Annotated in this window: 107 protein-coding genes, 1 pseudogene and 1 riboswitch (1 of these 109 only partly in view); of the genes and pseudogenes, 50 read left to right on the forward strand and 58 right to left on the reverse strand. The window is 59.5% G+C overall.

Annotation, left to right across the window (positions count from 1 at the left end; translation table 11 throughout):
- The first annotated feature begins 13 nt into the window (after nucleotides 1-13).
- On the forward strand, nucleotides 14-352 hold the full coding sequence (locus D4A39_RS14190) for a DUF4124 domain-containing protein (RefSeq protein WP_022985396.1): 339 nt from the start codon (nucleotides 14-16) through the stop codon (nucleotides 350-352).
- 16 nt (nucleotides 353-368) lie between these two features.
- Nucleotides 369-1082, forward strand: coding sequence for a BamJ family beta-barrel-assembly machinery protein (gene bamJ, locus D4A39_RS14195; protein ID WP_119918443.1), 714 nt, complete (start codon nucleotides 369-371; stop codon nucleotides 1080-1082).
- Nucleotides 1083-1157: 75 nt separating this feature from the next.
- Here bamJ and rsd read toward each other — a convergent pair whose 3' ends face one another.
- From rsd to D4A39_RS14245, 10 genes are all read right to left on the reverse strand, one after another.
- Nucleotides 1158-1646, reverse strand: a complete 489-nt coding sequence (rsd, locus tag D4A39_RS14200; protein ID WP_119918444.1) for a sigma D regulator — start codon at nucleotides 1644-1646, stop codon at nucleotides 1158-1160.
- 249 nt (nucleotides 1647-1895) lie between these two features.
- Nucleotides 1896-2627 (reverse strand): LrgB family protein, encoded by a 732-nt coding sequence (locus D4A39_RS14205; protein WP_022985393.1) that lies wholly within the window; start codon nucleotides 2625-2627, stop codon nucleotides 1896-1898.
- Nucleotides 2617-2973: a CidA/LrgA family protein gene (locus tag D4A39_RS14210; RefSeq protein ID WP_022985392.1), complete on the reverse strand. Its 357-nt coding sequence runs from the start codon at nucleotides 2971-2973 to the stop codon at nucleotides 2617-2619. The genes D4A39_RS14205 and D4A39_RS14210 overlap by 11 nt, the downstream gene beginning before the upstream one ends.
- Before the next feature lie 7 nt (nucleotides 2974-2980).
- A complete protein-coding gene (locus tag D4A39_RS14215; protein ID WP_022985391.1) occupies nucleotides 2981-3484 on the reverse strand; it encodes a disulfide bond formation protein B in 504 nt (167 codons plus the stop codon).
- A 173-nt stretch (nucleotides 3485-3657) separates the two neighbouring features.
- Nucleotides 3658-3852 carry a ribosome modulation factor gene (gene rmf, locus D4A39_RS14220; protein WP_022985390.1) on the reverse strand — a complete coding sequence of 65 codons (195 nt, stop codon included), beginning with the start codon at nucleotides 3850-3852 and terminating at the stop codon, nucleotides 3658-3660.
- A gap of 331 nt (nucleotides 3853-4183) precedes the next feature.
- Nucleotides 4184-5743: a glutamate--cysteine ligase gene (gshA, locus tag D4A39_RS14225; protein ID WP_022985389.1), complete on the reverse strand. Its 1560-nt coding sequence runs from the start codon at nucleotides 5741-5743 to the stop codon at nucleotides 4184-4186.
- A gap of 115 nt (nucleotides 5744-5858) precedes the next feature.
- Nucleotides 5859-8204, reverse strand: a complete 2346-nt coding sequence (locus D4A39_RS14230) for a Tex family protein (RefSeq protein ID WP_119918445.1) — start codon at nucleotides 8202-8204, stop codon at nucleotides 5859-5861.
- A 468-nt stretch (nucleotides 8205-8672) separates the two neighbouring features.
- On the reverse strand, nucleotides 8673-9035 hold the full coding sequence (locus D4A39_RS14235; RefSeq protein ID WP_022984653.1) for a response regulator: 363 nt from the start codon (nucleotides 9033-9035) through the stop codon (nucleotides 8673-8675).
- Nucleotides 9036-9201: 166 nt separating this feature from the next.
- Nucleotides 9202-12810 carry an efflux RND transporter permease subunit gene (locus D4A39_RS14240; RefSeq protein WP_119918446.1) on the reverse strand — a complete coding sequence of 1203 codons (3609 nt, stop codon included), beginning with the start codon at nucleotides 12808-12810 and terminating at the stop codon, nucleotides 9202-9204.
- The gene (locus D4A39_RS14245; protein WP_119918447.1) at nucleotides 12807-14114 is read right to left on the reverse strand and encodes an efflux RND transporter periplasmic adaptor subunit; all 1308 of its coding nucleotides are present in this window, start codon (nucleotides 14112-14114) and stop codon (nucleotides 12807-12809) included. The genes D4A39_RS14240 and D4A39_RS14245 overlap by 4 nt, the downstream gene beginning before the upstream one ends.
- Nucleotides 14115-14359: 245 nt before the next feature.
- On the opposite strand from D4A39_RS14245, the gene ompR reads away from it, so the two are divergent.
- Genes ompR through D4A39_RS17685 form a run of 3 tightly spaced genes read left to right on the forward strand, consistent with a single transcriptional unit; the run spans nucleotide 14360 to nucleotide 16797 of the window.
- Nucleotides 14360-15070 (forward strand): osmolarity response regulator transcription factor OmpR, encoded by a 711-nt coding sequence (gene ompR / locus D4A39_RS14250; protein WP_022984656.1) that lies wholly within the window; start codon nucleotides 14360-14362, stop codon nucleotides 15068-15070.
- A 27-nt stretch (nucleotides 15071-15097) separates the two neighbouring features.
- On the forward strand, nucleotides 15098-16414 hold the full coding sequence (locus tag D4A39_RS14255) for an ATP-binding protein (RefSeq protein ID WP_119918498.1): 1317 nt from the start codon (nucleotides 15098-15100) through the stop codon (nucleotides 16412-16414).
- Between the two features lie 11 nt (nucleotides 16415-16425).
- Nucleotides 16426-16797 carry a hypothetical protein gene (locus D4A39_RS17685; protein WP_147393928.1) on the forward strand — a complete coding sequence of 124 codons (372 nt, stop codon included), beginning with the start codon at nucleotides 16426-16428 and terminating at the stop codon, nucleotides 16795-16797.
- 221 nt (nucleotides 16798-17018) lie between these two features.
- Here the strand turns inward: D4A39_RS17685 and D4A39_RS14265 are convergent, their stop codons facing one another.
- Nucleotides 17019-17987: an IS30 family transposase gene (locus tag D4A39_RS14265; RefSeq protein WP_119918449.1), complete on the reverse strand. Its 969-nt coding sequence runs from the start codon at nucleotides 17985-17987 to the stop codon at nucleotides 17019-17021.
- 145 nt (nucleotides 17988-18132) lie between these two features.
- On the opposite strand from D4A39_RS14265, the gene D4A39_RS14270 reads away from it, so the two are divergent.
- Complete coding sequence (locus D4A39_RS14270) at nucleotides 18133-18699, forward strand: outer membrane beta-barrel protein (protein ID WP_119918450.1); 567 nt, start codon at nucleotides 18133-18135, stop codon at nucleotides 18697-18699.
- Nucleotides 18700-18790: 91 nt separating this feature from the next.
- Here D4A39_RS14270 and D4A39_RS14275 read toward each other — a convergent pair whose 3' ends face one another.
- The 9 genes from D4A39_RS14275 to yrfG all read right to left on the reverse strand — a co-directional run bounded on the left by D4A39_RS14275 (nucleotide 18791) and on the right by yrfG (nucleotide 30007).
- Nucleotides 18791-20752 (reverse strand): CocE/NonD family hydrolase, encoded by a 1962-nt coding sequence (locus tag D4A39_RS14275; protein ID WP_119918451.1) that lies wholly within the window; start codon nucleotides 20750-20752, stop codon nucleotides 18791-18793.
- Between the two features lie 116 nt (nucleotides 20753-20868).
- Nucleotides 20869-22044 (reverse strand): PQQ-dependent sugar dehydrogenase, encoded by a 1176-nt coding sequence (locus D4A39_RS14280; RefSeq protein WP_022984660.1) that lies wholly within the window; start codon nucleotides 22042-22044, stop codon nucleotides 20869-20871.
- A gap of 157 nt (nucleotides 22045-22201) precedes the next feature.
- Nucleotides 22202-23419, reverse strand: coding sequence for a lytic murein transglycosylase (locus tag D4A39_RS14285; RefSeq protein ID WP_119918452.1), 1218 nt, complete (start codon nucleotides 23417-23419; stop codon nucleotides 22202-22204).
- Nucleotides 23420-23530: 111 nt separating this feature from the next.
- Nucleotides 23531-24430 (reverse strand): YihY/virulence factor BrkB family protein, encoded by a 900-nt coding sequence (locus tag D4A39_RS14290; protein WP_022984662.1) that lies wholly within the window; start codon nucleotides 24428-24430, stop codon nucleotides 23531-23533.
- Nucleotides 24431-24575: 145 nt separating this feature from the next.
- The gene (locus D4A39_RS14295) at nucleotides 24576-25868 is read right to left on the reverse strand and encodes an NAD(P)/FAD-dependent oxidoreductase (protein ID WP_022984663.1); all 1293 of its coding nucleotides are present in this window, start codon (nucleotides 25866-25868) and stop codon (nucleotides 24576-24578) included.
- A 259-nt stretch (nucleotides 25869-26127) separates the two neighbouring features.
- A complete protein-coding gene (locus D4A39_RS14300; RefSeq protein WP_022984664.1) occupies nucleotides 26128-27672 on the reverse strand; it encodes a phosphoenolpyruvate carboxykinase in 1545 nt (514 codons plus the stop codon).
- Nucleotides 27673-28038: 366 nt separating this feature from the next.
- The gene (gene hslO, locus D4A39_RS14305; protein WP_119918453.1) at nucleotides 28039-28893 is read right to left on the reverse strand and encodes an Hsp33 family molecular chaperone HslO; all 855 of its coding nucleotides are present in this window, start codon (nucleotides 28891-28893) and stop codon (nucleotides 28039-28041) included.
- Between the two features lie 48 nt (nucleotides 28894-28941).
- Nucleotides 28942-29328: an RNA-binding S4 domain-containing protein gene (locus D4A39_RS14310; protein ID WP_022984666.1), complete on the reverse strand. Its 387-nt coding sequence runs from the start codon at nucleotides 29326-29328 to the stop codon at nucleotides 28942-28944.
- A 25-nt stretch (nucleotides 29329-29353) separates the two neighbouring features.
- Nucleotides 29354-30007 (reverse strand): GMP/IMP nucleotidase, encoded by a 654-nt coding sequence (yrfG, locus tag D4A39_RS14315; protein ID WP_022984667.1) that lies wholly within the window; start codon nucleotides 30005-30007, stop codon nucleotides 29354-29356.
- A 62-nt stretch (nucleotides 30008-30069) separates the two neighbouring features.
- On the opposite strand from yrfG, the gene nudE reads away from it, so the two are divergent.
- The 3 genes from nudE (at nucleotide 30070) to D4A39_RS14330 (ending at nucleotide 32515) form a co-directional block, all read left to right on the forward strand.
- Nucleotides 30070-30615, forward strand: a complete 546-nt coding sequence (nudE, locus tag D4A39_RS14320) for an ADP compounds hydrolase NudE (protein WP_022984668.1) — start codon at nucleotides 30070-30072, stop codon at nucleotides 30613-30615.
- A gap of 68 nt (nucleotides 30616-30683) precedes the next feature.
- Nucleotides 30684-31499, forward strand: a complete 816-nt coding sequence (cysQ, locus tag D4A39_RS14325) for a 3'(2'),5'-bisphosphate nucleotidase CysQ (RefSeq protein ID WP_022984669.1) — start codon at nucleotides 30684-30686, stop codon at nucleotides 31497-31499.
- 122 nt (nucleotides 31500-31621) lie between these two features.
- Nucleotides 31622-32515 carry an alpha/beta hydrolase gene (locus D4A39_RS14330; protein ID WP_022984670.1) on the forward strand — a complete coding sequence of 298 codons (894 nt, stop codon included), beginning with the start codon at nucleotides 31622-31624 and terminating at the stop codon, nucleotides 32513-32515.
- Here D4A39_RS14330 and D4A39_RS14335 read toward each other — a convergent pair.
- Together D4A39_RS14335 and D4A39_RS14340 are read right to left on the reverse strand one after the other, a co-directional pair.
- Nucleotides 32512-32751, reverse strand: coding sequence for a hypothetical protein (locus D4A39_RS14335; RefSeq protein ID WP_022984671.1), 240 nt, complete (start codon nucleotides 32749-32751; stop codon nucleotides 32512-32514). The two genes, D4A39_RS14330 and D4A39_RS14335, sit on opposite strands and share 4 nt — an antisense overlap.
- Nucleotides 32752-32956: 205 nt before the next feature.
- Entirely contained in the window at nucleotides 32957-33193 is a 237-nt protein-coding gene (locus D4A39_RS14340; protein ID WP_022984672.1) for a hypothetical protein, read from the reverse strand.
- Nucleotides 33194-33317: 124 nt separating this feature from the next.
- On the opposite strand from D4A39_RS14340, the gene D4A39_RS14345 reads away from it, so the two are divergent.
- The 10 genes from D4A39_RS14345 (at nucleotide 33318) to D4A39_RS14390 (ending at nucleotide 46395) form a co-directional block, all read left to right on the forward strand.
- A complete protein-coding gene (locus D4A39_RS14345) occupies nucleotides 33318-33650 on the forward strand; it encodes a hypothetical protein (protein WP_022984673.1) in 333 nt (110 codons plus the stop codon).
- A 253-nt stretch (nucleotides 33651-33903) separates the two neighbouring features.
- Nucleotides 33904-35403: a flavin-containing monooxygenase gene (locus tag D4A39_RS14350; RefSeq protein ID WP_022984674.1), complete on the forward strand. Its 1500-nt coding sequence runs from the start codon at nucleotides 33904-33906 to the stop codon at nucleotides 35401-35403.
- Between the two features lie 164 nt (nucleotides 35404-35567).
- Nucleotides 35568-35781: riboswitch (cobalamin riboswitch) on the forward strand.
- A gap of 111 nt (nucleotides 35782-35892) precedes the next feature.
- Nucleotides 35893-37725: a TonB-dependent receptor domain-containing protein gene (locus tag D4A39_RS14355; RefSeq protein ID WP_119918454.1), complete on the forward strand. Its 1833-nt coding sequence runs from the start codon at nucleotides 35893-35895 to the stop codon at nucleotides 37723-37725.
- Between the two features lie 50 nt (nucleotides 37726-37775).
- Complete coding sequence (locus D4A39_RS14360; RefSeq protein ID WP_119918455.1) at nucleotides 37776-38666, forward strand: cobalamin-binding protein; 891 nt, start codon at nucleotides 37776-37778, stop codon at nucleotides 38664-38666.
- A gap of 55 nt (nucleotides 38667-38721) precedes the next feature.
- Nucleotides 38722-39633: a FecCD family ABC transporter permease gene (locus tag D4A39_RS14365; protein ID WP_119918499.1), complete on the forward strand. Its 912-nt coding sequence runs from the start codon at nucleotides 38722-38724 to the stop codon at nucleotides 39631-39633.
- Nucleotides 39633-40397: an ABC transporter ATP-binding protein gene (locus tag D4A39_RS14370; RefSeq protein WP_119918456.1), complete on the forward strand. Its 765-nt coding sequence runs from the start codon at nucleotides 39633-39635 to the stop codon at nucleotides 40395-40397. Before D4A39_RS14365 ends, D4A39_RS14370 begins: the two co-directional genes overlap by 1 nt.
- Nucleotides 40398-40411: 14 nt before the next feature.
- Complete coding sequence (locus tag D4A39_RS14375; RefSeq protein ID WP_119918457.1) at nucleotides 40412-41740, forward strand: cobyrinic acid a,c-diamide synthase CobB; 1329 nt, start codon at nucleotides 40412-40414, stop codon at nucleotides 41738-41740.
- Between the two features lie 22 nt (nucleotides 41741-41762).
- Nucleotides 41763-42374 carry a cob(I)yrinic acid a,c-diamide adenosyltransferase gene (gene cobO / locus D4A39_RS14380; protein ID WP_031226152.1) on the forward strand — a complete coding sequence of 204 codons (612 nt, stop codon included), beginning with the start codon at nucleotides 41763-41765 and terminating at the stop codon, nucleotides 42372-42374.
- Nucleotides 42375-42614: 240 nt separating this feature from the next.
- The gene (locus D4A39_RS14385) at nucleotides 42615-44084 is read left to right on the forward strand and encodes a cobyric acid synthase (RefSeq protein ID WP_119918458.1); all 1470 of its coding nucleotides are present in this window, start codon (nucleotides 42615-42617) and stop codon (nucleotides 44082-44084) included.
- 250 nt (nucleotides 44085-44334) lie between these two features.
- Nucleotides 44335-46395 carry an alkyl/aryl-sulfatase gene (locus tag D4A39_RS14390; protein ID WP_022984682.1) on the forward strand — a complete coding sequence of 687 codons (2061 nt, stop codon included), beginning with the start codon at nucleotides 44335-44337 and terminating at the stop codon, nucleotides 46393-46395.
- 68 nt (nucleotides 46396-46463) lie between these two features.
- On the opposite strand, the gene D4A39_RS14395 is transcribed toward D4A39_RS14390, so the two are convergent.
- Entirely contained in the window at nucleotides 46464-46952 is a 489-nt protein-coding gene (locus D4A39_RS14395; RefSeq protein WP_031226154.1) for an FKBP-type peptidyl-prolyl cis-trans isomerase, read from the reverse strand.
- A 171-nt stretch (nucleotides 46953-47123) separates the two neighbouring features.
- Between D4A39_RS14395 and moaA the strand changes: the two genes are divergently transcribed.
- Both moaA and can read left to right on the forward strand, forming a co-directional pair.
- Nucleotides 47124-48137 carry a GTP 3',8-cyclase MoaA gene (gene moaA, locus D4A39_RS14400; RefSeq protein ID WP_119918459.1) on the forward strand — a complete coding sequence of 338 codons (1014 nt, stop codon included), beginning with the start codon at nucleotides 47124-47126 and terminating at the stop codon, nucleotides 48135-48137.
- A gap of 21 nt (nucleotides 48138-48158) precedes the next feature.
- On the forward strand, nucleotides 48159-48806 hold the full coding sequence (gene can / locus D4A39_RS14405) for a carbonate dehydratase (protein ID WP_022984685.1): 648 nt from the start codon (nucleotides 48159-48161) through the stop codon (nucleotides 48804-48806).
- Between the two features lie 161 nt (nucleotides 48807-48967).
- On the opposite strand, the gene D4A39_RS14410 is transcribed toward can, so the two are convergent.
- The 8 genes from D4A39_RS14410 to D4A39_RS14445 all read right to left on the reverse strand — a co-directional run bounded on the left by D4A39_RS14410 (nucleotide 48968) and on the right by D4A39_RS14445 (nucleotide 57020).
- Complete coding sequence (locus D4A39_RS14410) at nucleotides 48968-49702, reverse strand: copper resistance protein B (protein WP_119918460.1); 735 nt, start codon at nucleotides 49700-49702, stop codon at nucleotides 48968-48970.
- Nucleotides 49702-51609 (reverse strand): copper resistance system multicopper oxidase, encoded by a 1908-nt coding sequence (locus D4A39_RS14415; RefSeq protein ID WP_119918461.1) that lies wholly within the window; start codon nucleotides 51607-51609, stop codon nucleotides 49702-49704. Before D4A39_RS14415 ends, D4A39_RS14410 begins: the two co-directional genes overlap by 1 nt.
- Before the next feature lie 33 nt (nucleotides 51610-51642).
- Nucleotides 51643-52089, reverse strand: coding sequence for a hypothetical protein (locus D4A39_RS14420; RefSeq protein ID WP_119918462.1), 447 nt, complete (start codon nucleotides 52087-52089; stop codon nucleotides 51643-51645).
- A 14-nt stretch (nucleotides 52090-52103) separates the two neighbouring features.
- Entirely contained in the window at nucleotides 52104-52757 is a 654-nt protein-coding gene (locus D4A39_RS14425; RefSeq protein WP_119918463.1) for a LysE family translocator, read from the reverse strand.
- Nucleotides 52758-52947: 190 nt separating this feature from the next.
- Nucleotides 52948-53454 carry a DUF411 domain-containing protein gene (locus tag D4A39_RS14430; RefSeq protein WP_233192164.1) on the reverse strand — a complete coding sequence of 169 codons (507 nt, stop codon included), beginning with the start codon at nucleotides 53452-53454 and terminating at the stop codon, nucleotides 52948-52950.
- A 67-nt stretch (nucleotides 53455-53521) separates the two neighbouring features.
- Nucleotides 53522-53890, reverse strand: a complete 369-nt coding sequence (locus D4A39_RS14435) for a cupredoxin domain-containing protein (protein WP_119918464.1) — start codon at nucleotides 53888-53890, stop codon at nucleotides 53522-53524.
- Nucleotides 53887-54537: a class I SAM-dependent methyltransferase gene (locus D4A39_RS14440; RefSeq protein ID WP_119918465.1), complete on the reverse strand. Its 651-nt coding sequence runs from the start codon at nucleotides 54535-54537 to the stop codon at nucleotides 53887-53889. The genes D4A39_RS14435 and D4A39_RS14440 overlap by 4 nt, the downstream gene beginning before the upstream one ends.
- Nucleotides 54534-57020 (reverse strand): heavy metal translocating P-type ATPase, encoded by a 2487-nt coding sequence (locus D4A39_RS14445; RefSeq protein WP_119918466.1) that lies wholly within the window; start codon nucleotides 57018-57020, stop codon nucleotides 54534-54536. Before D4A39_RS14445 ends, D4A39_RS14440 begins: the two co-directional genes overlap by 4 nt.
- A gap of 216 nt (nucleotides 57021-57236) precedes the next feature.
- Here D4A39_RS14445 and D4A39_RS14450 point away from each other — a divergent pair, with 216 nt between their 5' ends.
- Nucleotides 57237-57821 carry a hypothetical protein gene (locus tag D4A39_RS14450; protein WP_022984694.1) on the forward strand — a complete coding sequence of 195 codons (585 nt, stop codon included), beginning with the start codon at nucleotides 57237-57239 and terminating at the stop codon, nucleotides 57819-57821.
- 92 nt (nucleotides 57822-57913) lie between these two features.
- Here D4A39_RS14450 and D4A39_RS14455 read toward each other — a convergent pair whose 3' ends face one another.
- Both D4A39_RS14455 and D4A39_RS14460 read right to left on the reverse strand, forming a co-directional pair.
- Nucleotides 57914-58822, reverse strand: a complete 909-nt coding sequence (locus tag D4A39_RS14455) for a hypothetical protein (protein ID WP_119918467.1) — start codon at nucleotides 58820-58822, stop codon at nucleotides 57914-57916.
- 68 nt (nucleotides 58823-58890) lie between these two features.
- Nucleotides 58891-59544 carry a histidinol-phosphatase gene (locus D4A39_RS14460; protein ID WP_022984696.1) on the reverse strand — a complete coding sequence of 218 codons (654 nt, stop codon included), beginning with the start codon at nucleotides 59542-59544 and terminating at the stop codon, nucleotides 58891-58893.
- 203 nt (nucleotides 59545-59747) lie between these two features.
- Here D4A39_RS14460 and D4A39_RS14465 point away from each other — a divergent pair, with 203 nt between their 5' ends.
- The 3 genes from D4A39_RS14465 to D4A39_RS14475 are packed head-to-tail and all read left to right on the forward strand — an operon-like array spanning nucleotide 59748 to nucleotide 64036.
- The gene (locus D4A39_RS14465) at nucleotides 59748-60326 is read left to right on the forward strand and encodes an RNA pyrophosphohydrolase (RefSeq protein ID WP_022984697.1); all 579 of its coding nucleotides are present in this window, start codon (nucleotides 59748-59750) and stop codon (nucleotides 60324-60326) included.
- Nucleotides 60319-62595 (forward strand): phosphoenolpyruvate--protein phosphotransferase, encoded by a 2277-nt coding sequence (ptsP, locus tag D4A39_RS14470; RefSeq protein WP_119918468.1) that lies wholly within the window; start codon nucleotides 60319-60321, stop codon nucleotides 62593-62595. Before D4A39_RS14465 ends, ptsP begins: the two co-directional genes overlap by 8 nt.
- Before the next feature lies 1 nt (nucleotide 62596).
- Nucleotides 62597-64036 carry a M20/M25/M40 family metallo-hydrolase gene (locus tag D4A39_RS14475; protein ID WP_119918469.1) on the forward strand — a complete coding sequence of 480 codons (1440 nt, stop codon included), beginning with the start codon at nucleotides 62597-62599 and terminating at the stop codon, nucleotides 64034-64036.
- Nucleotides 64037-64056: 20 nt separating this feature from the next.
- Here the strand turns inward: D4A39_RS14475 and D4A39_RS14480 are convergent, their stop codons facing one another.
- Together D4A39_RS14480 and D4A39_RS14485 are read right to left on the reverse strand one after the other, a co-directional pair.
- Entirely contained in the window at nucleotides 64057-64872 is an 816-nt protein-coding gene (locus D4A39_RS14480; protein WP_119918470.1) for an enoyl-CoA hydratase-related protein, read from the reverse strand.
- A 13-nt stretch (nucleotides 64873-64885) separates the two neighbouring features.
- Nucleotides 64886-65389: a hypothetical protein gene (locus D4A39_RS14485; protein ID WP_022984701.1), complete on the reverse strand. Its 504-nt coding sequence runs from the start codon at nucleotides 65387-65389 to the stop codon at nucleotides 64886-64888.
- 75 nt (nucleotides 65390-65464) lie between these two features.
- Between D4A39_RS14485 and D4A39_RS14490 the strand changes: the two genes are divergently transcribed.
- The 4 genes from D4A39_RS14490 to D4A39_RS14505 are packed head-to-tail and all read left to right on the forward strand — an operon-like array spanning nucleotide 65465 to nucleotide 67513.
- Nucleotides 65465-66055: a TetR/AcrR family transcriptional regulator gene (locus tag D4A39_RS14490; protein WP_102791528.1), complete on the forward strand. Its 591-nt coding sequence runs from the start codon at nucleotides 65465-65467 to the stop codon at nucleotides 66053-66055.
- Nucleotides 66056-66478, forward strand: a complete 423-nt coding sequence (locus D4A39_RS14495) for a PaaI family thioesterase (protein WP_119918471.1) — start codon at nucleotides 66056-66058, stop codon at nucleotides 66476-66478.
- Nucleotides 66478-67083 (forward strand): DUF6436 domain-containing protein, encoded by a 606-nt coding sequence (locus tag D4A39_RS14500; RefSeq protein ID WP_102791529.1) that lies wholly within the window; start codon nucleotides 66478-66480, stop codon nucleotides 67081-67083. Before D4A39_RS14495 ends, D4A39_RS14500 begins: the two co-directional genes overlap by 1 nt.
- Nucleotides 67076-67513 carry a hypothetical protein gene (locus D4A39_RS14505; RefSeq protein WP_022984705.1) on the forward strand — a complete coding sequence of 146 codons (438 nt, stop codon included), beginning with the start codon at nucleotides 67076-67078 and terminating at the stop codon, nucleotides 67511-67513. The genes D4A39_RS14500 and D4A39_RS14505 overlap by 8 nt, the downstream gene beginning before the upstream one ends.
- Here the strand turns inward: D4A39_RS14505 and D4A39_RS14510 are convergent.
- Complete coding sequence (locus D4A39_RS14510; RefSeq protein WP_119918472.1) at nucleotides 67503-68258, reverse strand: NRDE family protein; 756 nt, start codon at nucleotides 68256-68258, stop codon at nucleotides 67503-67505. The two genes, D4A39_RS14505 and D4A39_RS14510, sit on opposite strands and share 11 nt — an antisense overlap.
- A 72-nt stretch (nucleotides 68259-68330) precedes the next feature.
- Between D4A39_RS14510 and D4A39_RS14515 the strand changes: the two genes are divergently transcribed.
- From D4A39_RS14515 to D4A39_RS14530, 4 genes are all read left to right on the forward strand, one after another.
- Entirely contained in the window at nucleotides 68331-69134 is an 804-nt protein-coding gene (locus D4A39_RS14515) for a sulfite exporter TauE/SafE family protein (RefSeq protein WP_119918501.1), read from the forward strand.
- 6 nt (nucleotides 69135-69140) lie between these two features.
- Nucleotides 69141-69944 (forward strand): prolipoprotein diacylglyceryl transferase, encoded by an 804-nt coding sequence (gene lgt, locus D4A39_RS14520; RefSeq protein ID WP_022984708.1) that lies wholly within the window; start codon nucleotides 69141-69143, stop codon nucleotides 69942-69944.
- A 4-nt stretch (nucleotides 69945-69948) separates the two neighbouring features.
- Complete coding sequence (locus D4A39_RS14525) at nucleotides 69949-70782, forward strand: thymidylate synthase (RefSeq protein ID WP_119918473.1); 834 nt, start codon at nucleotides 69949-69951, stop codon at nucleotides 70780-70782.
- Between the two features lie 76 nt (nucleotides 70783-70858).
- Nucleotides 70859-71368 carry a dihydrofolate reductase gene (locus tag D4A39_RS14530; RefSeq protein ID WP_022984710.1) on the forward strand — a complete coding sequence of 170 codons (510 nt, stop codon included), beginning with the start codon at nucleotides 70859-70861 and terminating at the stop codon, nucleotides 71366-71368.
- Nucleotides 71369-71634: 266 nt separating this feature from the next.
- Here D4A39_RS14530 and D4A39_RS14535 read toward each other — a convergent pair whose 3' ends face one another.
- The 3 genes from D4A39_RS14535 to D4A39_RS14545 form a co-directional block, all read right to left on the reverse strand.
- Entirely contained in the window at nucleotides 71635-72057 is a 423-nt protein-coding gene (locus D4A39_RS14535) for an OsmC family protein (protein ID WP_233552492.1), read from the reverse strand.
- Between the two features lie 99 nt (nucleotides 72058-72156).
- Nucleotides 72157-72837, reverse strand: a complete 681-nt coding sequence (locus D4A39_RS14540; protein ID WP_022984712.1) for a hypothetical protein — start codon at nucleotides 72835-72837, stop codon at nucleotides 72157-72159.
- Between the two features lie 95 nt (nucleotides 72838-72932).
- A complete protein-coding gene (locus D4A39_RS14545; protein ID WP_031226165.1) occupies nucleotides 72933-73451 on the reverse strand; it encodes a DUF6231 family protein in 519 nt (172 codons plus the stop codon).
- 202 nt (nucleotides 73452-73653) lie between these two features.
- Here D4A39_RS14545 and hemP point away from each other — a divergent pair, with 202 nt between their 5' ends.
- Both hemP and D4A39_RS14555 read left to right on the forward strand, forming a co-directional pair.
- The gene (gene hemP / locus D4A39_RS14550) at nucleotides 73654-73830 is read left to right on the forward strand and encodes a hemin uptake protein HemP (RefSeq protein WP_022984714.1); all 177 of its coding nucleotides are present in this window, start codon (nucleotides 73654-73656) and stop codon (nucleotides 73828-73830) included.
- Between the two features lie 163 nt (nucleotides 73831-73993).
- Nucleotides 73994-74956, forward strand: coding sequence for a ChuX/HutX family heme-like substrate-binding protein (locus D4A39_RS14555; RefSeq protein WP_022984715.1), 963 nt, complete (start codon nucleotides 73994-73996; stop codon nucleotides 74954-74956).
- A gap of 73 nt (nucleotides 74957-75029) precedes the next feature.
- Here D4A39_RS14555 and D4A39_RS14560 read toward each other — a convergent pair whose 3' ends face one another.
- Genes D4A39_RS14560 through dapF form a run of 5 tightly spaced genes read right to left on the reverse strand, consistent with a single transcriptional unit; the run spans nucleotide 75030 to nucleotide 78644 of the window.
- The gene (locus D4A39_RS14560; protein WP_022984716.1) at nucleotides 75030-75359 is read right to left on the reverse strand and encodes a YqcC family protein; all 330 of its coding nucleotides are present in this window, start codon (nucleotides 75357-75359) and stop codon (nucleotides 75030-75032) included.
- Nucleotides 75352-76059, reverse strand: a complete 708-nt coding sequence (locus D4A39_RS14565; RefSeq protein WP_119918503.1) for an HAD family hydrolase — start codon at nucleotides 76057-76059, stop codon at nucleotides 75352-75354. Before D4A39_RS14565 ends, D4A39_RS14560 begins: the two co-directional genes overlap by 8 nt.
- A gap of 34 nt (nucleotides 76060-76093) precedes the next feature.
- Nucleotides 76094-76999, reverse strand: a complete 906-nt coding sequence (xerC, locus tag D4A39_RS14570; RefSeq protein WP_031226169.1) for a tyrosine recombinase XerC — start codon at nucleotides 76997-76999, stop codon at nucleotides 76094-76096.
- Between the two features lie 55 nt (nucleotides 77000-77054).
- A complete protein-coding gene (locus D4A39_RS14575; protein WP_022984719.1) occupies nucleotides 77055-77777 on the reverse strand; it encodes a DUF484 family protein in 723 nt (240 codons plus the stop codon).
- A gap of 18 nt (nucleotides 77778-77795) precedes the next feature.
- On the reverse strand, nucleotides 77796-78644 hold the full coding sequence (gene dapF, locus D4A39_RS14580; RefSeq protein WP_022984720.1) for a diaminopimelate epimerase: 849 nt from the start codon (nucleotides 78642-78644) through the stop codon (nucleotides 77796-77798).
- A gap of 307 nt (nucleotides 78645-78951) precedes the next feature.
- Here dapF and D4A39_RS14585 point away from each other — a divergent pair, with 307 nt between their 5' ends.
- The gene (locus D4A39_RS14585; RefSeq protein ID WP_022984721.1) at nucleotides 78952-79797 is read left to right on the forward strand and encodes a 23S rRNA (adenine(2030)-N(6))-methyltransferase RlmJ; all 846 of its coding nucleotides are present in this window, start codon (nucleotides 78952-78954) and stop codon (nucleotides 79795-79797) included.
- A 215-nt stretch (nucleotides 79798-80012) separates the two neighbouring features.
- Here D4A39_RS14585 and D4A39_RS14590 read toward each other — a convergent pair whose 3' ends face one another.
- From D4A39_RS14590 to argH, 4 genes and pseudogenes are all read right to left on the reverse strand, one after another.
- Nucleotides 80013-80996 carry a Solitary outer membrane autotransporter beta-barrel domain gene (locus D4A39_RS14590; protein ID WP_119918474.1) on the reverse strand — a complete coding sequence of 328 codons (984 nt, stop codon included), beginning with the start codon at nucleotides 80994-80996 and terminating at the stop codon, nucleotides 80013-80015.
- 115 nt (nucleotides 80997-81111) lie between these two features.
- Nucleotides 81112-82353 (reverse strand): diaminopimelate decarboxylase, encoded by a 1242-nt coding sequence (gene lysA / locus D4A39_RS14595; protein WP_022984723.1) that lies wholly within the window; start codon nucleotides 82351-82353, stop codon nucleotides 81112-81114.
- Between the two features lie 56 nt (nucleotides 82354-82409).
- A pseudogene (gene lptM / locus D4A39_RS14600) lies at nucleotides 82410-82514 on the reverse strand (LPS translocon maturation chaperone LptM); the annotation flags it as partial.
- 86 nt (nucleotides 82515-82600) lie between these two features.
- Nucleotides 82601-84004: an argininosuccinate lyase gene (gene argH / locus D4A39_RS14605; RefSeq protein ID WP_022984725.1), complete on the reverse strand. Its 1404-nt coding sequence runs from the start codon at nucleotides 84002-84004 to the stop codon at nucleotides 82601-82603.
- Nucleotides 84005-84145: 141 nt separating this feature from the next.
- On the opposite strand from argH, the gene D4A39_RS14610 reads away from it, so the two are divergent.
- From D4A39_RS14610 to D4A39_RS14640, 7 genes are all read left to right on the forward strand, one after another.
- Nucleotides 84146-85186, forward strand: a complete 1041-nt coding sequence (locus tag D4A39_RS14610; protein ID WP_022984726.1) for a sensor histidine kinase — start codon at nucleotides 84146-84148, stop codon at nucleotides 85184-85186.
- Nucleotides 85187-85198: 12 nt separating this feature from the next.
- Nucleotides 85199-85939 (forward strand): LytR/AlgR family response regulator transcription factor, encoded by a 741-nt coding sequence (locus D4A39_RS14615; protein WP_022984727.1) that lies wholly within the window; start codon nucleotides 85199-85201, stop codon nucleotides 85937-85939.
- Between the two features lie 98 nt (nucleotides 85940-86037).
- Nucleotides 86038-86349: a TRL-like family protein gene (locus D4A39_RS14620; protein WP_022984728.1), complete on the forward strand. Its 312-nt coding sequence runs from the start codon at nucleotides 86038-86040 to the stop codon at nucleotides 86347-86349.
- A gap of 200 nt (nucleotides 86350-86549) precedes the next feature.
- A complete protein-coding gene (gene hemC / locus D4A39_RS14625; RefSeq protein WP_022984729.1) occupies nucleotides 86550-87479 on the forward strand; it encodes a hydroxymethylbilane synthase in 930 nt (309 codons plus the stop codon).
- 5 nt (nucleotides 87480-87484) lie between these two features.
- Nucleotides 87485-88186 carry a uroporphyrinogen-III synthase gene (locus D4A39_RS14630; protein ID WP_022984730.1) on the forward strand — a complete coding sequence of 234 codons (702 nt, stop codon included), beginning with the start codon at nucleotides 87485-87487 and terminating at the stop codon, nucleotides 88184-88186.
- A 99-nt stretch (nucleotides 88187-88285) separates the two neighbouring features.
- The gene (locus D4A39_RS14635) at nucleotides 88286-89251 is read left to right on the forward strand and encodes a uroporphyrinogen-III C-methyltransferase (RefSeq protein ID WP_022984731.1); all 966 of its coding nucleotides are present in this window, start codon (nucleotides 88286-88288) and stop codon (nucleotides 89249-89251) included.
- Nucleotides 89248-90474 (forward strand): heme biosynthesis HemY N-terminal domain-containing protein, encoded by a 1227-nt coding sequence (locus tag D4A39_RS14640; RefSeq protein ID WP_022984732.1) that lies wholly within the window; start codon nucleotides 89248-89250, stop codon nucleotides 90472-90474. The genes D4A39_RS14635 and D4A39_RS14640 overlap by 4 nt, the downstream gene beginning before the upstream one ends.
- Nucleotides 90475-90562: 88 nt before the next feature.
- Here the strand turns inward: D4A39_RS14640 and D4A39_RS14645 are convergent, their stop codons facing one another.
- The 7 genes from D4A39_RS14645 to ilvD form a co-directional block, all read right to left on the reverse strand.
- A complete protein-coding gene (locus D4A39_RS14645; protein WP_022984733.1) occupies nucleotides 90563-91093 on the reverse strand; it encodes a PqiC family protein in 531 nt (176 codons plus the stop codon).
- Nucleotides 91090-92700: an intermembrane transport protein PqiB gene (pqiB, locus tag D4A39_RS14650; protein ID WP_233552493.1), complete on the reverse strand. Its 1611-nt coding sequence runs from the start codon at nucleotides 92698-92700 to the stop codon at nucleotides 91090-91092. The genes D4A39_RS14645 and pqiB overlap by 4 nt, the downstream gene beginning before the upstream one ends.
- A complete protein-coding gene (locus D4A39_RS14655) occupies nucleotides 92693-93967 on the reverse strand; it encodes a paraquat-inducible protein A (RefSeq protein ID WP_031226172.1) in 1275 nt (424 codons plus the stop codon). Before D4A39_RS14655 ends, pqiB begins: the two co-directional genes overlap by 8 nt.
- A gap of 221 nt (nucleotides 93968-94188) precedes the next feature.
- Nucleotides 94189-95184 (reverse strand): 2Fe-2S iron-sulfur cluster-binding protein, encoded by a 996-nt coding sequence (locus D4A39_RS14660; RefSeq protein WP_031226173.1) that lies wholly within the window; start codon nucleotides 95182-95184, stop codon nucleotides 94189-94191.
- A gap of 127 nt (nucleotides 95185-95311) precedes the next feature.
- Complete coding sequence (locus D4A39_RS14665) at nucleotides 95312-95698, reverse strand: MAPEG family protein (protein ID WP_031226174.1); 387 nt, start codon at nucleotides 95696-95698, stop codon at nucleotides 95312-95314.
- Between the two features lie 108 nt (nucleotides 95699-95806).
- Nucleotides 95807-97129, reverse strand: a complete 1323-nt coding sequence (locus D4A39_RS14670) for a 2-hydroxychromene-2-carboxylate isomerase (RefSeq protein WP_022984740.1) — start codon at nucleotides 97127-97129, stop codon at nucleotides 95807-95809.
- A 297-nt stretch (nucleotides 97130-97426) separates the two neighbouring features.
- Nucleotides 97427-99274: a dihydroxy-acid dehydratase gene (gene ilvD, locus D4A39_RS14675; protein WP_022984741.1), complete on the reverse strand. Its 1848-nt coding sequence runs from the start codon at nucleotides 99272-99274 to the stop codon at nucleotides 97427-97429.
- Between the two features lie 900 nt (nucleotides 99275-100174).
- On the opposite strand from ilvD, the gene D4A39_RS14680 reads away from it, so the two are divergent.
- The 3 genes from D4A39_RS14680 (at nucleotide 100175) to D4A39_RS14690 (ending at nucleotide 101633) form a co-directional block, all read left to right on the forward strand.
- Entirely contained in the window at nucleotides 100175-100540 is a 366-nt protein-coding gene (locus D4A39_RS14680; protein ID WP_022984742.1) for a hypothetical protein, read from the forward strand.
- Nucleotides 100541-100599: 59 nt separating this feature from the next.
- Nucleotides 100600-101034, forward strand: a complete 435-nt coding sequence (locus tag D4A39_RS18855; protein WP_491529362.1) for a hypothetical protein — start codon at nucleotides 100600-100602, stop codon at nucleotides 101032-101034.
- A 122-nt stretch (nucleotides 101035-101156) separates the two neighbouring features.
- Nucleotides 101157-101633 (forward strand): hypothetical protein, encoded by a 477-nt coding sequence (locus D4A39_RS14690; RefSeq protein WP_022984743.1) that lies wholly within the window; start codon nucleotides 101157-101159, stop codon nucleotides 101631-101633.
- Between the two features lie 287 nt (nucleotides 101634-101920).
- On the opposite strand, the gene argA is transcribed toward D4A39_RS14690, so the two are convergent.
- The 3 genes from argA to D4A39_RS14705 form a co-directional block, all read right to left on the reverse strand.
- Nucleotides 101921-103240, reverse strand: coding sequence for an amino-acid N-acetyltransferase (argA, locus tag D4A39_RS14695; RefSeq protein ID WP_022984744.1), 1320 nt, complete (start codon nucleotides 103238-103240; stop codon nucleotides 101921-101923).
- Between the two features lie 343 nt (nucleotides 103241-103583).
- Entirely contained in the window at nucleotides 103584-104852 is a 1269-nt protein-coding gene (locus D4A39_RS14700) for an inorganic phosphate transporter (protein WP_022984745.1), read from the reverse strand.
- A gap of 10 nt (nucleotides 104853-104862) precedes the next feature.
- Nucleotides 104863-105543, reverse strand: coding sequence for a TIGR00153 family protein (locus D4A39_RS14705; RefSeq protein ID WP_119918475.1), 681 nt, complete (start codon nucleotides 105541-105543; stop codon nucleotides 104863-104865).
- 238 nt (nucleotides 105544-105781) lie between these two features.
- Here D4A39_RS14705 and tfpB point away from each other — a divergent pair, with 238 nt between their 5' ends.
- From tfpB to waaF, 4 genes are all read left to right on the forward strand, one after another.
- Entirely contained in the window at nucleotides 105782-107578 is a 1797-nt protein-coding gene (tfpB, locus tag D4A39_RS14710) for a type IV pilus assembly ATPase TfpB (protein WP_022984747.1), read from the forward strand.
- Between the two features lie 236 nt (nucleotides 107579-107814).
- Nucleotides 107815-110685, forward strand: a complete 2871-nt coding sequence (glnE, locus tag D4A39_RS14715) for a bifunctional [glutamate--ammonia ligase]-adenylyl-L-tyrosine phosphorylase/[glutamate--ammonia-ligase] adenylyltransferase (protein ID WP_022984749.1) — start codon at nucleotides 107815-107817, stop codon at nucleotides 110683-110685.
- Nucleotides 110686-110719: 34 nt separating this feature from the next.
- Nucleotides 110720-111646, forward strand: a complete 927-nt coding sequence (locus D4A39_RS14720) for a branched-chain amino acid transaminase (RefSeq protein WP_022984750.1) — start codon at nucleotides 110720-110722, stop codon at nucleotides 111644-111646.
- A gap of 8 nt (nucleotides 111647-111654) precedes the next feature.
- On the forward strand, nucleotides 111655-112292 hold the 5' portion of the coding sequence (waaF, locus tag D4A39_RS14725; protein ID WP_022984751.1) for a lipopolysaccharide heptosyltransferase II. 406 nt of this gene lie beyond the right edge of the window; only the first 638 of its 1044 coding nucleotides appear in the window; it begins with the start codon at nucleotides 111655-111657; the stop codon falls past the right edge of the window.

Genomic DNA, 112292 nt, shown 5'->3' on the forward strand with positions numbered 1-112292 from the left:
GAAGGAAATCGGGATGCGTTATTTTCTCATCATTGTTGCATTGATCGCTGCGCTGCTGGCAGCCTTGTTCACCATTCCGCTTGGGGGTGGCAAGCCGCTGCTTAACTGGCAGCACGTGCAGGAGAACTGGCAGCAACCTGATCGGATGTTTGGCAATGGGCTATCGCCCTGGATTGGACAATCCGGGGAAACCGAGCTGTACCGCTGGCGTGACCCGGAGGGAAACTGGCAGTATGGCCAGATTCCGCCACCGGGGGTGCATGCCGAAGCGGTTACCGTAAAAGATCCGAAGACCATCAGCGCTGAAGAGATGCGCGGTGGCAAGGGATTGGAACAGACACAACAACAGTAGGCCAATTGGAGGCAGAATGAAGAAATTGGGAATCGTACTGGCAGGCTCTGTACTGCTGGTCGCCTGTGGTCAGGACAAGGCCGAAATCAAGACTGACGACCAGAAAGCATCCTATGCACTGGGTTTCCGCAGTGCGGAACAGATGCGAAGCCTGGAGAATCTGGACCTGGATGCCATGGTTGCCGGCTTGCGCGATGGTTTCAAGGAAGGTGGCGAGTCCCGTTTGGGTGAGGAAGATCTGGATCAGCTGATTCGTGATTTCCAGGGCCGCATGATTGCCGCCGAGCAGAAGAAGATGGAAGAGAAAGCGGGCGCAAATCTGGAGGCCAGCGAGACCTTCCTGAAAGAGAACGGTGCCCGTGAAGGTGTGACGACCACCGACAGTGGCCTGCAGTATGAAGTGCTGGCTTCCGGTGAAGAAGGCGCTGCGTCCCCTACCCTGGAAGACACCGTGGAAGTGCATTACCACGGTACCCTGCCCGATGGCACGGTGTTCGACAGTTCTGTTGATCGCGGCCAGCCGGCCACCTTTGGTCTGCAGCACATCATCAAGGGCTGGCAGGAAGCGCTGCCGATGATGAAGGAAGGCGACAAGTGGAAGATCGTTGTGCCGCCGGCGCTGGGTTACGGTGAGCAAGGAGCCGGTGGTGACATCGGTCCGAACCAGGTGCTGATCTTCGAGATTGAGCTGCTGGACGTGAAAGGCGGTGAAGACGTTGCCGGCGAATAAGTGCCGCAGGTTTTCTTGCTGAAAAAGGGCGCCTTCGGGCGCCCTTTTTCATGCCGGGATTATTTTTGTGCGCGCCTAGTGCATCGCCTGCTTGAGAGGCGGTTCCTGCTGGTGGATGCTCAGTATCAACTGGTCTTCCAGGGAAAAACGTTCCTCCAGGGTCTCCATCAGGCGGCTGATGCGCTGCGGTAGTTCTGCTTTCAGCGTGGCGCAGGTGTCCGGGTTTTCAAAATCCGCGTTAAAAGCCAGGGCTTCGTCGGTGGAGCTGTCCAGCTGGCGAAGAATCTGGTGGGTCAACCCCGGGTTTTCGCGATGGAAATGGCGGGCCTCGTTGACCAACTCGCGATATACCTCGAAATAGCCTGCGCTGATGTAGTCCATCAGCAACTCACAAAAGTGCTGCAATTGTTGTTGGCGAGGCATGTCTGAACGGGACAGGCCACGGATGCCCTGCAGCGCACAAAGCAGCACGATCAATTGTTGGCGTTCGTCCAGCCACGCTTTCACCAGAGCTTCGATACGATGCCATTGAACCATTGCGTCAGAAGAAGATGACCTCGCCATTGTGTTCCCTCCCTAGTCAATGGCTGCGCGAATTTTGTCGTGGGGCTATCGAGACTAGGACGGAGGCAAACTCCGGTGCAAGGGCCAGAATGGGGCGCGCCGGGGCCGATGTCGGGATGAACGGTAAAAGCGTTGCGGGCTCAATGGCTTGCTGATAAAGACGGATTTGTCATAACGGCGGCCCTTTTTGTGCCGCCGGCATCACACTGTGTGTCGCCCGCAGAGGGGTGAAGAAGGACGGGGGGCAGATTACTGGCCCAGCCACTGGGCAACCCAGGGCCATATCCAGGGTAAAGCCATGGCGGTGACCAGGCCGCACAGGCCCAGGGCAAGGCCGGCAAAGGCGCCGGCTTTTTCGCCGTATTCAAAGGCGCGGGCGGTGCCGATGGCGTGCGCCACCAGCCCGAGAGCAAAGCCCTTGATGCGTTGGTCGTTTACTTTTAGCAGCCGGAAGATCGGGCCGGCGGTCAGCGCGCCCACAATCCCGGTGATGGCCACCGCGCCGGCTGCCAGTGAGACATATCCTCCGGTGGATTTGACCACTTCTACCGCGATGGGGGTGGTGATCGATTTTGGCGCCAGCGAGCCCACCACTTCTGCCGGTGCGCCCAGCCACCAGGCCAGACCGACGGCAATGGCAGCGGAAATGGCGGCACCTATCAGGGTAGCCACCACGATGGGGGTCAGCACGCTGCGAACGGCGTGCAGCTGACGGTACAGAGGCCAGGCCAGGGCCACGGTGGCCGGACCCAGCAGGAACGCGATCAGGCGGGTTTGATCGCGGTATTCCTCATAATCCACCCCAACCAGAGGGAGCACGATAATGACCGGGATAGAGGCCACCAGGAACGGGTGAAACACTGGCAGGCTGTTGCTCTTGCCATAGACCCACAAGGCGAACCGGTAGCTGGCCAGCGTCAGCAGGATCCCGAACAGTGGGGTATGCGCCAGTGCCGCCAGGTTATCCAGTTCAGGGCTCATGGGGCTCTCCGGCCTTGCTCATGAGCTTTTTCAGCATCAGGGTCACCAGCAGCATGCTGAGGATGGTGCCAATCACCACGGCCACGGCCAGAGCCACAGCGTAGTCTTCGTAGCGGTGCCACTGCAGCACAATACCAACCCCCAGAGGGAAGATCAGCAGACTGATGTGCTTGATCAGGGCGCCGGCCGCGGGGGCGACCCGCTGGGTGAAGGGGGTATTGAGCAGCAATGCGACCAGCAACAGCACCATGCCCACGACGGAGGCGGGCAGGGGGATGCCGGTCAGGCGAATCAGGATTTCTCCCAGAAACTGGAAGAACAGCAGGATCAGCAGGCCATCGATCATTGGCAGATCAACGCGGCAGCGGGCGGAAAATCTGGATCAGGGCAAGCAGCAGCAAGCCGGAGAAGACCACCAGTGACCAGGCCGGCAGGCTTAGCCCCATGAAGGCCCAGTCCATCTCGGCACATTCCCCGGACCCGGCCAGTACTTGCTGGATCACGTTCTGCATTGGGAATACATCCATCATGTATTCCAGGCCCGGCCCACAGGCAGGGACTTCATCTGCAGGCAGGCTTTGCAGCCAGATATGACGAATGGCCACTGCGCCACCGCCGATGGCCGCGAGGGCAGTCAGCAGCCCGTAGAGGCGTACCCCGATGCGTTTGGGGCCATGCAGCGAGGCAACCAGCAACACCAGGGCGGCGGCCATGACGCCAACACGCTGGAAAATGCACAGCGGGCAGGGTTCGAGGCCGTCTACATGTTGCAGGTACAAGGCACCTGCCATGGCGGCAATACAGCCCAGAAGGGCAAGGAAATTCAGCAGACGAGGAGCAGGAATCACAGCAGACATGGCAAGCTCTATCGAACAGGGGTGGCGGAAGGGTAGGCAAAAGCACCTGTGGCGGCAAGGGTGGAGCGACCACAGGGGTCAGACCGGTGGCAGAGGGTAAGGTTCCTCCCGGGCGTCAGCGTCGGGTGTCTGCCCGCCTGAAGCTGGGTAAGAAAAGGGGAGGTCGGTCTGGATCAGGCCTGTTGTGCCTGCTGGTTTTTCAGGTTGCGGTCGTGCCAGGCATCAATGCCGGCTTCCCAGCCCTGAAACCACCATTCGGCCAGTGGTTCGTCTGCACTATAGGGGCAACGATTACTGTCGCCGCCGCCCATGCCCCACATGCAGCCCTGATTATAGGCTTTCTCGCACTGCTCCCGATTCGGGGTCATGCCATTCTCCCGGTTGATTCCTGTGAGACAGGGGTGCCTCTGCATAACGCCTTGTGTGCTCAGGCTGGAACAGCCAAGGGGCGCGGCCTGAAGCGTGCAAGACGTTATTCAGAAGTACCCTAGCACTGTGGTGCAAATTGCATAGGGATAGAGTGCGCATTTTTGTTGAAAAAGTGCGCAGTCGTGCAACGGTTTGTACCTTTTGTCCGCTTGCCGCTTCCTTGGGGGAAAGGCGTTTCACCACAGGGGGGCACAGAGTCCGCAGAGGCGACCTGAGACAGGTTTTCCTTGGTGACCACTGTGCCCTCTGTGGTATGCGGGCCAGGATGATTTAGCGGAAGTAATCCGCCAGATAGTCGGCGAAAGGCGGCTCGTTCACCGCTTCCCATGCCTTCTGTTCGGTAAGACTTTGCGCGGCCAGGGTTTCCAGGCGCGTGTTGGTGTCGTCACAACGCTGGCGGGACAGGAAGTGGTCGCGGTGGGCCAGGGCCTGGTTCATGGCGAACTGGAAGAAGCTTTGCTCACGGGATTCCAGTTTTTCCATGATCTGGGCAGAGGGTGTGGCATCCGGGGTGCGGACTTTTTCCTGCTGGCGGGCCAGAGCATTGGCGTAGTTGTTGCCGCCGTGGGCGCGATCAAACAGCTCAGCGATAGGCTGCATCTGTTCCAGTTTTTCGCTGGCCCATTCCTCGAAGGAGATGGATTTGCCCCAGTTGTTCAGGGCAATAGAGGTATCGCGGCCGTTGTAGACCACCTGGCGAAGGTTGTCCTTGCTGGCGTTGAGGTCGCACTTCTCCAGAAGGGGCGATTCGCGCAACAGGCAGTAGGTGGCGAACAGATCAAGAAAACGGATCTCCTGCTGATTGATGCCCACCGGCTCGAACGGGTTCAGATCCAGCGCACGGATTTCAATGTATTCAACGCCGCGTTTCTGCAGGGCAGTGGTAGGGCGCTCGCCCTTGTTGATGGTGCGCTTGGGGCGAATCGAGGAGTAGTACTCGTTTTCGATCTGCAGGATGTTGGCATTGAGCTGCTGGTACTGGCCTGCGGCATCCAGCACGCCGATTTTCTCGTAGGCGGGCTCAGGTGTCTTGATGGCATGGGTCAGTGATTGCACATACTCATCGAGGTTGTTGTAGCTGATGGCCAGGGAGGACTGGGCATTGTTCTGGTAGCCCAGATCGCTCATCCGCAGGCTGGTGGCATGGGGCTTGAACAGGGTGTGGTCGAAGGTGTCGAGCTGGTGCTCGCGACCGGCCAGAAACGACTTGCACAGTGCCGGTGAAGCGCCGAACAGGTAGACCAGTAGCCAAGAGTAACGCTGGAAATTGCGGGTCAGATCGAAGTAGCGTCGCGAGATGTACTCCTGCAATGGTGCGCTGTCGCCTTCCAGTACCTGGTTCAGTTTCCAGAACTCTTCCGGGTAGGAAAAGTTGTAGTGGATGCCGGCGATGGTTTGCATCTTGCGGCCATAACGGTGGCCAAGCCCTTCACGGTAGACGGTCTTCATGCGACCCACATTGGAGCTGCCGTATTGCGCCACCGGCACATCATTGTCCTTGCTGATCATGCAAGGCATGGAATTGACCCACAGCACTTCGTCACCGATGTGGCTGTACACATAGCGGTGGAGTTGTTCCAGGAACTCCAGCGGTTTGTGCAGCTCGGTGGTGGCTGGGGTGATGAACTCCAGCAGGGCTTCCGAGTAGTCGGTGGTGATGTAGGGGTGGGTCAGGGCGGAGCCCAGCGCCTGTGGGTGAGGAGTCTGGGCAAGGGTGCCATCGGTGGTAATGCGCAGGCTTTCCTTTTCGATGCCGCGACGAATGCCGGCCAGGGTGGCGGCGGCATCGGAATCCAGCAGGGCTCGGATACGTTGTTCAAGTTTGGCCATAACAGGCAGTTCCGTTCTCGATATCCGGGTGGCACGGGGCGCATTGGGCCCCTGCCTACGGGATTGTGGCCCTACCATGCATGGTCAGGGCGACAATCACCAGCGGTTGGCGGGACTATTTTCCCTTCTTTTCGGCCATGGCATTGGCGAGCAGCTGGCCAAAGGAGCCGGTGCCCTTGTTGCCCTGCGGGTTGCCCTGGCCGCGGTTACCGCCCTGGCGCTGGCCACGGGGGCCATTGTTGCCTTTGCGGGGGGCGCCGCCATTGCGTGCAGGGGTGGCCCCTTTTTCGGCGGGCTGGTCGTCCATGCGCATGGTCAGGCTGATGCGTTTGCGATCCAGGTCCACGTCCATCACCTTGACCTTGACGATGTCGCCGGGCTTCACCACATCGTGGGGATCCTCCACGAACTTGTCGGACAGGGCCGACACGTGCACCAGACCATCCTGATGAACACCGATATCGACAAAGGCGCCGAAGTTGGTCACGTTGGTTACCGTGCCTTCCAGAATCATGGATGGCTTCAGGTCCTTGAGGGTTTCGACCCCTTCCTTGAAGACCGCTGCCTTGAATTCCGGGCGCGGGTCGCGGCCGGGTTTTTCCAGCTCGCTGAGGATGTCGGTCACGGTGGGCAGCCCGAAATTGTCGTCGGTAAAATCCACTGCGTTGACCTTCTTCAGGAAGGGCGCATCGCCGATCAGTTCCTTCAGCGGGCGGCCATGTTTTTCGGCGATCTTTTCGACCACCGGGTAGGCTTCCGGGTGAACGGAAGAGCCATCCAGCGGGTTTGCGCCGTCCATGATGCGCAGGAAGCCGGCGGCTTGTTCAAAGGTCTTGTCGCCCAGACGCGGTACCTGTTTCAGATCGACACGGGAGCCAAAGGCGCCGTTCTTTTCCCGGTAGGAGACGATGTTGCCGGCAATGGTGGCATTCAGGCCGGCAATGCGTGCCAGCAGCGGGGCGCTGGCAGTGTTCACGTCTACCCCCACCGAGTTCACACAGTCTTCCACCACGGCGTCCAGCGAGCGGGACAGTTTGACCTGGCTGACGTCGTGCTGGTACTGGCCCACCCCGATGGCTTTCGGGTCGATTTTCACCAGCTCGGCCAGCGGGTCTTGCAGACGGCGGGCGATGGAGACTGCGCCGCGGAAGGATACGTCCAGATCGGGGAATTCGCGGGCCGCGGTTTCTGAAGCAGAGTACACCGAGGCGCCGGCTTCGGAGACCATGATCTTCTGGATGTTGCCCTTGCTGGCCTTGACCACTTCACCGGCCAGTTTGTCGGTTTCGCGGCTGGCGGTGCCGTTGCCCACGGCGATCAGTTCCACCTTGTGCTTCAGGCACAGGGCCGCGAGTACTGACAGGGACTGGTCCCACTGGTTTTTTGGCTGGTGCGGGAAGATGGTGGTGTGTTCCAGCAGTTTGCCGGTGGCGTCCACAACCACGACTTTGACCCCGGTACGCAGGCCGGGATCGAGACCCATGGTGCATTTGGGGCCGGCGGGGGAAGCCATCAGCAGGCTCTTCAGGTTACGGGCGAAGACCTGTATGGCTTCTTCTTCACCGAGCTCGCGTACGCGGCCCAGCAGTTCGGTTTCCAGGTGGGTGTTGAGCTTGATCTTCCAGGTCCAGCGCATCACTTCCTTGAGCCAGTCATCGGCGGCGCGGCCTTGATGGCTCCAGCCGGATACGGCGGTGACCATGGCTTCACAGGGATGAGGGACGGCCGTTTCCAGCTCTTCTGGCAGCACCATGGAGACATGCAGGATGCTCTCGTTGCGGCCACGGAACAGGGCCAGGGCCCGGTGGCTGGGGATATCCTTCAGGGCTTCGCTGTGATCGAAGTAGTCGCTGAATTTGGCGCCGTCCTTCTCTTTGCCATCTGCCAGCTTGGACTGAATCTGTGCCTTGTCCCAGAGGTAGGTACGCAGGCGGGTCAGTAGCTCGGCGTTTTCGGCGAAACGCTCCATGAGGATCTGCTTGGCGCCGTCCAGGGCATCCTTGGCGGTGGCGATCTTGTGCTCTTCATTCAGGTAGCCAGCGGCCAGCGCCTCGGGCTCTTGGGTGGGATCGTCCAGCAGGGTGTCGGCCAGGGGTTCCAGGCCGGCCTCGCGGGCAATCTGGGCGCGGGTGCGGCGCTTGGGCTTGTAGGGCAGGTAAAGGTCTTCCAGGCGTGTCTTGGTGTCGGCTGCCTTGATGGCCTTTTCCAGTTCCGGGGTGAGCTTGTCCTGCTCGGCGATGCTCTTGAGGATGGCGTCGCGTCGCTCTTCCATCTCTCGCAGGTAGCGCAGGCGTTCTTCCAGATTCCGCAGCTGGGTGTCGTCCAGGCCGCCGGTGACTTCTTTCCGGTAACGGGCAATAAAGGGGACGGTGGCACCTTCGTCGAGCAGGGCGACGGCAGCGTGGACTTGCCGCTCCTGACAGGAGAGTTCTTCAGCAATGATCTGTTCAATACTACGCATGGACTATTCCTTGATGGCCTGGCCGGTCACGCTGGGGCAGGCACGCTTTTAAAACAAAACGACCGGAATCATAGGGAATGATTCCGGTCGTTGATAGATTGACTTGTAAAAGTGGCTGTGGCTTGGATTCAGCGGCTCACGGGGGTTAGGAGCCTCTGAATAGCACCTTGCATGCTCAGCGTGTCCTGAAGCGTGCAGTTGTTGTGTCTTGTCTCGACGGTAAGGGTGGTTCCCTTTCCTGGAGGCAAGGCGCAGCAGATGTGCGCTTCCAGGCCGCGCCTTTATGCTCGTCAGGGTACGTAGGGTCTTCCAGGCAGGCCGGCACTCGTTGTTGCGCTTCTTTCGAAGGCGAAGAGCCGATGGATGGACATGCACCTTCAAAATCGCGCCCCTCTTTACCTTTTGACCCAGTAAGAGGGGCGAACCAGCCGGAAAGACTGAGCACGCAAGGCGTTATACCGAGGTTCCTTAGCCCAGTGCCTTGTTGATCATGGCCACCAGTTCGGCTTCCACCGGGGGTTTGACCACATAGCCAAAGGCGCCCTGGCGTTCGCCCCAGACCTTGTCGGTTTCCTGATCCTTGGTGGTCACCAGAATGACCGGGATGTTTTCGGTGCTGGGATCGCGGGTGATCTTCCGGGTGGCCTGGAAGCCGTTAAGCTCAGGCATGACCACATCCATCAGGATCAGGTCGGGTTTTTCCTGGCGGGCGATTTCGACCCCTTCCATACCGTTGCTGGCGGTGACGACTTCATGGCCCTGGCCCTGGACAATCTTGACCAGGTTGGTCAGTTGGGTCGGGGAGTCGTCCACCACAAGAATTTTTGCCATCTCTTGCTCTCCTCAATGCCGACGTATTTTACGGTCCGGGTCGGCCCAATTCTGTTTTTTTATGTGTGTAATTCTATCAATCCCGCATCATAGCAGTCATCGGGATAAAGGTAAGCTGTCGAATTCTGGCACTCAGGTGACGCAGAATGTCGCTCACGGGCCGTGGTTAGCGGGTCAGCGTGTGTGCGCTGCGCCGGGTCCAGAACAGCAGTGGCAGCAACACCAGGGCAATCCACAGTGTCGTTTTCGCCTGTCCCCAGAAGGCCAGCGCCAGACGGTTGCCTTCCGGTCCGGCCAGCGGTGCCACCATGGCCATCAGCAGGCCCCCTGCCACCACTGTGAGCAGCCAGCGTGCGGCGCTGTATGGTGCCTGTCTCTTGCGACGCAATAACTGCCACAGGAATATCGCCCCAAGACCGGTCATCAGCGCCCACAGGATCCCGACAGGAATGGCCAGCGCGAGAGGCCCGGATCTGGCGGTTTCCAGTAGCACCGGTAACTTGCCCAGTATCATCAATAACAGCAAGGGGGCGAAGATCATCACCCACCAGAGGTGCCCTCCAAGCCCTTGCGGACCGGGTTGCTGGCGGTAGTGAACCGGATCAAAACGCCACACCTGTTGGGCCAGATGCCCCCAGTTGGCCGGAGCCAGTCGTTGGCCCATGCCACGGAAATGATCCCGTTGTTCCTCGATGATCATCAGCATGGCGGGGACAACCAGAAGGATGAGGGCGGTGCCGAAAAACAGGCCGAAAACGATGCTCACGGCCATGGGTTTAAGAAATTGTGCCTGCAGGGAGGTCTCGAAGAGCATGGGGGTCAGGCCGGCAACGGTGGTAATGGAGGTCAGCAGGACTGCCCGCAAGCGCCTTACGCAGGCTTCCACGATTGCCTGGAAGCGCTCCATGCCCTCGGCGACCAGTTGTTGATAAAAGCTCACCAGAACGATGGAGTCGTTGACGATAATGCCCGACAGGCCGAACAGGCCCATGGCGGAAAACATGGAGAAATGAATGCCAAAGGGGGCGACGAAAAGGTGGCCAATCACTGCCCCGGTGAGCCCGAAGAAAATGGCCGTCATGATCGCCAGTGGCCACGAATAGGAGCTGAATACCCAGGCCAGCACGATGTAGATAATGGCTAGGCCAAGGAGTGCACCGGTCGCCATATCACGCAGGTTGTCGGCCTGTTCCTGCAGTTTGCCTTCGTAACCGATGCCGATACCGTATTTGGCCTGAAGCTCCGGCAGAATGCCGTTGTTGAGCGAGGCTATGATCTCATTGGCATTGCCCTGCTCCGGGTCCAGGTCGGCGTAAATCGTCACCGCCAGTTCGCCGTTCACCCGGCGCAGCAGGTCTACTCCCTGACGGGCTTCGAAGTGCACCACGTCGCGCAGGGGGATTGCTTCGCCCTGGGGGGTGATCACGGGCAGCCGCTCGATAGCACTGAAGTGACGGCGTTCGCTATCCGGCAGCATGACCCGGACTTCGATTTCATTGTCTTCTTCGTTATAAAGTTGCGCGAGGCTGCCATCAAAGGCCGCCCGTAACTGGCTGGCGACATCATTGAGAGTCAGTCCCAGTGCGCGCCCCTGGGGGGTGAGCTGGAACGTCAATTGTTCCTTGCCGTAGGGCAGGTCGTCGTCCACGTTGCTGACCCCGGAAAACGTCAGCAAACGTTCCTGTAGTTGCAGTGAGGCTTCCTTGAGAATGGGGGCGTCTGAGCCGGTCAGCTTGACCTCGATAGGCTTCCCGGGAGGGCCCGCTTCCGGTTGCGAAATGCTGAGTTGGTCCAGGCCAGGCGGCAGGGAGAGCTTGTCACGCCAGGTCTTGATCAGGGTCTCGTTGCTAATGTCACGGTCGGCACCGACATACACTTCCACGACCAGGGTGCCATATTCGTCGCCGAACTTGTCCTGCCTGCCCCCGGGGTTGGGGAAGCCCGCTGCAGCACCATGGTGGCTGATAACCGTCTGTACCAGATGTCCCCCCAGTTCTTCGTTGGCTTCATCCAGTTTCTGTTCCAGTTGTTTGAGGAACTGGTCGACCTGCTTGCGATCAGTGCCGGAGGAGAATTCCACCACGGCGCGCAATTGATCTCCGTCGACATTGGGGAAAAAGGTGAATTTGAGCCAGCCGGTGGATACCACGGTTAGAGCCAGCACAAACGCGCAGATCGCGGAAACGGTTACCAGATGACGGTTGCGGATGGCCCATTCCACCAGTGGGCGAAAGCGTTCTTCGCGTAACCGGTCGAAGCCGTCGTCGATGCGCTTGCGCATGCCGCTGGCCTTGATCTGTACGCCACGGAAGCTGTGGTGAAGATGGCCGGGCAGGACCAGAAAACATTCCAGCAACGAAGCCATAATGACGCAGATCATCACGAAGGGTACGTCAAAGGCGATCTTGCCCATGGCGCCGCTCATCATTCCCAGGGGCAGGAAGGCGGCGATGGTGGTGGTGCTGGAGGCGACTACGGGCCAGAACATGCGGCGGGCACCGCCCAGGGCTGCACGGGTGGCGGATTCGCCCTGCTGTAGGTGCGTCAGGGTATCCTCGCCTACCACAATGGCATCGTCGACAATGATCCCCAGGGCCAGGATCAGCCCGAACAGGCTGATCATGTTGATGGTGCCGCCAAACAGCCAGACCAGACCCAGCGTGGCCATGAACGAAACCGGAATACCCAGCATGACCCACCAGGCAACCCTGGCATTGAGGAAAAAATAGAGGGTGGCGACGACCAGTAACAGTCCCGAAATGCCGTTCCAGAGCAGGGTGGAAATCCGTTCTTCCACCAATTTCCATGCCTCGAAATAGAACGTCATCTTCACCCCTTCCGGGAGGGTGTGCTGGTACTGATCGCCCCACTCATGCACCTTTTCCGCCAAATCAAGCATGTCGCCGTCTTCGCCACGCATAACCTGCAGCTCGATGGCCGGATTGCCGCGATATGTCAGGGTTGCCTGGTCATCTCGCGGCCGACGCTCGATGATCGCCACGTCTCCCAAGGAGAGCTGCTGGCCATTTGCGGTGGTGAGCAGGGGTAGCCCGGCAAAGGTTTTTTCGTCTCGACGTTGGCCCAATGCCCGAAGCTGCTTGGCGGCATCATCCCGGCCAATGGTGCCGGCGGGAGTATCCTGGCTGAAATTGCGAACCCTGCTGCTGATGTCGCCCAGGGTCATGCGCAGATCGTGAAGGGTGCTGGCCGGTATCTGGATTGCCATTTCTTCTTCGGGCAGGCCGATGAACTCGACCTTTCCGATCCCCTGGGCCAGCAGTTCGTCTTCCATCTTGCGCACCAGTGGGCGCAATTCTTCGAGAGTGCCATTCTGGGTGGAGACCAGAATCGAGGTGACCAGTGAGTAGTTGGTTATTTTCTGGATGACGGGACGTTCAGCGTCCTGGGGCAGGTTGCGTACCGAGTCGATGCGTTGGCGGACATCATCCAGTGCGAGCCCCAGATCGGTACCGTCTTCCAGCTCGATGAACAGCAGGGACATGCCTTGCTGTGAACGGGCGATGAGCTTCTTGGTGTTGGGCAGTGTCCGAATGGCTTGCTCTACCGGGATGGTAATGGAGCGTTGCACGTCTTCCGGACTGGCTCCCCGCCAGGGGATAGAGACAGAAATAAAATCGAATTCGAAATTGGGAAACAACTGGGTGTTGAGCCGCATTAGTCCCAGGCCACCGAGTAGCAGCATCAGGATCATGAGCAAATTGGCGGCAACCTTGTGTTCGGTGAAGCTGGCAATCAGACCGCGAGATTCGCTCACTGTCCTTCTCCTGCTGGGTCACTTTCTTCCGGAGCAAGAGAGGGGGTGTCGGCATTGCTGCCGGGGGCTGGCTGTGGCTCCACAGACAGGCCCACGATGGCCTGGGGAAGCTGTGTGATCATCACGCGTTCCCCGCCATGGAGTTCGGGCGCCTTGAGCAGTAACAGTGACTGCCCGCTGTCCATGGCTTCACCCACAATGGTGGCCGGAGTGCGTTGCAGACGATTGTCGTTGTCGATGAGGTAAAGCCGGTTCAGCCCATAGAGCGCCGTCGCGGGCAGGGCCAGCAAATTCTCTCTGGCTGGCAGGGTGAGGGTAATGGTGATGGGCCTGCCCAGCGCTGCAGACGGGACGCCACCGGTAAATTCAAACAGGCCATCGATGCCTCCCCGGGCGTCAGCGGCGTCACCGGCGAGACGTTTCAGCTTGAGTGGCAGGGTGCGGCCTTCCAGTATGGTGCTGGCGGTCAATACGCCCTGCAGCAACCCGTCGCGAACGGCGGGAAGGTGTCGCTCGGGAATCTGCGCGCGCACTTCCAGTTCGGTGTCGGCAAACAGGCTTATCAGGAGTTCTCCGGGGCGCACCCGCTCGCCGGGGGCCACGGCCACATTGGTAATCGTGCCGTCGAAGGGGGCTATCACGCGGGTGCGAGCGAGATCCATCTCGGCTTGTTTGAGTTGGGCTTCTGCACTGGCAAGGCGCGCTTCCATTCGGGCCAGTTCATTGCGGTAATCGCTGACGCTGAGTTGACGCTGGGCAAGTGACAGATCCGCGCGGGCCTTGGCTTCTTCTGCTTCATCCAGTTGGATTTGAGAAACCAGTTTCTTGCCGCGCAATGACGCCAGTCGCTCCAGGTTGTTGGCAGCCAGTTGTGCCAGCTTTTGTTCCAGCGCCAGGTTTTCCTTGTCGCTGTTGAAGCGCAATCGAGTGGTTTGCAGCTGGGCTTTGGCCTCATCGCGGCTGGCTTTGGCTCGGTCGCGGGCGAGGGCGGTCTCGGTGTCGTCCAACTGGATCAGCAGCTCACCCTCGCTGACGCGATTGCCTGAGCGTACCGGGATGTCGGCAACATTGGCCGTTACCACGGCGGTCAGGCTGGCGGCACGCGGGGACTGGACGCGGCCAAACAGTTGTATCTGCGGGGAGCGGGAAGCGGGGTCTGCCAACACAAAACGCACCCGGTCGTAGTGCTGCGGGGTGTCACGGGTATCGGCTGCCGGTTTGAATACCGACAGAAGCAGGATGGTGACCAAAGTGCCAATGATGACACGGGGAACCGGTGGAATCTGTTTCAGGCGCTCGCGCAAGGTGAATCCCTTATCGATAATGATTCTCAGGTGGCGTACTGTAACGACTTCTTCGAGGGGCGCCTAGAGCGTGTCGCGCGGCTTGCCCATGATCCATCATCCCGCCACGGCAATGTTTTTATACAATCTGGTCAGGCCATTTTCTTGCACGTTCACTGCATAATGCGTAAATCAGACCCTGAATTTCCTGAAAATAGCTGATTTCAATGCCTGCGCCAGTATCGGCGGGGCAACCGGGAGGACCTGTGAGCGACCAACAAGACAAGATCCTCGTTGTGGATGACGATGCGCGCCTGCGCAGCCTGCTGCAACGGTTCCTTGAAGAAGCCGGTTATGCCGTCAAGGCAGTGGGCGATGCTGAACAAATGGATCGCGCCCTGTCCCGTGAAATCTATTCGTTGATGGTACTGGATTTGATGTTGCCGGGCGAAGACGGCTTGTCGATTTGTCGACGCCTTCGGGAGGCAGAGAACGCCATGCCCATCATCATGCTTACCGCCAAGGGGGATGATGCCGAGCGTATTGAAGGGCTCGATGCCGGGGCGGACGATTATCTCCCCAAGCCATTCAATCCGCGTGAGCTGGATGCGCGTATCCGTGCGGTGCTGCGTCGTCATATTCGTGAAGTGCCGGGGGCGCCGAGCAAGGAAGAGGGACGAGTGGCCTTCGGACCCTGGGAGCTGGATCTGGCTAACCGTACTCTCGCCCGGGAAGGTGACCCGCAGGGGCTGACTACCGGCGAATTCGCCGTGCTCAAGGCATTGGTACAGAATCCCCGCGAACCCCTTACCCGTGACAAGCTCATGAGCCTGGCGCGGGGGCGAGAATGGTCGGCCATGGAGCGCTCCATTGACGTTCAGGTTTCCCGTCTGCGTCGCCTGTTGGAGGACGATCCCTCCAAGCCCCGTTATATCCAGACCGTCTGGGGGGTGGGCTATGTGTTTGTCCCCGATTAATGTCCGCGAGCGTTGCTGCGAGAGATGATGACATTTTACCCCCGCACCGCCTTCGTCCGTTCTGCCATTGTGGTCGGACTGGTGATCGGTATCAGTCAGGCGCTCACATTGTGGTTCTTCGCCCGCAACGCCTACCTGCCCGGAATCCGTGAGTATGCCAGGCTAACGGTTCTGCAGGCTGAGCTGGCTTTCAGTGCCGACGGGCAGGACGACAATCGTCTGGCTGGTCGCCTGGCCAATGCCACCAGGATCGAAGTGGCAAAACCGAAGAACCTGCATGAGGGCACTATGCTGCTATCGCAGCCAGTGGTCAGCCGTTTTCGCGAAGAACTGGAAGAGCGCCTCAACGAAACGGTTACGGTCAGGCTGGAAGACAGTCGCCAGCCGGTGCTCTGGGTCAGCGCTCCTTCGTTTGAGGGGCGCTGGCTGCGGGTGCCGATGGAGTTCTTTCGCGACTATGATCGCTACCTGTTACTGGGCTGGGGGGTGACCGTGCCGCTGCTGGCCATCATTGGTGGCTTGCTGATCGCACGGGGGCTCAACCTGCCACTGCGGCGTCTCGCCCGCGTTGCATTGAAAGTGGGACGTGGAGAAGCTGTGCCGGTGCTCGATACCACCATTGGCCCGGAAGAAATCCAGGCCGTAAATGCGGCCTTCAACCGCATGACCAGTGATTTGCAGCAGGCTCAGCGCGACCGTGCGCTGCTGCTGGCCGGGGTGTCCCATGATCTGCGCACACCACTTACCCGGCTGCGATTGTCAGCAGAGTTCATGCAGGATGACGAGCTGGCCAAAGGCATCATTGAGGATATCGAGGACATGGATGCCATCCTCGACCAGTTTATTGCCTTTATCCGCGACGGCGCGGATGAAACCCCGGATTTCGAGAACCTCAACGGGCTGATCCAGGAAGTGGCGGGGAAATACCCGGCAGAGCAGCTGCGTTTTCAGTTGGATGACCTGCCGCGCATGATGCTCAAGCGCCTGACGGTGAAGCGCATGCTGGCCAACCTGATCGGTAATGCGCTCAAGTATGGCGCGTCGCCTGTGGAAATCCGCACTGCGGTGGAAGACAACGTGGTGGTGCTGACCTTGCGGGATCACGGCAAAGGCGTGAAGGAAGAGGATATCCCGTTATTGCTGCAGCCCTTTTCTCGCGGGGAGAAGGCCCGCACGCTCAGTGGTAGCGGCCTGGGGCTGGCCATCGTCAAGCGTATTGTGGACATGCACCACGGCGAAATGAGTCTTGCCAATCATCCCCACGGTGGTTTGCTGGTGACGGTACGCTTCCCGGTAACAGGCCAGTTCGTGCAGCCAGAGTCGTTGTCTGCCGGGGTACGGTAAGGGGAGGCCGGGTGCCCGGCTTCGGGCGGCCTGCACTGTTACCTGTTGGAAATGATTTGTTCTGTTTTGTTGAGTGTGATGCTTTTCACAGTTTGTGCCGTTCAAGCGGCGCATTCTCGGTATCAATGAAGTCCATTCGTGGTGGAATTTCAACCGGAAACCCGGAGAAATCGACCGCTTGGCCTGTAGCCGCAGGCAAGGGATTGTGTTTACACGCGGCACTGCACATAAATGCTATCAAGAATTACGACAACGGCCTGAAAACAATGTATTACAAGCTGGCCGAGAGCGAACAAAAGGACTTGGGAGAGCTCATTATGACCTGTCTGGCTAGCGGGGAAATGCCCCGTATTGTTTTCATACCCCCTACAAATTTCCGCTGATTCCATCATGCAGGTTCTGCCACTGCTGGCCGTTCCGTGACGTGTTGTGAATGCCGATAACCTGCTGCCCCCTGGCACAGGTCGTTGGGCCGCACCTTTGTGCGGCCTTTTTTTTGTCTTTCGCTGGCGGCGTCGCCTTTTTTTCCTTTTCAATTACAGACTTTTACCGAATTTTTCGAAGCTTTTATGAACCTCGGTTTCAAGTAATAACCGCAATCCATTTACGCGGCGAGTAAATCATCTCGCCGCCCCATAAATAATTCGTTTGGCGACCGGCCACCTCGGGTTGCTCTTGGTCTACTGTTCAATCTGTCCATGACAAATTGAACCTGTGCATCCGTTACCTCGCTGAAGTCTGTACCCTTGGGAAAGTACTGGCGGATAAGGCCGTTAGTGTTTTCATTAATTCCTCGTTCCCACGAGGCATACGGATGGGCGAAATACACATCCGCTGCCAGTCCTTTTGCAATTTCCTCATGCCCGGCAAATTCCAACCCGTTGTCGAAAGTGATCGTTTTGACCTTGCCCTTGATTGACGACATATGAGACACCGCTGCATCGGCCAGCAAATCGGCTTTCTTCCCTGTCAGTCGCACGATCACTGTGTACAAGGTCTTGCGCTCAACCATCGTCAACAACGCCCCTTTGCGCCCTTTGCCGATGACCGTGTCACCTTCCCAGTCGCCGACTCGGTTGCCCCGATCAACCACCGCAGGGCGCTCATCAATGCTCACGCTGTTCTTGATCTTCCCACGCCGATCATTGCTGCCGTAACGCTTGCGGTAGGGCTTTGATGCGACCCGAAGGTGTGTGTACAAGTCTCCGCCATTGGCCTTGTCAGCATAGATCAGTTGATAGATCGTCTCATGGTGCAGCGATACGATTTTGCGCCTTCTTAGATAATCACCAACTTGCTGGGGGCTCAGTTCCTGACGGATCAAGATTTCTATCTTGTTTCGCACCTCATCGGTGACTTTCCTGGCTTTGCCGGCCTCATTCCGCCTAGCATCCGTCATCTTCTGCGCCTGACCTGGCCGATAGCCCCTTAGCCCGTTGTTGCGGCGCAGCTCCCGGCTGATCGTAGAAGGGTGGCGCTCCAGCTTCTCTGCAATATCGACTTGTGAGTAGCCTGCTTTTTTCAGGATATAAATCTGGTATAGTTCGTTTTCGGTGAGCTGGTTGTAGCTCATCAGTGCTTTTCTCTTGGTCGGGAGAGGCGCGAACTCTACCAGCTGGCCTCTCTCTTACCAATTGCACTTATTATCCGAAACCGCCAACCTCGAGTGACAGTGCTCTACCCTGTTAGTCGATGTTGAATAATCAGGGAGTTAGACAATGAAAAAAGTGATACCGCTGGCGCTGATCGCGCTGCATGCCCCGGCCTTTGCCGAGGATACCTACACTCAGGATGGCTACTTTGGTTTCCACTACAGCATGTTGAACCAGGAAACGGACGGGGATGACATTGAGCCAGCCGGGTTGCAGACCCGTTTCGGGGTACAGGTAAATCCCTACGTCGCCCTTGAGGGGCGGCTGGGTTACGGTATCGATGACGACTCTCTGGAAGAGGGAGCGGCTTCGGTCACAGTGGATCCGGAATGGCTGGTGGGAGCCTACGTGAAGGTAGGGCTGGACCGTCGCCAACCCGTGGCACCTTATGTGCTGCTCGGGCATTCCAGTGCCCAGGCAGAGATCACCACTGAAGTCACGACCAGCTCACTGCTGGGGTCCACCACATTCCGTGAGACCGAAGAGGTGACCGCCAGTGATCCGTCCTACGGTGCGGGTGTGGACATCAATCTCAGTGACACCGCTGCGCTCTATGCCGAGTGGGTGCAGCTGGATGATGACGATGATTTTGATCTCACCACCATTAACCTGGGCTTCATCAGTCGCTTCTAGGTAAATATCCGGGCCGCGTTGTCTCGCGGCCCAGCCGGGGAGTGGCTTCAGCCACTCCCTTTCTCCTTTCCGCGTTACGAACGGTTTGCCGTTACTGTGCCTCAGCCACTGGAACCAGTGGGATATTGACCCGTGAGGGCAGGGTTGGGGTGCTGTAGATGGTAAGTGCGCCGAGCAGACTGGCCAGCAGATCGGGTAGCGGGCTGATGCCATGGGGCAGATCACTGGCACCCACACTGACACGCAGTCGCTCCCCTGCCGCGATCACGGCACTGGTGGGGAGAACCTCCACGTCCGCGAGGAATGGCTCGAGGGGGGTGATGGGACGTTGACTGGCTTCACTGTAGGGGTGCCAGGGCTGGATCAGTGTGTCATCCAGATAGCGGGCCCGTTCCGGATCGTTAGCGCTCATGGATGCCATCTGAATGCCATGGGTCAGTGGGCGGGCGATACCGTTTTCATCCACGCGGCTGATGCGCACGGTGACGTTCGTGTCGAATGCGGTGGTGGATGCCCAGATCTGTCCGGTGATCGGACCATTGATGACCATGGGTTCGGTGAGCGGAGCGCTGGTGTAGACCGCCTCCAACAGGTTCACCACATTGTCCTGTTCGGCACAGGGTGGAGTGATCATGCCCAGTACACCCGCGGTCCACTGGCTGGCGCTGGCAGAGCACAGGCCGTTAAGGGGTGTTTGCAGCAGTGAGGTTTGGTAGCTGGCAGCGGGGGGCTGCTGGGTAATCGTGCCCAGCTGCGGCAAGAGGGGTTTGCCATGCAGGTAGAAGGTCTGCGCATGGGCCTCCGGGTGTGGCCAGTCGGCCGCAGTCTGGTAACGCTCGGCGCCTTTGTAGAACTGGGTGACGGGAGGGTAGTCCTCGGCACCGGTGTCCATGCCCTTGAGGTAGTGGTCGAACCAGGCCAGCCGAATGCTGGCAAGATCCGGCACCCCGTCCGCGGGCAGCCCTTCACCAAAGGAGCCTTGCAGATGGGTCCAGGGGCCAATCAGCAGCTTGGCATTGGTGTGATCCTTGAGTCCTTCATAAATCAGTGGTTCGCCCCGTTGAAAAATGTCGTGCAGGCCGCCCACGACAAAAGTGGGTGCACGGATCTGGTCGACCTTCTCAAGGGGGGAGCGGATGCGCCAGAACTCGGTGTCGAACTTGTTCTCATCACCTATCACGGCTCCGGCCACCACGGGCAGTTGAAAATCAAGCAGCGCCCCCTGCAAATGCTGGAGTAGCGTGGTGAGGCTGTAGCCGGGGTCGTTATTGTCAAAGCCCACCGGTGTCGGGATCAGGCTCAGCCCTGTCACCAGGGTTACCCAAAGCGGGATAAAACCGGCATTGACCTGTCCGCCGCTGAATACCACATCACGGTAGGCGTCTCCCATGGGAACAACCGCGAAAATGGCCTTCACTGCCGGGTCGGCTGTGGCGCCAGCCAGCAGGCCAGTAATCCCCATATAGGAAGCACCGTTCATGGCAATGCTGCCGTTACTCCAGGGCTGCATCTTGATGTACTGCACCAGCTCGGCAATGTCATCGTGATCAATCTGGCTGAAGGCCTGCCAGCTGCCTTCCGACGCGCCAGTGCCGCGCATGTCTACCGTAATGTAAGCGTAGCCGCGCTGTACCAGTGCGGTATCGGCAAATGCGCCTGCTGAGTAAAACTGGTTGTACCCGGTAAAGGTGGCGATGACCGGAAACGGACCCACGGCCGGATTGCCATTTTCGTCCGCAGGAAGGGTCACGGTTGCGGCCAGACGAATACCGTCACGCAGGGTTATGAGCTGTTGGGGCAGATTCGCTGTGCCGGGGTAGTCGGCATCACGTTGATAGGCTTGCGGCCATGTCAGGTTAACCTCATCAGACGGTGCCGCTGGCGTTGGCGGAGCATTGCCAGTGGGGGTGTCGGTGGGGGTGCCCTGCGCAGGGGCGCGGGCCGTGCTGGAGGAGCGATTGCTATCTTCCCCTCCACAGGCGGTCAGCTGCAGTGAAACGGCAAGACAGGTAGCCACGAGCCAGTGACTGGCTCGAAAAGACGAAACGTGCATGGTCCTTTCCTGTTCCGAATCTGAATCTGTCGATTCAGGTTGTTATATGAATGCTCGGATAACAGGGAACAGGATAGTTGGCACCTCAGTGCAACTCTGTTTGTCGCTGGTGCCTCTCAGTCACGGAACCCATGGGTTTTGTGACCGAGTGTTAAGGCCTGCTTCGCTGGGTCGACTCTCAGCAGTTTGCCGTTGTCGCTGTCGGTAAGCAGGTACAGGTAGCCGTCAGGACCCGCGCGAACGTCGCGAATGCGTTCGTTGCGGCCTTCCAGTACTCGCATTTCCCGGCGCGGTTGATTGCCGTCGAACTCGACCAGATTCAGGTGGGTGAGTTTCAGCGCTCCGCTGGCCACATTGCCCTGCCAGTGTGGATAGCGATCGCTGATGATGAATGCCATGCCCGCGGGCGCAATGGAGGGTGTCCAGTGCAGCAGCGGTTGCGCCATGCCGGTTTGCTCGGTTTTACCAATGCTGGGGCCGTAATATTCTCGCCCGTAGGTAATCACTGGCCAGCCGTAATTAACGCCGGGTTCCGGTGCGTTGATCTCATCACCGCCACGGGGCCCGTGTTCGTTTAACCAGGGTTTGCCGGTGCCGGGATGGAGCGCCAGCCCTTGTGGATTGCGGTGCCCCCAACTCCAGATTTCCGTGGCCTTGCCGTCTTGGCCTGCCAGCGGGTTGTCGGCAGGAATCCGGCCGTCGTCGTGCAGTCGCAGAAGACTGCCGGCGGGGTCATGGGTATCTTGTGCACGCTCGCGCTCACCACGATCACCGATGGTTAAAAACAGGTAGCCATCGTTATCAAACAGGATGCGGCCGCCAAAATGCTTGGCCGTATTGGTGCAGGACTTTTCTGCCACATAGATATCCTGAAACTCTTTCAGGGTGCCCGCGTCATAGATGCCGTAACCCACGGCGGTGGTGCCACCGCCATCGCCGCAGGGTTTGGCATAGCTCAGGTACAGGCGCTGGTTATCGGAAAAGTCCGGGTGCGGGAGCACATCGAACAGTCCGCCCTGGCCCACGGCGACCACCTCAGGCACGCCTTCTACGGGGGCGTCCTGCAAGGTGCCGGACAGCACCCGACGTAATGTGCCGCGCCGCTCGGTAATGAGCCACTCGCTCTCGGAGACAAAGCCAAGCGACCACGGATGATGGAGGCCATTGCTGATTTCGGTGGCGGTGACGCTATCGTCGCGTTGTGCTTCCAGAGTAGCGGCCGTGTCGGCGCAGGCTGTCACGGCCAGACTGGCCAGCAGGGTGGTGAGAAGCGGGGCGGGGGTGAGGCGCATGACAGACTCCGAATCGAATGTGATTCAAAGAATGCCATGCGTCTGTGACAGATAAAACCTCGGAAAGGCAGCCCTCACCACGCCTTGGCCCGTGATCATCATGCCGGGCAGGAGAGGCCTTGTCCGCTGGGGTTGCCTTATGTGTTTTCGTGGCCTCTCAGGGCAGGATACCAAGGTGAGTGAGCACATCCTGATCCGGAAAGCCGTCGGCAACCATGCCGTTGGCCTGCTGGTAGCGGGCCAGCGCCTTGCGTGTCCCCGGACCAAGCAGACCGTCCACGTCGCCCGCGTCATGTCCCAATTGGTTGAGGGTTTCCTGTAGCTTGCTGACCTGCTCACGGTTCAGGCGTGGTGCTGGCACGGGTGCCTGGTGCAGGGCGCCGCCACCGGCGATACGGTCGGCCAGTCGGCCCACCGCAATCGCGTAGGATTCGGAACGATTCCAGCCCATGATCACGCGAAAGTTTCCGTAGGCGAGAAAGGCAGGGCCGTTGTGCCCCGAGGGCACGATGACCGCAGCCTCAAGGTCGGCGACCGGCAAGGCGGCGCCGCCCGGCAAGGTGATACCCAGACGCGCCCATTCGCTCAGCGGCCGCTGGTTGGCAAAGCCGGTGAGCTGGAAGTCGAACTCCTCAGGCAGGGAGACCTCGCGCCCCCAGCGCTCTTCGCGCTGCCAGCCGAGCCCGCGCAGGAAGTTGGCGGCGGAGGCTAGCGCATCGCGCTCACTTTCCCACAGATTGCGGCGGCCATCGCCGTCGTCATCAAGGGCGTACTGGAGAAAGATCGCGGGCATGAACTGGGTCTGTCCCATGGCGCCGGCCCAGGACCCCTTCATGATGTCCCGTTCCACATCGCCCTCTTGCAGGATGCGCAGTGCATTGAACAGCTCTCCCTTGAAGTACTCTCCCCGCCGTCCTTCGCAGGCGAGGGTGGCGAGGGCATCCAGAGTGGGAATGTAACCCAGGTAGCCGCCGTAGTTGGTTTCCAGCCCCCAGAACGCCACCAGATAGTGGCCGGGGATACCGTACTCGCGTGTCAGCCGTTGCAGCAGCGGCTGCAGTGCCTGGTACTTCTTGCGCCCGGTTTCAATGCGTGTGTCACTGACTCGCCGGGTGTAGTAATCGGCAAAGCTGCTGGTGAATTCCGGCTGGCTGCGATCCAGCTCAATAACTTTGGGGTTGAGTTGGATGTCCTTGAGATACTGGCTGATGGTCTGGGCAGGAATGTCTTGCTGGGTGGCCTCGGCACGCAGTTCGCCCAGGCAGAGTTGGAAGTCCTCTTCGCTGAGCGTTTTTGTGTCGGTTTGGCTGGTCGCCCAGGTTGTGCAGGGAAGCAGTAGCGGTGCGATAGCAAAGAGATTCAGCAGCGGTTTCATGATGAGGACGTTCGCTCCATGACTCGACATCGATGGGACAGGGGGGAGAAAGGATACCGCTCCTTGAGTCACGGGGCAGTAGTGGTGAAGTAAAATTTGAAAGGGAAGGGATTATTGAAGCCACTCCCGCTTGACCCGAATAGCGGTGCTGCGTGCCTTGACGTGATGCTGCCGTGCTTCGCAATGGGCCCGGGTCAGGGCCGCGCCAAACAGCAGGATCATTGAGGAGTAATAAACCCACATCAGTAGTACGACCAATGAGCCCGCAGCGCCGTAGGTTGAGGCGGTGGCGGTGTGTGCCAGGTATAACCCGATCAGGGCGCGCCCCACAGAGAACAACACTGCAGTGATCAGGGCCGCTGGCATCACATCCCGCCAACCCAGCATCACGTCGGGGAGCACCCGGAACATGGTGCCGAACAGCAAGGCAATAACCCCAAGAGATACCAGCATTTCCAGGGCCACCGCGAGGCCACCGTGAAAAGGCAGCCAATGCTCTGCATAGACCAGCAGGGATTGCACAACCACATTCAGCAATAGCGACACCAGCAGCACGAACCCCAATGACACCACCACGGTCAGTGACAGCAGGCGGCTTTTGATCAGTGCAATGATGGTGTTGCGGGAAGGCTTGGGCATGACCTCCCAAATGGAGTTCATGGAGCGTTGCATCTGGGCAAACACGGTAGTGGCTCCCACTACCATCACCAACAGGCTGAGTACCCCTGCCAGCATGCCCTGGCGGGGAGCCTGAGTGTTGGCGATGGCGTTGCGGACTTCTTCTGTGGCGGCGGGGCCGATGGTGCTTTCCAGCTGGGACAGGATCTCAGTCATGGCCGCGTCGCTGGTCATTACCAGTGAAATGACCTTGACGGCAAGAATGATGACCGGGGCAATGGAGAACAGGGTGAAAAAGGCCAGTGATCCGGCGTAACTGCCAGCATTGCCTTCCAGCCACAGGGTGACGCTGCGTTTGAGAATGCCGAACCAGTATAGAAGCGCGTCTATCATCGAACCACCGTCGCCCATGAACCCCGGGCAGTGTAGCGGGGGTGGGAGGTGGCTGCCAAGATTTCACCGCAGGAGCGCCGGTTATTCGCGCCGCCAGCGACGCTCCTGCGGCAGGGTGTGTTAGGCCGCAGGAGCGTGGGGGGGTTTAGTGCAGCTTGAGTCGCGGGCGTACCAGTTTGTTGAAGCGACCGGCGATCAGCAACATGATGGTGCGTGGCCAGCCGTAGAGCGCGGCCTGATGCATCCGGTACAGGCTGATGTACATCATCCGGGCCAGCCAGCCTTCCACAAAGAAGTTACCGCCTTTCAGGTTGCCCATCAGCATGCCCACCGAGCTGTAGTTGGACAGGGAGACCAGCGAGCCGTGATCCTTGTATTCGAACGGTCGGGGCTCGCGGTGCATCAGTAATTGCTGAAGGCTGCGCGCCACGTGTTGGGCCATTTGCTGGGCGGATTGGGCTCGCGGGGGGATCGGTCGCTCTGCCCCTTCCGGAATCAGGAAGGCCGCGTCGCCAATGATGAAGATGTTCTTGTGGCCCTTGGCTTGCAGCGTCGGTTCCACTTCCACCTGGTTGATACGATTGGTGGTCAGGCCCTCAATCTGCCCCAACCATTGTGGGCACTTTACCCCAGCCGCCCAGACCAGCAAGTCGGCCTTGATGGGGTCGCCAGCTTTGGGCACGAACGCCTCTTCCGTGGCTTCGGACACCATGACGCCGGTGCGCACTTTCACCCCCAGCGCTTCCAGCCGTTCAGTGGCGGTGGCAGAGACCCGTTCACTGAGGACCGGCAGGATGCGTGGGGCGGCTTCAATGATGTCGACCTGCAGGTGCTTGCGGTCCAGCTTCTCGTGACCATAGAAGTTGAGCATGGACACGGCATGGTGCAGCTCGGCGGCCAGTTCCACGCCGGTGGCGCCGCCACCGACAATGGCAACCGACACCGGCTTGCCTTCGTAGTTGGCGTGCAGGCAGGCGTTCAGGAAGCGCTCGCGAAAGCGCTCGGCCTGGGCGCGGCTGTCCATGAACAGGCAGTTGTCCCGTACCCCGGGGGTGCCAAAGTCGTTGCTCTGGCTCCCGGTGGCCAGCACCAGGTAGTCGTAGTCGAGAGTCCGCTCGGGCAGCACTTCCTTGCCGTGTTCATCAAACAGCGGCGCCAGGGTCAGCTGCTGACTGGCGGTATCCACCTGGGTCAGGGTGCCAGGTTCAAAGCGGTAATGATTAAGCTGGGCGTGGGCGCGGTAGTCCACCGCATCCAGGTCCGCGTCAATGGCGCCGGTGGCGACTTCATGAAAGCGCGGTTTCCAGACATGGATGCTGGAGGAATCCACCAGGGTGACGTCCGCTGTGCCGTTGTGGCCGAGCTTGCGGCCCAGTTTGGTGACCAGAGGCAGGCCGCCGGCACCGCCGCCAACGACAACAATTTTGGGTTTGCTCATTGAAGCTCCTGTCGGGCTCTCCGGTTAGCGTGGAGCAGCCAGTCAAATTCATGTGTCGTTTCTGAATTATTCTTCAAAGGCAGGCCCTTGTGGGGCGGCCGGCGCAGACCTTCCCTGTGCCGGAAATGCAAAGTCTGAGCCAGCGTGGTGCTTCGGTCCAGACCGGAAAATTCCCTATCTTCCCGTGCACACGGGTCTGTGTGCCGGGCGATAATGAAAAAGCCCGCCGGTGGCGGGCTTTTTCAGCGATTCACACCACTCAGGCCTTGGGGCCAGCGGCGCGGATCTCGTCGGACACATCCGCGTACTTGTCGGCAAAGTTCTTTTCGAACTGCTCGGCCAGGTCGCGGGCGCGTGCTTCGTAGTTTTCCGGGTTGGCCCAGGTGTTCTTGGGCTGCAGCAGGTTGCTGTCGACGCCGGGGACGACTTTGGGGACGTCCAGGTTGATGATGTCCAGGTGCTCGGTTTCGGCATTGTCCAGCTCGCCGGACAGGATGGCGTTGACCACACCACGGGTAGTGGGGATGCTGAAACGCTCGCCTTCACCGTAGGGGCCGCCGGTCCAGCCGGTGTTCACCAGGTAGACGGTAGAGCCGAATTCTTCCATGCGCTTAATCAGCAGCTCGGCGTATTCGCCGGCACGACGGGGGAAGAACGGTGCGCCGAAGCAGGTAGAGAAGGTGCTCTTGATGCCGCCACCAGAGCCCATTTCCGTGGAGCCCACCAGTGCGGTGTAGCCACTCAGGAAGTGGTAGGCCGCGGCTTCCTTGGACAGCTTGGAGACAGGCGGCAGAACACCAGTCAGGTCGCAGGTCAGGAAGATGATGTGCTTGGGCTCACCGGCACGGTTTTCGTCGACTTTCTTGTCGATGTTTTCCAGCGGGTAGGCCGCACGGGTGTTCTGGGTCAGGGAGACGTCTGCATAGTCGGCAGTGCGGGTTTCGTCATTGATGATGACGTTTTCCAGTACCGCGCCGAACTTGATGGCATCCCAGATAACCGGCTCGTTCTTCTGGCTCAGGTCGATACACTTGGCGTAGCAACCCCCTTCGATGTTGAAGACCACATCCTTGCCCCAGCCGTGCTCATCGTCGCCGATCAGATAACGGGCCGGGTCGGCGGACAGGGTGGTTTTACCGGTGCCGGACAGGCCGAAGAACAGGGCCACGTCGCCGTCTTCGCCCACGTTGGCAGAGCAGTGCATCGGCAGTACGTCTTTTTCCGGCAGCAGGAAGTTCTGCACGGAGAACATGGCTTTCTTCATTTCACCGGCGTAACGCATGCCGGCGATCAGGATCTTGCGCTGGGCGAAGTTGAGGATCACGCAGCCATCGGAATTGGTGCCATCACGCTCCGGCTCACACTGGAACTGCGGGGCGTGCAGGATCTGCCATTCTTCCTTGCTGCGCGGATTGTACTTCTCCGGGCGGATGAACATGGTATTGGCGAACAGATTGTGCCACGCGGTTTGCGCAGTCACTTTTACGGCCAGGTAATGATCCGCGTCGGCACCCACGTGCAGGTGGGAAACAAAGGTGTCGGTTTCCGCGGTGGCGGCGGCGACACGGTCCCACAGGGCGTCGAACTTGTCAGCGGGGAACGGGCGGTTAATGGCGCCCCAGTGGATGTGCTCGCTGGTGCTGGGCTCATCGACAATGTAACGGTCCATCGGGGAACGACCTGTGCGGTGGCCGGTTTCCACTACCAGGGCGCCGGTATCGGACAGGCGGCCTTCGTTGCGCTGGACAGCCAGCTCTACCAGCTGGGCCGGGCTGAGGTCGTTATAAACAATCGGGTCGGTCATGGTCATTCCTGGGCTCGTAGCCGTGGTGGGCGAGGTGTGCCACACCGGGTTCGCATTGCGGGTAACAGTGCCGGTCTCGTGCCCATGACTGCCACCGGGCAAGACCAAAAGGGACTGATGGGACCCCACCAGTCAGCACAGGCGCGCGATTATGCCAGAAAAGAGAATTAGTGGCGATTCCCCTTCGGACTGATGGGTCACGCGCTAAAGGCAGTGAATAGTTAACAGTTAACAGTGAATAGTGCGCGGTTTTGGGCCGTTAGGCCCTGAAATGCCGGAGGCCGCGCCGATGAGTGGGCGCGGCCTCCGGAGGCTGAGAACCCCTGGACGAGGTTCGCGTCGCTTTTCACTGTTCACTATTAGCTGTTAACTGCTTTCCCGGATCATCTCCGCCAGATCCACCGCATCGAAAGTTTCCTGGTGGCGACAGAAGTCGCAGGTGAGGGTGACCTCGCCGTCTTCGTCCAGCAGGGTCTGCAGCTCCTGGTTGCCGAGGGACAGCAGGGCGTTACGGTTGCGTTCGCGGGTGCAGGTGCAACCGAATTGCAGGGCCTGGGCGTCCGGGAGCTGGGGCGGCGTGTCGTGGAACAGGCGATGGAGGATGGTCTGGTCGTCCAGATTGAGCAGTTCTTCCAGCGTCAGGGTGGTGGCCAGGGCCTCAAGGTGCTCCCACATCTGGGCGTTGGCATCGGTGCCGGCCAGCTGGTTGGGCAGGCGCTGCAGCAATAGTCCGGCGGCGCGATTGTTCCCGCTGGCCAGCCACAGCCGGGTGGGCAGCTGCTCGGATTGCCGGAAGTACGCTTCCAGGCACTGGGCCAGGGTGTCGCCGGTGAGCGGGACGATGCCCTGATATTGCTGGCCTTGCTCGGGAATGATGGTGATCACCATGTTGCCGTCGCCGATCAGGGTACGGATATCGCCCTGGCTCCAGTCCTGACCCTCGCTGTGGCGGGCCACGGCACGCAGCTCGCCCTCATTGGTGCATTCGGCCAGCAGCAGGGATACCGGGCCATGGCCCTGAGCCTGCAGGGCAAGGCGCCCCTTGAACTTGAGGGTGCTGGCCAGCAGGGCCACGGCGGCCACGGCTTCACCGATCAGCCCTTGCACGGGCAGTGGGTAGTTGTGCCCTTCAATAATCCGGCTGACGCTGCTTTCTACCTGTACCAGTTCTCCGCGGATGTCGGAGTCGGGGAAAAGAAAGCGCTGCTTGTGGTCTTGCATGTTGCTGTCCTGAGTCGGGTTTTCACGGGGGAGGCCGCCGCGAAAAGGTTATTCCAGATTGTCTCGTCGGAAGCGCTGGATATCCCGGCGCTCCTTCTTGCTGGGTTTATGGTCGGGGGCGGCTGCGGCTGCCCGGGCCAGTTTGCGCTGTTCGCTGTTCATTTCCCGTTTGGCCACACTCTCCGGGGTTTCCTCGTAGAGGGTCTGGGCCACTTTGGCCGGGCCGCGCTTGCTGCTCAGGTCGCGAACGATGACCTCGAAATGTTCAGTGCCCTTGGTAATGGTAACGGTCTGACCGGGCTGCACCGCCTTACTGGGCTTGGTGCGGCTGCCGTCGATATGAACCTTGCCGCCCTCAATGGCGGTTTTGGCCAGGGTGCGGGTCTTGAAGAAGCGGGCGGCCCACAGCCAGGAATCAATGCGTACGCTTTCCATCCGTCTCTCTGTCAGGCCGGTGTATTCAGGGAAGTACCGACGCAAAGTCATCAATGGCCACAAACGGGTCGGTGTGCTCGCGCCGTGGCAGGCTGGAATCCGGGTGCAAGATGCTGACCGGTTGCCCGATACCGTATAGCTGAGCGCTGTGCAGCACCGGCAGTGAGTCATCCACCAGCAGCGCTTTGGCCGGGTCGAACGGCAAGTGTCGCTGCAAATGCTGCCAGAACGACTGGGCTTCCTTGGGGTGGCCATAGTCGTGGCTGGATACCAGCTCATGGAAATAACGGTCGATGCCGGTCTGTTCCAGCTTCACGTCCAGGGCGTCGCGGTGGGCATTGGTCACCATGACGATCTGTTTGCCGGACTCCTGCAATCGCTGCAGAAAGGTTTCTGCTCCGGGTCGCACCGAGATGCGGTCACGGGCCTCTCTTTTCAAGCGGGCGATTTCCAGCCCGAGCTCAGCAGTCCAGAAATCCAGGCAGTACCAGTTGAGAGTGCCCTGATGGCTGGCAATCCAGTCGTGGATGATGCGGTCAGCTTCCTGCTGGGGCAGGCCCAGTTGGCGGGCATAGGCCTCGGGGACATGGCGTTGCCAGAACCAGTTGTCAAAGCTCAGGTCCAGCAGGGTGCCGTCCATATCCAGTAACACAGTGTCGACAGAATGCCAGTCAATCATGAATTTCCTGCGGGTTCGGGTTAGTCTTGCCGTCCGGAAGGCGTCGTCGTTCTGAGGTAATTATGGATGAGAAACCGGAGATTCTCGACACCCGGCTGGTGGCCAAGAGTCGTCTGTTCGGGATTGAGGAGCTGCATTTGCGCTTCCGCAACGGGGTGGAACGCACCTATGAACGGTTGCGTACGCCGCCAATCGCGGCGGTCATGATGGTTCCGCTGCTCGATGAGGAAACGGTGGTGTTGATCCGTGAATACGGTGCCGGTACTGAACGCTACGAGCTGACCTTGCCCAAGGGAGCTTATGAGCATGGTGAGGATTGGCGCGATGCAGCCAACCGGGAATTAAAGGAAGAGGCCGGTTACGGCGCCCGCAAGCTTACCCTGTTGAAAGAACTGACCCTGTCGCCGGGATACATGGGGCACCGTATCAAGGTGGTGCTGGCCGAGAACCTGTATGAGGAATCCCTGCCTGGCGACGAGCCTGAGGAATTGGAAGTGGTGCCCTGGAAACTCTCTGAGTTGGATCGACTGATCGAGCGGGATGATGTGACCGAGGCGCGTGTGATCGCAGCGTTGCTGATGACCAGGCGGTTGTTGGAAACGCGTTGAATATTAAGCTGTAGACGCGGTGTCAGCCGCGCAAGGCTTGCCAAAATCTGAATGACAGGAAATCTGGAATGACCGACTTTACTGCCCTGCTGAACCCCCTTGCCGATATCGCCCGCGAGGCGGGACAAGCCATCCTTGAGGTCTACGAGCGGGATGACCTGGGCGTGGAAACCAAGGATGACAAGTCACCGATTACCGAGGCCGACAAGGCTGCCCATGAAATTATTGAGGCACGCCTGAAGGCGCTGACTCCGGATATCCCTGTTTACTCTGAGGAATCCGGTGATATCGCTTATGCCGAGCGTAAGGGCTGGCCGCAGTTCTGGCTGGTGGATCCGCTCGATGGCACCAAGGAATTCATCAAGCGCAATGGTGAATTCACGGTGAATATTGCGCTGGTTCGCGCCGACACTCCGGTGCTGGGGGTGGTGCATGTGCCGGTGACAGGCGTGACCTACCTGGGGGGGGAAGGCGTAGGCGCCTTCAAGGAAGATGCCGGTGAGCGTAAAACGATTGCCTGTCGTGCCCGAACAACGCCGGTGGTCATGGTGGCCAGCCGCAGCCATGGCGGTGAAGCGGTGGAAAAACTGGAAGCCTTCATTCGTGAAGAAGTGGGCGAGGTGGAGCGTGCGTCCATGGGTTCATCGCTGAAACTGTGCCTGGTGGCCGAAGGCAGCGCAGATATCTATCCGCGATTGGCGCCGACCAGTGAATGGGATACCGCTGCGGCCCATGCAGTGGTGACGGCTGCTGGCGGTGTGGTGGTGAATACCGCATTCGAACCTTTACAGTACAACAAGGAAGATATTCTTAACCCGTTCTTCCTGGTGCTGGGCCAGAGCGTAGAAGAATGGCGTTTTATCGCCCCTGCAATTGAAGGTTAAGAGGTTGTGCATTGCAGAGCTCACTGAAAGCACAGAGAAGAGCCCCTCGTTTTTCCTTTGCTCGGTGAACTCTGTGGCCTCTGTGGATAGCAGTGTTTTCTGCCCTGAATATGGAGCAAGCCATGAGTGAAAAGCGTGAGCTGCGATTTGTCAGCGCGGGCCAGTCCTGTCGCGGTGATCTTTATCTTCCTTCCGGGAAGGGGCCCTTTCTGACGGTGGTCATGGGGCACGGGTTTGGCCTGACCAAGGCCTGTGGTCTGGATCCGTTTCGGGATGCGTTTGTTGAAGCCGGTTACGCGGTTTTTCTGTTTGATTACCGACATTTTGGTGAAAGTGAGGGCGTGCCTCGGCAGGTGCTGATACCCAACCGGGAGGTGGCAGATTGGCAGGCCGCGTTGGCCTGTGTGCGCAAGCAGCCAGAGGTGGATAACCAGCGTATTGTGCTCTGGGGGACTTCTTTCGGCGGTGGGCTGGTGACGGTTGTAGCGGGGCGAGAACCGGTCGCCGGCATTATAGCCCAGTGCCCGATGATGGACGGATTGGCATCGGTGTTGGAGGTGGTTCGCTATGCGGGCATCGGTCAGGCGTTGAAAATGAGCGGGGCGGGGCTCCTGGATGTGGCCCGCAGTGTGATTGGGATGGAGCCTTATCTGATTCCCTCTGCCGGGAAACCGGGGGAGCTGGCGGCCATGAGCAGCCATGATGCCTGGGAAGGGTATACCGCCCTGATGCCCGGTGAGGTGCCTAACGAGGTGGCTGCGCGCATTGCGTTGGTACTGCCGTTGTTCCGTCCGGTTATGCAGGCCAGCAAGGTAACTTGCCCGGCATTGGTACTGATCTGTGAGAAAGATACCGTAGCCCCGGCTTCGTCAGCAGAAAAGGCCGTGCTGGCTATGGCGCAACCCACGGTAAAACGTTACCCGGTGGGCCACTTTGATGTTTATCAAGGCGACCCGCGCACTGTCAGCCTGAAGGATCAGTTGGCGTTTCTGGCAGGGTTGTCCGGCGAGGCTTAGCCGGCAAGCAGAGACAAAAGGCTGCCGGTCAAGTTGTCAGAGGCGACCACCGCACTGGTGGCAATCATGCTCAGGTTGATGCAGGGCATGATCAGGCCGATGGCGATCAGGTTGATGGCAGCAGGTTGTCGAATACGGCCAAACCATAGCAGGATCGACAGTAGCAGGGAGAACGTCAGAGGGACGGTAAGCCAGGGGTGTTCAGTGAGCACCGTCCAGAGAGTGGCAAGTTCCATGATTCCTATCCCCTTCCTTTTATTGTTTTTGTCATGGCGGTCAGGACTCTCCCCCCAGAGAGTCCCGCGCAGTATGCAGGAGCTTTTCGGGGTGCCAGTGTGCCCCTGGTCACAATTTCATAAGGGGATTGCGAGATTGGATCTCACGTGCCACTTTCTTTATGAAAAAGAAAGAATAAAAAATATGAAAAAATAGACCTCCTTGTTAAGAGGGCAGCAAGGCGACCAGGGATTCGGCCAGTGATTCGTTGGCACTGAAAACCAGAATGCCCAGCAGCCCCAGCTGCATAGACGGCAAAATGAACGCGACGATGAGCACATTGGTGGTGCTTTGCGGGAGGCGGCCGAACCAGATCAGGATGCTCAACAGCAGGGCCAGAGAGAATGGGGCCACAAGCCAAGGGTGCAGAGTAGCAAAGTTTAACCAGTCACTGAGCGGCATGGGAGCTACCTGTAGGCGGTTGGGTATCTTTCGTTACAGAAAGTAACACTGGCTGCAGAGAACAGGCAATGCGTACTGGCTATCGAGGCAAGAGGCATTGCCTTTTATCAGGGAAGGAAGGCAGATGAAGCACAGATACAGGTGCGTGATCTTGTGTGTGTTATTGCCGGCGGTGGTGTTTGGGGGGCAGTTCCATTATTCGCTGGAGCAGTTTGCCTTGATATCCGGTTATGAGGGGTGCGTTCGTCAATTGGGCAGTAGTTTGAGTGCTGGGCAGCGAGATGCCCTGGCCGATAGCCTGCTTCGTCGACGGGGTCTCAGCTACCAGCCTCGTCGTGTGGAAAACGACCGGCGACTATGGGCTTATCCGGAGTATGACAACCAGCGTCGTTTGCTTGGCTACATGGCCGAAGCCTACCGACTGGAGTGCCTGGAGCAGAATCAGGGACGTTATTGAGTCTTGTCCGACAGCCGGCAGGCCTGATTTGACCGCCCGATTGCCCCTTCCAACCCCGGTAATTTCGCTGCCTGCCCCCGTTCACGGTCCGCAGCGGCACGGAATTCGGGCTCCACAGCCAATCGACTGTCCCGTTCGGGGCTTTTACCTACTGGCCGGTACGGCTATTCTGGATCCCTGTTAATTGTGACATTGACCAATGTCAATGTTTGCGCGGCTGAAACCAGGCAGCCTGTAGCCAGAGGTAAACGATATGTCCAACAACCATTTTGATGTCCTGATTATTGGTGCCGGCCTTTCCGGTATTGGTGCAGCGTGCCATCTGACCCGCAAGTGCCCGAATCATACCTATGCCATTATCGAGCGCCGCGAGCGCATTGGTGGCACCTGGGATCTGTTCAAGTATCCCGGTATCCGGTCAGACTCCGATATGTTCACTCTCGGCTACAGTTTCCGTCCCTGGACGGAGTCCAAGGTGCTTGCTGACGGCGCATCCATCCGCAATTACGTGGAAGACACCGCAAAGGAATACGGGGTAACCCGCCATATCCGCTTCGGACGCAAAGTCATGACCGCCGATTGGTCCAGTGCCGACAAGCGCTGGACGGTGCAAACCACCCATGAAGATAGCGGTGAGTCCGAAACCTTTACCGCCAACTTCCTGTTCTCCTGTACCGGTTACTACAACTACGATCAGGGTTTCCGCCCGGATTTCCCGGGGGAAGACAGCTTCAAGGGGCAGATCATTCATCCGCAGCACTGGCCCGAGGATCTGCAATGTCAGGGCAAGAAGGTCGTGGTAATCGGTTCTGGTGCCACCGCGGTCACCCTTGTGCCGGCCATGGCCAAGCTTGGGGCGAAAGTCACCATGCTGCAGCGCTCGCCAACCTACGTAGCCACCGTGCCTGAGCTGGATCCCATTTCTGCCGGGCTGCGCCGTTTCCTGCCGGAGATGGCGGTGTATCGTTTAGCGCGTGCACGCAATATTGGCCTTCAGCGGATGATATTCAAGCTGGCCAAGCAGCGCCCGAAGCTGGTGCGCCGTGCTCTGCTGGCGGCCGCCCGTCGTCAACTGGGTGATGATTTTGATATGACCCACTTCCGTCCCAGCTATAACCCGTGGGATGAGCGTCTGTGTGCAGTGCCCAATGGCGATTTGTTCAAGAGCCTGCGCAAGGGTGAGTCGGAAGTGGTCACCGACCATATCGACACCTTCACCGAGAAAGGCATCCTGCTGAAGTCCGGCAAAGAGCTGGAGGCGGACATTATCGTCACGGCCACTGGCCTCAACATCCAGATGCTGGGTGGTGTCCAGGGAACCGTTGATGGTCAGCCGGTCAATCCGCAGGACACCATGGTTTATAAAGGTGCCATGTTGAAGGATGTGCCGAACATGGCGCTGATCTTCGGGTATACCAACTCCTCCTGGACGTTGAAGGCGGATCTGGTGTGCGAATATGTCTGTCGCCTGCTCAATCACATGGACAAGACCGGAATCCAGGTGGCCACCCCGCGTGACAACGAAGGCTGTGAGACGGATAACAACTTCCTGGAAATGCAGTCAGGTTACATTCAGCGCGCCACCAACGAACTGCCACGCCAGGGCTCCCGCCAGCCGTGGCAGGTGGTGCAGAACTACTTCTACGATCTGCCGCGCTTGAAAGCCGGTGCCATCGAAGACGGCGTGTTGGAGTTTTCTGACCGTAAGCCGGCCAGGAAAAAAGGATTGGTGGCCTCCCTGCTGGGGGCCTGATCACCGATCCGGCAAGATCAAAAGGCCACCCTGGAAACAGGGTGGCCTTTTTTGGGTTCATCGCACTGTTGGCGTTCAGGATAGAGACTGGGATCTCGCTCAACTCGTTATGAGTTGCTCTCAAGTTGGCGGCTTTTGATTGCCAAATCCCTTCACCATTGGTAATTTCGCGCCACCTTTTCGGTGCCCGCCCTGAATACAGGGTGGGGTAAACGGGAAGTCGGTGATGCCATCTGGTGAAATCCGACGCTGCCCCCGCAACGGTGATTGAGTCAACGATAGTCGAAGTGCCACTGTGCGTGATGCATGGGAAGGCGATTGTCGAGAGGTGCTCCCTCGCTCATCAGCCCGGAGACCGGCCGAATTGGAACCAGGCGTTGCGGCGGGCGATGGCGGGGAATCATGGCGTGTCTATCGCCAACCCCATGTTGTGTCTGCCGCGGCTGAATTCAGGCCGTGCGGGTGGGCACGGCAGAGGGGATCACTTCCATGACGTTTCGCTTTCTTGCTGCCGGTGCAGCCGTTTCCTTTTCCCTGTTGCCGCTGGCAGCACTCTCTCAATCGACGGATAGCCCGACCCGGGTTGCCATGCTGGATCCGGTGGTAGTCACACCCACTCTCGCCAGCCGAACGGCCGATGCGTCGTTGTCTTCGGTGACCGTGGTCGATGAAAAGACGCTACGCGAGCAGCAGCCCACAGACATGGCTGACCTGCTGCGAGGGCAGCTAGGTGTGGATACCACGGGCAATGGCTCCTTTGGCAAGAATGCCAGCGTGTTCATTCGCGGGACGTCAAGTGATGCCACATTGCTGCTGGTAGATGGAGTGCGTCTGCGTTCGGCGACCGCCGGGAGCCCGGCTTGGCAGTACCTGCCTCCGCAAATGATGCAGCGGGTAGAAATTGTGCGTGGGCCGCGGGGGAGTCTCTACGGTGCGGATGCCGTGGGAGGCGTAGTACAGATTTTTACCCGTGATGAAGGGACCTGGCTGAACATGGGCGGAGGCAGTTTCGACAGCTGGAATCTGGGCGCCGGCAGTTCTATCCGTCACGGCGGCACCACCGCCACCGTAGGCGCAAATTACTTTGATACCGATGGCACCGAGCTGCGAGAAAACAGTGACGACCGTGGTTATGACAATGCCTCTGGATTGCTCAAGCTCAGCCACCAGTTTGGCGACAAGGGGAGCGTGGGGGTGTTCGGTTTCCGTACCGAAGGCAATACCGAATACGAAGGCAGTACCCCGGAAGACCAGCGTGAGATCGATTACATGCTGCAGGTGGCCGGGGTGAAAGGGGACCTGTGGCTGAGCGACAGCTTGCAGGTCAAGGCCCTGATCAGCGAAGCGAAAGATGAAAGCGAAGATTTCGATGACGGTCTGAGCAATGGCATCTTCGATACCCGCACTCGTACCGCAAACCTGCAGACCGTTTTGGTGGCAGGTGACCACCAGTTCATAGTGGGAGGCGAATATCAGAGTGACGAAATCACCAGCTCCAACGATTACGATGAAACCCGTCGCGACAACAAAGCGGTCTTCGGGCAGGCGCTGTTGAATTTCGGTGCGCTGGATCTGCAGGGTAGCCTGCGTCATGACGACAACGATGCGTTTGGCAGCAAGGTGACTGGTGCGGCGGCGGTGGGCTACAAGCTGGATACCCATCACCGTCTCCGCGCGAGTTATGGCACTGCATTCAAGGCACCGACCTTCAATGACCTGTACTTCCCGGACTCACCGCCGTTCTACTACAGCAACCCGAACCTGAAACCGGAATCCTCCGAAACCGGTGAGCTGGGTGTGCGCGGCCAGTACAGTGTGTGGTACTGGGATGCGGCGCTGTATCGCACCAATATTGACGATCTGATCAGCTACGATGCCAGCCGCGGTTCGTCCTTCAATGTGGCCAAGGCTACCGTGGAAGGCGGCGAACTGGCCATGGGCCTGGAATGGCAGCAGTGGCGGGCACAGCTGGCGTTTTCTGCGCTCAAGCCGGAAGACGAAGAGACGGGCAACATCATCGCCCGCCGCGCCCAGCGTATGGGCCGTGTGGATGTGGATCGCCAGATCGGCCAGTTCTCCCTGGGGGGAACCGCCAGCTTCCAGGGTCACCGCTATAACGATGCGGCCAACACCCAGCGTCTGTCCGGCTTCGGTCTGCTGGATCTGCGTGCGGGCTGGGAATTTGCCGAGCACTGGACCGGGCGCGTGGTCGTCGAGAACGTACTCGACAAGGAATATGCCACCGCCCAGAACTTCAGCGGATGGAACTATCTCAACGCCGGGCGTTCCGTAATGGTAAGTGTCAGCTACGATACCCCATAACGAACTGAGCGGCGGAGACACCATATCTCTCCGCCTTTGACTGCAGGGTGATGATGACGTTTCGCAGAACGATGTTGATTGGCTTGGTGATACTGCTTGGCTTGCCGTTACCGGCGCTGGCCCAGCTGTGTGTGCAGGACGATGCAAGTCAACAGGTCTGTCTGAAGCAGCCTGCGCGCCGCATCATTGCCCTGTCCCCCGGTGCCACCGAATTGCTGTTTGCCGCCGGGGCTGGTGAGCAACTGGCCGCCGCGGTGAGCTTCAGTGATTATCCGCCAGCGGCGCAGAAGTTGCCCCGGGTGGGGAGCTACCAGCGGTTGGATCTGGAGGCCATCGTGGCACTCAAACCGGACCTGATCGTGGCCTGGCGAAGCGGTAACCCCATGGGGGATGTGGCGCGACTTCAGGACATGGGATTTCCGGTCTACATCAGTGAGCCCCGGCAGTTCGAAGATGTGAGCGCCACGCTGGAACGGTTTGGGGTGCTGGCAGGTACCGAATTGGTCGCCCAGGGTGCCGCAAACGGGTTTCGAGCCGGCATTGCCGCCCTGCGGGAGCGTTATGCCGACGCGGCTCCGGTGACGGTGTTCTATCAGGTCTGGGACGACCCTTTGATGACAGTCAACGATAGCCACCTGATCAGTGAGGCCATTCGCATCTGTGGCGGCGTCAATGTCTTCGGGGGGCTCGGCGCCCTGGCCCCGCGTATCAGTCGTGAAGCCGTACTGGAAAAAAATCCCCAGGCCATCGTGGCGGGCGGAATGGGGGAAGATAACCCGGCCTGGCTGACTCCCTGGAAAGCCTTCCCGTCGTTGCTGGCGGTGCAGAAAGGCAACCTCTTCTTTGTGGCCCCGTCCACCTTGCAGCGGCCCACCCCGCAGATGCTGGCGGGTACCCGCACCCTGTGCCGCCACCTGGAGAGTGCCCGTGCCCGCCACTAGTCGCCGGCCGCTGTCGGCGTTGGTGGCACTGGGGCTGGCCGGGTTACTGGCGTTGATGGTGGCGCTGTCGGTGGGCAGTGTCTCCATGTCGCTGCAAGAGCTGTGGGCAGTACTGCTGGGGCGCGGTAATGCCCTGCATGACACCCTGGTGTTTTCCCTGCGTGCTCCCCGTGCCCTGTCGGCGTTTGCCACCGGCGGCTTGCTGGCGTTGGCCGGGGCGCTGATGCAGGTGCTGTTACGCAATCCCCTGGCGGACCCATATGTGCTGGGGATTTCCGGCGGTGCCGCAGTGGGGGCGTTGCTGGCCATGCTGCTGGGGCTTGGGGCGGTGCTGGTATCGGGCTCGGCGTTTGCAGGAGCGTTGTTGTCCACGGTGCTGGTGTTTGGTCTGGCCCAGGGGCGAGGCAGCTGGACGCCCACCCGGTTGTTGCTGACCGGGGTAGTGATTGCTGCTGGTTGGGGGGCAGTCATTACCTTCATGCTGACACTGAGCCCCACGGAAAAACTGCCCGGCATGCTGTACTGGCTGATGGGCGACCTCAGTTATGCGGATTCGCCGCAGGTGGCCTGGCTGGTGCTGGTGCCGGCGGTGTTGCTGACCCTGCCGCTGGGGCGCAGCCTGAATGTGCTTGCCCGCGGGCCGTTGCAGGCGGCGGCGTTGGGGGTGGCGGTCAAACCGCTGGAGTGGGGCGTGTATGGGCTGGCCAGCCTGCTCACGGCGGTGGCGGTGACCACCGCAGGCAGTGTCGGTTTTGTGGGGCTGATCGTTCCGCATATGCTGCGGCTGGTGCTGGGCAACGATCAGCGCATCATTCTGCCGGCCAGCGTGCTGGCGGGCGGCGCCCTGCTGACCTTTGCCGACACCCTGGCGCGCACCCTGATGGCCCCGGAGCAATTGCCGGTGGGCGTCATCACGGCGCTGCTGGGGGTGCCGACTTTCCTCTTCCTTCTGTACCGGAGCCGCTGATGAGCGTACTTGAAGCCCGGGAGCTGGTGGTGGATATTCCCGGCAGGCAGGGTGGCGATCCATTGTCAGCACGGATCCTTCCCGGGCAACGCTGGGGAGTGTTGGGGCCCAATGGGGCGGGCAAGACCAGCTTGCTGCATACCCTGGCCGGGTTGCGGCCGCCGCGCTCCGGCACGGTGCTGGTCGATGGCGAGCCGTTGGCAGTGCTGCGCAGACGGACCCTGGCGCAGACCCTGGCGGTGGTGTTTCAGGAGCGACAGGACAGTTTCCCTGCCACCGTGCTGGAGACTGTGCTGATCGGCCGCCACCCCTTTCTCTCGCCCTGGCAGCGCGAGGGCGCGGACGATGTGCGGTTGGCCCATCAAGCGCTGGATGCGCTGTCACTGTCTACCTTGAAAGATCGGCTGGTCAGCACCCTGTCCGGCGGCGAGCGTCAGCGGGTGGCCATTGCCACGGCTCTCACCCAGCAACCGGGGATCTGGCTGGCAGACGAGCCTACCAACCATCTCGACCTGCATCACCAGGTGGCAGTGATGGAGCTGCTGCACCAGCAGGCGGAGGCCGGTGCGGGGGTGTTCCTGTGTCTGCATGACCTCAATCTGGCCGCGCGCTGGTGTGATCACATTCTGTTGCTCTATCCTGACGGGGAGCTGTGTTTTGGCCCGGCGGATACCATGCTGGTGCCCGAGGCGCTGGAGCGCCTCTATGATCAGAGTCTGTCGGTGTTCACTGTGAACGGTAAGCCGGTATTCGTGCCGGCATGACAGAGCCCCCTGTGATGGCCACGACTTCTCCCGCTTCCGCTTTTCAGGCAACGGTCCCTGCTGCCCTCATTAGCGCGCCGGGGTCGGGACAGGGAAAATCGTTGGTGACGGCGGCGCTGGCACGGCTGCATCGAAACGCCGGCCGGCGTGTGCAGGTGTTCAAATTTGGTCCGGACTATCTGGACCCCATGGTGCTGGAGGTAGCCAGCGGGTCGCCGGTCTATCAGTTGCAGCCCTGGATGACCGGTGAAGATGAATGCCGCTGGCGGCTGGCCCAGGCGGCCTGCGAGGCAGACCTGATTCTGGTGGAAGGGGCCATGGGCCTGTTTGATGGCACGCCGTCCAGTGCCGATCTGGCGGTGCTGGCGGGGATACCGGCGATTCCGGTGATTGATGCCTGGGGGATGGCCCAGACCTTCGGGGCGTTGGCCCTGGGGCTGGCCCGGTACCGTGAGGCATTGCAGGTGACAGAAGTAATTGCCAACCGGGTGGCCAGTGACCGTCATGCGGCCTTGTTGGCGCAAGGGTTACCCGCGAGCCTGTCGCTGCTGGGGGCAATCCCCCGCCATGAGGCCCTGACCCTCCCTGAGCGACACCTCGGTCTGGTACAGGCCGGAGAATTGAGCGATCTGGAGAGCCGGCTGGATGAGGCGGCCGCGGTACTTGAAGAGGCCGGATTGGGGCGGTTGCCTGCGCCGGTAAACTTTTCCGCACCGCCAGCGGAACCCGTGCCTGCCCTGCTGGCGGGCTGCCGCATTGGCATCGCGCGGGATGCGGCCTTCGCGTTCCTGTATCCCGCCAACCTGGACCTGCTGCGCGCCATGGGGGCGGAGCTGACATTCTTCTCGCCGTTGGCGGACAGCTGCCTGCCCGACGTGGATGCGGTGTGGTTGCCGGGTGGTTACCCGGAACTGCACGGGGAAACGCTGGCAAACAATGTCGCCATGCGCCATGCCTTGCAGGCGCATCACCAGGCGGGCAAGCCCCTGCTGGCGGAGTGCGGTGGCTTGATGGCCTGCCTGACCGCTCTGGTGGACGGTGAGGGGCGCCAGTATGCCGGGTTCGGTTTGCTGCCGGGTACCGCCACCCTGACCCGCAAATTACAGGGGCTGGGCATGCACGCCTGGCATCATGGCGGTGTTCAGCTACGCGGCCACACCTTTCATCACGCCGTGGTGGATACGGCATTGCCGCCCACCTGGCACAGTGAAAAACAATCTGGCACCGGGGGAGAAGCGATCTATCAGCAAGGCCATCTGCTGGCCAGTTTCTTCCACGGTTATTTCCCGTCTGCTCCCTCGCTGGTGGCAGATATCTTTACCGGTCGGTTGACCGCATCGTAATTCACTGACAACGGGGAACCTCATGAAACCAGACCCGAAAAGCCAGGAGCGCCACGCCTGGCGGATGGCCAAAAAACAGGAAATCATGCGTGAGCGCATTGCCAATGCGGACAAGGACCAGGGTGTGTTGCTGGTGCTCACTGGCCCCGGTAAAGGCAAGAGCAGTTCCGGCTTTGGCATGGTGGCACGCGCGCTGGGGCATGGCATGAAGGTGGGGGTGGTGCAGTTTATCAAGGGCGCATTCAGCACCGGCGAAGAGGCTTTTTTTCGTGACCTGCCCAACGTGGATTATCACGTCATGGGCGAAGGTTACACTTGGGACACTCAGGACCGCGAGCGCGATGTGGCCGCGGCCAATGCTGCCTGGGATATCGCCGCGAAGATGCTCAAGGACGACCGCTACGATCTTGTTTTGCTGGACGAACTGAACATCGCGTTGCGTTACGAGTACCTCGACCTGGACCGGGTGCTGGATGATCTGCAAAACCGGCCTGCCATGCAGCATGCTGTGGTGACGGGGCGCTATGCCCCCAAGGAACTGATTGAGTTGGCCGACACCGTCACGGAAATGAAAGTGGTGAAGCATGCGTTCAAGGATCAGGGGGTGCGGGCGCAGAAGGGCATCGAACTTTAGTGAATAGTTAACAGTTAACAGTGAATAGCGAAAACCCGAACCGGATAGGTATGAAGTAGTGGCGGGAAGTTCAAAGTTGAAAGTTCAAAGTTTAAAAATAAAAAAAGCACAAAGTAGTGCCTTTATTTGGGGCTGCGATCGCGGCTTGATGTCTGGGTGCGGCCTCGTCGCTGTGATTACGGGAGGCACCGTATCGCGTTTCAACTTTGAACTTTCAACTTTCAACTCCGGGTCTTCGCCATGCTGAGTTTGATGGTTCAGGGCTGCACCTCTGATGCGGGGAAGAGCACAGTGGTGGCGGCGTTGTGTCGGTGGTTTGCGCGGCGGGGGTATTCGGTGGCGCCGTTCAAGCCACAGAACATGGCGCTCAATAGTGCGGTGACGGTGGATGGCGGGGAGATCGGGCGATCTACTGCTTTGCAGGCGTTGGCCTGTGGTGTTGAACCGCATAGTGACATGAATCCGGTGTTGCTCAAGCCGCAGACCGATATGGGTGCGCAGGTAATTATTCGAGGTCAGGTGCTGGGCAATATGCAGGCGCTGGATTATCACGCTTATAAAAAAACGGCGCGCGATGCGGTGCTGGCGGCCTGGCAGGATTTATCGTCCCGTTTTGATGTGATCATTGTGGAAGGGGCGGGGAGTCCGGCGGAAATCAATCTGCGTGACAACGACATTGCCAACATGGGTTTTGCCGAGATGGTGGATTGCCCGGTGATACTGGTGGCAGACATTGATCGCGGCGGTGTCTTTGCTCATCTCACCGGTACGCTGGATCTGCTGTCGGAAAGCGAGCAACAGCGCACGCTGGGATTTGTCATTAACCGCTTTAGGGGTGACCTGTCGCTATTGCAGGGTGGCCTGGACTGGCTGGAAGCGCGCACCGGCAAACCGGTTTTCGGGGTGCTGCCCTATTTGCATGGACTTACCCTGGATGCGGAAGACGCCGTTGATGAACAGGGTGACCATGGCGTCGGTGCGCTCAAGGTCGTGGTGCCGATGTTGCCGCGGATGAGTAACCACAATGATTTCGATCCGTTGCGTCTGCATCCGCAGGTGCAGCTGACCTTTGTGAAAATGGGTGACCCCTGGCCCGATGCCGACCTGATTATTCTCCCCGGCAGCAAGGCCACTCGTGCGGATCTTGCCTTCCTGCGTGAGCAGGGCTGGGACAGTAAAATCGCGCGGCATCTTCGCTACGGCGGCAAGCTGCTGGGCATTTGCGGTGGCTTTCAAATGCTTGGGGAATGTATTGATGACCCCGATGGTCTGGAGGGACCCGCCGGCAGCAGTGAAGGACTGGGCTGGCTGGGCATGACAACCCGACTGGTACCCGGCAAGCAGCTACGCAATGTGCAGGGGCAATTCCTGCTCGCCGGTACGCCCATTCGCGGTTATGAAATTCATAATGGCGTCACGGAGGGCGAAGCGCTGCAGTCTCCTATGCTGCAGCTGGATGGCCATAAGGATGGTGCCGTTTCCGACGACGGCGCCGTCATGGGTTGCTACCTCCATGGCCTGTTTGATTCGCCGCAAAGTACCGATGCCCTGCTTGCCTGGGCAGGTCTGGATGCAAACGCGAGTGTTGACTACGTCATGCATCGCGAGCAGCAGCTGGATCGGTTGGCCGACATGCTGGAGGGGCATATGGATATGACCTTGCTACTGGCAAAGGCTGGCCGTCCCGCCGGCGATGTTGGCCCCTGGTAGGCACCCATTGCCTCCCGGCATTTTCATCGTCCTGACATCGCGTCTTTCTATGCTTGTCTCTCCCTCGCAATCCGAAAAGGCACTGTTTTTGTGAGGGTTATGCAGGAAAACGCCAGGGCTGGTGCGCTAAGTGATTTTCTTTCTGAACTTTACTCATCTTTGTTAGTTGGTGATGATGGATGATCAGGACGATTGTCCGGCGTGGCCGACAGGGGATCCTGTTAATGGAATTGTTGATAGGGAAGCAGCCATGAAAAGCGTATTACTCTATTCCGCTCTTGCTGCCAGTCTGGTGTTGACCGGCTGCGGTGATGACGGTGATCAAACCGCAGGGCAATCCGGCGATACGGGTGCGCCAGTAACCAGCGATGCGGCTACGGCGGAAAAGACAGACACCGGCGCCGGAGAAAAGGAGGGGCCCAAGCCCGCTGAAGCAGCCACCAAGGATAGCAATCAGGCCCTGAAAGAGTACTTGCCGTTCTCGGATAACACGTCTTTCGAGCTGGCCCATAAGGGATTCATCGCGCCGCTTCCCAAGGAAATGATCAAGGGTGAAGAGGGCAATCCGGTATGGGATCCGGCCAAGTATGATTTTATTGAGGAAGGCTCGGAAGCACCGGAAACGGTTAACCCGAGTCTGTGGCGCCAATCCCAGTTGTTGAATATTTCCGGTTTATTTGAAGTGACCGACGGGATTTATCAGGTTCGTAATCTCGACCTGTCCAACATGACGATTGTGGAAGGCGAGAAAGGCCTGACCATCATGGATCCGTTGGTATCTGCAGAAACCGCCAAGGTGGCGCTGGACCTCTATTACGAGCATCGCCCGAAAAAACCCGTGGTCGCTGTAATTTATACCCACAGCCATGTGGATCACTATGGTGGCGTTCGTGGTGTGGTCGATGAAGCGGATGTCAACGCGGGCAAGGTGGACATCTACGCCCCGGTGGGCTTCCTGGATGCCGCTGTTGCCGAGAATGTGATGGCCGGTAATGTCATGAGTCGCCGCGCCAGTTACATGTATGGCAACCTGCTGCCGCCCAGCCCGCAAGGTCAAGTAGGCGCCGGGTTGGGGACCACCACCTCGGCCGGTACGGTTACTCTGATTCCTCCCACCAAAATCATTGAAAAGACCGGTGAAGTCCACAAGATTGACGGGCTGACGTATGAGTTTCTGAATGCGCCAGGTTCTGAGGCGCCGTCCGAGATGCTCTATTACATCAAGGAAAAGAAAGCGCTCAATACTGCTGAAGATTCGACGCATACGCTGCACAACACCTACTCGCTGCGCGGTGCCAAGATCCGTGACCCGCTGGCCTGGTCCAAGTATCTGAATCAGGCGCTGGATATGTGGGGTGATGAAGTGGAAGTGATGTACGCCATGCACCATTGGCCAGTGTGGGGCAAGGACAAGGTCAATACGCATATCAGCACACAGCGGGATATGTACCGGTTCATCAACGATGAAACCCTGCGGCTGGCCAATCAGGGCTACACCATGGTGGAAATCGCCGAGCAGATCAAAGTGCCGGATGCCATTGCCCGGAATTTTTCCAATCGAGGGTATTACGGTTCCATCAATCACAACGTGAAAGCCACTTACGTCATGTACCTGGGCTGGTTCATCGGTAACCCGGCTACCCTCAATGAGCTACCGCCAGCGGATGCCGCCAAGCGTTACGTGGACATGATGGGGGGTGTGGATGCCTTGCTGGACAAGGCCCGCGAGTACTACGAGAAAGGCGAGTACCGTTGGGTTGCTGAAGTGGTTAACCATGCAGTGTTTGCAGACCCGGATAATCAGGCAGCGAAAAACCTGCAGGCCGACGCCCTTGAACAGATGGGGTATCAGGCAGAAAGCGGCCCATGGCGTAACTTCTATCTGAGTGGTGCCCAGGAGCTGCGTAATGGTGTGGCCCAGTTGCCAACGCCGAACACTGCTAGCCCGGATACGGTGCGAGCCATGGATGAAAGCCTGTTCTTTGACTTTCTTGGCGTGCGTCTGAATACCGAAAAAGCGGAAGGAAAACATCTCAAGCTGAACTTCGTGTTTACTGACAAGGACAAGCAGTTTGCCGTGGAAATGGTCAACGGCGTGTTGAATCACAGTGAAGGGCGCCAGTTTGATGAAGCGGATGCCACGATCAGCATGACCCGCGATACCCTGAATGGTTTTATGCTTCAGGAAACGACCCTGGAACAAGCTGTTGAAGATGGTGAGGTGACGGTCGAGGGTGATCAGGCCACGTTGACGGAACTGGTGTCTTGCCTGGATGACTTCGAGTTCTGGTTCAACATTGTCACACCGTAACCGCGCTTTGGTATGACAAAAAAGGCTCCTTCTCAGGAGCCTTTTTTATGGCGTGTCGTTATCAACGATCAGTGATCGTGACCGCCCGGCCCGTGTACGTGGCCGTGTTCTTTTTCTTCGGCTGAGGCTTCGCGTACTTCGGTGATTTCTACGGCGAAGTTCAGGGTCTCACCGGCCAGCGGGTGGTTGCCGTCTACGGTGACTTCATCGCCTTCCACGGCGGTGATGGTGAAGATGCGCGGACCGGCTTCGGTCTGGGCCTGGAACTGCATGCCCGGCTGCAGGTTGTCTTCGTTGCCTTCGAAGGCGGTTTTCGGCACCTGCTGAATCAGTTGTTCGTGACGCTCGCCGTAGCCTTCTTCCGGGGTGACGGTCACATCCAGCTTGTCGCCAGCCTGCTTGCCCAGCAGCGCCTTTTCCAGGCCCGGGATGATGTTGCCGGCACCGTGCAGGTAGGCCAGGGGTTCACCACGCTCGACAGAAGAGTCGATGGTCTGGCCGGCGTTGTTGGTCAGGGTGTAGTGGATGGACACTACGGCATTTTCAGAAATTTGCATGGAAACCCTTTTGGGGTAGATGAATTTGGAATGCAGGGCCATGACAACGCCCCTACACCCGGAAAGACGGCCATTCTAACAACAGCACGGCGGGGCTGACCAACCGGGGGGCCGCTGAACCGATAAACGCGGCCACGACGGTCGGGCATGGGGTTTGCTAAAGTAGGGGTCATGACGCATCCGGATTCCCCTTCGTCCCCGGTCCTTGAGGATCGTTTCGGACGCACCATCGACTACGTACGGCTGTCGGTCACCGACCGCTGTGACTTTCGCTGTGTGTACTGCATGGCGGAGGACATGACCTTTGTGCCGCGGGCGCAGGTGCTGACCCTGGAAGAAATGGGGAGACTGGCGAGGGTGCTGGTGGCGTTGGGGGTCAAACGCATTCGCCTCACTGGGGGGGAACCGTTGGTGCGCAAGGATGTGGCGCATCTGGTGCGCGACATTGGTGCAATCCCGGGGCTGAGTGAACTCAATCTGACCACTAATGGTTCGCGACTGGACCGGTTTGCGGATGAGCTAAAGGCGGGCGGGCTGGATCGTATCAATATCAGCCTTGATTCCCTGAACCCGGACCGTTTTCGCGAGCTGACCCGCACCGGCGATCTGGCGCAGGTGCTCAGAGGCATTGATGCGGCGCGACAGGCGGGCTTCCAGCGGATCAAGCTGAATAGCGTTATCTTGCGTGGGCGCAATCACGACGAGGTGCCGGCGTTGGTGGATTTCGCCCTGGATAAAGGGCTGGATATCGCGTTTATCGAGGAGATGCCGCTGGGGCAGATTACCGAGCATGATCGGGGGCTGGAGTTCGTGTCCTCCGAGGAGCTGCGAGATGACTTGTCGACAAGGCTGAATCTGGTTCCGCTGGCGGAAAAAACCGGCGGCCCGTCACGTTACTGGCAGGTGCCGGGAAGTGACAGTCGCATTGGCTTTATTTCCCCTCACTCACAAAACTTTTGCCATTTGTGTAATCGGGTGCGGATCACCGCTGAGGGGCGTATGCTTTTGTGCCTGGGTCATGAGCACAGCGTGGACCTGCGCGCGGTGCTGCGAGCCCACCCGGACGACGATACCCCCCTTCGCAATGCCATTGTCGATGCCATGGCCATCAAGCCCGAGCGGCATGACTTCACCCTGGATCCGGGGGAGCAGCTGGTACGATTCATGAATATGACCGGCGGTTAAATACGGAATAAGCGAGAGACCATGAAATCCCTGCCTGAACTGTTTTCCAACAACGAAAAGTGGCGTCACGAGATTGAGCAGCAGCACCCTGGCTTTTTCAAGGCGCTGGGCGAGCAGCAGAGCCCGGAGTATCTCTGGATCGGCTGTGCAGACTCCCGGGTGCCGGCGAACGAAGTCGTGGGCCTGATGCCCGGTGAGCTGTTTGTTCACCGTAACGTGGCGAACCTGGTCAACCATACTGACTTGAACCTGCTGTCGGTGCTGCAATTTGCCGTGGACGTGCTCAAGGTGAAGCACATCATGGTGGTGGGCCACTACGGCTGTGGTGGCGTCAAGGCCTCCATGGAAGACGCCCCTCACGGCCTGATCGACAACTGGCTGCGCCAGGTGCGCGAGCTGTACCTGCGCAATCGCAAGAATCTGGCGGAGCTGCCGGATGACCAGGCGCGCCTGGACAAGATGTGCGAGCTGAATGTCGCCCGTCAGGTGATCAATGTGTCCAACACCACGGTTGTCCAGGAAGCCTGGCGTCGTGATCAGCCGCTGACCATCCATGGCTGGATTTACGGTATTGGCGATGGCTGCCTGCGTGATCTGGATATCCAGATTCAGGGCAACCAGGAGCTGCGTACCCTGGAAGCAGACGAATACGGCAGCTGCTCCAGCTGATGAAGCCGCAGGGCGGCAATGCTGCCGCCCTGCACCCCAACGGATTGGCAATCTATCGCTTGTAAGCAAGCTCCCACAGGGACAAGCTACCCCTGTAGCCCATCCACACTGTGGGAGCGGTGGGACGACCGCTCCCACTTTGCGGCGTGAGCGCCTGTCCCTCAAAACCAGAAGCGCAGTCCTGCCACCAGCATGCCCTGTTCGGTTTTTTCGCCACTGGCGCGGGCCAGGTCGGCGGTGTCGCCGTAGCGCTTTTCCCAGTGAACGCCGATATAGGGTGCGATCTCGCGGCGGATTTCGTAGCGCAGCCTGAGCCCGGCTTCCAGACGGGTGAGTCCGTTGCCTACACGTAGCTCCTCATCTTCCTTGCCGTAGACACTGGCCTCCAGACTGGGTGACAGCACCCATTTCTGGGTCAGCATCAGCTCGTATTCGGCTTCGACCCTTAGCTCGGTCAGGCCGTCTTCGCCGACGAACAGATTGGCGTCCATTTCAAACTGATAAGGTGCGACGCCCTGCAGGCCAATGCTGGCCCAGTCCCGGTTGGGATCATCGGGCTGCCAGTCCCGGCGTACGCCCAGCTGCCAATCCCAGAAGGGCGCAAAGGCGCGGCTCCAGGCCAGTCGGGTTTCCGCGCTTTCAGTGGCGGGGCGCTCGTCGTCGTGTTCCGGTGACATGAGCCGTTCGCCTTCGCTGGAAAAGAACAGCTTGTTGATGTCGCCGCCGTACCAGGCTCCCACTTCCCACCCCATCACGCGGCCTTCGTCGCTGTCACGGGCTTCCAGTTGATCAACCATGACGCGGCCGAAACGTTGGGGGTGTTCGCTCATGGCATACAGGGCGGGGCTGGTCGAACTCAAGCTCACCAGCATCATTAACGAGGTAAAACGTTTCATCAGTGGTGTCCTCCATGCCGGGCGTGGGGATCGTCGGGCGGCTCGCCTGCTGCGTTTGGGTGGGGGGCGGGTACCACGCGTACTTCCCGGAACATGCCTGCTTCCATGTGGTAGAGCAGGTGACAGTGGTAGGCCCAGCGGCCGAGGGCGTCGGCGCGGACCAGATAACTGAGCTTTTCGCCGGGTTTGACGGTGATGGTGTGTTTGCGCAACAGCTTGCCGTTGCCCAGCTCCAGGTCGCTCCACAGGCCATGCAGGTGGATGGGGTGGGTCATCATGGTGTCGTTCACCAGCGTGATGCGCACCCGTTCGTTGTGGTACAGCTCCAGGGGCTCGGCGTCGGCGAACGCAATGCCATTGAAGCTCCACATGTAGCGGCTCATGTTACCGGTCAGGTGCAGCACGATTTCACGGTCCGCGTGAAGACTGTCGACAGGGTTATCGACGGTGCTGCCGAGGGTGGTCATGTCCGCGTAGGTGAGCACTTTCCACGGCCGGTCGCGCAGGCCGATGCCCGGGTCGGCAAGCATGTCGCCGGGGGCCATGGCGCGCATGTCCACGCCGGGTCCGTATTCGCTGGGAGGATGCTCGATGGCGCTACCCCGTGGGGGCAGGTCCGGGTTGCTGTTGTCGACGGCGAAGGGGGGCGGCGGGGGCGTTGATGCTTTGGCGCCATGATGCTCATGGCCCATGGCGCTGTGATCCATTCCGTCCATCTTGCCCCTGTCATGTGCCATGCCGTGCTGCACGCCGCCATGGCCGCTTTCGCCATGCATGGCTCCCATCCCCATTTCTGTGTGTCCGAGCAGGGGCGGCGGATCCATCTCCGGCACCTTGGCGGTCAGGCCCGGGGCCGGGGTCAGGGTGCCGCGGGCATACCCGGAACGGTCGATACTCTGCGCGAACAGGGTGTAGGCCTGGTGAGCGTCGGGCTCGACGATCACGTCGAGAGTTTCTGCCACGCCCAGTCGCACTTCATGAAAAGGCACCGGGGTAACCGGCTGGCCGTCCATGGCAACCACGGTCATGTCCAGGCCGGGGATGCGGATATCGAAGAAGGTCATGGCGCTGGCGTTGATAAACCGCAGCTTGATGCGCTCACCGGGATTGAACTGGCAGGTCCAGTTGCCGTTTGGGGTCTGGCCGTTCATCAGGTAGGTGTAGGTATAGCCGGTGACATCGGCCAGGTCGCTTTGGCTCATGCGCATGCTATTCCACATGTGCCGGTCCTTGAGCGTCTGGATCACCCCTTTGTCGCGAAAGTCCCGCAGGGTGTCGAACACGGTGCGTTCGTTGAAGTTGTAGTAGTGACTCAGTTTCTTGAGCGTGGCGTAGAGCTGTTGCGGGTCTTCGTCGCTCCAGTCAGACAGCAGCACTACCTGCTCGCGGTCAACCGTGTGGGGATACGGGGTCTTCGGGTCAATGATGATGGAACCATAGAGGCCGGTCTGTTCCTGAAAGCCGGAGTGGCTGTGGTACCAATAGGTGCCGTTTTGTACCACCGGGAACTGGTAGGTGAACGTTTCCCCCGGTTTGATGCCATCGAAAGACAGGCCGGGAACGCCATCCATCTGATAGGGCAGCAGCAGGCCGTGCCAGTGAATGGAGCTGGTTTCAGGCAGCAGGTTGGTGATCTTCAGCGTGACGGTGTCGCCTTCGCGCCAGCGCAGGGTCGGCCCGGGGATGCCGCCGTTGATGGTGGTGGCCGGTCGGGTCTTGCCGGTGAGGTTCACATCGGCGCCGCCCAGGGTCAGATGAAAAGTGTCACCGCGCAGTTCAGGGGCGCCGGTGTGGCCCTGACGGGCCAGCAGTTGCCGGGGGGCAAGGCCCAGTCCCAGGCCGGCGGTACCCAGCGCGAGTCCCTGCACGAAGCGTCGGCGCGGCAGGGAAAATCGGTTCTTTTCCATGTTGGTCTCCAGAAGGTTTGAGGAAAAACGGGCTCAAACTTTCCGGGACGGTGGGCGAAGGGGGAGACGGTGGATACCGGGAAACTCTTTTGGGGCCGTTGCAGAGTCAAAACGCAGGGCGGGAGGTTCCTGGCTGGCAGGCAAGTGCAGCAGCAAGGCGGTGCTGACCTGGCACAGCGTCAGACACTGGCAGGTGTCGCCGTCTTCGCAGTGGGGGTGGTTGTCTTTGGGGGCCGGTCGGTGCAGGGCGTGTTGGCTGTGCTCCGAGGGGCTGGCAGAGGCGGGTGATGCCTGATGGTGGCAATGGGTCAGGGTGCTGTGATCCATCATCATCGCGCCGGAGGGCGGATGGGGGCCCGGCGCCATGCTCCCTGCCGTTGCCACAGCATTACCCGTCACCAGCATCAGGGCGGTGACGAGCAGGGCGACCAGGGCCCTGGTGCGGGTGTGGCAACGCAGGAACAACATCATGGCAGGCATTATGAACCGGGGGGCTACCCCCAGGTCAATGCTGGCGGATCCAGCCATAGCGTCTGAGTGATCACGCTGCAGGCAATCACCACCAGCAGTACGGCGGTGCCCCGTTCCACCCAGTGATGGTGTTCGCGCAACCAGGGTAAAAAGCGGCTGCGACCCAGTAACAGGGCGACCAGCACGTACCAGGCACCGTCGATGATCATGGCGGTGAGCGCAATCTGGATTCGGGCGGGCTGGCCCATCTCCGATGACAGGAACTGGCTGAACAGGGCAAGGAAGAACAGTGCCACTTTGGGATTGAGGAAGGCCACGGCAAAACCGTCCCAGGCAGCGCCATGTAACACGTTGGACGGGGGGGAGGTGTGTGCCGGTGCCTGCGATTGGCGGCTGGCCTGCCAACTTTTCCAAGCCATCCACAACAAAAAGAGGGCCCCCAGCAAGCTGAAGGCCAATTCCAGTCCCGGGTAGCGTTTGAACAGCACCGCCATGCCCGCCACGGTGGCGGCTGCCCAGATGCCTACGCCCAGGGCATGGGTGAGGCCGGCAATCGCGCCGGCCTGGGCACCGCCATGCAGGGTGTGTCGGGTAATCACCGCCAGACTGATGCCTGGCGTCATGGCGCCAAGGGCGCAAATGCTGGCGAGCAACAGCCAGTCGTGTAACGGCAGCATTCAGAGTCTCGTTAGGTGAAAGCGGGCACTGTAACGGGTTGGTGTGACAGGTTGAAGAGAAGAGCAGCTGCGAGCTATCAGCTTTGAGCTGCGAGCCAAACAATAAAATCTCAAAAACGTTTGGTGCGCGGGCAGGGCCTTGGGATATTTTAAGCCCTTTCCGCGACTGGTCGCTCGCAGCTGTTAGCTGTTAATTTCCCGGATGGTGGCTGAAGACTGCCATGCCGTCTTCATCGAACAACAGCACATCATAGGTATCCACGCGGTCGCCCATTTCCATGCCCGGGGAACCTACGGGCATACCGGGAACGGTCAGGCCCTTGCCTTCGGGGCGCTCGGCCAGCAGGCGGTCCACGTCGCTGGCGGGGACATGGCCTTCGATCACGTAGCCATCAATAAAGGCGGTGTGGCAGGAGCCGCCACCGGGGAGAATGCCGGCTTTTTCCTTGATGGCCTGCATGTTGTCGGTGTCGTGCACTTCCACGGTGTAGCCGTGCTCTTTCATATGATCCACCCAGTCACCACAGCAACCGCAAGTGGGCGACTTGTACACTTCCAGCAGCTTGCTGCCGACCTTGTCGTCGGCGGACGCGTGTTGCTGGGCCTTGGCCGGCTCGCGGGTTTCTGGCTGGGCGGGTTCCTGTTCGCCGCAGGCGGCCATCAACAGAGCAGTTAAAACAACCAGTATTTTTTTCACGGCAAGTCCTCATCATTGTTTGCGTGTTGCGTGTTGCGTGTTGCGTGTTGCGTGTTGCGTGTTGCGGTCAGTCCACAACCAGTCTGCCTTGATACATCTGCATCTGACAGGTGAAACGGTATTCGCCGGCGGCGGGATTATCCAGTGTGATGGTGGTGGTTTTGCCGGTGTCCAGAAAGGCACTCACGTCCAGCCCGTGAAAGACCACCTGTTCCGCACAGGGGGAGGGATCCTTGCGCTGGAAATGCAGGGTCAACGGTTGCCCGGCCCGGGCATGGATGACGGCAGGATCATAGACGCCGTTATCCACGATCACCGTGGTTTCACTGACGATCTGCTGCGAGCGTGTTTTGCGGCCACCGGGTTGTGACAGCCAGAACCAGCCAATGATCAGGGCGATCAGCAGCAGGCCGGCAAGATTGATCAGCAGGGTCATGGTTGGCTCTCCGGTTTTCGGGCGGTGACGACCAACCCGGTTTTGTGCATGACCTGGCCGAGAACACTGACGCTGTCTTCCGGGTGGCGGGTCATCGCGGGTTGTTCAAAGCCGGCATCGGCCAGTGCCTGCATAAGGTCTGGTCCTTCGTAGGTCAGGAAGCCATGCTCGAACACGGGCAGGGTCGACATGCTTTGCCGGTCCCGCAAGCCAAGGCAGAGTTGGCCGCCTGGCTTCAGGTGTCGGTAAATCGCGTGCAGGGCTGGCGCGAGAGGTTGCCAGAAATACACCACGTTGATTGCCAGAATGCCGTGGTAGTGATTTTCCGGCAGGGGCGCCTGGCGAATATCACCGTGGGTAAAACGTACTCCGGGCCTGAAGCCGTGCAGGGCATCGGCGGCCTTCACCATGTCAGCGGACAGGTCCAGCCCGGTGTAATCAAGATCCGGAGCTTGTGCTAGCAGCGTGGGTAAATGCCCGGCACTGCCGGGGCCGATTTCCAGCAGCCGTTCGGCACCCTGCAGCGTCAACGCGGCGTAGGTGTTGGCGATGATCGGTTGATTGCTGCTGTTCATGTTGCCCGCCACGGTGGCGCCGTCGGCGCCTGTGGGCTGACGTAACTGGGCGGCGAGTTGTTCGGGCGTCATGATTTGGGTTCCTTGCGAGGGGTGAACAGACGCAGCCGGTTGGCATTGGTGACCACAGTGACGGAGCTGAGTGACATGGCCGCACCGGCAATCACCGGGCTGAGTAAACTGCCGGTGAAGGGATACAGCACCCCGGCGGCAACTGGCACCCCCAGACTGTTGTAGACGAAGGCGCCAAACAGGTTTTGTTTGATGTTGCGTACGGTGGCGGTGGAGATCGCCATGGCATCTGCCACCCCGTGCAGGGAACCGCCCATCAGGGTAATGGCGGCGGATTCGATGGCCACGTCGGTGCCGGTGCCGATGGCAAACCCCACATCCGCCTGGGCCAGTGCAGGGGCATCATTGATACCGTCGCCGACCATGGCCACGGTGCGACCTTCCTGCTGCAGGGCCAGGACTTTCTTCGCCTTGTCTTCCGGCAGTACCTCGGCCATGACCTCATCGACGCCGGCCTGTTTGGCGATGGCTCTGGCGCTGGCTTCGATATCGCCGGTGATCATGATGACGGTCAGCCCTGCGTCTTTCAGGCGTGCGATGGCCGCCCGGGAATCGTCCTTGATGCGATCGGCGACACCGATAATGCCTAACAGGGTGTTGCCTTCGGACAGAAACAACGGGGTGGCCCCCTTGTCGGTCAGGGGCTGGCTGTCGAGGGTGATGCTGACCCCCTCACTTTCCAGCCAGCGACGATTGCCCAGTCGGTACGCCTTGCCTGCCAACGTGGCGGTGACCCCCTTGCCGTTGAGTGCCTGAAACTGGCTGGCGCTTTCCAGTGACAGCTGTCGCTGTGCGGCCTCGTTGAGGATGGCCATGGCGAGCGGATGCTCCGAGCCGCGTTCCAGGCTGGCCGCCAGCTGTAGCACAGACGTTTCCTGTTGGCCGTCAGCACAGACGATATCGGTGACCGCGGGTTTGCCTTCGGTAATGGTGCCGGTCTTGTCGAGGACGATGGTGTCCAGGGTACTGCTGGTTTGCAGGGCCTCCCCCTGACGAATCAGGATGCCATGCTCGGCCGCTTTGCCGACGCCGACCATCACCGACATGGGCGTGGCCAGACCCAGCGCACAGGGGCAGGCAATGATCAGTACCGTGGTGGCGCTGATCAGCATGTGGGTGATGCGCGGGTCGGGCCCCAGGTTGAACCAGACCAGCGCCGAGATTACCGCAATGATCATGATGGTGGGGACAAAGACCGCGGAGACCTGATCGGCCAGCCGGCCAATGGGGGGCTTGCTGCCCTGGGCTTTTTTTACCAGTGCGACAATTTGCGATAACGCCGTATCGCGCCCCACGGCAGTGGCTTTGTACAGCAGGGTGCCGCCTTCATTCAGGGTGCCGGCACTGACCCGGTCCCCTGGTGTCTTCTCCACGGGCATGGGTTCACCGGTGAGCATGGATTCATCGATACGGCTTTGGCCTTCCTGCACCTCGCCGTCCACGGCAATTTTTTCCCCGGGGCGCACGCGCAGCAGATCGCCGGTTTGTACCTGCTCCACCGGGATGTCGGTTTCCTTGCCGTCACGCATCACCCGCGCCGTCTTGGCGCCCAGATCCAGCAGTCGTTTCACGGCCGCGCTGGTCTTGCCACGAGCGCGGACTTCCAGCGCCTGACCGAGGTTGATCAGGCCGATGATCATGGCACTGGCCTCGAAGTACACATGCCGGGCGGCCTCGGGCAGGGCGGTTGGCACCAGCACCACGACCATGGAATACCACCAGGCGGCGCCGGTGCCCAGGGCAATCAGGGTGTCCATGTTGGCGTTGTGATTGCGGCAGGCTTTCCAGGCGCCGATGAAAAAGTGGCGCCCGGCGGTTGCCAGAATCGCAAGAGTGGCAACGCCGATTGCCAGCCAGATCCACTGACTGGGCTCGCCCGGGCGTACCATCATGTCACCGCCGAGCAGGCCCCAGGCCATCAGGGGGACGCCCAGGCCAAGCCCCAGCCACATGTGGCGCAGCAGTTGGCGGTAGTGCGCCTGTTGCTGGGCCTCTTGAGCCTCATCGTCGCCCTCATTGGCTTCGCTGGCGCCATAACCGGCGGCCTCGACGGCCTGTATCAAGGTGTCGGGACGGGCGTGGCCGCGGACGCGGGCAGTGCGATCCGCAAAGTTCATGTCCGCCTGATCGACACCGGGGGTGTTGCGCAGGGCGCTTTCAATGGTGCGTACGCAGGACGCACAGGTCGCCCCGGTAATATTGAGAATGATGTCGACAGCGTCGCCGGTCTCGGCAGGAGGGTGGGTGGCCTGTGACGTCGTATGGCATGCCGGAGTCTTTGCAGGGGCATAGCCTGCCCCGGCAATGGCATCCTGCAGCTGCGCTTTGCTGGTACGGTCGTCGTCCTGATGCACCTGTACCTGTTGCGTCTCCAGGTCCACCTCAATACCCCGAACCCCCGGCAGCGTTTGCAGAGCGCGGCGAATCTTGTTGGCGCACCCCTGGCAGGTCGCACCGGCAATGGGAAGAATGTGATGTGACACGGGTCTTCTCCCTGATGAAGTGGGCTCTGTCACAAATTGTCTAACCTTGGGGTAACCCCGAGGTCAACCCCTGTGCTATAAATCCGCACCGCCATTGAAAATTTTTATAAAACACCGGAAATAGCGGAACTGATCCGGGGAAATGCTCTCAATAGAAACACTACACTGAGGCAACTTTGGATGCCGTTGATTCAATTGCGAACGAGGACGACTTTTATGTTGAAAAAAACTTTGCTTGTGTCAGGGATTGCACTGGCTGTTGCCGCCCCTGCGATGGCTGAGCAGCGCACTTCTTCCGTGCGTGACAATGGTTTCTCCTACTCGTATGGCCAGCTGGCCTACGATCGCTGGGATTTCGACGGTGATTGGGATGCGGATGCGCTGAGCGCTGAAGGCAGCTTTGGTCTGGACGAGCATATTTTCCTGCGTGGCGCCCTGCGTTTCTACGATGGCGATTACGATATTGATGGCAAACAGCTGTCCGCAGGTGTCGGGTTTCACACCCCGTTGCAGCAAGGTCTGGACTTCGTGACCAGCGCGGACATCATTTACGATGACCGTGATTATCGTTTCGGAGATGACGATGATGTGGGTTTTGAGGTTCGTGGCGGTGTGCGTCATGCCACCACCGAAAAGCTCGAGCTGTCCGGTGGTCTGACCTATATCGACCTGTATGACGATGATTTGGGTGTTTATGGTGAGGGGCTCTTTAAGGTGACTCCTGTTGTGGATCTCGGTGCCCGAGTGGTTGTGGCCAGCGATCGCGATTCCATTGGTGTGTTCGGTCGTTACAACTTCTAAACCGGTTGTTGTTAGCGCCTAAAAAAGCCCGCCGGGGAATCCCGGCGGGCTTTTTTTAGGCTTATTGTGCAGGCGATGAGATCAAAAGGCGTCTACAGGGTGGTGGTTTCCTGCCATTGCATAATGGCTTCCCAGCCGCTGTCGTGGCTTTGTTCCAGGGCCTCTCTAATGCCCGGCTGGCTGCGCTCCCAGTCTTCGATGACGCTCTCCGGCAGCGCCTGAAGTCCGCTGAGCAAGTGGCTCTCCAGACCGTCCCGAATGCCCTCGGGAATAACCAATTCATTGTCTTCCAGGGGGAGTGCCTGTTTTTGCTGGCGGCCCAGCAGGGTGCCAAGACCGCAGTGAAGATCTGCTGCGGTCAGAGTGGCGTCACTGATCAATGTTCGGTAGTCCGCGATCAGCTGCTCGCTGGCAAGCGCAAGCCACTGCCGGCGACGAGCCATGCTGTCCTCTTCGCCGATGAAAGCGTTCAGGGGCTTGGGCAAAGCAGCCGTGCCATTGAGCACCACGAACAACGCGGCAAAGCCCAGGCTGGCCTCGGCGCTGTCGGTAGCGCCGTGCTGGGTGCGTAGTGTCTTGCGAGACATTTCCAGATACGGGTCACTGATCAGACCTGAGTCGGGCCACTCGGGCAGGGCGTCAATATAGCCGGGGTAAAGTGGCCAGCTATCCAGGCGGTCCAGAATAAGCTGTTGCTCCAGCTGGCAGGCCCGCGCGGCGGGCAGAAGGTAGTGTCCGGCCAGTGTTTTGTACCACTGTGTCAGTGTCTCCCGCAGTTGTTTCAGTGAGGCGTTTTCCGGATTTCGATCAAACTGGCTCAGAGCGTGCTGCCACTGGGCTGCGGCTTGCTCAAACTGGTCGCTGCTGGTTTGTTGCCAGTCGGCAACAGGGATGCCCGGGAGCAGGGGGGAGTCCTGTTCCGGCGGTGCGGAGTCGGTGTTGCTGGATTGTTCGCAAGCCATCAGGAGCAAAGCCAGCAAGCTGGCCAGCAAATAACGCATGGTTCCCACTTTATTCCTGGTATGTGTGAGTCGTTGGTAAGGGTGTGTCGTTCACGGCGTGAAGCGTGCTAACGCAAGCTGATAACCGGCCATCCTCTTTCGCGTGCTTCCCGCTCCAGGGTGGCATCCGGGTCCACGGCTACCGGGTTGTCCACCTGTTGAAGCAGTGGCAGATCATTGTGGGAGTCACTATAGAAGTAGCTGCCATCAAGGGTTTCGCCGTGGTCGTCCAGCCATGCCTGTAAGCGGCTGACCTTGCCTTCGCGGTAGCTGGGGGTGCCGTCGATGTCGCCGGTAAAGCGTTCCTTGCGCCGCTCGGCCACGGTGGCGATAAGGTGATCAATGCCCAAGCGGTCGGCAAGTGGCGCGGTGACAAAATCGTTGGTGGCGGTAATGATCATCAGGGTGTGGCCTTGTTGGCGATGTTTTTCTACCAGTTCCGCCGCCTTGGGCAGCCACATCTCATCGAGTTTTTCAGCCAGGAACTGTTCGCGCCAGAAGTGCAGCTGGGCCATGTCATTGTCTGCCAGCACTTTCAGGGAAAAGCGCAGGTACGCCAGGATGTCCAGACGACCGTTCTGGTAATCCACATAGAACTGGTCGTTGGTTTCCTTGTAATGCTCGGCGTCGACAATGCCTTTTTCCACCAGCCAGTCGCCCCACAGGTGGTCGGAATCACAGCCAATAAGAGTGTTGTCCAGATCAAAAATCGCGAGTGTCATGACCTCTCCTCAGATGAGGGCTCATTCTAGGGGATGCGGATGACAAGTCATAGCGGCGGGAAAGTGCTCACACGAGCAAAAGGTATGAAAGTTGCAGTAATGCGAATTGATTGCAGGTTGCCCGACAAGGTTTAATGGGGCTATGACACTCGGACTAATCCTCATGAAACGCATGGGGATTCGAGCCTGACACCAGAGAGATCATGACAGGCATTATTGATGACAACGGATTCCGGTTGAATGTCGGGATCATTATTGCCGGCCGGGACGGCCGGGTTTTTTGGGGCCGCCGCATGGGCAATCGCGATGCCTGGCAATTCCCCCAGGGTGGCATGATGCCCGGTGAAACCCCGGAAGAGACTCTGTTCCGTGAGCTGGAAGAGGAAGTTGGCCTGCGCCCGGAGCACGTGGAAATCATTGCCAGCACCGAAGGTTGGCTCAGCTACCGTTTGCCGCGCCGTTTTCTGCGTCGTCCGCTCAACCGTCCCGACAGCCGTCCGCACTGCATTGGCCAGCGCCAGAAGTGGTTTCTGTTGCGTCTCACAGCAGCCGAAGAGGCGATTGATCTTTTTGCCAGTGACAGCCCGGAGTTCAAGGCCTGGCGATGGGTCAACTACTGGTACCCTATTCGCAAGGTCGTGCACTTCAAGCGCGGGGTGTATGCCCGTGCGTTGCGTGAGCTGGCACCGGCCCTGAAAAAAGAGGTCGGATCGCTGTCCGGCAAGAAGGGAGCGCGACAGCGCCCCCGGACGGCGAAACCCGGAGGGGCTTCCGATGCTTGATACCCTGCGCCGTATTGTTCAGGAAGTGAATAATGCGCCGGACATTCGTGCCGCTCTGGATCTGATGGCGAAGCGCGTGCGTGATGCCATGGGCACCGAGGTTTGCTCCATATACCTGCGCGACGAAGATGACCAGCGTTACGTGTTGATGGCTTCTGAAGGTTTGAAACAGGAAGCCGTGGGCAATGTCAGCCTGGGATTGTCGGAAGGACTGATTGGCCAGGTTGGCATGCGTGAAGAGCCGGTTAACCTGGAAGATGCTTTCTCGCACCCCCGATTCCACTACCTGGCGGAAACCGGGGAAGATCCTTTCCATGCGTTTCTGGGCGTGCCGGTGATGCACCACGGCAAGGTGCTCGGAGTCATGGTGGTGCAGCAGCGTGACGTGCGCCGCTTTGACCAGAGTGAGGAAGCATTTCTGGTGACCATCTCGGCCCAGTTATCGGCGGTGATTGCCCATGCACATGCCTCCGGTGTGTTGTTCGACCAGCTGGATACCGGTGGAGTGGATCTTCCCAGTTTCTATGACGGTTTGCCTGGCTGCCCGGGAGCTGCCATCGGCTATGGTGTCCTGTTGTTTCCCGAAGCGGATCTGGCGTCGGTGCCGGACCGCCAGGTCGACGATGTCGGGAGCGAGATCGCGCGCCTGGATGATGCGCTGGTGCGCACCCGTCAGGAAGTGCGGGATCTGGCCGAGCGCGCCTCAAAATCGTTGGGTGCGGAAGAACAGGCACTGTTTGATGTCTACCTGCGGATGCTGGATCGGCATGCGCTGCCGGCTGAGGTGATTACCCAGATCCGGGAAGGGCAATGGGCGCAAGGTGCCTTGCGGGACGTGGTGGACCAGCACGTTCGCAATTTTGAAATGATGGACGATCCCTACCTGCGCGAACGGGCCGCTGATGTGCGCGATCTGGGTCGTCGGGTGCTGGCCCAGCTGCAAAGGCAAGGGCGCAGGCATGTGATATTCCCCGATGAGTGTATTCTTCTGGGCGAGGATATTTCTGCCCCAATGTTGATGGAGGTGCCTCGCGAACGCATTCGCGGGATTGTCACCACACGGGGCTCGCGCAACTCACACATGGCCATTGTCGCCCGTGCCATGGGGATCCCTACTGTGGTGGGGGCCCAGAATTTGCCGCTCAAACAAATGGATGACAAGGAAATCATCGTGGATGGTTTCCGTGGCCGGGTGGTGGCCAACGCGTCACCTGAGCTCAAGGCGCAGTTCGAGGAAATTATCCGCGAAGAAGCAACGCTGCAGGCCGGTCTCGAAAAACTGCGTCATGAGCCTGCCGAAACGGAAGATGGCTTCCGTATCCGGTTGCAGGTGAACACCGGGTTGATGACGGATATCAATCGTTCCCTTGAGCGTGGTGCAGAAGGCGTTGGCCTGTACCGCACCGAAATCCCTTTCATGGTGAGAGACCGTTTCCCGTCTGAAGAAGAGCAGCGGGTGATTTACCGCGAACAGCTATCGGCTTTTGCGCCTCACCCGGTGACCATGCGCACCCTTGATGTGGGTGGCGACAAGTCGCTGAGTTATTTCCCGATTGAGGAAGAAAATCCATTTCTGGGTTGGCGGGGCTTGCGGGTTACCCTGGATCACCCGGAAATTTTCATGGTTCAGGTACGCGCCATGCTCAAGGCAAGCGAGGGGCTGGATAATCTGCGCATCATGCTGCCCATGGTCACCAGCGTGATCGAGGCGGAAGACGCCCAGCACTTTATCCACCGTGCCTGGCTGGAAGTTCGCGATGAAGGGCTGGACATCCCCATGCCGGAAGTGGGGGTCATGATCGAGGTGCCCGCCTCTGTCTACCAGGCCCGCGCGCTGGCCCAGCGGGTCGATTTTCTTTCGATCGGCACCAATGATCTCACCCAGTACCTGTTGGCCGTGGACCGCAATAACCGGCAGGTGGCCTCGCTCTATAATTCCTATCACCCCGCTGTGCTGCACGCGATCCTGCATGTGATCGAGCAGGCGAAAGAAGAGGGCAAAACCGTCTCGGTGTGTGGGGAAATGGCTGGCGAACCTGCCTCGGCGTTGTTGCTGATGGCCATGGGGGTGGATGCGTTGTCCATGAACGCCTCCAACCTGCTTAAAGTGAAAGCCGCGATTCGCCGGGTGAAGATTTCCTTCGTGCGCAAACTGCTCAGTGAAGCGCTGGCCATGGATAACGGTGAAGTGATCTCCGCCTACGTGGACCTGCAGCTGGACAAGGCCGGCCTCGGTGACTTGCTGCGAAACCGCAAGGCCATCAACTGACATGTTCAAGCGTGGGCTGCTTGCTGTCCTGACGCTGCTGGCGTTACTGCTGCTGGTTCTGGTGGTCAGGGCGCTTGTGCTGCCAGCGCCAGCCCTCTCTTCCAGAGTGCTGCCGTCTCTGCCTGAACAAGACCGCGATGCGCAGGTTGAGCGCTTGGCCCAGGCGATCCGGTTTCCCACCCTGGCCGACCGGCCGGAAGCCTTCGACGCGTTTCATGCCTTTCTGGCAGAGGCCTTTCCCTTCACGCATGAGACCCTGTCACTGAGGCCCTTCGGTCACAGTCTGCTTTACCATTGGGACAGTGGGCATGATTGTGCGCCAACGTTGCTGCTGGCCCATCAGGATGTGGTGCCGGTGTCGGCCATGGCCGAGTGGCAACATCCTCCTTTTGACGGGGTGGTGGATGAGCGGTTCATCTGGGGGCGCGGTACCCTGGATGACAAGGTCAGCGTCATGGCGATTCTGGAAGCGGTGGAAGCCATGCTGGCAGAAGGCAGGCAGCCTGCCTGTGATGTGTGGCTGGCATTTGGCCACGATGAAGAAACCGGCGGTGCCCAGGGCGCGGCGCGAATGGCGGCCTGGCTGCAAGAGCAGGGTGTGCGGTTTGAATTGGTGCTGGATGAGGGCGGCATGGTGTTGCCAGGTGCCACCCTGGGCATCCAGCAGCCGGTGGCGCTGATCGGCATCGCCGAGAAGGGTTATATCAGTGTAACGCTGGAGGCCCACGGGGAGCCCGGGCATTCCTCACGCCCGCCCGCGCAGACGGCCATTGGTGACCTGGCGGTTGCCATTGCCCGGCTGCAGGCGAATCCCCGCCCTGCGGGCTTGAGCCTGCCGACCCGCTACATGCTGGAAACCGTCGCTCCTGAACAGGCGTTTGCCCGCCGCCTGGTCTTTGCCAACCTGTGGTTGTTTGAACCACTGGTGGTGCGCCAGCTGGCCGGGAATCCGGAAACCCATGCACTGATTCGCACCACCATGGCGCCTACCATGCTCAGCGGCGGAGTGAAGGACAATGTGCTGCCAGCCACGGCCAGTGCGGTAATCAACTTCCGGCTGGCTCCGGGTGAAACTCAGGAAAGCTTGCTCAATTGGGTGGAGCGTCACTTGCCCGAAGGGGTGTCCGTTTCCATCAAGGAGGGGTTCTTCGCGGAGCCATCCCGCATCTCCCCAGCGAACAGTGACGCCTTTGAGCGGGTGGCATCCCTGGCGCAGGCCCTGCCCGGCGACCCACTGCCGGCCCCGTTCCTGATGATCGCGGGCAGTGATGCCAGGCATTACCAGGCGCTTTCGGAAAACGTGCTGCGTTTTCTGCCCGTGTCGCTGCAGCAACAGGATATCGCGCGTTTCCACGGTCCCAACGAGCGCCTGGCCCGTAACCAGTATCCGGATATGGTCCGCTTTTATCTGGGGCTGCTCTCCTCTGGTTCTGCGCAGTAATACCGCGTCGTGCGATCCGGTCAGTCTCCGCTGAAGACCGCCGGGCGTTTGTGAAGAAAGGCGCTGATCCCTTCCCGGCCATCCTGCCCATAGCCCAGCATGCCTTGAAGCCTGGCTTCACTACCCAGTTGCTCGTCCAGATCCTGTTCACTGCTGTGGTCGATCAGCGCCTTGATTCCTGCGAGCGCCCGGGTGGCTTGTGCAGCCATCTGACAGCCCAGGGACATGGCGGCCCCCATTAGCTGGTCATCGTCATGAACCGCATTAATCAGCCCCCATTGCTCCGCCGTCTGAGCATCCAGTGGCTCGCCACTCATCATCCATTGCAAGGCACGAGCGCGGCCAATGGCGCGTGGTACAAACCAGGTGCTGCCGGCATCGGGGATCAGACCCAGTTTGATAAAGGCCTGTATGAAGCTGGCCGAACGGCCTGCCAGAACGATGTCGCCAGCCAGAGCAATGCTGCAACCGGCGCCGGCGGCAACGCCATTGACGGCAGTAATGACCGGTTTTTCCATGCCGCGCATCAGGCGGATGATGGGGTGATAGGTCTCATGCAGGGTGGCAGCAAGGTCGGTAGCTTGCTCCTGATTGTCTGAGCCATTGAAGTGGGACAGGTCTGCGCCAGCACAGAATCCCCTGCCGCTACCGGTCAATATCAGGCAGCGGCAATGCGGATCCTGCGCGGCCATGGACAGTGACTGATGCAGATCGATCAGCAGCTGTGGTGACAAGGCATTAAGACGTTCCGGTTGTTTCATGACAATTACGGTGACAGGCCCGGTCTGTTTGACCTCTACGCAGGGGCTCGCGTCGTTTGCTATTGCAGTGCGCATGTTCTACGTCTTCTTACAGCCACCAGGTTTGAAAGTCCGAGGGCCATGCCCACTCCAGCGCGAAAATGGTGATGCCGTAGAACGCCACCAGCTTGATCCAGATTCTGCGGAAATAGGGCAGGGAGTCGGGATGGAAGCGCACTTGCATCCATAGGGAGTACACGAACAAGGCGGAAGCCAGCACGGTCTGGATGGCAATGATGGCGTTGATGCGCGGAAGAACATCCACGGGGTTGGCAAAGAGGTAATGGCCAAAAGACAGCCAGTTACCCACCACAAATCCCTGAATCAGTGTGTAGACCCGATCAGGCTGGCTGCCCGATAGCGTGGTGTGCGCCCGCCGTGCCGCCAGCGCCAGCGGAAACCAGAGGGCGGCAACAATCGGGGCATTAAGCCAGGCTGGTTCCGGGTACTGATCGAAGAAAATGACATTGTCGAAGAAGTGAAGGGTGCAGCCTGCCAGTGTCAGCCAGAGCAGCATTTTGAACACGGTGTAGTGACGTTGTGTGGCTTCCATGTGAATTCCTATAACGGTTGTTATAAATCTTGAGGGGATGCTAGACTATGACAGTCGTTATAGCAAGGGTGTGAAATGAGCCAGTCAGACAAGAAAGTGGCAAGAGCAAGGTTGGTGGCAGGAGCGGCGGATCTGTTGAGTCGAAAAGGCATGAATGGCACCAGTATCCGGGAGTTGGCCAAACACTCCCGGGCACCGCTGGGGTCCACGTACCATTATTTTCCGGGCGGCAAACAGCAGGTGATAACCGAGGCCATACAGTTTATTGGCGACAAGGTGTCGGCGGGGTTGGCTCATTCCCTTAAGGCGGGTCCGGTCAGTGGGCTGCGTGGCTTTCTGGCGATCTGGCGGGAAGAGGTGGTGCGTTCCGAATTTCGTGCGGGGTGCCCTGTCCTGTCTGTGGCGGTTGAGGAACCGGCGGGTGAAGACGAAATGGCCGCCTTGCTGGTGGCGAACGCCGTGTTTAATGACTGGATGCATCTGATGGCGGCGGCGTTGCGGGAAGAGGGTGTCAGTAAGGCGCAGGCCGAGCAGATTGCCACGTTGGTGGTGGCGTCGGTGGAAGGCACGATCGCCCTGTGCCGAGCCCAGCGTAGCGTCAAGCCTCTGGATCAGGTGTCACGGCAGCTGGAAATGTTGATCAAGAACGCGATAAGGAAGGATTGAATGATGACGCCTGAAGAGAATGCCGCACGGTTTAACCAGGCCGGTGAGAGCGGCTTACCGGGGCTGGTGGGAATGACTGTTCACGCCATTGGCGAGAGCGGTGTGGATGCGGTAATGCCTGTGACTCCGGCGCTGATGGCGCCCAACGGTTTCCTGCATGCCGCCTCGGTGATTGCCCTGGCGGACTCGTGTTGCGGTTATGGCACGATGGCGAGTTTGCCGGAAGGCGCGACCGGCTTTACAACCCTCGAATTGAAATCCAATTTTCTGGGTACCGCCCGGGAGGGTGAGGTGGAGTGCAAAGCGACGCCGGTACACCGCGGGCGTACTACCCAGATTTGGGATGCGCAAGTGCGTCATCGTGAGAGCGGCAAGACCATTGCCCTGTTTCGGTGTACGCAGATGATTCTGTATCCGCGCTGATGCCCTGGTTCTCCCGCCATTACGATCGACTGTTGTTGATCAGCATTGTGGTGGTGCCTCTGGTGCCGATGCTGCTCTACAAGTGGTACTACTCTCTGGATACCTGGTATGTGCCATGGGGGGAGACCCGCAGCGATTACTTTGATGAGGCTTTCGAGCATGCCGCGAAACGCTGGCTGATGACGGTGCAGGCGCAGGGCGATGCAGTGTATGTGATGACGGATAGCCAGTGCCCTTGCGCCAAGCCAGTGTTGGCGAAACTGCATCAGGCGCTGGCGGAGACGGTGCCTGTCAGAGTGTTCGACGCTTACGGTCCTGTGATGGCGGAGCAGGAAACATATCAACTTTCCTCTCTGATCCGGTTTATGCCGGCGCTGCCGACCGCCTTGGTAGTAAGGGCGGGAGAGTTGATCTATGTGGGGCCGTTGGTCACAGGAAATTTGTGTTCACAGGAAGCGGACTTTTCACCGCCGCTCGCGGCCTATCAGGGGCAGGCCTCGGGCAGAGTGTATAACTGGCTGTCAGAAGGCTGCTACTGCCGGCTGGCCCCGGAGCGGCTCCCGTCCGGTTCTGTTCCTTCAGGAGAGAAAAGAAACCATGAATAGCGCAATCGTTCTCAAGCTGCATCTGTTCGGGGTGGCATTCTGGCTGGGAGTCGTCGGCGTGGAGTTTTTGCTGGAGCGACGCCGGGCGCTAAGCCGTGAGCATGGCTATCTGGTCGCGCGATTGCATGAGCGCATCGACCTGTGCCTGGAGATGCCGGCCTTCCTGTTGGTGCTGGTAACCGGGTTGTTGCTGCTGGAGGTGGAGCAGCTGTCCGGTGTGTATCTGCTCAAGGTGTTGGCAGGCTTGGTCGCGGTGAGTGGCAATCTGTTGTGCCTGTGGCCGGTTATGTGCCGCAAGCTGGCAGCTGATCGTGGTGACCTGCCGCGCGTGATCCATTATTCGAATGTGATCGACCGGATTTCGGTGGTGGCGATTCCCGCAGGCCTGTTCGCCTTTGCCTGCGGGGTATGGCTGGTGATCAGTCGCTAGCGGAGGAGGTGTTCACCGCTGTGGCCGGTTGACCGTCTGGCTGCCAGACCTGCTCCAGCATGGCCGGTTCGCCCTGACGGCTGAGCTCCACGGCGCTGCTGGCGCGGGTGCCGTAGGCGGGAGACTGGATAAAGACCGGGGCGACCAGGCGCTCCAGTTCCATGCCCACGCCGGTGTCCGGTAGCACCGTATCGTCCGGTTGATATCGATCGTTAACCACCCACAGCAGTTGCTCCAGCGTGCCGCCAGAGGCAATGGCGTCTGCTAGCCGTTGTTTGCCTCGTAGCACCTTGGGCCAGGGGTCGTCCATCAGGCCGTTGCTGAGGCCATGCAGGCCGGGTACCACAGGTTGGGGTGGCGCGCCGCGGTTACCCAGATACCAAAGGCTGTCCGGTGTACCCACCAACAGATTGAAGGCGCCGTAATGGGCCTGTTCTGACGCCAGCGCGTGGGCAAAATTCTCTGGTGTTTGCCGGGATTCCAGAAAGGCGGTGGGTAGCAGACCCCGTGAGCGTTCGCCGGGTTGCCGGTCGGTGATGGGCTCGCGATAGTTGGTGACTACGGCAAAACGACCGTTGCGATGGATGCCCAGCCAGGTCCCCCCGGCAGTCAGGTCCAGCCCGCAAAAAATATCCCCTCGCCAGCGTGCCGCCTGCGCAGGGCGGGCATGGAATTCATCGCGGTTGGCGGCCACCCTGAGCGGGGTCGGGCTGTCGGGCTGCCAGTCAAATAGCACGATACACATAGTCGGGCCTTCCGGTTTCGGGCCTGCTAGCATACCTGTCTAGAAAATCATTGGCAGTGAATGGGAGAGCGGGTGCTGGAATTGTTTCTGATCTGTCTGGGAGTCGGGGTGGGGGCTGGCTTGCTGGCCGGAGCCCTGGGGCTGGGCGGTGGGGTGGTGATCGTGCCGGCGCTGATTTTCCTGTTCCACGGATTGGGCTTTGCAGATGATCTGGTCGCCAAGATGGCCGTGGCGACCTCACTCAGCACCATCATCATTACCTCCATCAGCGCGGTGCGTACTCATCACAAGGCGGGCTTTGTCCGCTGGCCGCTGGCGTTCCGGCTGGGGGTGGGGATTGTGCTGGGGGCGTTTGCCGGTGCGTTCATTGCTGATGCCATGAAAGGGGAACTGCTGACCCGCTTGTTTGGTCTGTTTGCCATGCTGATCGCCTTGCAGATGTTGCTGGTCGGGCAGAAGGCGGTCGATGCGTCCTTGCCGGAGCGAGTCCCCGGGGCGGTGGGGCTCGGGATCGCCGGGGTGCTGATCGGCACGGGCTCTGCGATTTTCGGTATTGGTGGTGGCTCCCTGACGGTGCCTTTTCTCAGCTGGTGTCGCCTGAAAATGCAGCAGGCGGTGGCTATCTCATCGGCCTGCGGGTTGCCCATTGCGGTGGCGGGGACGGTGGGCTTTGCCGTGGCCGGCTGGGATGAGCATCATCTGCCTGAGGGGGCGCTCGGTTATGTGTTTTTACCCGCCACAGCCGGTATAGTGCTCACCAGTTTTCCGTTTGCCCGGCTGGCTGCCCGGCTCAGTCACCGTTTGCCGTCCGCGACCCTGAAGCGGGTATTTGCGGTGGTGCTGTTTGTGTTGGGTGTGAATCTGGCCTTTGGATAGGACGCTATGGAATTTCCTGTGATTGATCCGGTGGCCATCGCCATCGGCCCGTTGAAGGTCCACTGGTATGGGCTGATGTACATGATCGGCTTCGCGGCGGCCTGGTGGCTGGGCACCGTGCGTGCCAAGGCGCCGAACTCGGGCTGGACCCGGGATCAGGTGAGCGACCTGGTGTTCTATGGCGCCATGGGGGTCATTCTGGGTGGTCGTCTGGGCTACGTATTCTTCTATAATTTCAGCAAGTTTCTGGCTGACCCGGTGTGGTTGTTCAAGGTCTGGGACGGTGGCATGAGCTTCCACGGTGGCGCCATCGGGGTGCTGGTAGCGTTTGCCCTGTTTGCCCGCAAGACCGACAAGCGTTTCTTTACCGTGGCCGATTTCATGGTGCCCATGGTGCCGATCGGGCTGGCTACCGGCCGCTTTGGCAACTTTATCAATGCCGAGCTGTGGGGGCGGACCAGTGATGTGCCATGGGCCATGGTATTTCCGACTGACCCGGATCGCCTTCCCCGGCACCCCTCACAGCTTTATGAGTGCCTGCTGGAAGGAGTGGTGCTGTTTATCGTGCTGTGGGTCTACTCGGCAAAACCGCGCCCGGCCGGGGCGGTGACGGGCCTGTTTGGGGTCGGCTACGGGGCGGCACGGACCTTTGTGGAATTCTTCCGCGAGCCGGATGCCCATATCGGCTATCTGGCTGGTGGGTGGCTGACCATGGGGATGCTGTTGAGCATTCCGATGATTATTCTCGGTATCGCCATGATGGTATGGGCGTATCGAACCGACGATCGCCAGGCGATGGTGAAAGGGTGACGGCATGAAGCAATATCTTGATCTACTGCGCCATGTGCGTGATCACGGCACGTTCAAGGAAGACCGCACCGGCACCGGCACTTATGCGGTGTTCGGCTACCAGATGCGCTATGACCTGAGCGAGGGTTTCCCCATGCTCACCACCAAGAAACTGCATCTGCGTTCGATTATTCACGAGCTGCTGTGGTTTCTGTCCGGTGACACCAATATCCGTTACCTGAAAGAAAATGGCGTCTCTATCTGGGATGAGTGGGCGACCCCCGACGGCGAGCTGGGGCCAGTGTACGGCGAGCAATGGCGTAGCTGGAAAACCCCGGATGGACAGGTTATCGACCAGATCACCCAGGTGCTGGACGAGATCAAGCGCAACCCGGATTCCCGTCGTCTGGTGGTCAGCGCCTGGAACCCGGCGGTGCTGCCAGATCCGGCCATTTCCCCGGATGCCAATGCCGCGGCGGGCAAGCAGGCGCTGCCGCCCTGTCACTGCCTGTTCCAGTTCTATGTGGCGGACGGCAAGTTGAGCTGCCAGCTATACCAGCGCAGCGGAGACATCTTTCTGGGCGTGCCTTTCAATATTGCCTCTTACGCGCTGCTGACCTTGATGATGGCGCAGGTCTGCGGCCTCGAGCCCGGTGACTTTGTGCACACCCTGGGGGATGCGCACCTGTACTCCAACCATCTGGAGCAGGCCGATACCCAGCTGGCCCGTACGCCCCGTGCGCTACCGACCATGACTCTTAATCCCGGGGTGAAAGACCTGTTTGCCTTCACCTTCGAGGATTTCACCCTGAGTGATTACGACCCCCACGCCCATATCAAGGCGCCTGTGGCGATCTAATAACGCCTGCCCGCTTCACGCATACACGCCAACACGCGTGATGCGTGAAAGCGTGGTGCGAGTAAGTGAGGTTTGAATGTCCATTCGACTTTCCATGATGGTGGCCAAGGCCAGTAACAACGTGATTGGCCGGGATAACAAGCTGCCCTGGTATCTGCCCAACGATCTCAAGTATTTCAAGCAGGTCACCTTTGGCAAGCCGGTAATCATGGGGCGCAAGACCTGGGAATCCCTCAAGGGGCCCTTGCCCGGCCGGACCAACATCGTCATTACCCGCCAGCCGGATTATCTGGCCGACGGCGCCAAGGTGGTCGCGAGCCTGGATGACGCAGTGGCCATGGCGGAAAACGTGGCCTTCATCGAGGGCCAGGAAGAGGCGGTGATCATGGGGGGGGCGGAGATCTACTCACTGGCCTTGCCGCAGGCAGACCGTCTGTATCTCACCGAGGTACATGCCAATGTAGAGGGCGACACATTCTTCCCGGAATACGATGCGTCCGAGTGGCAGCAAATCGCCCGCGAAGACTTTGTCGCTGAAGGCCCCAACCCCTACGACTATTCGTTTGTTGTCTACGAAAGACAATAGCAACACGTTCGTGATTGGAATGGTTAGGGCCTAAAGGTTTGCCGGTTTCCCCAAAGACCGGAAGGCGCCTTCATTCCGAAGAACCGAAAAGACTGCCAGAGCGTTGAGTGCGGCGCCGATAAATAACCAGTCACCTGGTAGGAGTATGGCGAAGCGGAGTCATGCACAGAGGGATGCCCGAAGGGAGAGCGAAGAGAATAACCCTGCTTGCATGGTGTACCGAGCTGGACCTCGAGCCCTATTTCAAACCCCTCGTCGCTCCTGCCTCACCCCCGAGGTTCAATCACAACCTCACTCTTGATCGACTGCGCGATAAAGCATTTCTCATGGGCTTTTTGATGTAGCGCCTGAATGGCGGCACTGTCGGGTTGGGCGTTTTTGAATGTGACCAGCGGTTGAAGTGTGACCTGCTTTACGTAGATTTTTGCCTGATCATTCTGGCCAAGGATGGCTTGTGGATCGTCATCGTAACTGGCTACGGCCAGCCCTTCACGGGCAGCTTCGGTCAGGAATGACAACAGATGGCAGCTCGCCAGTGCGGCAATGAAGGCTTCTTCCGGTTCCATGAATTCCTGCTGGCCATGATGGCCGTCCACCACCCGTACCTCATTGCCGTCGGCCAAGTGCCACAGATAGTGATCCTGGTCGCCGTGATCGGTCCAGCTCAGGTGCATGGTATGTTGCGGCACGAAATCTTCCCCGGTGAATGCATTTCCTGAAAGTATGCCACTAATCCGGAGGAATGCCATGGCCGCAATTGTGCGCAATGGTAACGGTTTGGTGTGCCCTTATGCCTCGGGCGCGCCGGACAGTTCCCAGTAGCGAAAAACAGCCACATTCATGCCGGTGGCAAGCAGACTGACGGGCAGGGCAATCAGCAAATTGGCCGCGGCAGTGTGGCTGACCAGAGTGCTGATCAGTTGTGCCAGACTGCTGCTGGCTAGCAGATATGCGATGAAAACCATTACGACCATCAGCAGCAGGGGCCACTGCTGGCGCTCGGTCATGGTGAAGGACTGCCGGATGGCCTGAATGGGGTTGTGCCGGTGCAGTACCACCAGATAAGGAGCAAAACTCAGGCGGGTGTAGACCCACAGTGCCGGGAAAAAGAAGGCCATCCAGCCCAGTGCGACACCAATGGCCATGATTGCGTAGGTGGCCAGCAGAGCCGGGAACATGAGCAGGGCAGGAGCCATGCAGGCGACCAGACCGGCCGGTTTGCCGGTGCGGGCAGCGGCGATCTGGCTGATGACGGTGCCTTCTGCCAAGGGGCGCATCAGTAACACCAGCGCCAGGCTGATGCCGCTGACTTCCAGGGCGCCATCGGCGGTCTCCGGCAATGCCAGAGTGACGCCAAACAGCCACTGCACCGCCTCGCCCATCAAGGCAAAGGGGGCGGTGACCAGAAACAATGGCCCAAGGTTGTGCCACCAGAAATAGAGAATTTCACGAAAACGTTGACCAAGCATGGTTTGCCGCCGATTCAGTCGACAGAAAAGGTGGCGCCACCATACGACAGCGTTGAAGCCTTTACCAGACTACTGGCCTCGCGGTTGAGGCCTGGTTACCACCAGTACTTGCCCCAGTTCTCCGGGTTGGCCCAGAACCGGGGGTTGTTCCAGTTGCGCTGGAAGTTGTAGTCGTCCAGGTCATAGCTGTAGATGTCGAGGGAGCGGCCGTCCTGAGCGAAGTGTCCCTGCTGCCGGCAGCCCAGTGCCAGGAAACCGTTGCTGGGCCAGCGCAGTTTCTGCGGGGCCAGGGCGGGTTGGTACACCGCCACCACGGAATCCGTGTGCAGGTTACGCAGCAATCCCATCAGCGCTTCACCCTCCTGGTGCGTCATGTATTCGAGCTGATCGGCAACAATCGCCATATCAATCCGCTGGATGTCTTCCAGCGCCTTGAACGGGTTTTGTTCCTGGATTTCGATCAGTTCGCAGTCGTGGTCTTTGCACCACTGACTGACGACGGGGATGGGATTCAGGCTGACAGAGACGATGGAGCGTGGCTGGTGGCTGTCGAGAATAGCGGCCAGACGCTCCTGCGGGGTTTCGGTCATGGGTTGTGCCATTGCGGTATTCATGGTTTTCAGTCTACCCCCAAAAACAGGGGCTTTCGAGTGTCGGGAATGCAAACCCCGGTCAGGTTTTCGTTACCTTTTACGTTCTCTTTTTTGCGGCCTTTGCACACAGAAATGCGACCCGGTTCAGAAAAACAGAAAAGACCGTTGACGTCTGTCCAATCAATAATGATAATGATTCTCATATACAGACAAGGAGGCCAGCATGTCCCAGCTCAAGAAGAATGTGACCACTACCACCCGTCGTGTTTCCATCAATGCGGAAAGTAGCGTTGCCAGCAGTCTGCTGCTGAACCATCAGGGCAAGTTGTGGATCGAGCACGCCGGTGAACGCTACCTGCTACGTCGCACGTCCAACAACCGTTTAATCCTGACCAAGTGAATGTCGCTGGGCCCCCCGTTGGGGCCCGGCACGGGGGTGGTGGTGTGCCGCCACTCTCAACCCTTTCTCCCTGACGTGGATCGCCAGCCGCCGCCAGCTTTCCACACCTAATATCATGCCCGGACGGACACGACGCTCCACCGGGTGGCGAACTGGAGGCAGCATGTCAGTGATGACGTGGCCCTCGGCGCCGGCGGCCTCTCCTCTGCTACGACAGTGCGGCGCCGCTCTCGGCGACCGGGTTCTGCGGTTACAGGATGAACCGCTGGCCATTCTCAAAGCCCTTTACCGGCTGGGCGCATTGGTGGTGACCACCTTCAGTGCGGGCTCGAAAGTCTCCCAGAATATGCACTACCCGGCGTTCAGTGATGGCGAGTGGTGGCTGGAATCGGTGGGGGATCGATGTCGCCTACGCCAGAGCCTGCAGCCCGCCCAATGGCATTCGGTGTTGGCGGTGCTGGAGCCCACGGGGCCGTTACCGGCGCGCAGCCTGCTGTTTCTTGATCGCCAGGGGCAGCCGCTCCAGCAGGTGGCGGTGGCGCCAGACAGTGGCGGCCTGGCGTTTGAAGAGTTGGTCTGCGCCATGCTGCACCCCGATCAGAAATCCCTGAATCTGCCCTGCGGGTTTCCGCGCCTGCTGCGCAGCAAGCTGGGCCCTTTGAGTGAGCTGGAGCGCGACTGGGCCGGCAGCCATGACGATGAAGATTTCACCCAGTTGCTGGCGCGCTGCCACGATCAACGTTCGGTGTTGTATGAGTCTGTGCGCGACAGTTTCGCCTGTCAGGTACGCGCGGAAACCCTGCCCGCCGTATTGGGTGAGGCCGCCAGTCGGGATTCGGCGACCACCTTGTGTATCGGTAACCAGGGCGTACGGTTATGCATGACGGCCCCTTGGTCATCGCCGCGTTGGCAGGGCAATCACTGCCACCTTGCCCACAATGGTGCGCTGGTATCGCTGGATATGTCGCAGATGCACAGCCTGTGGCGCTTGCGTAAACCGGCTGAGGGTCAGGTGGTGACGGCGCTGGAAGCGCTGGATGAACAAGGTGACTGGCTGTGGACGCTCTCCGCCGGCGAGGGAGAGGCCTCGTGGCGGGAGTTGTTACGCGATAGCGTGATTCGATAGCGACGGACTGCAAGGCGAAAAGGCGGGGCTGGGAAGGCCCCTTTTTTGGGTTCATCGCGCATTAGTGTGGTGTTCAGAAGTGGTCGTCGAAGGCTTTCAGCAGACGAATCACTTCGCTGACATCCTGCTCCATTTCCTTGAGCGCTTCCTCCGCCATGGGGGCCACATCACAGCTGGCAGGCAAGGGTGCGCCGGCATCCAGAATGGCGCGAAAACGGGCCACGAAGACCCACTGCAACCACTCACTGAAATTCATTGTGTCGGCGAAGAAGGGCGTCTGACTCTCGAAGGCGGACGGCGCGGGCGGCTGGGTAGACCACAGATCCCGGGCATCCAGCTCGGTTTGCAGGGCATCGAGCAGGTTGAGCAGAGCGGTGTGTTTTTTCGTCGCAGCGTCATTCATCGAACAGGGGCACCAGGTCAGGGATTTCGCGGAGGTTATGGATATGGTGACTGGGTTTGGCCAGTTCAACCGGCCAGTCCATGTCGACCAGATTGGCCCAGACCGTATGCATGCCGTGCTCACGGGCTGCGTGCACATCTTCCAGCGGGTGATCTCCCACATGTACGGCCTGGCTGGCACTAACGCCGGCGGAACGTAACGCTGCTGCAAACATGTCGGGGGCGGGCTTGCGCCTGCCGATGGTTTCCGCGGAATGGTGAAAGGCAAACAGATCATGGATCCCGATCATTCTCAGATCGGCATTGCCATTGGTGAGGGCGCCGAGCACATAACTGTCGGCCAGCAGCTCCAGTACCTCCAGGGCTCCGGGAAAAAAACTGACCCGGTTACGGGCTTCATGGAACACCTGAAAAGCCGCCAGGGCAATGCGACGGGCTTCGTCTTTGCCGAAACCGTGCTCAACAAAGGCACGGCTCATGGCGTCCTGGCGCAGGGCGGTCAGGTTGTCGAGATACTCCGGCTTTTCCTTGAGCAAGGAGGTGCGAACTGCCCGCACCCGCTCGGCGCTCAGAGCGGCGGCGGCATCGGGGTGATTCTCGGCGATCCACAGACTGCACGCCTTCTCTGCCTGGCGAATCACTTCATCCACCGGCCACAGGGTGTTGTCCAGATCAAAGGTAATCAGCTTGAGATTGCTCATGGGAGACATTGTAGCGCATGGGCGGAGTCGAGGCTCACGAGGACTCGTCATCGTCCTTGCGGCGCTGTGCTCTGGGATGGGCGCCATCATACACCTGGGCCAGGTGCTGGAAGTCCAGGTGGGTATAGACCTGGGTGGTGGCGAGATCGGCGTGGCCGAGCAGTTCCTGCACCGCGCGCAGGTCGCCGGAAGATTCCAGTAGGTGCGTGGCAAAAGAGTGGCGTAGTTTGTGCGGGTGAAGATGGTCATCCAGGCCGCGCTCCAGCGCATGGCGCTTGAGGCGTTGCTGTACGCTGGACGGTGACAGGCGCTTGCCGTTCTTGCTGAGGAAGATGGCCTTTTCGCTGCTGTCCTTGACGAACAGGGGGCGCGCCTTGAGCCAACGCTTGAGTGCGGTGACGGCCGGTTTCCCCATGGGCAGCTGACGGGTCTTGTTACCCTTGCCCGTGACCAGCAGCTGGGCGGCGGTCATGTCGATGCTGTCCACATTCAGGCTCAGCAGTTCGGCAAGCCGCAGGCCACAAGCGTAGAACAGTTCCATGATGGCCTGGTCACGCAGACTGAGCGGGTCGCCCTTGTCGACCCCGGCATCCAGGAGCTGTGTCACCTGATCCGCATCCAGCGCCTTGGGCAGGCGCTTGCCGCTCCTGGGGGCGCGCACATCCACCACCGGGTTGTCCCTGGCGATGCCTTCGCGCATCAGGTAGCGGTAAAAAGTACGCAGGGTGGAAAGCAGCCGGGCAATCGTCTTGCCGCCCTTGCCCTGACGATGCAGCGTGGCCACCAGCGAGCGAATGTCATGCACAGTGACAGCGGCCCAGTCTTGCTGACCGAGCACCCGCGAAGCTTCTTTCAAATCACGCTGATAATTGCTGACCGTATGCGGCGAAAGCCGCCGCTCCGATTCAAGGTGGGTAAGGAACGAGTTGACAGTGGACAGTTGAGAGTTGACAGCTTTTTGGGGTTCGTCTTTTTCGCTGTTCACTGTTAACTATTCACTGTTCACTGATTTTCTTGGCGGCCTGATGCGGGTACTGACGAAGCACTTCGTGCAGGCGGCGGCTGAGTACCTGACCGATGTGAGTGATGAACAGGGTGCCCAGGGAGCTGCGGAAGTGCATGGCGCTTTTGCTGCCGATCGCCAGCAGGCCGAGACGGCCCTGATACTCCAGCGGGACCATGGCGGCGGAGCGGATGTCGGTCGCATGTTCCTTGAACAGGGCGTCCATCTCTTCCTGACGCATGGCGCCACACACGGCCTTGCCATTGCGCAGCAGGTGATTGAGTGCCTGAGGCAACGCGTTGCTGTCGACACATCGGATCTGGTTGCGCAGATCGCCGAGGATCGGCACTTCCCGGTCATAGAGCATGAGCGACACCCGGTCGCACCGGAAGTCGTCGCCAAGGCTGGTAAGCAGATTGCGGAACAGCTTTTCGGCGCCGCGGGCTTCCAGCAGGGCCAGGGTGAGGCGACGGGTCTTGTCGAACAGGTGGTCGTTTTCGCGGGCCACATCCAGCAGGCCGTTGAGTCGGTCGCGTAACTCGGTATTGCGTTCACGCAGGATCGAGGCCTGACGCTCCAGCAGGGAGACGGCTTCGCCTTTAGAGTCAGGCAGACGCAACAGTTCCAGCAGTTCCGGCCGCTGCTCGAAGAACTCCGGGTTGTCCCGCAGGTAGGCGGCGACCTGGTCGGCATTCGCCGGGCTGTGATCCGTCATCTGTCCGTCCTGTGCTGATCAGTCAGTCTTGATATCAATGCTGCCATCATAGACATGGCTGGCCGGGCCTGTCATCCGGATGCCGCCCTCACCGTGATATTCGATGTGCAGGGAGCCACCGGGCAGATGCACGGTAACGGCGTTATCCAGCCAGCCGCGTCGCTGGCCAATTACCACGGCCGCGCAGGCGCCAGAGCCGCAAGCCAGGGTTTCCCCGGCGCCGCGCTCGTAGACTCGCAGGCGAATTTCCTCACGGCTGACCACTTGCATGAAGCCCACATTGACCCGTTCGGGGAATTGTTCGTGACATTCCAGCAGCGGACCGGCGCTCTCTACTGGCGCGGTATCCACATTTTCCACCAGCAGGGTGCAATGCGGGTTGCCCAGCCCCACCGCGCCCACTTCCCATGCCTGAGTGCCGGAGACAAGGAAGTAGCTGTCCGCTTCGCCCTTGGCGGTCATTGGGATGGCGTCCGGGGCCCATCGAGGCGCGCCCATGTCGACGGTGACTTGTTCGTCGTCGGTGACCGACAGGGTCATTTGCCCGGCGGCGGTTTCGACCACAATGTCCTGTTTCTGGGTCAGGCCCTGCTCTCGGACGAAACGGGCGAAACAGCGGGCGCCGTTACCGCACTGGCTCACCTCGGAACCGTCGGCATTGAGAATGCGATAGCGGAAATCCGCCTCGCCCTGTGCCGGCTGGACAATCAGCATCTGATCGAAGCCCACGCCAAAATGGCGGCTGCCAAGCCGGCGGATTTCGTCGGCAGGAAACGGCAGGCCGTTCTCAGGCAGTGGCTGATTGATACCATCAATCACCATGAAATCGTTGCCAAGGCCGTGCATTTTGGTGAAACGCAGGTTCATAACAATCCAGCAGTACGTGATTTGAGAGGATATTGTATGCAGATAGACCGTGCGGTGACAGGGGAATGAGGATGAGTTGACAGTTGATGGTGGACCTTTGACAGCGTCGCGGCCAGTAAGCGGTTCAGCTTGAAGGCATGATGCCGCGACCCGGCGATGGGGGCGGGCTCCCTGGGTGGGGAAAAACCGATGCCTGTTCGCGTAGCTGTCAGAGGTCCACTATCAACTGTCAACGTCCCCATCATGGTTTACAATCACGCCAAAGCCTTCACCCATGCCATTACCTTCATTACCAGGCCTGTTGCCCATGCTTTCCTACCGCCACAGCTATCACGCCGGCAACTTTGCCGATGTCCTCAAGCACATCGTGCAGATCGCCATCATCGAGTACCTGAAAAAGAAGGATAAGCCCTTCACGGTGCACGACACGCACGGTGGGGCAGGCAATTACCTGATCGACAGTGATCACATGCAGAAGACCGGGGAGTACCGGGACGGCATCGAGCGGCTGTGGGACAAGCGCACAGAGGTTGGTGTGATCGACCAGTATGTGAAGCTGGTGAAGCAGCTCAATCCGGTGGGAAAACTGCGCGAGTACCCCGGTTCTCCGAGCATTGCCGCCAGCCTGTTGCGTGAACAGGACCGTCTGCAATGTACCGAGCTGCACAGCACGGATTTCGAATTGCTGCACAAGCGTTTCGCCGGCGACAAGCGGGTGCGGGTGGAAAAGCTGGATGCCTGGCAGGGCATCAAGGCCATGATGCCGCCCCAGCATCGCCGCGGCATGGTGCTGATTGATCCTTCTTATGAGCTGGAACGTGATTACCGGGATGTGCTGCCTGCCCTGCAGATGGCCATGGAGCGTTGGGCCACGGCGACCTATGCGATCTGGTACCCGGTGCTTGACCGGAATCGCACGGAGCATTTTGTGCGTGAGTTCATCAAGGCGGAAATGCCGGATCTGTTGCGGGTGGAACTGTGCGTGCGCCCGGATGCCTCTGGCCGTGGCATGACGGGGTCCGGCATGCTGATTATCAATCCGCCTTACACCCTGGCCCAGCATATGGCTCAGGCCATGCCTTTGCTCAAGGAGCACCTGTGCGACACCGGCGGTCACGGTATGGTGAAGCGTCTTACCGGGGAAGGGGCGTAAGCCTCGCCTCGTTCGCTTACAGAAACACCATGTTCATGGCGAAGCACAATTGCCATTGTGGCTGGCCGGGGCCCGGTCAGCCACCGAGACCTGCGGTTCGACAAGGAAGTTGAAAACCTCCTTGCCGAGTCGTGCGCCCACCGGAACACGGTAGTCGTCCGAGTTGAAGTCGTAATTCCAGATCGGCGCCGTGCCGCTGTACCTTTTGCTGCGGGTTACTCCTCATTGAACAGCAGCACCAACGTGCCGCCGCGCAATACGCTGCCGTAATTCAGGTTGATGCCTACCCCGATATTATCCACGAACGGGATGTTGAGCTTTTGCACATCCAGCAGCCAGCCCACCCCGGCTTCATAGTAATAGTGGTTGCCCAGCGGGCCATCCAGATCAGCTCCCAGATCATAGCGTGAGGCTTGCATCCAGACATTCTGGCCGGGAAGGATGCGAGTGACGAAGGGGTGGCGCCAGCGGACGCCATTGGACCAGTACCAGGCTTCTGGCTGGACGTCATGGGCGGGTTCACTGGTCGCAAAAGTGCGCCCTTTCATGTAGTGCCATTCGCTGATCAACTTGACCTCGGCGCGGCGTCCACCGATAAACCAGGTTGTCCTGAGGTAGGGTTCTGCCTGCCAGGCGTTGGCGCTGTAGTTGGTGACCAGACCGTCCAGCGCCGGGGCCAGCGCCTGGGATTCCGGAGTGTTGAAATCCGTATCATTGAGATAACGCTGCCAGTTCAGGTTCAGGCCTGCGGCGAGCCCGATGTTGTCGTTCAGGCGGTGCCGGAACTCTGCCCCTGACGTGAGGGTAGTGACCGAGCTGTCGATGGTGTCGCGGGTGCTTCTGGTGGACGAGGCCAGCTGGGTTTCCTGCTTTTGCCCCAGATACGCCGCCTTGGCATTCAGAATCAGGGTGTTGCTGTGTTCACCGATCGGGGTGCTCCAGGAGTAAGGGAGTGACACGGTGGTGAGCCGTTGACGTAGCTCCTGGGCTTCCAGTGATCCCAGGTTCTCGTCTTCAAACCGAATAAAATTATTGGGGTCGAAGTCCCAGAACCCCAGTCGCACGGCATTGCCGCCAGTCAGCAAGGTGGCCGTTACATAGCTTTCGGCAAGGCTGAGACGAATGGCTTTTTGCACCGGGGTGGCAGCGAAGGCCGGGGCCGGTAGCAGTAAAGTCAGCAGAATCAGAAATCGCGGCATGACGATGGGCAGTGGAGAGCGTGTAGGAAGTGAAGCACAAAAGCAGGAGGGAAAGACAGAGGGGGCGTCGTTCCCTGAGGGGGCTGCGGGCCGCAGACCCCTCAAAAGGAGGGCCTCAGGGGAGCAGTGATTCTGGCTTTAACTGCTCATCAAACGTTTCACGCTGACGCACGACAAAGGCCTGGTCACCATCTACCATGATTTCGGCAGGGCGGTTGCGGCTATTGTAGTTACTGGCCATGGCGAAGCCGTAGGCGCCGGCACTGCGCACCGCCAGCAGATCGCCGGTTTCCAGAGACAGGGCGCGATCCTTGCCGAGGAAATCGCCGGTTTCGCATACCGGGCCAACGATGTCCCAGGTGCGACAGTCTGCATCGTGGGGTTTCACCGGCACGATGTCTTGCCAGGCCGAATAAAGGCTGGGGCGGATCAGGTCGTTCATGGCGCCATCCACGATGGCAAAGTTCTTGTGCTCGGTGGGCTTGAGGAACAGTACCTGGGTGATAAAGATCCCGGCGTTGGCGGCAATGGAACGGCCGGGCTCGATATGAACCGGCAGGTCGCCGGGGATGTGCTTGAGCAGGGCCTGGACATAGGCGCTGCGCTCCGGCGGCGTTTCGTCGTTGTAGGTCACGCCCAGTCCGCCACCCAGATCCAGATGATGGATCTCGATGCCTTGTTGTTGTAACTGGTCGAGCAGTTTCAGCACGCGCTCCAACGCATCTTCGAACGGCGCCAGATTGGTGAGCTGGCTGCCGATGTGGCAGTCGATGCCGAGGATGCGGATATGCGGCATCTCGTGGGCGCGCTGGTACAGGGCCGGGGCCTTGTTGATGTCCACGCCGAATTTGTTGTCTTTCAGACCGGTGGAAATATAGGGGTGGGTCTGGGCGTCCACGTCCGGGTTTACCCGGATGGAAATGGGGGCTTCCATGTCCAGTTCGCCGGCCACCAAGTTAAGCAGTTCCAGTTCGGCAGCGGACTCCACATTGAAACAGTGGATGCCGGCTTTCAGGGCAGCGGCCATTTCGGCGGCGGTTTTACCGACCCCGGAAAACACGATTTTGTCCGGGTCGCCGCCGGCGCGCAGTACACGCTCCAGCTCACCGCCGGAGACGATATCAAAGCCGGCCCCGCAGCGGGCCAGCACGTTCAGCACTGCCAGGTTGGAGTTGGCTTTCACCGCATAACAGACCTGGTGAGGGTGATCGCCGAAGGCGTCGTCGAAGGCCTGGTAATGGCGTTCGAAGGCGGACCGGGAGTAAAGATACAGGGGGGTGCCGAAACGTTCGGCCAGTTGTGCTACCGGCAGTTCTTCGGCAAACAGTTCGCCGTCACGGTACTGGAAGGGGTCCATGGTCAGTCCTTCTGATCGTCATCGTGCTGAGCGTCGTCAGCGGTGTCTTGGGCTGGCTGGCTCGGAGCGGGCTGCCTGGGTTCGTCCGGCGCAAAGTACAGAGGCCCTTTCTGGCCACAGCCAGTGAGAAGGGCAAGCAGTAACAAGGCAGATAAGCGCATTTTCCAGCTCCGGGCGCAAAGAGCGGAAAGGGCAGCGGCCCTTTCCGCCGGGCGAATCAATGCCTGCCTGCGGGCAGGCGCCTGGGTCAGGCGTTACCGGTATTGTCCAGTGCCTCACGGGCGCGGGCAACGGCGGCGCGGACCTGATCGGGGGCGGTGCCGCCGATGTGGTTACGGGCGCTCACTGAGCCTTCCAGGGTCAATACGTCGAACACGTCGTCTTCGATCTGGTCGCTGAACTGTTTCAGTTCAGACAGGGACATGTCGCTAAGATCCTTCTTCTTCTCTACGCCGTAGGCCACAGCCTTGCCGACGATCTCGTGGGAGTCGCGGAAGGCGATGCCCTTGCGCACCAGGTAATCGGCCAGATCGGTGGCGGTGGCGAAGCCGCGGCGGGCCGCTTCGCGCATCACCTCGCGGTTGGGCTCCAGGGCCGGGATCATGTCGCCAAAGGCGCGCAGGCTGCCTTTAAGGGTGTCCACGGCATCGTACAGCGGTTCCTTGTCTTCCTGGTTGTCCTTGTTATAGGCCAGTGGCTGGCTTTTCATCAGGGTCAGCAGGCTGATCAGGTGGCCGTTGACGCGGCCGGTCTTGCCGCGCACCAGCTCCGGTACGTCAGGATTTTTCTTCTGCGGCATGATGGAGCTGCCGGTACAGAAGCGATCGGGCAGGTTGATGAAGTTGAACTGGGCGCTGGTCCACAACACCAGCTCTTCGCTGATGCGCGACAGGTGAGTCATGGACAGGGCGGCCAGGGCACAGAATTCGATGGCGAAATCGCGATCGCTAACTGCGTCCAGGGAATTCTCACAGACGCCATCAAAGCCGAGCAGTTCGCAGGTGCGCTGACGGTTGATGGGGTAGGTGGTGCCAGCCAGGGCGGCGGCGCCCAGCGGCATGCGGTTGACCCGCTTTTTGGCGTCCAGCAGACGCTCACGGTCACGCTTGAGCATTTCGAACCAGGCCAGCAGATGGTGGCCGAAGGTGACCGGCTGGGCGGTCTGCAGGTGCGTGAAACCGGGCATGATGGTGGCAGCCTCGCGCTCGGCCAGATCCAGCATGCCGGTCATCAGGTGCAGGTACTGTTCTTCCATGATCAGCATTTCATCACGCAGCCACAGGCGGATGTCGGTGGCCACCTGGTCGTTTCGGCTACGGCCGGTGTGCAGCTTCTTGCCGGTGATGCCGATCTTGTCGGTGAGGCGGGCCTCAATATTCATGTGCACATCTTCCAGGGCCACGGACCACTGGAATTCCCCGGCTTCGATTTCCTTCTGGATCTCGGCCAGGCCATTGATGATGGCGTCGCGCTCGTCATCGGTCAGCACGCCGACCTCGGCCAGCATGGTGGCGTGGGCCTGAGAGCCGTAGATGTCCTGACGGTACATGCGCTGGTCGAAATTCACGCTGGCGGTGAATTCCTGCACGAACTGGTCGGTGGATTCGCTGAAGCGGCCGCCCCAGAGTTTGTTCTGCTGCTTGTCAGTCATCGTACTCGCTCATCTAAAGCCGGAATTGCGGGCGCGCAGTATAGCAGGGACCGGTGAACCCCTGAACAATCCCTTGGGGCTGGCTGTCAGTTAAGGTATAAAAGCGGAGAAGCTCATAATTTCTACCGATAAGGAGCCGCAATGGCAGCCATGGATGAGCCGCCAGGCAGCGGGTTTCTACCCGACCTCTGCAGTACCCGGGCGGTGCTGGTGGTCGTTGTCGTTGCTGAGTTGATGGCGCTGGTGGTGACCCTGGTGGCCACCTACTACGATGCATTCAGCGTTGGCCGCCTGGCGGTAACGTCCCTGTTTGTCCAGTGGGTTGGCCTGACGTCGGCGGCAATGGTCTGCCAGTTGCGCCCGCGCTTGAACCAGTTGGCGCCGGCCTGGGCGTCAGTGTCGGTGGTGTTGCTGGTGGTGCTGGACACCCTGTTGTTCAGCCTGGTCGCTCGCGCGGTGATGGCCTGGGTGGCCGGCACCCTGCACATCAGTCCGATGTGGAGCCCGGAAATTCTGGTCAACAGCTTGATAGCGGCGATCATTGCCGGGCTGGTAATGCGTTATTTCTACGTTCAAGAGCAGCTGCGGCAGAAGGGGCAGGCAGAGCTGCAGGCACGAATACAGGCGCTGCAATCGCGTATACGCCCGCATTTTTTGTTCAATTCCATGAACATTATCTCCAGCCTGATCGCGGTGGATCCGGATGCCGCCGAGCAGGTGGTAGAGGATTTGTCCGTGTTGTTCCGGGCGAGCCTGAAAAGCAGCGGGAATGAAGCCTCTCTGGCCGATGAGCTGGAGCTTTGCCGTCGCTATATCCATATTGAGCAGCTGCGTATGGGGGACCGTTTGCAGGTCACCTGGGACATTCAGGTGCCGGCGGAAAATGTGCGGATTCCCCTGTTAACCTTGCAACCCTTGCTCGAAAATGCCATTTATCATGGTGTACAGCCATTGGCCGCTGGTGGCATGGTGGTGATCAGTGCCGTGGATGAAGGTGGTTTCCTGCGTTTGTCGGTGAGCAACCCCAAACCGCCGGGTGATGGTCATCACAAGGGCAACCGCATGGCGCTGGAAAATATCCTGCACCGGTTGCAGGCTCTTTACGGTGATCAGGTGGCGGTGGAATCCCGCCCGCAAGAAAAAGAATACGAGATAGAAATCCGTTATCCGCTACAGCAATAAGGGACGAAAATTATGCGGGTACTAGTATGTGATGATGAGCAACTGGCCCGGGACCGCCTGAAACGTCTGGTAGATAAAACCGACGGGGTGGAGGTGGTTGCCGAAGCCGCCAACGGTCGCGAGGCCATCGAGCAGGCTCAGGAACATCGGCCCGATGTGGTGCTGATGGATATCCGCATGCCGGAAATGGACGGTATGGAGGCCGCTGAGCACCTCAGCAAGATCGATAACCCGCCGGCACTGATTTTCTGCACCGCCTATGACGAGCATGCCCTGCAGGCCTTCAAGGTTCATGCGGTGGATTACCTGCTCAAACCGGTGAGCGCAGATGACCTGGTCGCGGCCCTGTCCAAGGCCCGTACCCTCAACCGGGTGCAGTTGGCGGAGATCGGCAAGGAAGTCAGCGAAGAGAAGCCTCGCCGCCGTGGCCATATCAGTGCCCGTACTCACCGTGGGCTGGAACTGGTGCCGGTGGATGACGTGCGGTATTTCCTCGCTGACCAGAAATACGTCACCGTGTGCTATGGCGAAGGTGAGGTTCTGATTGATGAGACCCTGAAAGAGCTGGAAACCGAATTCGGGGAGATGTTTGTGCGCATCCATCGCAATGCGCTGGTGGCACTCAAGTTCATTGAAGGCATGGAAATGGCCACCGCCGGCCACCATCAGGTCCGGCTGCGGGGTATCGAGTCCCGATTGACGGTCAGCCGCCGCCATGTGGCAGGCTTGCGCCGGGTACTGCAGAACCTTTAACTGCGGTCATTTGGGGAATTAACAGCCAACTCCCGGCATGCTAGCCTTGTGGCGTGCTGGGGATTGGCCCGCCGAATAACAACAACAGGATCCAAGTCATGAAAAAGCTGCTTCTGCTGCTGGTCAGCGCTGTCGTACTGAGTGGCTGCGCCACCGCTACCATGCCGGTTTCCGGTCTTCTGTTTGCCAATGTGAAGGCGCCGCTGACGGCGACGGCTTCCACGGAAAAGCCGACCCGTGTGGGTCGTGCCTCTACTCGCTCCATCCTGGGGTTGATCGCGTCCGGGGATGCCTCTATCCAGACGGCGGCCCGGAATGGTGGTATTACCGAGATCCACCATGTGGATTATGAATCCCAGAATTTCTTCGGTGTACTCGCCGAGTTTACCGTGGTGGTCTACGGCAATTAAGTTGAAAGTCCAAAGCTGAAGCGTGGGCCTGCGCCAGTTTGGTCCTGCTCTTGAAGCCGCGTCCAGTTTATGGGCGCGGCTTCGACGTTTCTGAATCCGGCTGCTCTGCCCGCGCTTTTGAGCTTTCAGCTCCTCGTCTCGGCCACTGTGCGCCTTTGCTGTAGACTGGGCCCACTTTTCAACTGAACACAGGATCCCCCATGTCCCGCGAAATCTTGCGTATCGCCACCCGTTCCAGTCCGTTGGCCATCTGGCAGGCGGAATATGTCCAGCAGCGACTGGAAAGCCTGCATGAGGGCTTGAGTGTGGAGCTGGTGCGCATCAAGACCCAGGGTGACAAGATTCTGGATACCCCGTTGGCGAAGATCGGTGGCAAGGGGTTGTTCGTCAAAGAGCTGGAAGAGGCCATGATGGATGGCCGCGCGGACATTGCCGTGCACTCCATGAAGGATGTACCCATGGAGCTGCCGCCGGGGTTTGTGCTGCCGGTAATCTGTGAGCGGGAAGATCCCCGCGATGCGTTTGTGTCCAATCAGTACGACAGTCTGGCATCGTTGCCGCAGGGGGCCTGTGTGGGCACGTCCAGCTTGCGCCGTCAGGCGCAGGTGAAGGCGAACCGCCCGGATCTGGTGGTCAAGAGCCTGCGCGGCAATGTGCAGACCCGTCTCGGCAAGCTGGATGCGGGAGAATTTGATGCCATTATTCTGGCCGCTGCCGGCCTTAAACGGCTGCAGATGTTTGATCGTATTCGCTATGAGATGCCACCAGAGGAATCCCTGCCTGCGGTTGGCCAGGGCGCGGTGGGCATCGAGTGTCGCGACGGGGATGCCCGTACCATCGAGCTGCTCAGCCCGCTGAGCGATACCGACACCTGGGATCGAGTGGTGGCCGAGCGTGCCATGAATCGTCGACTTGAAGGCGGTTGTCAGGTTCCCATCGCCGGCTTTGCCCTGTTGGAAGGGGACGACCTGTGGATGCGCGCGTTGGTGGCCGAAGAAGACGGCAGTCGGGTGTTGCGGGCTGAAGGGCGTGCCCATCGCAATGCGGGGGCAGAGTTGGGCATCCAGCTGGCTGAAGAGCTGCTGGCCCAGGGGGCCGATGATATTCTCAAGGCGCTTTACAACCGGTAGTGCTCATGCAGGTACTGGTGACCCGCCCACAGGGACAGGAACAGGGCCTAATGGCCGCGCTCGGGCAAGCGGGGTATCAGCCGTGCCATAGCCCGGCCCTGCTGATCGAGCCCTTGCCGGTGACGGCGGCCATGCGGCGCACCCTGATGGATCTGGATTTGTATCACGGGGTCTTTTTCGCCAGCCCCAATGCCGCACGACTGGCGCTGTCCGCCATGGCGGATCTCTGGCCTCAATGGCCGGTCGGCGTGCACTGGCTGGCGGTAGGCCGCGCCACTGCCGCGGAACTGGGGCAATGGCAGCTGACGGCTGAAGTGCCCGCCAGCGGATTTAACTCCGAGGCGGTGTTGGCGTTGCCCTGCCTGCAGGATATTCAGGAAAAAAAGGTGCTGTTGTGTCGGGGCGAAACCGGCCGGGAATTGCTGGCGCAGACCCTGCAGGCCCGTGGCGCCGAGGTTTCCTCGCTGGCGTTTTATCGTCGTCAGGCCAACCCGGATTTTCATTGCCCGCCCGGTTGTGACTGGGCCATGATCACCAGTGTGGAAAGTTGGCACAGCGTGGTGTCGGGTTTGCCTGCCGGGTGTGGCGTGATTGCCGCTGGCGAGCGTGTCGCCGCACAGATTCGTGCCAGCTTTGACGGAACCGTGATCACTGCCGCCAGTGCCCACGATGACGATATGCTGGCTGCATTGCCTGGCCTGCAATAATCGTGTTGCCGTCCCCGCTGCATTACATTGTTTAATGGACAGGCAGAGCGCCCCCCTTTAAGGTTTTTGACCAACAACTCATAAAGTACTGGAGCAGTCATGACGCAGGACCGTCTTCTTTCCCGGCAACGCGGGGTCACTATCTGGCTTGTCCTGATTATCCTGATCCTGGCCGCGGTGATTGGTGCCGGTGGCTGGTGGGGCTGGCAGGAGTATCAGCGTCTGCGAAGTGACAAAGCGGGTTTTGCCGAGCAGCTCCAGACACTGACTTCACAGATGGCCAGCCAGCGCAGTGAGGTGCAGGGTGCCCTGGCTGCGTTTGAAAAAAAGCAGGCGGAACTGGCTTCCCAGCAGATCAAGGACCGCACTGCGCTCACCGATATCAAGACCGGTGGCCAGCGCCTGTGGCTGATCAATGAATCCCGTGCGCTGGCCAGCCTGGCCAGCCAACGCCTGCTGCTAACCCAGGATGCCATTGCGGCCCGTCGTTTGCTGGAAGCGGCCGATAACATTCTTGCCCGCATCGATGATCCTTCCGTATTGTCCGCGCGTCAGGCGCTGGCGGTAGACATGGACAAGCTGAGCCGTGCCAGCAAGGTCGATGTGCAGGGCATGGTGCTGCAGTTGGGCGCCTTGCGTCAGACGGTGGTGGAACTGGCGGTACCAGTGGAAGAGGCGCCGCCGGAGAAAAATCGCCCTGAGGTCAACCAGCCCTGGTGGCAGGATGTGCTGGATCGCATGCCGGTGAATGTACGTCACCATGAAGGGCGGGTGCCGCTGCCTCTCACCGCTGAGCAGGCGTCGCTGGTGCGCCTGACCCTCGATGGCAGCCTGCAACAGGCGCAACTGGCCCTGATGCAGGGCCGTGGTGAGGCCTATCGTCAGGCATTGGACAATGCCCGGGCGACCTTGAAGGAATGGTTCCGAAAGGATGATCCCCGTGCGGCCCATATGGCAGAGGTGCTGAACGATATGGGGGGCAAGCAGGTCGCGTATGCCTTGCCGGAAATCGGCGCCGGTTTGCAGGCCATCGAAGCGCTGAAGCGTAAGGAGGGTGGGGCATGAAAAAAGTCGCCCTGCTGGTCATCGTTGCGCTGGTATTTGCCCTGATGCTGGGCCGCTGGATGGCGGTGGATTCCGGGTATGTACTGGTGATCCGTGATGACTTCTCGCTGGATACCACCCTGGGTTTTGTCATTTTGATGGCGTTGCTGGCTTCGGTGGCCTTGGTGGTGCTGACCTTGCTGGGCAATGCCGCCTGGAACGCGCTGGAGCCCATGCGGGCGACCCGCCGCTGGAAAAAACAGGTCGCCGCCCGCCGCCTGCGTAGCGGTTTCCTGCAACTGGTGGATGGTGAACTGGATAAGGCGGAGCGGTTGTTGGTGGCCGCGGGTGAAGATGGCGACTGGCCAATGCTTGCCTGGCTGCTGGCAGCGGAAACCGCTCAGGAGCAGGATAACGTGGAGGCCAGCCAGCGGTATCTGGAAAACGCCGGCAGTGATCACCGCGGGCGCTTGGTGGCCGGTTTGATGAAAGCCCGCTTTGCACTGGATGACGGTTATCCCGATCAGGCCCGTGAAGAGTTGAAGGTGCTGGCGGACATGGCCCCCCGAAACAAGCGGATTCTGCGGACCTATGCCCAGGTGCTGGAAAGCCAGCGAGACTGGCCGGCGCTGTGTGATCTGATGCCGCGTCTCAAGCGGGCGTTTGGTGAGGGGGAATCCCGGCGTGAGCGCCGCGCGTGGCTGGCCCTGTTGCAGGAAACCGCCCGCAAGCCCGGTTTCAACGATGCAGACAGTCGCCGTGAGGAATTGCGCAAACTGTGGAAAAACGTCCCGGTGCAGCTTAAGAACGATCCGGCCATGATTGCCCGTTATGCAGGCTTTCTGGCCCAGCTGGGAGGCGGCAAGGGCGCGCTGAATCTGGTCCGTGAAAAGTTGGATCAGGAGTGGGATGACCGTCTGCCGCCGGTATTGGAAGCCATTGATGATGTGTCTCCGGACGATTTGCTGCAGGTGCTGGAGCGCTGGTTGGCGGAGCGCCCGGGTAACGCGGCGGTGCTGATTACCTCCGGCCGGGTGGCACTGAAGGCGCGGCTATGGGGCAAGGCCCAGGGCTTCTTTGAAGCGGCGGCCAATTCCAGCCAGAGTGCGACTGCGCTGGCGGAGCTGTCGCGCCTGTATCAGGCGCTGGGCGATTCGTCCAAGGCCATGAAAACCTTCGAACGTCGTCTGGCACAGCTGGAAGGCCAGCTACCCGCCCTGCCCATGCCGGACAAGGCGCTGTAAGTCTTCCTGTAGGGTGTTTGGGGTTTTCTGTGGGAGCGGAGGTTCCACCGCGAATGAACGACCGCTCCGACTTTGCCGCCTGCCGGGTTTACCGTGGGGCAGTGTTAAGGGCATTGGCGATCTCGGTGGCGATGTGTTGCCAACCCGCATCCAGTGCCCTGACCAGATTGGCGTACCCGCCTTCTTGCAGTGGTGCTTGCCACTGAATCAATCCTTCCTTCGGCGCTGCTCCTTCTAGCCTCCATCGACCGGTAATGACTGCGCTATCGCTGTCTTGCTCTTCACCCTGCATGCCCTGAAAGCGACTGAGTTCCACGGTCAGGTGGGTGCTTTCGTCGTTGTGAACGGCGGCGAGGGCGGTTTCAAGCGAGCGTTGTAATTGGGCGCTCAATGGGTCGGCCCAGCGATGATGACGTGCCACGCGTATCTCGCTGTTGCTTAGCTGCATGGCAATGCCGCCACGATCGAGGTAGCTGGCAAGACGTATATTTACCTCTGTACTGCTATTGGCCATGTGGCTGGCAGAGGGAAGTAAATAGCCGGGAGGTGGAGACGGGGGCGTGTGACTGCACCCCAGGGTAAGGGCGGTAACCAGGGCGATGATGGGCAAGCGCGTCATTGTGCACCTCGGGGTTGTAGGTCTTCAGCCGTATGACGCTGAAAGATAAGGGCATTGGGTTGTTGGTTGAGTGTGTCAATCAAAGGCTCTGCCTCATTAAGCAAATGATTGAGTTTCTCCAGTGTGCCGATCAAGTGCTGCTGGCCTTCGCCGTCTGACTGCCAGCCCTCAAGTGTTCCCTCCAGAGCTTTCAGGTTATCGGTGAGCAGCTGGGGAAGTTGGCTCATTGCCGGATCGGCGAGCAATACTTCTACCCGTCGGGTGATGGCGTTCAGGTTTTCCAGGTTCTCGTTGATATGGTTGGCGATCTCTTGAACCGGAACATCATTCAGGGAGACTAATAGCTGATGAATCTGTTCTTCAATTTTCTCCAGTGAGCCACCATCAACGGAGGGGAAGACGGGAATGGATTGATGGCGAGCGGTAAGGTCGGCTTGGGGGGCATCTTCATGGAATTTGAGGTCCACATACAATGAGCCGGTTAGCATGTTGCCAACCTTCAGGCTGGCCCTTAACCCATGGTTGACCAACCGTTCGAATTCCTCATGCCAATGGCGAGGGTCCACTACCGCACCATTGTTCAGTCTTTGCGGTTCAAATCGGATCAGAACGGGGATCGGTTGTTGCCCCAGCCCTTGCGTCCCTTCAAATCCAAGGGTCCATGGCGCTTGTTCTACCGTGCCAATACGGATGCCGCGATATTCTACGGGGGCCCCATTTGAGAGTCCCCTGATGCTGTTCTTGACGAGTACAACGAACTTTGCCGTTTCCGTATAGAGCGATTGACGTGCTGCTTCTTTGTCGTCATGAAGCATGAATTCGGTTTCGTCAATTGCTGGTTCACCAGGGAGCATGTTGCTGTCAGGAACCGCAAATGAAATCCCGCCTCCAAGCAATGCTTCGAGAGAGTTGATCTGGGCCTGGAAGCCTGAGGCATCCAGCTGGAAGCCGACACCGCTGACTTTCCAGAAACGCGTGTTGCGGGTTACCAGTACGTCATACGGTTTTTCAATGAACAGGCGGTGTCTGAAAAGCTTGCTGGCCGGGTCGAAGCTTGTCTCAATCACTTGTCCTACTTTTAAATTCTGAAAACTGACAGGATCGCCATTGTTGATGTTACTGCCGGGAGTGCTGGTGAGTCTCAGGAACAATGCATTGTCAGGGTCAACTGCCGGAGGAGTGTCGTGAACGGTGAATTGCTTTTTCAGTGTGGAACTGTCGCCGGGTTCCAGTTCGATGTAAGAGCCGGAAAGTACCGTGGATAATCCGCTGATTCCCCCTTTCCCGATGCGGGGTTTGACCACCCAGAAACGGGTTTCCTGATTAAACATCGACTCTGTTTCAGGAATCATTTGTACGCGAAGAATTGTGTGAGAGAGGTCATCAGAGAGAGAAACCTCTTCGACCAGTCCTACCTGGACGTTGCGTATCTTAATTGGGGTTTTTCCGGCAGTAATGCCGTCGGCCCGTTCCATGTGAAGTGTGATAACCGGTCCAAAAGAGCTGAGATGCCGATAGGCGAGCCAAAGTCCTATGAGTAAAGCAAACAAGGGGATAAGCCAAACGGCGGATATCTTTCTGCTTGAATGCATTGACGGATCAGCCAACGTCGCTCTCCTGTGTTTTGAGGTTGTCGCCCTGATTGTCCCAGATAAGGCGAGGGTCGAACTGGTGCGATGCCAGCATGGTGAAAATTACCATGCCGCAGAATGCGATACCGCCAAGACCTGGAGCTACACTTAAAATCTGTCCTATTTGCAGCATTGCTACAACAATGGCAATAACAAAAACATCTACCATGGACCATCGACCAATCCACTCCGTCACCCGGTACAGCCGCATTTGGGTTTTCATATTCATCGGGGATGTTCGTCGGGTTGCCAGGCAAAGCCAGGCAATGGCCATGATTTTGCCAAAAGGGATCAGGACACTGGCGGTAAAGATGATGAGTGCAATGGGCCAGTCCCCGTGTTTAAGAAACAGCATTGCGCCCGCAATAATCGTTGCAGGATCCTCTTTTCCCAGTGCCGTAGTGACCATGATGGGCAGGCTTTGAGCTGGAATGCTGAACAGGGTGGCAGTGAGCAGCAATGCGATAACGCGTTGTAGCGATAGTGGCGCCCGTTCGTGAAGGGAGTGGTGGCAACGTATGCAATGGGTGTTATGACAATTCTGGAGCTGACCGCAGTGGTGACATGCACTGAGATTTTGTGAGCGTGATGTGTGGCCAGGTCGAGCGTCACGGGGTTGCTGTAGAGTGCCGAGCTGCCTTTCCCAAAGCTGAATGCTGTTTACCCTGAGTGTTGTGGCGAGCAACAGAAAAGCAAAGGCTGCGAAAGTCCAGAACGAAGGAAAGAGTTTTACCTCAACCATGCCAACGAGTTTGACGAGGCTGACAAGCGCAGCGATGACAAATACATCGGCCATCATCCACGGTTGGATGGTCGGCAATATCTGTATCAGACGTTTCGATATGCTGGCGTGACGTTTCATGGTCAGCGCGTAATGAAGAAAAAGAATGGCGAGTAAATAGCAGCCTGGCAGTATCACAATGGTAAGCAGAGTGATGAGTGCGAGTATGGGTTGGTCAAAGGTTGCGAGCTCTATACTGGCATCATTGATTGTCATGATCCGTTCGATGCCACTTTTTTCAAAGCCGAGATAGGGAAAACACAACGAAAGCGTCAGCATCACCAGCGCAGACATAGCCAGTGCGGGGGTAAGTGTATCTTTGGGTGTGTGGTGAGTGATTGGATGTTGGCAGCGGGGGCATTCTATCCAGCCTGTGGTGTGGAAATCATGAGCGGACACCATGTCGCATTCATGGCATGGTAACACCCGGCTTTGTTCATCCCTTGGTTCCGGCAACGACATGATTTAATCCGCTTATTCCCGATAAAGTTCCGGATTGAGAGTGCGTCGCAATAGCTCACGGCATTTAGACAGATTAGCAAGGCTTTGCCCGCATTACCTTAGTGGTTTATGCCAGTTAGCGTAAGGATTTTAACGGGTGGACAGAGGCAGAGCCGAATTTATTTTCCTGAATAAAATTCACGTTTCCCAGTTCTGACATTCCAGCCGGAGTGAGGGCTGCGCTAGTCCCGTGGGGCGTAATCGAAGACGTCGCAGTGAATGTTCTGTGCGGGGACCCCTTCGGCCACCAGTGCATCGAATACCGCCCAGGCCATGGGCGGGGAGCCGCCAAGAAAAAACAGCGGCAGGGTTGGCTCGCTGAGGGCAGCGAGGGCGGCTTCGTGTACCAGTCCTTGCGCATGGTCGGGGTGGTGAATGTCAGAGAGTGATGTGGTGGCTTCGAAGTCCTTCAGGACGCCGGTCCATTGTGCAGGCAGGTTGGGCAGATAAAGATCTTCCGGGGTGCGTGCGCCCCAGAACAAACGCACGGGGTGTGGGAAGTCCACGGCGATAAGACGCTCGACCATGGCCTTGACGGGTGCAAAACCGGTGGAGCCACAGATAAACCACACGGGCCGTTCCGGTGCGGTATCGATATAGCGAACGCCAGCAGGCAGCGTCACGCTGACGGTGCTGTCGGCCTTGAGACTGGCCATGATGTCCTGGGCGGCACTGTTGTCGTCGCCATGGCGAATGTGCAGTTCCAGCTTGCGGCCATCGCAGTGGTTGGCGATAGAGAAGGGATAGCATTCCCCGTGCAGATTGAGCATCAGATACTGGCCAGCGTGCCACTGGATGCGTTTGCCGGCAGGCAGTTGCAGCCAGGCGCGACTCACATCGTGGTTGAGCGCCTCGATCTCCAGGATCTGGCAATTCACGTTGTGGACCGGCAGTTCGCCGGGGGCAGTCACCTCGGGCACAGTAATCTCGCAATCGCTGAGTGGCAGGGCGACGCAGTATAGCACCTCTGTGCCTTCGGTATCGCCCGCGTGGAGTGTGTGGTTTCGTTGCTGAACGTGTCCGTGGGTCAGTGTGCCGGCGCAGCGTTCGCAGACCCCATTGCGGCAAGCGACGGGAAAGCCGAAGCCGGCCTCGTGGCCGGCGTCGACAATGGTTTGATCCGCGCGGCAGGGGAAGCGACCCTTGCCATTGACGGATATGGTGTAGATCCGGGGCACAGCTGGATGAATGGATAATGGAAAATTGAGAATTGATAACGAAAGCCACTTCCAGTTGGTACTGCAGGTGGCTCCATAGGGTTTTCAGTTATCAACTATCCATTCTCAATTATCAATTGCCTGCTCTTTAGCCGCCAACGCCGACAAACAAGGCAACAATACAGCCCATGCCAAATGCCCAGACCAGGGTGCGGGCGCTGGCCCAGTCCGCGATATAGCAGACGGTAAACATGACGCGGCTGAGAACAAACGCCAGGGCGATACCGTCGATGGTGCCTTGCGGTGCCGTGGCGGCCAGATGGGCGATGATAACGGCGGCAGCGAACGCCGGCGTCACTTCAAAACCGTTTTGCTGTGCCCAGTGGGCCCGCTTGCGGCTGCCTTCCAGGGTTTCCAGGAATTCGCGCGGGTTGTGGTTCTGTTTGGGGCCGAAGCCGCCCTGGAATTTGGCCAGAGAGGTGGCAAGGTAAGGCAGGAAGATGGCGGCAAGTACGCACCAGTAAGCAATGGTCATCAAGTTCTCCTTGGTCTGTTCAAAACTGCAGGAGCCAAGCGGCAGGGTGATGCCGTCCTTGCGACAATCGCCATGCAAGCATGGCTTCTGCAGGGTAAGGGTTCCGCCTCAGGGGGTGGTTTTGTGTCGTGATGTCGAGGCTAGCAGGCTGCGCTCGATTATCGCAAAACGGTCCTGCCCCCATACCATGTCATCTTGAGTCATAAAGCTGGGCACGCCCCAGCTGCCCGCGGCCATCATGGCGTTGCGATTGTCTTCGGCGCGGTCACGCCAGCTGTCGTCATCCAGCCAGCGGCGAGCGCGTTTCCAGTCCAGGCCGGCGTTTTCGACCAGGAACTTCAAGCCATTGTCGCTGGCGGCATTGATGCCCTGGCTCCATATGCCGGTCGCTGCGGCACGTAACCATTCCCGCAGGCGGCCCTCTTTTTCTGCAAAGGGCCAGATGGCCATGCAGCGTTCTACCCCCGCGCCTACCGGGTCGCACACTTTGCCGAAGGGTACTTGATGAAGTCGGGCTTCGCGGGCGGCATCCTTGAGAATATAAAAGCGTTTGGCGCGGGGGACACTCAAGCCGCGCATGACCATGGGTAACACCGGGCGAATTTTCAGTGTGAGGCCATAGTGGTCTGCCAGGGCATAGGTGCGAGACAGCGCCACATAGGAGTAGGGGCTGCGAAAGGAAAAATACAGCACCAAGGGTGAATCCTTGAGGGCAGGAATGGCGTCCTTCAGGCGGGCCCGCTTGGCTCGACCGTAGGGCAGGGGCCAGTCCTGGGTACCCAGTCCCAGGTCATTCAGGCGGTGGGCCAGGTGGTCAAGCCGTTCCACGCTCCAGTACCACTCTCCTTGATAGTGCAGCGTGCCGGTAAGGTAATGGCCATCGGCAAGAAACTGGTCGCGGCGGGCCTCCAGTGCCAGTTGGGCGCGGTCGGCGGCCATTTGGCCATGTTCGCAGAGCAGCGCTTCAAGCTTGTCGTGATCGTGGCGCCACAACGCATCCGCCAGCGCGGCGGCCAGGCTCCAGAAGCGCTCGTCGCCTTCGTGTTTGAGCAGGCAGCGGGTCGCGGCGAGGCTGACCTCGCGAGGGGGAAGTTGCCAGTCCTTGGGGAAGGTCAGTTCATGCAGTTCGGCCAGCTGCAGGGCATCCCGGGGAGCCAGCTCCTCAAGCATGTCGGCAGCCGGATACATCTGCTGATCCAGGTAAAGCATGACCCGAGGTGTGATGGTAATGCCGAAGTGCCGGGCAAAACGGGGCAGCACCTGTGCCATCAGCACGGAATAAGGGTCATCGATGCGGAAGTAGAAGGTGGCCTGATGAGGCTGGCGCCGAAGGACCCGTCGCCATTCCCGCAAACGGCGGCGCAGCTGCTGCAGGCTTTCACTGGTAATCAGGCGCGCCACGTAGGGCATCAGTTTGTGTTTAAGGCTCATGCGCTGGGGGACTCCTTTGAGGCGCGTTAAAGGCCAGGCTGGTCACTATAGCCTACGCCATCCCTGTCTTTGGGTGAAAAGGGGTAAAACGAAGGGTTCCTTGCGTAACGGCAACCGCGTAAGCGTGTCGGTTATTCGCTACGCTCACCCTGCGGGCGTTCCTTCGCTGCGCTCGGTGGCGGCGCGATCTCCGTTGTTCGAGTTGCGAGACGCGGGTTTTGAGTCATCGGGCTGCGATTGCGAGGCACAAAAAAGGCGGCGCCATTTGCATGGGGCCGCCTTTCCCGGGGCTGCGGGTTAGTCGCCGATCTGGCTCAGATCACGAATCGCCCCACGGTCAGCACTGGTGGTAAGTGCGGCATAGGCTTTGAGGGCCGTGGAGACCCGGCGCTGCCGGATTTCCTTGGGCTTGTAAGCCAGCTTGCCGCGCTCTTCCATCTTGATGCGACGATGCGCCAGTTCCTCATCGCTGACCTCCAGGCGGATGGTGCGGTTGGGGATATCGATGGCAATGGTGTCGCCTTCCTGCACCAGCGCGATGGCGCCGCCTTCCGCCGCTTCCGGAGAGGCGTGACCGATAGACAGGCCAGAGGTGCCACCAGAGAAACGGCCATCGGTGAGCAGGGCGCACTGCTTGCCCAGTCCCTTGGATTTCAGGTAGCTGGTGGGGTACAGCATTTCCTGCATGCCCGGGCCCCCTTTCGGGCCTTCGTAGCGAATCACGACCACATCGCCGGCGACAATCTGGTCGCCGAGGATGGCGCGAACAGCGGAATCCTGGGACTCAAAAACCCGGGCGCGGCCGGTGAAGGTGAGAATGGAATCGTCCACCCCGGCGGTCTTCACGATACAGCCCCGTTCGGCAATGTTGCCGTACAGCACGGCCAGCCCGCCGTCCTTGCTGTAAGCGTGCTCGTAGTTACGGATGCAGCCGTTTTCGCGGTCGTCATCCAGCGACTCCCAACGGGTGTCCTGGCTGAAGGCCGTCTGGGTGGGGATGCCCGCAGGGCCGGCGGTGAACATCTTTTTCACGCCTTCATCCTGGGTGCGGATGATGTCGTAGTGTTCCAGTGCTTCCGCCACGGACGCCGAATGCACCATGGGGATATCCCGGTGCAGCAGCCCGGCCCGGTCCAGCTCGCCGAGGATACCCATCACGCCGCCGGCGCGATGTACATCTTCCATGTGGTACTTCTGGGTGGCAGGGGCCACCTTGGACAGACACGGCACCTTGCGGCTCAGCCGGTCGATGTCTTCCATGGTGAAATCCACCTCGCCTTCCTGGGCCGCCGCCAGCAGGTGCAGCACGGTATTGGTGGAGCCGCCCATGGCGATATCCAGGCTCATGGCATTTTCGAATGCCTTGACGTTGGCAATGTTGCGCGGCAGCACGGCTTCCACATCCTGCTCGTAGTACAGGCGGGCGATATCGACCACGCGACGGCCGGCTTCCAGAAACAGTTCGCGACGGTCGGCATGGGTCGCCAGCAGCGAACCATTGCCCGGCAACGACAGCCCCAGCGCCTCGGTCAGGCAGTTCATGGAGTTGGCCGTGAACATACCGGAGCAGGAGCCACAGGTGGGACAGGCTGAGCGCTCTACCTCGTTGACGGTCTCGTCGTCCACGCTGTCATCGGCGGCCATGACCATGGCGTCTACCAGATCCAGCTTGTGCTCGGACAGCTTGGTCTTGCCGGCCTCCATAGGGCCGCCAGACACGAATATCACCGGGATGTTCAGGCGCATGGAGGCCATCAGCATGCCGGGGGTGATCTTGTCGCAGTTGGAAATGCACACCAGCGCGTCCGCGCAGTGGGCGTTGACCATGTACTCCACGGAATCGGCAATGATGTCGCGGCTGGGCAGGGAGTAGAGCATCCCGTCGTGGCCCATGGCGATGCCGTCGTCCACCGCGATGGTGTTGAATTCCTTGGCGATACCGCCGGCTTTTTCGACCTCGCCGGCCACCAGCTGGCCCATGTCCTTCAGGTGCACATGACCGGGCACGAACTGGGTAAAGGAGTTGGCGATGGCAATGATCGGCTTGCCGAAGTCGCCATCTTTCATGCCCGTGGCGCGCCACAGGGCACGAGCGCCGGCCATATTACGGCCGTGGGTGGATGTGCGAGAGCGATACTGCGGCATGAGAACCTCGTTATGGTCGATAACTGTGCATAAGGGGAGTCATTGTAACCCACAGAGGGGGAATTCTCACAGGCGCCGGCCGCCTATTGAAAACAGGCTGTTTTGCAGCAGATCCAGCTCGCTGGACGAATGCGGAGATGACGGTGGTATATGGCTGGATGGCTTTCTGGCAGCCTGTGGGCCCATCGCACCAATAGAGGTGCTTGTCCTCGCCGGACGGGCCCAAAGGGGGAGCTGGCTCCCCCTCTGGGCTCCCCGCCACCCCGGGCCGCTCGGCCTGCTCCGCAGGCACACTCCGGTACTCGCCCTGTGACGGACGCAAAAAAGACTCGCTCCGCTCAGACAGGTTTTTTGCTCTACGCCGTCACGGGGCTCCGTTCCTCGACTCACTCTAACGGGGAAGATGCCGCGCGGATGGCATTGGCGTTCTTGTATCGCGAAAACGTTCAGGGTTGCTGTAGGAGTGCCAGTTATTCGCTTCGCTCGGTGAGGCGCGAATTCTGCGGTAGTCGTGGCTTCCTCTTTGCCGGTATGGCACTCACTTTCACGTCATCGCGCCTAACAAACATACGTGCCCTGCCTGAGCTTCCGGAGCACTATTAAAATGATGGTGTGGGCCATGCTCAACAGATGGGGCCACAGTCTTTGTAGGATATGACTTACAGAAAAAGCTAACCGGTTGATATAAAGTGATTTTAATAAGCCATGTGAAGCGGTTAAGTGCACCTGATTCCCGGAAATAAGCCGCACGCTCGAGTTTTGTCAGACGAGAAAAGGTCGCATTTGCTCGTTAAGCTACTGAAGGGAAGCCGCTTTTTGGATATATGTGCTTTAACCCGTTAAGAATTATATCGAAAAAAGATATGTCGAACCGTTCGACTGAATACGCTGTTATATGCAATGAAGAAAAAACTGATTTTCACAGCACTATTGAGCCTGATTTCGTCGTCGGCGGTTTCTTCAGATGCCTGGGGCTCAGACCTTATTGAGTTCGATCTTGAAGGTGGAACGAAGAAGGAAACGATGCTTTGGGTATCAGGGTTTTCCTACAGCACTACGGAATTGCTGCGAGGAGCGGCCTGCCTTAAAGGCCAGCTATATGTAGGAAGCAAAGAGCTTATTGGGGCCCTGAACAGAGCTTTCTCTGAGCAACAAGTTACATCAGAAGCTGCTGCAGCTGAACTGGGGCGTTATATCCGCTCTCAATACGCCTGCGCAGCATATAGCAAGAAGCTGCAGCCGACCGCTGACGCGCCGGCTGAGTAAGGCGTTAAGGCCATATGAAGATCGTACACTACGAATCGAATGCACCATGGGTAGGGAAAATGAAATGTCCAAACCCTAAGTGCGGAAAGGAAACTCCTGCTTGGCAATCAAGTGGTATGAGCGATAGTTGCCCGCATTTTTTCTGTGATACTTGCTCCAATGTAATCCACAGAGAACAAGACCATGCGTTGCTCTATGAAAATGAGGCCAACCAAGAACTCTTGGATCAAATAGCGGCAACTCTTCCAAATTGCTCTTGTGGAGGCAGGTTTGTTCCTGGGGCAAATCCAAAATGTCCGAGCTGCAGTACCGAATACGCACACCAATGGGATGCTGTAAAAAGGTTGAATGTACCTTTTATGCCGATCTTAGATGGTTCCTGCTTAATTCGGGATAGGCTGTATTCGTATGAAGTGTGCATTGGCTCTAAACCCAAATACTGGTGGCGTTTGTTCGCAAATGCCTTAACAAGTTTAGGCAAGGGACGCTCCTGACGTCGTGCCCCTGCTAAAAGCGTTATGCAATCCAAAACTACGGGGAAAAAATGAAGTTAGTAAAGTTTACGTTTGTTCTAGTTGTATGCTCATATCTTTGGGGTTGTGCTTCAGGAGCAAAAATGGAAAACATGGTTTTCCACGGCGATCAAAAAAAATACTCTGAAGAAATACAAGAAAACTTGGGGCTTGGGCAAGTGTCAGGTGGAAAAAAGACCAATCCCGCGTGGACCTCTGAAATTGATAATGAAGCATTTTTGGGTGCTGTGAAAGAGAGCCTCAAATCTCAGGGCCTCTATTCAGATAACGGAAAATATCGATTAGAAGTAAACATGCTCAAAGTCGACCAACCGCTATTTGGATTAGATTTAGAAGTAACTGCGCATGTTCGATACATTTTAACCAACGTTGATAGCGGAGAAGTGATTTTTGATGATACGGTTATAACACCCCATACCGCTGGTGTGGGTGACGCTTTTGCCGCTGTGAAAAGACTTAGGTTAGCCAATGAAGGTTCGGCCAAGAAAAATATTGAAGGGTTGCTTAATAAATTGTCAGATCTTCGCATAGATCCACAAGAAATATCATTGGCCAAGTAATGCATAACAAGCAGCTGCAAGCGACGCACTGCGTGCGCTCTGGAGCTGGGCGTTGAATAACCTTAAGCGTTCCCGGGCGGCCCTTCCCCGTTAGAGTGAGTCGAGGAACGGAGTCGGGGCGCGTGGGAGTCCAGAGGGGTGCCGCGCAGCACCCCTTTGGGCCCGTCCGGCGAGGACAAGCACGGTTATCGGTGCGAAATGATTTCAGGTTGGCAGCAAGTCATCCAGGCGGGAGCCACAATCCCTTCCTAATCGCCATGCAAGCATAGGCTCCCACGGCGATAGCCCTACAACGGCTTAACAAACACCTTCGAATTCCGCTGCCAGTTATACAGCGACTGCCGGGCCCCCGGCAGCGCATCCACGCCGGCGGCTTCAAATCCCTGCTGTTGGAACCAGTGGGCGGTGAGGGTGGTGAGGACGAACAGGCGTTGCAGACCTTGCTCTCTGGCCCGCCGTTCCACGTAGCCCAGTAACTGCGCGCCACGTTCGCCTTTGCGGTAGCCGGGGTGGACGGCCACGCAGGCGAGTTCGCCGGTCTTGTCGTCCGGGAAGGGGTAGAGGGCGGCGCAGGCGATGACCATGCCGTCTCGCTCGATGATGGCGAAACGGTGTATCTCGTTTTCCAGCAGTTCCCGTGAACGGCGCACCAGGGTGCCGTCGGCTTCCAGCGGTTCGATCAGTTCCAGGATGCCGCCCACGTCTTCGATGCGGGCCCCTCGCAGGGTTTCGTAGGTTTCCCGGGTGACCAGGGTGCCGCAGCCGTCACGGGTGAACAGTTCCTTGATCAGCGCACCATCGACACTGGCATCGAGCAGGTGGGCCCGGCCCACGCCATTGCTGGCGGCATGGCAGGCGGCGGTGAGCTGTCGGTCCACGCCGTTGTCTTCGAATTGTTCATCGGCCAGCAGCTTGCCGGCTTCCTGCGGGCTGAGTTCGCGGATCAGCTCGCCTTGCGGATCTGCCAGGCGCAGGTCGTCGCCAAGCAGGATGAGCTTGTCGGCACCCAGTGCAATGGCGGCGGTGGAGGCCACTTCCTCGGCGTTGACGTTGAACAGCTCGCCGGTGGGCGAGCAGCCCACCGGCGACAGCAGTACCAGGTTGCCACTGCTGTGTTGCTGGCGGATGGCGTCCACATCGATGCGACGGACTTCGCCGGTGTGCTGATAGTCGAACCCGTTGCGCACGCCGACCGGTTTGGCGATGACAAAGTTGCCGCTGATCAGGCGAATCCCGGCGTTGTGCATGGGGGAGTTGGCGAGCCCCATGGAGAACAGCCCTTCGAGTTTCAGGCGCAGGGCACCCACCGCGGCCATGACGCTATCCAGGGCGGCACTGTCGGTGATGCGCATGTGCTGTTCGAATGTCGATTCGATACCGGCGTCCGCCAGCCGTGCACTGATTTGCGGACGTGCGCCATGCACCAGCACCAGCTTGATGCCCAGACTGTTGAGCAAGGCAAGGTCATGAATCAGCGGGGCCAGCCGGGGCCCGTCCAGCAGTTCGCCGGCCAGCATGACCACAAAGGTTCGGCCCCGGTGCGCGTTGATGTACGGCGAGGACTGGCGGAACCAGTGAACCTGATTGTCGGGTGTGGTGCTGGACACGGTGTTTTCCCTGCGGCGGGTGGTAAGTGATTGATTGGCCAGTATAGCCAGTGGGGACGTGCGGGCGCTAGCGGTCGCTACGGAGCCGCTGTGGGAGCTTGCCTGCAAGCGAAAAAGGCCAATTGCGAGGCACGAGTTTCGAGTTGCGAAAACCTGAAAGGCAGAGCGGGGCTTTTGCCTTCCGAAACTCGTTACTTGAGCCCCGAAACTTTCTGCATTCTCAGTGGGCTAAATCGCTTGCAGGCAAGCTCCCACAGTGGAGCTACCGGAAGTTGTGCCAAACAAAAGCGCCGCCCGTTGGGCGGCGTTAGTGTGTGGCTTGCTGCGCACGGCGTCTCCTGGATTACGCCCCGAACAATCCCTTGAAAAAGTAGAAGAACAGGATGGAGAGCAGGGCGCCGGCGGGCAGGGTCACCACCCAGGAGGTGAAGATGGTGCCAATGACGCGCAGGTTCAGGGAGCCGATGCCGCGGGCCATGCCAACGCCAAGAATGGCGCCCACCAGCGTGTGTGTGGTCGAGATGGGCAGGCCGGTGCCGGAGGCGAGCACTACCGTGGTGGCGGCACCCAGTTCGGCGGCGAACCCGCGGGAAGGGGTCAGCTCGGTAATTTTCTTGCCTACCGTGGCCATGACCCGGGCACCAAAGATGGCGAGGCCAAAGACGATCCCCATGGCGCCGACCAGCAGAATCCAGCTGGGCATTTCGGCCTTGGCGCCGACTACGCCCCCGGAGGCCAGTACGCTGTTGATGGCGGCGAGTGGGCCAACAGCGTTGGCCACATCGTTGGAGCCGTGGGCAAAGGCCATGGCACAGGCGGTAAAGATCATCAGCACCGCAAACACCCGCTCCACCGAGCTGAAGCGGAAGTCCTTGTCGGCTTCCGGGTCGGGCTTGATACGTTTGAGAAACACCGACCCCACGGCCATGACGATAGCACCGCCGACCAGAGACCACAGAAAGCTGTGCAGGAAGCTCAGCTCCAGTCCCACGTGCTTGAGGCCTTTGACCATGGTGACCATGGAAATCACGAAACCGACCAGGAACATGTAGAAGGGCACGACTTTTTTGGCACGCTCGAACGGATCGTCGTGGTTAAGCACCAGCCGCTGCACGCTGCGTATCAGGGCAAAGGAGATAATCCCGGCCAATAATGGCGAGGTGACCCAGCTGGCGACAATGGAGCCAACCTTGTTCCAGTGTACGGCGTCCATGCCCAGGCCCACGGCAGCAAAGCCGACAATGGCGCCGACGATGGAGTGGGTGGTCGAGACCGGCCAGCCGAACCAGGAGGCCACCATCAACCAGATGCCGGCAGCCAGCAGCGCAGACATCATGCCGTAGACCAGGTATTGCGGGGCGTGGGAGAAAGTTTCGGCGTCGATGATGCCTTTGCGGATGGTGGCAGTCACTTCGCCCCCGGCCAGGTAGGCCCCCGCAAATTCAAAGATGATGGCGATGATCACCGCTTGTTTGATGGTAAGGGCCTTGGCTCCCACCGAGGTACCCATGGCGTTGGCTACGTCGTTGGCGCCGACGCCCCAGGCCATCAGAAAGCCGAACGCGCCGGCCAGTAACAACATCAGGTAGGTATGCTCGAGCATCCACTCCATAAGAACTCTCCTAGCGTGCGACCAACATCTGCAGGCGGCCGCCCACTTTCTGGGCGCGATCGGCGAGATCGCCTACCCATTCGATGATCTTGTAGAGGAAGATGACATCCACCGGGGGCAGTTCGCTTTCCAGCTTGAACAGGGTGGCACGGATGGTGATCTGCTGCTCGTCGTTGGCACGCTCCAGGCGGTCCAGCTCTTCGATCAGGTCTTCCACCAGTTTGATTTCCCGTCCGCTGAAACCGGTTTCCACCAGCTCATCCAGCTCGTTGATGGCCTTTTGGGCCTGGGCAGAGGTGTCGATGGCACCTTGCACATAGCTGAGCATGGCGTCGGCCAGCGTGGCGGGGATGGACATTTCCCGGCCCAGCATCAGCCCGGAAATGTCCTTGGCCTTGTTGGCGACCTTGTCCTGTACGCTGATCAGCTCGAGCAGATCGGTACGGGGCACAGGCAGGAACAGGCTTTTGGGCAGGTTGAGGCGAAACTCTTTCTTCAGCTCGTCGGCTTCGTTCTCCAGCTCGGCAATGCGCTTTCGCAGGGTGCGAGCCTGATCCCAATCGCTCTGGGTCACGGCGGTAAAGAAGTCCGCAAGCGTACAGGCGCATTGGTGAACGGTATCGTAGTGTTGCTGAAGGGGCTTGATGGGCGAGCGGCCAAACAGGCCGGCGATGGAGCTTCCAAAGGACATAGGCGCCTCGGGTCCAGGTTAGGGTCGTCAAAGTATCCCATGCCGCAGGCCAATCAGCTAAGGCCACGGCTGACAGGCAGTGCGTCACACAGCTGTCATGAATTTGGTCGCGAGTATAGAGAAAGCGGGCGGGGCTGTCAGGGGGTCAATGTTACAGTTACAGTACCCAGAGGTTTCCTAATAATGATAAAGGGTGAGGTTTGGTCAATCCTGCCCTGTAGAGACTCGGAGAGTATTTGTGAACGCCACTGCCAAACCTGCGGTACCGGATGGATTGCTGATTGATGTGCGTTGGCTGATGCGCGAGCTGCTGGATGAAGGACGTGTCAGCCAGGAGGACTTCAATGTTATTTCCACCACGCCGCGGGAGAAGAAGGAGCTGAACTGGCACCCGATCCAGGTGTTGGCCAAGTACCGGTTGACCGATCGAGGTGATACCCACCAGCTGCTGGATGTGGACTTTCTTACCGACTGGTTGGGCGAGCGTGCCAACATGAAGGTGTACCACATCGACCCGCTGAAAGTGCAGGTGGATCAGGTAACCAACGTGATGAGCTATGCCTTTGCCGAGCGCCACGGCATCGTCGCGGTGGAGGTGCACCGGGACAGGGTGGTGGTGGCCTGCGACCAGCCTTTCCTGCAGGACTGGAAAGGGCACCTGCAGCAGGTACTGCGCGACCGGGAGCTGGAGGTGGTGCTGGCCAACCCGGAGCAGCTGCGCCGCTATCGTATCGAGTTCTACAATCTCAGCCGTTCCATCGCCGGTGCCACGGGTAATACCGGTCAGGAGATGTCCGGGATTACCAACTTCGAGCAGCTGCTGGAAGTGGGGAAGGGACACCACGATGCGGACGACCAGCACATCGTCAATATCGTGGACTGGATTCTCCAGTATGCGTTTTCCCAGCGCGCCAGTGATATCCATCTGGAACCGCGTCGCGAGACCGGCAAGATGCGTTTCCGCATTGATGGGGTGTTGCACGACGTCTATGAACTGCCGGCGGCCATCATGGCGGCGGTGACCAGTCGTCTGAAGATTCTCAGTCGTCTTAATGTGGCGGAAAAACGCAAGCCTCAGGATGGTCGCCTGAAGACCAAGAGCCCGGACGGGGACGAGGTGGAGCTTCGTCTTTCCACCTTGCCGACTGCGTTTGGTGAGAAGATGGTCATGCGGGTGTTTGACCCGGATGTACTGGTGCGCAGTTTCGAGCAAATGGGGTTTACCCGTGAGGATCATGACACCTGGCACGGCATGACCCAGCATCCCCACGGCATTATCTTCGTCACCGGCCCCACCGGGTCGGGCAAGACTACAACCCTGTACTCCACCCTCAAGCAGCTGGCCACCAGTGAGGTCAATGTCTGTACCATCGAGGATCCCATCGAGATGGTGGAACCCAGCTTCAACCAGATGCAGGTGCAGGCGAATATTGATGTGAGCTTCGCTCAGGGGGTGAAGGCGATGCTGCGTCAGGATCCGGACATCATCATGATTGGTGAGATTCGCGATCTGGCCACGGCAGACATGGCGATTCAGGCGGCACTGACTGGCCACCTGGTGTTGTCTACCCTGCATACCAACGATGCGCCCTCGTCGATTACCCGTCTGGTGGACCTGGGGGTGGCGCCGTACATGATTTCGGCCACGGTACTGGGGGTCATGGCACAGCGCCTGGTGCGAACTCTGTGCCCGCACTGCAAGGCTCCGGTGGCGCCGAATGCCCAGGCCTGGGAGGAGCTGGTGCGCCCCTTCAAGATGAAGATGCCAGAAAGCATCAATCGGCCGGTAGGGTGCCTGGAGTGCCGTGGAACGGGGTACCTGGGGCGCATGGGCGTCTATGAGACGATGCCTCTCAACAGTGCCCTCAAAGGGCACATTACCCGCGGCGGAGATCTGGAGGCGCTGACCCGGCAGGCCTTGAAAAACGGGATGAAGCCGCTACGAATCAGTGGTGCCATGAAAGTCGCCAAGGGGCTGACCACCATTGAGGAGGTGATGCGAGTGACGCCGTCCCAGGATATTTTGCTGGGGTGAAGCCGCTACAGGGCTCCGGTTATTCGCTCCGCTCACTCCTTCGGGGTCACTTTGTGCGCTGCTCTGCGTCGCTAGCTTCCTGGAGCTCGCAGGGTGGACCTTGGCGAAGGTCAATCTCCACGTGGCAGAGATCGGACTTGGCCGATTTTTGCCCTGCCTTCAGTTTGATCATTTGCCACCTCGCCGCTCTTATTCCCGCTTGTAGCTTGCCCCGTCGCATACGACAATAGCGCCCCATGAATGAACCCCAATATCAGTCTCTCCCCGATGAACTGTCGGTGCTGGTCAGCCAGCACTGGCAATCGTTCGTCGAATCCGGCCATGTTATGCCGTCGGTGCTCCATGACGACCTGCCGCGTGTCTGGGCCGGCTCCGATTATGTGGCCACCCAGTTTCAGCGTGACCCGGAGTTGGGCCAATGGTTGGCCGACAGCGACCTGGCTCAGCCGCTGACGGCAGATGGGCTCCGCCAGCAGGTCCGTGAGCGTCTTGCCGATTGCGACAGTGAAGACGAACTGAAGCGGCGAATCCGTCGTCTGCGACACCGCCATATGGTGCGAATCATCTGGCGAGATCTGGCGGGTATCGGGGATTACCACAGTACGGTGGCAGACCTGTCGTTGCTGGCGGATACCCTGATTCACGAATCTCTGGATTTACTGTATCGCTGGGCCTGTGCCCGCAGTGGTACCCCGACGGGGCCGGATGGCAAGCCGGTGCAGCTGGTGGTGCTGGCCATGGGCAAGTTGGGGGCCCGTGAACTGAATCTGTCCTCGGACATCGACCTGATCTTTGCCTACGAGCATGAAGGGGAGCTGGAAGGCGAGCGTCGCGCGCTCAGTTACCACCAGTTCTTTGTTCGTCTGGGGCAACAGTTGATCAAGGTGCTCGACCAGACCACCGCCGACGGTTTCGTGTTCCGGGTGGATATGCGTCTGCGTCCCTGGGGCAAGAGTGGGGTGCTGGCCATCGGCTTCGATGCCATGGAGGGGTACTACGAGACTCAGGGGCGTGAGTGGGAGCGCTATGCCCTGATCAAGATGCGGCCTGTAGCCGGGGATCTGAAAGCCGGTGCGCGACTGATCAAGCGCCTTAACCCTTTTGTGTATCGCCGCTACATTGATTACGGCGCGTTCCAGTCGTTGCGGGAAATGAAGGCGCTGATCGAGCGCGAAGTGAACCGCAAGGGCATGCAGGCCGATGTGAAGCTGGGTGCGGGCGGTATCCGTGAGGTGGAGTTTATCGTTCAGGCGTTTCAGCTGATCCGTGGGGGGCAGTTACCGGCCCTGCGCGAGCCCAATCTGGTCAAGGTCTTGCCCCAGTTGGTCGAGCTGGAGCTGTTGCCGGAAGATGTGGCCGATGAGCTGACCGATGCCTATCTGTTTCTGCGTGATGTGGAGCATCGTCTGCAGGCGGTCGGTGACAAGCAGACCCAGCGGCTGCCGGACGACCAGCTTGGCTGGCAACGACTGACCTTTGCCATGGGGTTTTCCGAGCGGACGGCGTTTGAACGCAAGTTGCGACGCTTCCGGGAAAATGTCCGCCTCCATTTCGGGCAGGTCATTGCCGACCCGGAACAGGAAACCGAAGCGGCCCAGGGGGCAGACCAGGAACTGCTGGATCTGTGGCTGGGCGAACTGGATGACGACGCTGCCGTGGCCCAACTGGGAGCCATTGGTGTGCTGGAAGCGGAGCAGGTCTATGCGCGCCTGAATGCCTTCCGTGACAGCCGGGCAGTGGAGAACATGCAGACGATCAGCCGTGAACGGCTGGATCGGCTGATGCCACTGATGCTGGAAGCATTGGGTTATCAGGGGCATGGCGATACCACCGCCATGCGCCTGTTCAATTTTGTGGAGGCGGTGCTGCGCCGTAGCGCCTATATCGCGCTGCTGGTGGAAAACCCCGGTGCCCTCACCCAGCTGGTGAAGCTGTCGGGGGCCAGCCCGTGGATCGCGGAGCGGTTGGCGTTGCATCCGGTATTGCTGGATGAGTTGCTGGATGTGCGCACCCTGTATTCCCCACCGGAGCGTGCCGAGCTGGATGATGAGCTGCGCCAGCAATTATTGCGGGTGGCGGAAGATGACCTTGAGCAGCAGATGGAAGTGCTGCGTAACTTCAAGCAAGCCCACCTGCTGCGAGTGGCGGCGTCGGAAGTGACCGAAGTGCTGCCGCTGATGAAAGTGAGTGATTATCTCACCTGGCTGGCCGAGAGCATCCTCAATCAGGTAGTGATGCTGGCCTGGGAACCGCTGGTGGAGCGCCACGGTCGCCCGTCGCGGCTCGACGGCCAGCCCTGCAGTCCTGATTTTGTGGTGGTGGGCTACGGCAAGCTGGGCGGCATTGAGCTGGGCCATAACTCGGATCTGGACCTGGTCTTCCTGCACGATGCTGCCAGTGGCGGCATGACCGATGGGGAGAAGTCGGTCTCCAACGAGCAGTTCTATGCCCGTCTTGGCCAGCGTATCGTGCACATTCTTTCAACGCGTACCATGAGCGGCCAGCTGTATGAGGTGGATACCCGCCTGCGTCCCTCTGGTAGTGCCGGGTTGCTGGTGAGCTCCATGGATGCGTTCGAAAAATACCAGCTCAACGATGCCTGGACCTGGGAGCATCAGGCTCTGGTGCGGGCCAGGGTGGTGGCCGGGTGTAGTCGTTCCCGTCAGCGATTTGATGACATTCGGCACAAGGTCCTTTGCCGGGAGAGAACGCTGCAGGGGCTGCGCGACGATGTGCTCGCCATGCGCAGCAAGATGGTGGATCACCTCAGCGACAAGAGCGAGGCGCAATTCCACCTCAAGCAGGACCCCGGAGGTATCGTTGATATCGAATTTATGGTGCAATATGGGGTTCTGAGATGGGCCTCCTCCCACGGTGAACTGACCCGATTCACCGATAATGTGCGGCTGCTCGAAACACTGGCTGCACTGGACATTATGTCGGCGCAGGACGCCGGCCTGCTGCGGGAAGCGTACCTCGCTTACCGATCCGCGGCTCATCGCGCTTCGTTGCGCAAAGAAAAATCCATCGTCGACGACACCCAGTTTCGCGATTTACGCGACGGTGTGCGTGCGATCTGGAAGCAATGGTTTGACCTGACGGATTGACCCGCAGGTCCTCAGCTCTGGGAGTATCACTGCCATGTCGATGGCTGTAAGAGACGGTTTTATCTGGTTGGATGGCGAACTGGTTCCCTGGCAGGAGGCCAAGGTGCATGTGCTGACGCACACCCTGCACTATGGCATGGGCGTGTTCGAAGGGGTGCGAGCCTATGAAACCGCCACGGGTCCGGCGATTTTCCGCCTGAAGGAGCACACTGACCGCCTGTTCAACAGTGCCCACATCATGAATATGAAGATCCCGTTCACCAAGGACGAGGTCAATGCGGCACAGCTGGCGGCGGTGAAATCCAACAACCTGCCCCACGCCTACCTGCGCCCGATGGTGTTTTACGGAAGTGAGGGCATGGGGCTTCGCGCCCATAATCTGAAGGTCCACCTGATGGTGGCGGCCTGGGAATGGCCGGCTTACATGTCGCCGGAAGCCCTGGAGCTGGGTATCAAGGTGCGCACCTCCAGCTACACCCGCCACCACGTGAACATCACCATGTGCAAGGCGAAGGCCAACGGCAACTACATCAACTCCATGCTGGCCCTGAACGAAGCACTGTCCGGCGGCGCCGATGAAGCGCTGCTGCTGGACAACGAAGGCTATGTGGCGGAAGGCTCTGGCGAGAACATTTTCGTCATCAAGGACAAGGTGCTTTATACCCCGGAGCTGACGTCCTGCCTGGATGGTATTACCCGCAAGACCATCATCCAGCTGGCAGAAGAACGCGGGTACACCGTGCGTGAAAAGCGTATTACCCGTGACGAAATCTACGTGGCGGACGAAGCCTTCTTCACCGGTACGGCTGCCGAAGTGACGCCGATCCGCGAACTGGATGGTCGTATCATCGGCGAAGGCAAGCGTGGTCCGATCACTGAGCAGTTGCAGGCGGTGTACTTCGATCTGGTGCGCGGCAAACTGGACGACCAGTACGGAGACTGGCTCACTTACGTGGGCTAAATCCGCGGATGTCTCAGACGCCGTCTGCCATCCTTGTCGTCGGCCCGTCCTGGGTCGGCGACATGGTGATGGCACAAACCCTGTTCTCTGAACTGCGTCGCCAATACCCTGAGTGTGCCATTGATGTGCTGGCGCCTGCCTGGTGCCGGCCATTGCTGTCGCGCATGCCGGAAGTGCGAGACGCCCTGTCGTTGCCGTTCGACCATGGTGATCTGAAACTGGGTGAGCGCCATGCGCTGGGTAAGCGTTTGCGCGGCCAGTATCAGCAAGCCTATGTGCTCCCCAATTCCCTCAAGTCGGCGCTGGTGCCCTGGTCGGCGCGGGTCCCGGTGCGTACCGGTTGGCGCGGCGAAATGCGTTACGGCTTGCTCAACGATGTGCGCAAGCTGGACAAGGACGCCTACCCGTTGATGGTGCAGCGTTTTGTGGCGCTGGCGTTGCCTGCCGATGCGCCGGTTCCGGGCTTGGAAAGCATCAAGGCGCCGCACTTGAACGTGAGTGAGGATGCCCGTCGTGAGGCTATGGCCAGCCATGGGCTGAATACTGACAAACCGGTGCTGGGGCTGTGCCCCGGTGCGGAGTTTGGCCCTGCCAAGCGCTGGCCGGAACATCACTATGCGGCGGTGGCGCAGCACTGGATTGATAA

It is taken from the genome of Alcanivorax profundi (assembly GCF_003597125.1).
Classification (GTDB): domain Bacteria; phylum Pseudomonadota; class Gammaproteobacteria; order Pseudomonadales; family Alcanivoracaceae; genus Alcanivorax; species Alcanivorax profundi.

Bases quoted from the DNA above. Each gene is read 5' to 3' on its own strand.
- D4A39_RS14555 (WP_022984715.1), top strand. From the start codon at position 73,994: ATGTCAGTGATGACGTGGCCCTCGGCGCCGGCGGCCTCTCCTCTGCTA.
- D4A39_RS14575 (WP_022984719.1), bottom strand. From the start codon at position 77,777: ATGACGGATCACAGCCCGGCGAATGCCGACCAGGTCGCCGCCTACCTG.
- gshA (WP_022985389.1), bottom strand. From the start codon at position 5,743: ATGGCCAAACTTGAACAACGTATCCGAGCCCTGCTGGATTCCGATGCC.
- D4A39_RS14665 (WP_031226174.1), bottom strand. From the start codon at position 95,698: ATGACCATTGCTTACTGGTGCGTACTTGCCGCCATCTTCCTGCCTTAC.
- D4A39_RS14505 (WP_022984705.1), top strand. From the start codon at position 67,076: ATGAATAGCGCAATCGTTCTCAAGCTGCATCTGTTCGGGGTGGCATTC.
- D4A39_RS14465 (WP_022984697.1), top strand. From the start codon at position 59,748: ATGACAGGCATTATTGATGACAACGGATTCCGGTTGAATGTCGGGATC.
- D4A39_RS14215 (WP_022985391.1), bottom strand. From the start codon at position 3,484: ATGTCTGCTGTGATTCCTGCTCCTCGTCTGCTGAATTTCCTTGCCCTT.
- D4A39_RS14425 (WP_119918463.1), bottom strand. From the start codon at position 52,757: ATGCTGCCGTTACACGACTGGCTGTTGCTCGCCAGCATTTGCGCCCTT.
- D4A39_RS14345 (WP_022984673.1), top strand. From the start codon at position 33,318: ATGAAGCACAGATACAGGTGCGTGATCTTGTGTGTGTTATTGCCGGCG.
- cysQ (WP_022984669.1), top strand. From the start codon at position 30,684: ATGACCGACTTTACTGCCCTGCTGAACCCCCTTGCCGATATCGCCCGC.
- D4A39_RS14450 (WP_022984694.1), top strand. From the start codon at position 57,237: ATGTTGAAAAAAACTTTGCTTGTGTCAGGGATTGCACTGGCTGTTGCC.
- D4A39_RS14645 (WP_022984733.1), bottom strand. From the start codon at position 91,093: ATGACGCGCTTGCCCATCATCGCCCTGGTTACCGCCCTTACCCTGGGG.
- D4A39_RS14385 (WP_119918458.1), top strand. From the start codon at position 42,615: ATGCTGAGTTTGATGGTTCAGGGCTGCACCTCTGATGCGGGGAAGAGC.
- D4A39_RS14500 (WP_102791529.1), top strand. From the start codon at position 66,478: ATGCCCTGGTTCTCCCGCCATTACGATCGACTGTTGTTGATCAGCATT.
- D4A39_RS14590 (WP_119918474.1), bottom strand. From the start codon at position 80,996: ATGCCGCGATTTCTGATTCTGCTGACTTTACTGCTACCGGCCCCGGCC.
- rmf (WP_022985390.1), bottom strand. From the start codon at position 3,852: ATGACCCCGAATCGGGAGCAGTGCGAGAAAGCCTATAATCAGGGCTGC.
- D4A39_RS14545 (WP_031226165.1), bottom strand. From the start codon at position 73,451: ATGAATACCGCAATGGCACAACCCATGACCGAAACCCCGCAGGAGCGT.
- hemP (WP_022984714.1), top strand. From the start codon at position 73,654: ATGTCCCAGCTCAAGAAGAATGTGACCACTACCACCCGTCGTGTTTCC.
- ilvD (WP_022984741.1), bottom strand. From the start codon at position 99,274: ATGCCGCAGTATCGCTCTCGCACATCCACCCACGGCCGTAATATGGCC.
- D4A39_RS14700 (WP_022984745.1), bottom strand. From the start codon at position 104,852: ATGGAGTGGATGCTCGAGCATACCTACCTGATGTTGTTACTGGCCGGC.
- lgt (WP_022984708.1), top strand. From the start codon at position 69,141: ATGGAATTTCCTGTGATTGATCCGGTGGCCATCGCCATCGGCCCGTTG.
- D4A39_RS14230 (WP_119918445.1), bottom strand. From the start codon at position 8,204: ATGCGTAGTATTGAACAGATCATTGCTGAAGAACTCTCCTGTCAGGAG.
- D4A39_RS14210 (WP_022985392.1), bottom strand. From the start codon at position 2,973: ATGATCGATGGCCTGCTGATCCTGCTGTTCTTCCAGTTTCTGGGAGAA.
- D4A39_RS14490 (WP_102791528.1), top strand. From the start codon at position 65,465: ATGAGCCAGTCAGACAAGAAAGTGGCAAGAGCAAGGTTGGTGGCAGGA.
- D4A39_RS14350 (WP_022984674.1), top strand. From the start codon at position 33,904: ATGTCCAACAACCATTTTGATGTCCTGATTATTGGTGCCGGCCTTTCC.
- D4A39_RS14635 (WP_022984731.1), top strand. From the start codon at position 88,286: ATGACGCAGGACCGTCTTCTTTCCCGGCAACGCGGGGTCACTATCTGG.
- ptsP (WP_119918468.1), top strand. From the start codon at position 60,319: ATGCTTGATACCCTGCGCCGTATTGTTCAGGAAGTGAATAATGCGCCG.
- moaA (WP_119918459.1), top strand. From the start codon at position 47,124: ATGACGCATCCGGATTCCCCTTCGTCCCCGGTCCTTGAGGATCGTTTC.
- D4A39_RS14630 (WP_022984730.1), top strand. From the start codon at position 87,485: ATGCAGGTACTGGTGACCCGCCCACAGGGACAGGAACAGGGCCTAATG.
- D4A39_RS14270 (WP_119918450.1), top strand. From the start codon at position 18,133: ATGAAAAAAGTGATACCGCTGGCGCTGATCGCGCTGCATGCCCCGGCC.
- D4A39_RS14610 (WP_022984726.1), top strand. From the start codon at position 84,146: ATGGCAGCCATGGATGAGCCGCCAGGCAGCGGGTTTCTACCCGACCTC.
- D4A39_RS14690 (WP_022984743.1), top strand. From the start codon at position 101,157: ATGGAAAACATGGTTTTCCACGGCGATCAAAAAAAATACTCTGAAGAA.
- D4A39_RS14560 (WP_022984716.1), bottom strand. From the start codon at position 75,359: ATGAATGACGCTGCGACGAAAAAACACACCGCTCTGCTCAACCTGCTC.
- D4A39_RS14455 (WP_119918467.1), bottom strand. From the start codon at position 58,822: ATGCGTTATTTGCTGGCCAGCTTGCTGGCTTTGCTCCTGATGGCTTGC.
- lysA (WP_022984723.1), bottom strand. From the start codon at position 82,353: ATGGACCCCTTCCAGTACCGTGACGGCGAACTGTTTGCCGAAGAACTG.
- D4A39_RS14300 (WP_022984664.1), bottom strand. From the start codon at position 27,672: ATGACCGACCCGATTGTTTATAACGACCTCAGCCCGGCCCAGCTGGTA.
- D4A39_RS14540 (WP_022984712.1), bottom strand. From the start codon at position 72,837: ATGCTTGGTCAACGTTTTCGTGAAATTCTCTATTTCTGGTGGCACAAC.
- D4A39_RS14475 (WP_119918469.1), top strand. From the start codon at position 62,597: ATGTTCAAGCGTGGGCTGCTTGCTGTCCTGACGCTGCTGGCGTTACTG.
- D4A39_RS14205 (WP_022985393.1), bottom strand. From the start codon at position 2,627: ATGAGCCCTGAACTGGATAACCTGGCGGCACTGGCGCATACCCCACTG.
- nudE (WP_022984668.1), top strand. From the start codon at position 30,070: ATGGATGAGAAACCGGAGATTCTCGACACCCGGCTGGTGGCCAAGAGT.
- D4A39_RS14720 (WP_022984750.1), top strand. From the start codon at position 110,720: ATGTCGATGGCTGTAAGAGACGGTTTTATCTGGTTGGATGGCGAACTG.
- D4A39_RS14530 (WP_022984710.1), top strand. From the start codon at position 70,859: ATGTCCATTCGACTTTCCATGATGGTGGCCAAGGCCAGTAACAACGTG.
- D4A39_RS14280 (WP_022984660.1), bottom strand. From the start codon at position 22,044: ATGCGCCTCACCCCCGCCCCGCTTCTCACCACCCTGCTGGCCAGTCTG.
- cobO (WP_031226152.1), top strand. From the start codon at position 41,763: ATGAAACCAGACCCGAAAAGCCAGGAGCGCCACGCCTGGCGGATGGCC.
- D4A39_RS14360 (WP_119918455.1), top strand. From the start codon at position 37,776: ATGATGACGTTTCGCAGAACGATGTTGATTGGCTTGGTGATACTGCTT.
- D4A39_RS14295 (WP_022984663.1), bottom strand. From the start codon at position 25,868: ATGAGCAAACCCAAAATTGTTGTCGTTGGCGGCGGTGCCGGCGGCCTG.
- D4A39_RS14375 (WP_119918457.1), top strand. From the start codon at position 40,412: ATGGCCACGACTTCTCCCGCTTCCGCTTTTCAGGCAACGGTCCCTGCT.
- D4A39_RS14640 (WP_022984732.1), top strand. From the start codon at position 89,248: ATGAAAAAAGTCGCCCTGCTGGTCATCGTTGCGCTGGTATTTGCCCTG.
- D4A39_RS14435 (WP_119918464.1), bottom strand. From the start codon at position 53,890: ATGACCCTGCTGATCAATCTTGCCGGCCTGCTGCTGATCGCCCTGATC.
- D4A39_RS14480 (WP_119918470.1), bottom strand. From the start codon at position 64,872: ATGCGCACTGCAATAGCAAACGACGCGAGCCCCTGCGTAGAGGTCAAA.
- D4A39_RS14365 (WP_119918499.1), top strand. From the start codon at position 38,722: ATGGTGGCGCTGTCGGTGGGCAGTGTCTCCATGTCGCTGCAAGAGCTG.
- D4A39_RS14485 (WP_022984701.1), bottom strand. From the start codon at position 65,389: ATGGAAGCCACACAACGTCACTACACCGTGTTCAAAATGCTGCTCTGG.
- D4A39_RS14370 (WP_119918456.1), top strand. From the start codon at position 39,633: ATGAGCGTACTTGAAGCCCGGGAGCTGGTGGTGGATATTCCCGGCAGG.
- D4A39_RS14330 (WP_022984670.1), top strand. From the start codon at position 31,622: ATGAGTGAAAAGCGTGAGCTGCGATTTGTCAGCGCGGGCCAGTCCTGT.
- rsd (WP_119918444.1), bottom strand. From the start codon at position 1,646: ATGGCGAGGTCATCTTCTTCTGACGCAATGGTTCAATGGCATCGTATC.
- bamJ (WP_119918443.1), top strand. From the start codon at position 369: ATGAAGAAATTGGGAATCGTACTGGCAGGCTCTGTACTGCTGGTCGCC.
- D4A39_RS14495 (WP_119918471.1), top strand. From the start codon at position 66,056: ATGATGACGCCTGAAGAGAATGCCGCACGGTTTAACCAGGCCGGTGAG.
- D4A39_RS14705 (WP_119918475.1), bottom strand. From the start codon at position 105,543: ATGTCCTTTGGAAGCTCCATCGCCGGCCTGTTTGGCCGCTCGCCCATC.
- D4A39_RS14395 (WP_031226154.1), bottom strand. From the start codon at position 46,952: ATGCAAATTTCTGAAAATGCCGTAGTGTCCATCCACTACACCCTGACC.
- D4A39_RS14390 (WP_022984682.1), top strand. From the start codon at position 44,335: ATGAAAAGCGTATTACTCTATTCCGCTCTTGCTGCCAGTCTGGTGTTG.
- D4A39_RS14415 (WP_119918461.1), bottom strand. From the start codon at position 51,609: ATGGAAAAGAACCGATTTTCCCTGCCGCGCCGACGCTTCGTGCAGGGA.
- hslO (WP_119918453.1), bottom strand. From the start codon at position 28,893: ATGCAAGACCACAAGCAGCGCTTTCTTTTCCCCGACTCCGACATCCGC.
- argH (WP_022984725.1), bottom strand. From the start codon at position 84,004: ATGACTGACAAGCAGCAGAACAAACTCTGGGGCGGCCGCTTCAGCGAA.
- D4A39_RS14310 (WP_022984666.1), bottom strand. From the start codon at position 29,328: ATGGAAAGCGTACGCATTGATTCCTGGCTGTGGGCCGCCCGCTTCTTC.
- D4A39_RS14190 (WP_022985396.1), top strand. From the start codon at position 14: ATGCGTTATTTTCTCATCATTGTTGCATTGATCGCTGCGCTGCTGGCA.
- D4A39_RS14655 (WP_031226172.1), bottom strand. From the start codon at position 93,967: ATGTCGTTGCCGGAACCAAGGGATGAACAAAGCCGGGTGTTACCATGC.
- yrfG (WP_022984667.1), bottom strand. From the start codon at position 30,007: ATGATTGACTGGCATTCTGTCGACACTGTGTTACTGGATATGGACGGC.
- D4A39_RS14565 (WP_119918503.1), bottom strand. From the start codon at position 76,059: ATGAGCAATCTCAAGCTGATTACCTTTGATCTGGACAACACCCTGTGG.
- D4A39_RS14355 (WP_119918454.1), top strand. From the start codon at position 35,893: ATGACGTTTCGCTTTCTTGCTGCCGGTGCAGCCGTTTCCTTTTCCCTG.
- D4A39_RS14525 (WP_119918473.1), top strand. From the start codon at position 69,949: ATGAAGCAATATCTTGATCTACTGCGCCATGTGCGTGATCACGGCACG.
- D4A39_RS14680 (WP_022984742.1), top strand. From the start codon at position 100,175: ATGAAGAAAAAACTGATTTTCACAGCACTATTGAGCCTGATTTCGTCG.
- can (WP_022984685.1), top strand. From the start codon at position 48,159: ATGAAATCCCTGCCTGAACTGTTTTCCAACAACGAAAAGTGGCGTCAC.
- glnE (WP_022984749.1), top strand. From the start codon at position 107,815: ATGAATGAACCCCAATATCAGTCTCTCCCCGATGAACTGTCGGTGCTG.
- D4A39_RS14335 (WP_022984671.1), bottom strand. From the start codon at position 32,751: ATGGAACTTGCCACTCTCTGGACGGTGCTCACTGAACACCCCTGGCTT.
- D4A39_RS14255 (WP_119918498.1), top strand. From the start codon at position 15,098: ATGACATTTTACCCCCGCACCGCCTTCGTCCGTTCTGCCATTGTGGTC.
- D4A39_RS18855 (WP_491529362.1), top strand. From the start codon at position 100,600: ATGAAATGTCCAAACCCTAAGTGCGGAAAGGAAACTCCTGCTTGGCAA.
- D4A39_RS14235 (WP_022984653.1), bottom strand. From the start codon at position 9,035: ATGGCAAAAATTCTTGTGGTGGACGACTCCCCGACCCAACTGACCAAC.
- D4A39_RS14510 (WP_119918472.1), bottom strand. From the start codon at position 68,258: ATGTGTATCGTGCTATTTGACTGGCAGCCCGACAGCCCGACCCCGCTC.
- dapF (WP_022984720.1), bottom strand. From the start codon at position 78,644: ATGAACCTGCGTTTCACCAAAATGCACGGCCTTGGCAACGATTTCATG.
- D4A39_RS14340 (WP_022984672.1), bottom strand. From the start codon at position 33,193: ATGCCGCTCAGTGACTGGTTAAACTTTGCTACTCTGCACCCTTGGCTT.
- D4A39_RS14275 (WP_119918451.1), bottom strand. From the start codon at position 20,752: ATGCACGTTTCGTCTTTTCGAGCCAGTCACTGGCTCGTGGCTACCTGT.
- D4A39_RS14585 (WP_022984721.1), top strand. From the start codon at position 78,952: ATGCTTTCCTACCGCCACAGCTATCACGCCGGCAACTTTGCCGATGTC.
- D4A39_RS14615 (WP_022984727.1), top strand. From the start codon at position 85,199: ATGCGGGTACTAGTATGTGATGATGAGCAACTGGCCCGGGACCGCCTG.
- D4A39_RS14410 (WP_119918460.1), bottom strand. From the start codon at position 49,702: ATGAAACGTTTTACCTCGTTAATGATGCTGGTGAGCTTGAGTTCGACC.
- D4A39_RS14460 (WP_022984696.1), bottom strand. From the start codon at position 59,544: ATGACACTCGCGATTTTTGATCTGGACAACACTCTTATTGGCTGTGAT.
- D4A39_RS14265 (WP_119918449.1), bottom strand. From the start codon at position 17,987: ATGAGCTACAACCAGCTCACCGAAAACGAACTATACCAGATTTATATC.
- D4A39_RS14620 (WP_022984728.1), top strand. From the start codon at position 86,038: ATGAAAAAGCTGCTTCTGCTGCTGGTCAGCGCTGTCGTACTGAGTGGC.
- D4A39_RS14420 (WP_119918462.1), bottom strand. From the start codon at position 52,089: ATGCCTGCCATGATGTTGTTCCTGCGTTGCCACACCCGCACCAGGGCC.
- D4A39_RS14285 (WP_119918452.1), bottom strand. From the start codon at position 23,419: ATGAAACCGCTGCTGAATCTCTTTGCTATCGCACCGCTACTGCTTCCC.
- D4A39_RS14440 (WP_119918465.1), bottom strand. From the start codon at position 54,537: ATGACGCCCGAACAACTCGCCGCCCAGTTACGTCAGCCCACAGGCGCC.
- D4A39_RS14670 (WP_022984740.1), bottom strand. From the start codon at position 97,129: ATGAGCCTTAAACACAAACTGATGCCCTACGTGGCGCGCCTGATTACC.
- D4A39_RS14290 (WP_022984662.1), bottom strand. From the start codon at position 24,430: ATGATAGACGCGCTTCTATACTGGTTCGGCATTCTCAAACGCAGCGTC.
- hemC (WP_022984729.1), top strand. From the start codon at position 86,550: ATGTCCCGCGAAATCTTGCGTATCGCCACCCGTTCCAGTCCGTTGGCC.